The organism is Pseudooceanicola nanhaiensis DSM 18065 (assembly GCF_000688295.1).
Lineage (GTDB): Bacteria > Pseudomonadota > Alphaproteobacteria > Rhodobacterales > Rhodobacteraceae > Pseudooceanicola > Pseudooceanicola nanhaiensis.
The window spans coordinates 457,060-567,765 of the sequence record NZ_JHZF01000013.1; the positions used below are offsets into that span (position 1 = coordinate 457,060).

110 protein-coding genes and 2 pseudogenes (2 of these 112 cut by a window edge) are annotated in these 110,706 nt (G+C 68.5%); 69 read left to right on the plus strand and 43 right to left on the minus strand.

From position 1 onward, the window contains the following. Both Q344_RS0112180 and Q344_RS26700 read left to right on the plus strand, forming a co-directional pair. A protein-coding gene (locus tag Q344_RS0112180) for a GNAT family N-acetyltransferase (protein ID WP_028286953.1) crosses the window boundary here: on the plus strand, window positions 1–122 show its 3' end. The gene continues 349 nt to the left of window position 1, outside the view; only the last 122 of its 471 coding nucleotides appear in the window; its start codon lies off the left edge, out of view; its stop codon occupies window positions 120–122. Between the two features lie 261 nt (window positions 123–383). Next, window positions 384–1,277 carry a LysR substrate-binding domain-containing protein gene (locus Q344_RS26700; protein WP_036539558.1) on the plus strand — a complete coding sequence of 298 codons (894 nt, stop codon included), beginning with the start codon at window positions 384–386 and terminating at the stop codon, window positions 1,275–1,277. On the opposite strand, the gene Q344_RS0112195 is transcribed toward Q344_RS26700, so the two are convergent. Next, window positions 1,274–1,822, minus strand: coding sequence for an ActR/PrrA/RegA family redox response regulator transcription factor (locus Q344_RS0112195; RefSeq protein WP_028286956.1), 549 nt, complete (start codon window positions 1,820–1,822; stop codon window positions 1,274–1,276). The genes Q344_RS26700 and Q344_RS0112195 overlap by 4 nt on opposite strands. A gap of 156 nt (window positions 1,823–1,978) precedes the next feature. Between Q344_RS0112195 and regB the strand changes: the two genes are divergently transcribed. The 9 genes from regB (at window position 1,979) to Q344_RS0112240 (ending at window position 14,316) form a co-directional block, all read left to right on the plus strand. Then, entirely contained in the window at window positions 1,979–3,373 is a 1,395-nt protein-coding gene (gene regB / locus Q344_RS0112200; RefSeq protein ID WP_028286957.1) for a sensor histidine kinase RegB, read from the plus strand. 98 nt (window positions 3,374–3,471) lie between these two features. After that, on the plus strand, window positions 3,472–4,962 hold the full coding sequence (locus tag Q344_RS23865) for a PAS-domain containing protein (protein ID WP_051630595.1): 1,491 nt from the start codon (window positions 3,472–3,474) through the stop codon (window positions 4,960–4,962). Window positions 4,963–5,001: 39 nt separating this feature from the next. Then, window positions 5,002–5,478: a tRNA (adenosine(37)-N6)-threonylcarbamoyltransferase complex ATPase subunit type 1 TsaE gene (tsaE, locus tag Q344_RS0112210; protein WP_028286958.1), complete on the plus strand. Its 477-nt coding sequence runs from the start codon at window positions 5,002–5,004 to the stop codon at window positions 5,476–5,478. After that, complete coding sequence (locus tag Q344_RS0112215; protein ID WP_028286959.1) at window positions 5,468–6,499, plus strand: aminoglycoside phosphotransferase family protein; 1,032 nt, start codon at window positions 5,468–5,470, stop codon at window positions 6,497–6,499. The genes tsaE and Q344_RS0112215 overlap by 11 nt, the downstream gene beginning before the upstream one ends. Further along, window positions 6,475–7,167: a nucleotidyltransferase family protein gene (locus Q344_RS0112220; RefSeq protein ID WP_028286960.1), complete on the plus strand. Its 693-nt coding sequence runs from the start codon at window positions 6,475–6,477 to the stop codon at window positions 7,165–7,167. Before Q344_RS0112215 ends, Q344_RS0112220 begins: the two co-directional genes overlap by 25 nt. Then, window positions 7,160–10,093: a double-strand break repair protein AddB gene (gene addB, locus Q344_RS0112225; RefSeq protein WP_028286961.1), complete on the plus strand. Its 2,934-nt coding sequence runs from the start codon at window positions 7,160–7,162 to the stop codon at window positions 10,091–10,093. Before Q344_RS0112220 ends, addB begins: the two co-directional genes overlap by 8 nt. Beyond that, complete coding sequence (gene addA / locus Q344_RS0112230) at window positions 10,090–13,452, plus strand: double-strand break repair helicase AddA (protein WP_028286962.1); 3,363 nt, start codon at window positions 10,090–10,092, stop codon at window positions 13,450–13,452. The genes addB and addA overlap by 4 nt, the downstream gene beginning before the upstream one ends. Window positions 13,453–13,512: 60 nt before the next feature. Further along, window positions 13,513–13,833 (plus strand): thioredoxin, encoded by a 321-nt coding sequence (gene trxA, locus Q344_RS0112235; RefSeq protein ID WP_028286963.1) that lies wholly within the window; start codon window positions 13,513–13,515, stop codon window positions 13,831–13,833. A 93-nt stretch (window positions 13,834–13,926) separates the two neighbouring features. Beyond that, complete coding sequence (locus Q344_RS0112240; RefSeq protein WP_084178397.1) at window positions 13,927–14,316, plus strand: DUF1398 family protein; 390 nt, start codon at window positions 13,927–13,929, stop codon at window positions 14,314–14,316. 3 nt (window positions 14,317–14,319) lie between these two features. On the opposite strand, the gene Q344_RS0112245 is transcribed toward Q344_RS0112240, so the two are convergent. Next, window positions 14,320–15,219 (minus strand): hypothetical protein, encoded by a 900-nt coding sequence (locus Q344_RS0112245; protein ID WP_028286965.1) that lies wholly within the window; start codon window positions 15,217–15,219, stop codon window positions 14,320–14,322. Window positions 15,220–15,322: 103 nt separating this feature from the next. Between Q344_RS0112245 and hslV the strand changes: the two genes are divergently transcribed. Further along, the gene (gene hslV / locus Q344_RS0112250) at window positions 15,323–15,880 is read left to right on the plus strand and encodes an ATP-dependent protease subunit HslV (protein ID WP_028286966.1); all 558 of its coding nucleotides are present in this window, start codon (window positions 15,323–15,325) and stop codon (window positions 15,878–15,880) included. Here hslV and Q344_RS0112255 read toward each other — a convergent pair. After that, window positions 15,877–16,164, minus strand: a complete 288-nt coding sequence (locus tag Q344_RS0112255) for a BrnA antitoxin family protein (RefSeq protein WP_028286967.1) — start codon at window positions 16,162–16,164, stop codon at window positions 15,877–15,879. The two genes, hslV and Q344_RS0112255, sit on opposite strands and share 4 nt — an antisense overlap. Continuing rightward, window positions 16,100–16,417, minus strand: coding sequence for a BrnT family toxin (locus Q344_RS26795; protein ID WP_028286968.1), 318 nt, complete (start codon window positions 16,415–16,417; stop codon window positions 16,100–16,102). The genes Q344_RS0112255 and Q344_RS26795 overlap by 65 nt, the downstream gene beginning before the upstream one ends. A gap of 126 nt (window positions 16,418–16,543) precedes the next feature. On the opposite strand from Q344_RS26795, the gene hslU reads away from it, so the two are divergent. From hslU to Q344_RS0112280, 4 genes are all read left to right on the plus strand, one after another. Then, entirely contained in the window at window positions 16,544–17,854 is a 1,311-nt protein-coding gene (gene hslU / locus Q344_RS0112265) for an ATP-dependent protease ATPase subunit HslU (RefSeq protein ID WP_028286969.1), read from the plus strand. Window positions 17,855–17,921: 67 nt separating this feature from the next. After that, window positions 17,922–18,206 (plus strand): hypothetical protein, encoded by a 285-nt coding sequence (locus Q344_RS0112270; RefSeq protein ID WP_028286970.1) that lies wholly within the window; start codon window positions 17,922–17,924, stop codon window positions 18,204–18,206. 39 nt (window positions 18,207–18,245) lie between these two features. Beyond that, window positions 18,246–19,472 (plus strand): MFS transporter, encoded by a 1,227-nt coding sequence (locus tag Q344_RS0112275; RefSeq protein ID WP_028286971.1) that lies wholly within the window; start codon window positions 18,246–18,248, stop codon window positions 19,470–19,472. Then, entirely contained in the window at window positions 19,469–20,695 is a 1,227-nt protein-coding gene (locus Q344_RS0112280; protein WP_028286972.1) for an MFS transporter, read from the plus strand. Before Q344_RS0112275 ends, Q344_RS0112280 begins: the two co-directional genes overlap by 4 nt. Here the strand turns inward: Q344_RS0112280 and Q344_RS0112285 are convergent. The 3 genes from Q344_RS0112285 to Q344_RS0112295 are packed head-to-tail and all read right to left on the minus strand — an operon-like array spanning window position 20,678 to window position 22,970. After that, window positions 20,678–21,271 carry a Smr/MutS family protein gene (locus tag Q344_RS0112285; RefSeq protein ID WP_028286973.1) on the minus strand — a complete coding sequence of 198 codons (594 nt, stop codon included), beginning with the start codon at window positions 21,269–21,271 and terminating at the stop codon, window positions 20,678–20,680. The two genes, Q344_RS0112280 and Q344_RS0112285, sit on opposite strands and share 18 nt — an antisense overlap. Further along, window positions 21,268–22,272, minus strand: a complete 1,005-nt coding sequence (gene mltA / locus Q344_RS0112290) for a murein transglycosylase A (RefSeq protein ID WP_244881787.1) — start codon at window positions 22,270–22,272, stop codon at window positions 21,268–21,270. The genes Q344_RS0112285 and mltA overlap by 4 nt, the downstream gene beginning before the upstream one ends. Window positions 22,273–22,310: 38 nt before the next feature. Continuing rightward, window positions 22,311–22,970, minus strand: a complete 660-nt coding sequence (locus Q344_RS0112295) for a Tim44/TimA family putative adaptor protein (RefSeq protein WP_028286975.1) — start codon at window positions 22,968–22,970, stop codon at window positions 22,311–22,313. A gap of 103 nt (window positions 22,971–23,073) precedes the next feature. Here Q344_RS0112295 and Q344_RS0112300 point away from each other — a divergent pair, with 103 nt between their 5' ends. Further along, window positions 23,074–23,598 carry an FxsA family protein gene (locus tag Q344_RS0112300; RefSeq protein WP_028286976.1) on the plus strand — a complete coding sequence of 175 codons (525 nt, stop codon included), beginning with the start codon at window positions 23,074–23,076 and terminating at the stop codon, window positions 23,596–23,598. Between the two features lie 65 nt (window positions 23,599–23,663). Next, window positions 23,664–24,182: a protein-export chaperone SecB gene (gene secB / locus Q344_RS23870; RefSeq protein ID WP_036539181.1), complete on the plus strand. Its 519-nt coding sequence runs from the start codon at window positions 23,664–23,666 to the stop codon at window positions 24,180–24,182. Here secB and dnaQ read toward each other — a convergent pair. The 4 genes from dnaQ to Q344_RS0112325 are packed head-to-tail and all read right to left on the minus strand — an operon-like array spanning window position 24,179 to window position 26,880. After that, on the minus strand, window positions 24,179–24,871 hold the full coding sequence (gene dnaQ, locus Q344_RS0112310; RefSeq protein WP_028286977.1) for a DNA polymerase III subunit epsilon: 693 nt from the start codon (window positions 24,869–24,871) through the stop codon (window positions 24,179–24,181). The genes secB and dnaQ overlap by 4 nt on opposite strands. After that, window positions 24,864–25,454, minus strand: a complete 591-nt coding sequence (coaE, locus tag Q344_RS0112315) for a dephospho-CoA kinase (protein WP_028286978.1) — start codon at window positions 25,452–25,454, stop codon at window positions 24,864–24,866. Before coaE ends, dnaQ begins: the two co-directional genes overlap by 8 nt. Continuing rightward, complete coding sequence (locus Q344_RS0112320; RefSeq protein ID WP_028286979.1) at window positions 25,451–26,284, minus strand: shikimate dehydrogenase; 834 nt, start codon at window positions 26,282–26,284, stop codon at window positions 25,451–25,453. The genes coaE and Q344_RS0112320 overlap by 4 nt, the downstream gene beginning before the upstream one ends. Then, on the minus strand, window positions 26,281–26,880 hold the full coding sequence (locus tag Q344_RS0112325) for a Maf family protein (RefSeq protein ID WP_028286980.1): 600 nt from the start codon (window positions 26,878–26,880) through the stop codon (window positions 26,281–26,283). Before Q344_RS0112325 ends, Q344_RS0112320 begins: the two co-directional genes overlap by 4 nt. A gap of 420 nt (window positions 26,881–27,300) precedes the next feature. On the opposite strand from Q344_RS0112325, the gene hemJ reads away from it, so the two are divergent. The 7 genes from hemJ to Q344_RS0112360 all read left to right on the plus strand — a co-directional run bounded on the left by hemJ (window position 27,301) and on the right by Q344_RS0112360 (window position 34,655). Further along, complete coding sequence (hemJ, locus tag Q344_RS0112330; protein ID WP_028286981.1) at window positions 27,301–27,750, plus strand: protoporphyrinogen oxidase HemJ; 450 nt, start codon at window positions 27,301–27,303, stop codon at window positions 27,748–27,750. A gap of 130 nt (window positions 27,751–27,880) precedes the next feature. Continuing rightward, entirely contained in the window at window positions 27,881–29,152 is a 1,272-nt protein-coding gene (gene rho, locus Q344_RS0112335) for a transcription termination factor Rho (protein WP_028286982.1), read from the plus strand. 36 nt (window positions 29,153–29,188) lie between these two features. Then, window positions 29,189–30,463 carry a tRNA uridine-5-carboxymethylaminomethyl(34) synthesis GTPase MnmE gene (gene mnmE / locus Q344_RS0112340; protein WP_028286983.1) on the plus strand — a complete coding sequence of 425 codons (1,275 nt, stop codon included), beginning with the start codon at window positions 29,189–29,191 and terminating at the stop codon, window positions 30,461–30,463. A gap of 12 nt (window positions 30,464–30,475) precedes the next feature. Continuing rightward, window positions 30,476–32,341: a tRNA uridine-5-carboxymethylaminomethyl(34) synthesis enzyme MnmG gene (gene mnmG / locus Q344_RS0112345; protein WP_028286984.1), complete on the plus strand. Its 1,866-nt coding sequence runs from the start codon at window positions 30,476–30,478 to the stop codon at window positions 32,339–32,341. After that, window positions 32,338–32,949, plus strand: coding sequence for a 16S rRNA (guanine(527)-N(7))-methyltransferase RsmG (gene rsmG, locus Q344_RS0112350; protein WP_028286985.1), 612 nt, complete (start codon window positions 32,338–32,340; stop codon window positions 32,947–32,949). Before mnmG ends, rsmG begins: the two co-directional genes overlap by 4 nt. Next, on the plus strand, window positions 32,942–33,751 hold the full coding sequence (locus Q344_RS0112355) for a ParA family protein (RefSeq protein WP_028286986.1): 810 nt from the start codon (window positions 32,942–32,944) through the stop codon (window positions 33,749–33,751). The genes rsmG and Q344_RS0112355 overlap by 8 nt, the downstream gene beginning before the upstream one ends. Before the next feature lie 10 nt (window positions 33,752–33,761). Next, a complete protein-coding gene (locus tag Q344_RS0112360) occupies window positions 33,762–34,655 on the plus strand; it encodes a ParB/RepB/Spo0J family partition protein (RefSeq protein WP_028286987.1) in 894 nt (297 codons plus the stop codon). Here Q344_RS0112360 and Q344_RS0112365 read toward each other — a convergent pair. The 4 genes from Q344_RS0112365 to rph are packed head-to-tail and all read right to left on the minus strand — an operon-like array spanning window position 34,639 to window position 37,474. Continuing rightward, complete coding sequence (locus tag Q344_RS0112365) at window positions 34,639–34,998, minus strand: YbaN family protein (protein WP_028286988.1); 360 nt, start codon at window positions 34,996–34,998, stop codon at window positions 34,639–34,641. The genes Q344_RS0112360 and Q344_RS0112365 overlap by 17 nt on opposite strands. Further along, window positions 34,998–36,173, minus strand: a complete 1,176-nt coding sequence (gene hemW, locus Q344_RS0112370) for a radical SAM family heme chaperone HemW (protein ID WP_051630599.1) — start codon at window positions 36,171–36,173, stop codon at window positions 34,998–35,000. Before hemW ends, Q344_RS0112365 begins: the two co-directional genes overlap by 1 nt. Next, window positions 36,157–36,765, minus strand: coding sequence for an RdgB/HAM1 family non-canonical purine NTP pyrophosphatase (gene rdgB / locus Q344_RS0112375; protein ID WP_028286990.1), 609 nt, complete (start codon window positions 36,763–36,765; stop codon window positions 36,157–36,159). Before rdgB ends, hemW begins: the two co-directional genes overlap by 17 nt. Then, window positions 36,758–37,474 (minus strand): ribonuclease PH, encoded by a 717-nt coding sequence (gene rph, locus Q344_RS0112380; RefSeq protein ID WP_028286991.1) that lies wholly within the window; start codon window positions 37,472–37,474, stop codon window positions 36,758–36,760. The genes rdgB and rph overlap by 8 nt, the downstream gene beginning before the upstream one ends. Before the next feature lie 121 nt (window positions 37,475–37,595). Between rph and hrcA the strand changes: the two genes are divergently transcribed. Further along, a complete protein-coding gene (hrcA, locus tag Q344_RS0112385; protein WP_028286992.1) occupies window positions 37,596–38,663 on the plus strand; it encodes a heat-inducible transcriptional repressor HrcA in 1,068 nt (355 codons plus the stop codon). Between the two features lie 3 nt (window positions 38,664–38,666). Next, window positions 38,667–39,230: a nucleotide exchange factor GrpE gene (locus tag Q344_RS0112390; protein ID WP_028286993.1), complete on the plus strand. Its 564-nt coding sequence runs from the start codon at window positions 38,667–38,669 to the stop codon at window positions 39,228–39,230. 78 nt (window positions 39,231–39,308) lie between these two features. Here the strand turns inward: Q344_RS0112390 and mutS are convergent, their stop codons facing one another. Further along, on the minus strand, window positions 39,309–41,927 hold the full coding sequence (mutS, locus tag Q344_RS0112395; protein ID WP_028286994.1) for a DNA mismatch repair protein MutS: 2,619 nt from the start codon (window positions 41,925–41,927) through the stop codon (window positions 39,309–39,311). 160 nt (window positions 41,928–42,087) lie between these two features. Between mutS and Q344_RS0112400 the strand changes: the two genes are divergently transcribed. From Q344_RS0112400 to Q344_RS0112420, 5 genes are all read left to right on the plus strand, one after another. After that, window positions 42,088–44,349 carry an NADP-dependent malic enzyme gene (locus Q344_RS0112400; protein WP_028286995.1) on the plus strand — a complete coding sequence of 754 codons (2,262 nt, stop codon included), beginning with the start codon at window positions 42,088–42,090 and terminating at the stop codon, window positions 44,347–44,349. A 1-nt stretch (window position 44,350) separates the two neighbouring features. Continuing rightward, the gene (locus Q344_RS0112405) at window positions 44,351–45,235 is read left to right on the plus strand and encodes a ribokinase (RefSeq protein WP_028286996.1); all 885 of its coding nucleotides are present in this window, start codon (window positions 44,351–44,353) and stop codon (window positions 45,233–45,235) included. Window positions 45,236–45,357: 122 nt separating this feature from the next. Then, window positions 45,358–46,065 carry a sulfotransferase-like domain-containing protein gene (locus Q344_RS0112410; protein ID WP_028286997.1) on the plus strand — a complete coding sequence of 236 codons (708 nt, stop codon included), beginning with the start codon at window positions 45,358–45,360 and terminating at the stop codon, window positions 46,063–46,065. Window positions 46,066–46,144: 79 nt separating this feature from the next. Continuing rightward, window positions 46,145–46,558 carry a DUF7282 domain-containing protein gene (locus Q344_RS0112415; protein WP_028286998.1) on the plus strand — a complete coding sequence of 138 codons (414 nt, stop codon included), beginning with the start codon at window positions 46,145–46,147 and terminating at the stop codon, window positions 46,556–46,558. Between the two features lie 307 nt (window positions 46,559–46,865). After that, complete coding sequence (locus tag Q344_RS0112420; RefSeq protein ID WP_028286999.1) at window positions 46,866–47,888, plus strand: Atu2307/SP_0267 family LLM class monooxygenase; 1,023 nt, start codon at window positions 46,866–46,868, stop codon at window positions 47,886–47,888. Window positions 47,889–48,035: 147 nt separating this feature from the next. Here the strand turns inward: Q344_RS0112420 and Q344_RS0112425 are convergent, their stop codons facing one another. Further along, window positions 48,036–49,262 carry an argininosuccinate synthase gene (locus tag Q344_RS0112425; RefSeq protein ID WP_028287000.1) on the minus strand — a complete coding sequence of 409 codons (1,227 nt, stop codon included), beginning with the start codon at window positions 49,260–49,262 and terminating at the stop codon, window positions 48,036–48,038. Between the two features lie 368 nt (window positions 49,263–49,630). Here Q344_RS0112425 and ilvA point away from each other — a divergent pair, with 368 nt between their 5' ends. Further along, window positions 49,631–50,854: a threonine ammonia-lyase IlvA gene (gene ilvA / locus Q344_RS0112430; RefSeq protein ID WP_028287001.1), complete on the plus strand. Its 1,224-nt coding sequence runs from the start codon at window positions 49,631–49,633 to the stop codon at window positions 50,852–50,854. Here the strand turns inward: ilvA and Q344_RS0112435 are convergent. Continuing rightward, window positions 50,847–51,185 (minus strand): Hpt domain-containing protein, encoded by a 339-nt coding sequence (locus tag Q344_RS0112435; protein ID WP_028287002.1) that lies wholly within the window; start codon window positions 51,183–51,185, stop codon window positions 50,847–50,849. The genes ilvA and Q344_RS0112435 overlap by 8 nt on opposite strands. Window positions 51,186–51,321: 136 nt before the next feature. On the opposite strand from Q344_RS0112435, the gene Q344_RS0112440 reads away from it, so the two are divergent. Then, window positions 51,322–52,575, plus strand: coding sequence for a PP2C family protein-serine/threonine phosphatase (locus tag Q344_RS0112440; protein ID WP_229669208.1), 1,254 nt, complete (start codon window positions 51,322–51,324; stop codon window positions 52,573–52,575). Here Q344_RS0112440 and Q344_RS0112445 read toward each other — a convergent pair. Continuing rightward, window positions 52,572–53,057, minus strand: a complete 486-nt coding sequence (locus tag Q344_RS0112445) for an NUDIX hydrolase (RefSeq protein ID WP_051630600.1) — start codon at window positions 53,055–53,057, stop codon at window positions 52,572–52,574. The genes Q344_RS0112440 and Q344_RS0112445 overlap by 4 nt on opposite strands. Before the next feature lie 30 nt (window positions 53,058–53,087). Between Q344_RS0112445 and hslO the strand changes: the two genes are divergently transcribed. The 6 genes from hslO (at window position 53,088) to Q344_RS0112475 (ending at window position 59,565) form a co-directional block, all read left to right on the plus strand. After that, a complete protein-coding gene (gene hslO, locus Q344_RS0112450; protein WP_028287005.1) occupies window positions 53,088–54,080 on the plus strand; it encodes an Hsp33 family molecular chaperone HslO in 993 nt (330 codons plus the stop codon). Continuing rightward, a complete protein-coding gene (locus Q344_RS0112455) occupies window positions 54,058–54,660 on the plus strand; it encodes a CoA pyrophosphatase (RefSeq protein ID WP_028287827.1) in 603 nt (200 codons plus the stop codon). Before hslO ends, Q344_RS0112455 begins: the two co-directional genes overlap by 23 nt. Beyond that, the gene (locus Q344_RS25150; RefSeq protein WP_028287006.1) at window positions 54,657–55,826 is read left to right on the plus strand and encodes a CCA tRNA nucleotidyltransferase; all 1,170 of its coding nucleotides are present in this window, start codon (window positions 54,657–54,659) and stop codon (window positions 55,824–55,826) included. The genes Q344_RS0112455 and Q344_RS25150 overlap by 4 nt, the downstream gene beginning before the upstream one ends. A 46-nt stretch (window positions 55,827–55,872) precedes the next feature. Next, window positions 55,873–57,723, plus strand: coding sequence for an ABC transporter ATP-binding protein (locus Q344_RS0112465; RefSeq protein WP_028287007.1), 1,851 nt, complete (start codon window positions 55,873–55,875; stop codon window positions 57,721–57,723). A gap of 39 nt (window positions 57,724–57,762) precedes the next feature. Further along, entirely contained in the window at window positions 57,763–58,986 is a 1,224-nt protein-coding gene (locus Q344_RS0112470) for a class I SAM-dependent RNA methyltransferase (RefSeq protein ID WP_028287008.1), read from the plus strand. A gap of 87 nt (window positions 58,987–59,073) precedes the next feature. Further along, window positions 59,074–59,565 carry a L,D-transpeptidase family protein gene (locus tag Q344_RS0112475; RefSeq protein ID WP_028287009.1) on the plus strand — a complete coding sequence of 164 codons (492 nt, stop codon included), beginning with the start codon at window positions 59,074–59,076 and terminating at the stop codon, window positions 59,563–59,565. Between the two features lie 100 nt (window positions 59,566–59,665). On the opposite strand, the gene Q344_RS0112480 is transcribed toward Q344_RS0112475, so the two are convergent. Then, a complete protein-coding gene (locus Q344_RS0112480) occupies window positions 59,666–60,028 on the minus strand; it encodes a hypothetical protein (protein ID WP_051630603.1) in 363 nt (120 codons plus the stop codon). A gap of 36 nt (window positions 60,029–60,064) precedes the next feature. Continuing rightward, window positions 60,065–60,781, minus strand: a complete 717-nt coding sequence (locus Q344_RS0112485; RefSeq protein ID WP_028287011.1) for a DUF599 domain-containing protein — start codon at window positions 60,779–60,781, stop codon at window positions 60,065–60,067. Window positions 60,782–60,887: 106 nt separating this feature from the next. Here Q344_RS0112485 and Q344_RS0112490 point away from each other — a divergent pair, with 106 nt between their 5' ends. The 9 genes from Q344_RS0112490 (at window position 60,888) to queG (ending at window position 69,518) form a co-directional block, all read left to right on the plus strand. Then, complete coding sequence (locus Q344_RS0112490) at window positions 60,888–62,336, plus strand: FAD-linked oxidase C-terminal domain-containing protein (RefSeq protein WP_028287012.1); 1,449 nt, start codon at window positions 60,888–60,890, stop codon at window positions 62,334–62,336. Between the two features lie 62 nt (window positions 62,337–62,398). Next, window positions 62,399–63,559, plus strand: coding sequence for an FAD-binding protein (locus Q344_RS0112495; protein ID WP_028287013.1), 1,161 nt, complete (start codon window positions 62,399–62,401; stop codon window positions 63,557–63,559). Continuing rightward, window positions 63,556–63,909 carry a hypothetical protein gene (locus Q344_RS23880; RefSeq protein WP_036539185.1) on the plus strand — a complete coding sequence of 118 codons (354 nt, stop codon included), beginning with the start codon at window positions 63,556–63,558 and terminating at the stop codon, window positions 63,907–63,909. Before Q344_RS0112495 ends, Q344_RS23880 begins: the two co-directional genes overlap by 4 nt. A 6-nt stretch (window positions 63,910–63,915) precedes the next feature. Then, complete coding sequence (gene glcF / locus Q344_RS0112505) at window positions 63,916–65,205, plus strand: glycolate oxidase subunit GlcF (RefSeq protein WP_028287014.1); 1,290 nt, start codon at window positions 63,916–63,918, stop codon at window positions 65,203–65,205. Between the two features lie 71 nt (window positions 65,206–65,276). Beyond that, window positions 65,277–66,119 (plus strand): trypsin-like serine peptidase, encoded by an 843-nt coding sequence (locus Q344_RS0112510; RefSeq protein ID WP_028287015.1) that lies wholly within the window; start codon window positions 65,277–65,279, stop codon window positions 66,117–66,119. 190 nt (window positions 66,120–66,309) lie between these two features. Next, window positions 66,310–66,774: an Hsp20 family protein gene (locus Q344_RS0112515; protein WP_028287016.1), complete on the plus strand. Its 465-nt coding sequence runs from the start codon at window positions 66,310–66,312 to the stop codon at window positions 66,772–66,774. A gap of 136 nt (window positions 66,775–66,910) precedes the next feature. Continuing rightward, window positions 66,911–67,633, plus strand: coding sequence for a monofunctional biosynthetic peptidoglycan transglycosylase (gene mtgA / locus Q344_RS0112520; protein WP_028287017.1), 723 nt, complete (start codon window positions 66,911–66,913; stop codon window positions 67,631–67,633). A gap of 100 nt (window positions 67,634–67,733) precedes the next feature. Further along, window positions 67,734–68,399: an FtsZ-binding protein FzlA gene (fzlA, locus tag Q344_RS0112525; RefSeq protein WP_028287018.1), complete on the plus strand. Its 666-nt coding sequence runs from the start codon at window positions 67,734–67,736 to the stop codon at window positions 68,397–68,399. 78 nt (window positions 68,400–68,477) lie between these two features. Continuing rightward, window positions 68,478–69,518 carry a tRNA epoxyqueuosine(34) reductase QueG gene (gene queG, locus Q344_RS0112530; RefSeq protein ID WP_028287019.1) on the plus strand — a complete coding sequence of 347 codons (1,041 nt, stop codon included), beginning with the start codon at window positions 68,478–68,480 and terminating at the stop codon, window positions 69,516–69,518. Here the strand turns inward: queG and Q344_RS23885 are convergent. After that, a complete protein-coding gene (locus Q344_RS23885) occupies window positions 69,509–70,114 on the minus strand; it encodes a helix-turn-helix domain-containing protein (protein ID WP_036539187.1) in 606 nt (201 codons plus the stop codon). The two genes, queG and Q344_RS23885, sit on opposite strands and share 10 nt — an antisense overlap. A gap of 103 nt (window positions 70,115–70,217) precedes the next feature. Here Q344_RS23885 and Q344_RS0112540 point away from each other — a divergent pair, with 103 nt between their 5' ends. Next, window positions 70,218–71,372 carry an NAD(P)/FAD-dependent oxidoreductase gene (locus Q344_RS0112540; RefSeq protein ID WP_051630604.1) on the plus strand — a complete coding sequence of 385 codons (1,155 nt, stop codon included), beginning with the start codon at window positions 70,218–70,220 and terminating at the stop codon, window positions 71,370–71,372. Window positions 71,373–71,385: 13 nt separating this feature from the next. Here Q344_RS0112540 and Q344_RS0112545 read toward each other — a convergent pair whose 3' ends face one another. Further along, the gene (locus Q344_RS0112545; protein ID WP_028287021.1) at window positions 71,386–72,180 is read right to left on the minus strand and encodes an SDR family oxidoreductase; all 795 of its coding nucleotides are present in this window, start codon (window positions 72,178–72,180) and stop codon (window positions 71,386–71,388) included. A 160-nt stretch (window positions 72,181–72,340) separates the two neighbouring features. Here Q344_RS0112545 and Q344_RS23890 point away from each other — a divergent pair, with 160 nt between their 5' ends. Further along, on the plus strand, window positions 72,341–73,201 hold the full coding sequence (locus Q344_RS23890; protein ID WP_051630606.1) for an alpha/beta fold hydrolase: 861 nt from the start codon (window positions 72,341–72,343) through the stop codon (window positions 73,199–73,201). Between the two features lie 183 nt (window positions 73,202–73,384). Here Q344_RS23890 and Q344_RS0112555 read toward each other — a convergent pair whose 3' ends face one another. Then, complete coding sequence (locus Q344_RS0112555; protein ID WP_028287022.1) at window positions 73,385–74,161, minus strand: enoyl-CoA hydratase; 777 nt, start codon at window positions 74,159–74,161, stop codon at window positions 73,385–73,387. Between the two features lie 74 nt (window positions 74,162–74,235). Then, window positions 74,236–75,087, minus strand: a complete 852-nt coding sequence (gene mutM / locus Q344_RS0112560; RefSeq protein ID WP_028287023.1) for a bifunctional DNA-formamidopyrimidine glycosylase/DNA-(apurinic or apyrimidinic site) lyase — start codon at window positions 75,085–75,087, stop codon at window positions 74,236–74,238. A gap of 94 nt (window positions 75,088–75,181) precedes the next feature. Here mutM and ubiE point away from each other — a divergent pair, with 94 nt between their 5' ends. Continuing rightward, entirely contained in the window at window positions 75,182–75,925 is a 744-nt protein-coding gene (ubiE, locus tag Q344_RS0112565) for a bifunctional demethylmenaquinone methyltransferase/2-methoxy-6-polyprenyl-1,4-benzoquinol methylase UbiE (RefSeq protein ID WP_028287024.1), read from the plus strand. A gap of 3 nt (window positions 75,926–75,928) precedes the next feature. Then, complete coding sequence (gene ubiB / locus Q344_RS0112570) at window positions 75,929–77,464, plus strand: 2-polyprenylphenol 6-hydroxylase (protein WP_028287025.1); 1,536 nt, start codon at window positions 75,929–75,931, stop codon at window positions 77,462–77,464. Here ubiB and Q344_RS23895 read toward each other — a convergent pair. The 3 genes from Q344_RS23895 to Q344_RS26365 all read right to left on the minus strand — a co-directional run bounded on the left by Q344_RS23895 (window position 77,458) and on the right by Q344_RS26365 (window position 79,666). Further along, complete coding sequence (locus tag Q344_RS23895) at window positions 77,458–78,345, minus strand: aminoglycoside phosphotransferase family protein (RefSeq protein WP_084178398.1); 888 nt, start codon at window positions 78,343–78,345, stop codon at window positions 77,458–77,460. The two genes, ubiB and Q344_RS23895, sit on opposite strands and share 7 nt — an antisense overlap. A gap of 103 nt (window positions 78,346–78,448) precedes the next feature. Then, entirely contained in the window at window positions 78,449–79,126 is a 678-nt protein-coding gene (locus Q344_RS0112580; protein WP_028287026.1) for a flagellar hook capping FlgD N-terminal domain-containing protein, read from the minus strand. 12 nt (window positions 79,127–79,138) lie between these two features. Next, entirely contained in the window at window positions 79,139–79,666 is a 528-nt protein-coding gene (locus Q344_RS26365) for a flagellar hook-length control protein FliK (RefSeq protein ID WP_028287027.1), read from the minus strand. Window positions 79,667–81,378: 1,712 nt separating this feature from the next. Between Q344_RS26365 and Q344_RS25555 the strand changes: the two genes are divergently transcribed. Continuing rightward, window positions 81,379–81,648, plus strand: coding sequence for a rod-binding protein (locus tag Q344_RS25555; RefSeq protein ID WP_084178464.1), 270 nt, complete (start codon window positions 81,379–81,381; stop codon window positions 81,646–81,648). Next, window positions 81,638–81,991 (plus strand): hypothetical protein, encoded by a 354-nt coding sequence (locus tag Q344_RS0112595; RefSeq protein WP_028287029.1) that lies wholly within the window; start codon window positions 81,638–81,640, stop codon window positions 81,989–81,991. The genes Q344_RS25555 and Q344_RS0112595 overlap by 11 nt, the downstream gene beginning before the upstream one ends. A 217-nt stretch (window positions 81,992–82,208) precedes the next feature. Here Q344_RS0112595 and Q344_RS26585 read toward each other — a convergent pair. The 3 genes and pseudogenes from Q344_RS26585 to Q344_RS0112610 form a co-directional block, all read right to left on the minus strand. Then, window positions 82,209–82,301 (minus strand): annotated as a pseudogene (locus Q344_RS26585) (chemotaxis protein MotB); the annotation flags it as partial. 87 nt (window positions 82,302–82,388) lie between these two features. Next, window positions 82,389–83,405, minus strand: a complete 1,017-nt coding sequence (locus tag Q344_RS0112605; RefSeq protein ID WP_028287030.1) for an amidohydrolase family protein — start codon at window positions 83,403–83,405, stop codon at window positions 82,389–82,391. 63 nt (window positions 83,406–83,468) lie between these two features. Then, window positions 83,469–84,500 carry a polysaccharide biosynthesis/export family protein gene (locus Q344_RS0112610; RefSeq protein ID WP_229669207.1) on the minus strand — a complete coding sequence of 344 codons (1,032 nt, stop codon included), beginning with the start codon at window positions 84,498–84,500 and terminating at the stop codon, window positions 83,469–83,471. 258 nt (window positions 84,501–84,758) lie between these two features. Here Q344_RS0112610 and Q344_RS0112615 point away from each other — a divergent pair, with 258 nt between their 5' ends. Next, a complete protein-coding gene (locus Q344_RS0112615) occupies window positions 84,759–85,358 on the plus strand; it encodes a sugar transferase (protein WP_028287032.1) in 600 nt (199 codons plus the stop codon). 226 nt (window positions 85,359–85,584) lie between these two features. Continuing rightward, window positions 85,585–87,453 (plus strand): polysaccharide biosynthesis protein, encoded by a 1,869-nt coding sequence (locus Q344_RS0112620; RefSeq protein ID WP_028287033.1) that lies wholly within the window; start codon window positions 85,585–85,587, stop codon window positions 87,451–87,453. Between the two features lie 125 nt (window positions 87,454–87,578). On the opposite strand, the gene Q344_RS0112625 is transcribed toward Q344_RS0112620, so the two are convergent. Continuing rightward, a complete protein-coding gene (locus Q344_RS0112625) occupies window positions 87,579–88,151 on the minus strand; it encodes a carboxymuconolactone decarboxylase family protein (protein ID WP_036539188.1) in 573 nt (190 codons plus the stop codon). A gap of 105 nt (window positions 88,152–88,256) precedes the next feature. Between Q344_RS0112625 and Q344_RS0112630 the strand changes: the two genes are divergently transcribed. Then, entirely contained in the window at window positions 88,257–89,522 is a 1,266-nt protein-coding gene (locus Q344_RS0112630; RefSeq protein WP_028287035.1) for an NAD(P)/FAD-dependent oxidoreductase, read from the plus strand. Between the two features lie 205 nt (window positions 89,523–89,727). Here the strand turns inward: Q344_RS0112630 and Q344_RS0112635 are convergent, their stop codons facing one another. Further along, window positions 89,728–90,732 (minus strand): asparaginase, encoded by a 1,005-nt coding sequence (locus Q344_RS0112635; RefSeq protein ID WP_028287036.1) that lies wholly within the window; start codon window positions 90,730–90,732, stop codon window positions 89,728–89,730. Between the two features lie 173 nt (window positions 90,733–90,905). On the opposite strand from Q344_RS0112635, the gene Q344_RS0112640 reads away from it, so the two are divergent. The 8 genes from Q344_RS0112640 (at window position 90,906) to Q344_RS0112675 (ending at window position 98,810) form a co-directional block, all read left to right on the plus strand. Next, entirely contained in the window at window positions 90,906–91,436 is a 531-nt protein-coding gene (locus Q344_RS0112640) for an invasion associated locus B family protein (protein WP_028287037.1), read from the plus strand. Between the two features lie 113 nt (window positions 91,437–91,549). Beyond that, a complete protein-coding gene (gene rlmN, locus Q344_RS0112645) occupies window positions 91,550–92,758 on the plus strand; it encodes a dual-specificity RNA methyltransferase RlmN (RefSeq protein WP_028287038.1) in 1,209 nt (402 codons plus the stop codon). Between the two features lie 37 nt (window positions 92,759–92,795). After that, window positions 92,796–93,773, plus strand: coding sequence for an amidoligase family protein (locus tag Q344_RS0112650; protein WP_028287039.1), 978 nt, complete (start codon window positions 92,796–92,798; stop codon window positions 93,771–93,773). After that, on the plus strand, window positions 93,770–94,489 hold the full coding sequence (locus tag Q344_RS0112655) for a gamma-glutamyl-gamma-aminobutyrate hydrolase family protein (protein WP_028287040.1): 720 nt from the start codon (window positions 93,770–93,772) through the stop codon (window positions 94,487–94,489). The genes Q344_RS0112650 and Q344_RS0112655 overlap by 4 nt, the downstream gene beginning before the upstream one ends. Before the next feature lie 307 nt (window positions 94,490–94,796). Continuing rightward, window positions 94,797–95,246 carry a peptide-methionine (R)-S-oxide reductase MsrB gene (msrB, locus tag Q344_RS0112660; RefSeq protein WP_028287041.1) on the plus strand — a complete coding sequence of 150 codons (450 nt, stop codon included), beginning with the start codon at window positions 94,797–94,799 and terminating at the stop codon, window positions 95,244–95,246. After that, window positions 95,243–95,752: a peptide-methionine (S)-S-oxide reductase MsrA gene (gene msrA / locus Q344_RS0112665; RefSeq protein WP_028287042.1), complete on the plus strand. Its 510-nt coding sequence runs from the start codon at window positions 95,243–95,245 to the stop codon at window positions 95,750–95,752. The genes msrB and msrA overlap by 4 nt, the downstream gene beginning before the upstream one ends. A 143-nt stretch (window positions 95,753–95,895) precedes the next feature. Then, window positions 95,896–97,506 (plus strand): hypothetical protein, encoded by a 1,611-nt coding sequence (locus Q344_RS0112670; RefSeq protein WP_156954699.1) that lies wholly within the window; start codon window positions 95,896–95,898, stop codon window positions 97,504–97,506. Window positions 97,507–97,892: 386 nt separating this feature from the next. Beyond that, window positions 97,893–98,810: a DMT family transporter gene (locus Q344_RS0112675; RefSeq protein WP_028287044.1), complete on the plus strand. Its 918-nt coding sequence runs from the start codon at window positions 97,893–97,895 to the stop codon at window positions 98,808–98,810. A gap of 69 nt (window positions 98,811–98,879) precedes the next feature. On the opposite strand, the gene Q344_RS0112680 is transcribed toward Q344_RS0112675, so the two are convergent. Both Q344_RS0112680 and Q344_RS0112685 read right to left on the minus strand, forming a co-directional pair. After that, window positions 98,880–99,593, minus strand: coding sequence for a response regulator (locus Q344_RS0112680; protein ID WP_028287045.1), 714 nt, complete (start codon window positions 99,591–99,593; stop codon window positions 98,880–98,882). Next, entirely contained in the window at window positions 99,590–100,087 is a 498-nt protein-coding gene (locus Q344_RS0112685) for a MarR family winged helix-turn-helix transcriptional regulator (protein ID WP_028287046.1), read from the minus strand. Before Q344_RS0112685 ends, Q344_RS0112680 begins: the two co-directional genes overlap by 4 nt. A gap of 180 nt (window positions 100,088–100,267) precedes the next feature. Here Q344_RS0112685 and Q344_RS0112690 point away from each other — a divergent pair, with 180 nt between their 5' ends. Next, window positions 100,268–101,137 carry a branched-chain amino acid aminotransferase gene (locus Q344_RS0112690; protein ID WP_028287047.1) on the plus strand — a complete coding sequence of 290 codons (870 nt, stop codon included), beginning with the start codon at window positions 100,268–100,270 and terminating at the stop codon, window positions 101,135–101,137. Between the two features lie 192 nt (window positions 101,138–101,329). On the opposite strand, the gene Q344_RS0112695 is transcribed toward Q344_RS0112690, so the two are convergent. After that, the gene (locus tag Q344_RS0112695) at window positions 101,330–101,758 is read right to left on the minus strand and encodes an organic hydroperoxide resistance protein (protein WP_028287048.1); all 429 of its coding nucleotides are present in this window, start codon (window positions 101,756–101,758) and stop codon (window positions 101,330–101,332) included. A 111-nt stretch (window positions 101,759–101,869) separates the two neighbouring features. Here Q344_RS0112695 and Q344_RS0112700 point away from each other — a divergent pair, with 111 nt between their 5' ends. After that, the gene (locus tag Q344_RS0112700) at window positions 101,870–102,316 is read left to right on the plus strand and encodes a MarR family winged helix-turn-helix transcriptional regulator (protein WP_028287049.1); all 447 of its coding nucleotides are present in this window, start codon (window positions 101,870–101,872) and stop codon (window positions 102,314–102,316) included. A gap of 37 nt (window positions 102,317–102,353) precedes the next feature. After that, window positions 102,354–103,130 (plus strand): 23S rRNA (adenine(2030)-N(6))-methyltransferase RlmJ, encoded by a 777-nt coding sequence (gene rlmJ, locus Q344_RS0112705; RefSeq protein WP_028287050.1) that lies wholly within the window; start codon window positions 102,354–102,356, stop codon window positions 103,128–103,130. A gap of 135 nt (window positions 103,131–103,265) precedes the next feature. Here the strand turns inward: rlmJ and Q344_RS0112710 are convergent. From Q344_RS0112710 to Q344_RS0112740, 7 genes and pseudogenes are all read right to left on the minus strand, one after another. Further along, window positions 103,266–104,087: pseudogene (locus tag Q344_RS0112710) on the minus strand (ABC transporter permease); the annotation flags it as partial. Between the two features lie 35 nt (window positions 104,088–104,122). Then, window positions 104,123–105,808: an ABC transporter permease gene (locus Q344_RS0112715; RefSeq protein WP_028287052.1), complete on the minus strand. Its 1,686-nt coding sequence runs from the start codon at window positions 105,806–105,808 to the stop codon at window positions 104,123–104,125. Then, window positions 105,809–106,096, minus strand: a complete 288-nt coding sequence (locus tag Q344_RS0112720) for a DUF1330 domain-containing protein (protein WP_028287053.1) — start codon at window positions 106,094–106,096, stop codon at window positions 105,809–105,811. It lies immediately after the preceding gene. A 122-nt stretch (window positions 106,097–106,218) separates the two neighbouring features. Then, complete coding sequence (locus tag Q344_RS0112725; RefSeq protein WP_028287054.1) at window positions 106,219–107,313, minus strand: extracellular solute-binding protein; 1,095 nt, start codon at window positions 107,311–107,313, stop codon at window positions 106,219–106,221. A gap of 112 nt (window positions 107,314–107,425) precedes the next feature. Then, window positions 107,426–108,526, minus strand: coding sequence for an ABC transporter ATP-binding protein (locus Q344_RS0112730; RefSeq protein ID WP_028287055.1), 1,101 nt, complete (start codon window positions 108,524–108,526; stop codon window positions 107,426–107,428). Between the two features lie 225 nt (window positions 108,527–108,751). Next, window positions 108,752–110,122, minus strand: coding sequence for an aspartate aminotransferase family protein (locus Q344_RS0112735; protein WP_028287056.1), 1,371 nt, complete (start codon window positions 110,120–110,122; stop codon window positions 108,752–108,754). Between the two features lie 116 nt (window positions 110,123–110,238). Beyond that, window positions 110,239–110,706, minus strand: the 3' portion of a protein-coding gene (locus Q344_RS0112740; protein WP_028287057.1) for an NAD-dependent succinate-semialdehyde dehydrogenase. It continues 1,017 nt past the right edge of the window; only the last 468 of its 1,485 coding nucleotides appear in the window; the start codon falls outside the window, past its right edge; its stop codon occupies window positions 110,239–110,241.

Sequence of the window (110,706 nt, forward strand, 5' to 3'; positions counted from 1 at the left end):
ACAACGCGGGCGGCCTGGCCTATTACCAGAGCCGCGGGTTCGAGGACGCGGGTCGGCGCGAGGGCGTCCTGCTGGAGGACGGCAGCGTCGTGGACAAGGTGGTCAAGATCTACCGTCTGTGACGCGGACCCTGCCCCTCTCACGCCATCCTCGGCCTGGTCCCCGCGGGTTTCGCCTTGACCCACGCGGGCCAGCGCCACGGCTTCCGCTCCGGTTTCACGCGGATCTCCTGGGGCCGCACCTGCATCGCCTTCAACATCTCGTCTGGTAGCCTGAGCATCATCTCTCTCCGCCGCATGAACACGGTTTCTATGGACATATAGGCCCGCAGGCGTCAGACACGGAGTCAGCAATTCTGCGCGATCCTTTAGTTCAGCTTGAAGATGCCCGATCCCGACTGGCGCCACCTGCCCTCTCTCTCCGCGCTGCGCGCCTTCGAGGCGACCGCACGGCTTGACGGGTTCTCGGCCGCGGCGCGGGCGCTGAACGTCACGCCCGCCGCCGTCGCCCAGCAGGTCCGCGGGCTGGAGGCCGACCTCGGCGTCGCGCTGGTGATCCGGCAGGGCCGCGGCCTGGTCCTCACCCCCGAGGGCGCCCGGCTCAGCGCGGCGCTGGCCGAAGGCTTCTCGACCATCGCCGGGGGCATCGACGCGCTCCGCCACGACGAGGCGCGGCGTTCGGTGCGGGTCTCGACCACGCAGGGCTTCGCGCAATGGCTGCTGATGCCCGCGCTCAGCCGCTTCTGGGACACCCACCCCGAGATCTCGGTCTCGCTCGACGTGACGTCGACGCTGGCGGAGCTCGGCACCGGGGGGATCGACCTCGCCATCCGCTCGGGCGCGCCGAACTTCTCCTGGCCCGACACCGAGGCGGAGCTGCTGATCCGCTCGCGCTATATCGTCGCCGCCGCGCCGCGGATCGCCGCGCAGGTCCGCTCCGCGGAGGATCTGGGCCACCTGCCGTGGATCCTCGAGCCGAGAAACACCGCCGAGGGGGGTCTGCTGGCGAAGCTGGGGCTGGACCGGGACGCGCTGAGGATCACCGAGATCGCGAGCCCGGTGCTCGAGGTCGGCTCCGCCGCGCAGGGCTACGGCCTGATGTTCGGGGTCAAGAGCATCCTGCAGCCCGAGCTTGACGCCGGCCGCCTCGTGGAGGTGCCGGTCGAAGGGCTGCCGGACGTGGGTTATTACATCGCCACGGCGCCGGGGCCCCGCCGGGCCCGGGTGCAGACCTTCATCGACTGGCTGAAGCGCGAGCTCGGCAGCGGGGCCGCCTAGCGCGGCGAGCGTTTCGCAAGGATGCGCTGCAGGGTCCGGCGGTGCATGTTCAGCCGCCGCGCGGTTTCCGAGACGTTGCGGTCGCACAGCTCATAGACCCGCTGGATGTGCTCCCACCGCACGCGGTCGGCGCTCATCGGGTTCTCGGGCGGCGGCGGCAGCGTGTCGCTTCGGGCCAGCAGCGCGTTGGTGATGTCGGTGGCGTCGGCGGGCTTCGACAGGTAATCGGTCGCGCCGATCTTCACCGCGGCCACCGCGGTCGCGATCGCGCCATAGCCTGTCAGCACCACGATCCGCGCATCGGGCCGCCGTTCGCGGATCGCCTCGACCACGTCCAGCCCGTTGCCGTCCCCCAGCCGCAGGTCGCAGACGGCATAGGCCGGCGGACGGGCGGTGGCGATGGCCTTGCCGGCGGCGACGGATTCGGCGGTCTCCACGGAAAAGCCGCGCTTTTCCATGGCCTTGGCCAGGCGTTTCAGAAAGGGCTCGTCATCGTCGACCAGCAGCAGCGACGGATCCGCGCCAAGATCAGGCTTGTCCGGCATCACACATGCTCCCTTGTCCCGATGGTGGGTCGAAGAGTCTTATCCCGCCCGCCACCCCCCGTCAAACACGGGCTCCCGCGGCCCGGCGTGCGCCATTGCACCGCGCGGGTCCGCTGGCTAGGCTTTCGGGCGCAAGAAGAAGGGCGGACCCGCCGCATGAGCCATCCCGACATCGGGCCCCTGAAGGGCCGCCAGCGCGGCAACTGGATCCGGCTGCGCACCATCATCCTGCTCCGCTGGGGCGCCATCGCGGGCCAGCTCTCGGCGCTGCTGGCGGCCGGGCAGATCTATGGCCTGCAACTGGAATACGGGCTGTGCTATCTCGTGGTCGGCGTCTCGATCGCGGGCAACCTGATCGCCACCGTCGCCTTCCCCGAAAGCAAGCGCCTGACCGAGGTCGAGAACCTCATGATGGTGCTCTTCGACCTGCTCCAGCTGTCGCTTCTGCTCTATCTCACCGGCGGGTTGCACAACCCGTTCTCGATCCTGATCGTCGGGCCGGTGACCGTGTCGGCCGCCGCGCTCTCGGCCCGGTCGGCGACCTTCGTCGGCCTGATCGCGATCACCGCCGCGACCCTGCTGGTGCCCTATCACCTGCCGCTGCTGACGGCCGACGGAAACGAGATCCTGGTCGCGGACGTCTTCGTCTTCGGCAGCTGGCTGGCCATCGTCATCGCGGTGATCTTCCTCGGGATCTATTCCCGCTGGATCGCGGCCGAGATGCACAACATGTCGGACGCCCTGCAGGCCACCCAGATGGCGCTGGCGCGCGAGCAGAAGCTCACCGACCTCGGCGGCGTCGTCGCCGCCGCCGCGCATGAGCTGGGCACGCCGCTGGCCACCATCAAGCTCACCGCCGCGGAACTGGCCGAGGATCTCGACGACCGCCCCGACATGCAGGAGGACGCCCGGCTCATCGCCCAGCAGGCCGACCGCTGCCGGGACATCCTGCGCTCGATGGGGCGCGCGGGGAAAGAGGACCTGCATCTGCAATCCGCGCCGCTGACCACCGTGGTGATGGAGGCCGCGGAGCCGCATCTCGACCGCGGCAAGCAGGTGCATTTCGAGGAAGGGCCCGCCCCGGGCCACGACGGCCCGCAGCCGGTGATCCTGCGCCGTCCCGAGGTGGTGCACGGGCTGCGCAACCTGATCCAGAACGCCGTCGATTTCGCCCGCGCGAACATCTGGATCGAGGCGCGCTGGACCGGCGACACGGTCTGGGTCCGGATCATGGACGACGGGCGGGGCTATTCGCCGCAGGTCATCGGGCGGATCGGCGATCCCTTCGTCCGGCGCCGGCGCGGCAACGGCGACAGCCAGCGGCCGGGCTACGAGGGGATGGGGCTGGGCCTTTTCATCGCCAAGACCCTGCTGGAACGCTCCGGGGCCGCGCTGACCTTTGCCAATGGCGCCGAGAAATACGAGGCGCCGGGGGAGTTTGCCGACCGCACCGGCGCCGTGGTCGAGGTGACATGGCCGCGCCGTAAGATCGACGCGGTGAAGGGCGACAACGCGATCCGCATGCGCGAGAACCGTCCGCTCGAAATCTGACCGCGGTGCGCGCCCTCCCGTCCCGGGCTTCATTAACACTTCGTTAACCGTTGGCGCGGCATCCTGCGGGCTGGGGATGCTGAACGGGAGAAGTCTGGATGGAGGTCCTCTCCTCGATCGCGCTGATCGTGGTGGCCTCTTTTCTTGCCGCCTTTTCAGCGCTTTATCTTGTGCACGCCATCGCCGGACGGCGTGGATACGCGACCGGCGGCGTGGCCCGCGAGGACCCGCAGCCGGACGACACGCCGATCGAGTTCCTCTTCCACAAGGACGAGATCCTTGATGTCTCCTCCTCGGGGGCGGACCTGCTCGAGACGGTGGATTACGGGACGTCGGACTGGCAGCGGATGCGCGATGTGCTCGCCCCGCGGTTCCACGATTTCCCGCAACGCCCGCCCACCGAGGGCAGCACCATCCTGCGCGCGGCCGACAGCGGCGACCGCGCCGAGGCACATATCGTCGCGCGGGACGGGGCCGTGCGGGTCCACGTCGTCGATGCCGGGCCGGTCAACCAGGCCGACCGCCACCTGCGGCGGACCTCCGAAAGCCGGATGCGTCGCTGGGAAGCCTCTGTCCGCCGCGCGCCCTCCCCGGTCTGGGGCTCGGACAGTCGAGGGCGCCTGCGCTGGACGAACGAAGCCTACCGACGTCTTGAGTCCGAGCTGGGCTCCGGGCACGGCGACGTCCTGGCCACCGGGCTGCCCATGCCCCGGGCCGAGGCGCCGGTGACGGCGCGGGTCGAGCTGCAGGCGACGCCGGAAACCCGCTGGTTCGATGTCACGATCCTGCGGGACGGCGAGAATTTCCTGCATTACGCGGTCGAGGTCACGGCGGTGGTCCGGGCCGAGATCGCGCAGCGCAACTTCATCCAGACGCTCACCAAGACCTTCGCCCTGCTCTCCACCGGGCTCGCGATCTTCGACCGGGACCGGCGGCTGTCGCTCTTCAACCCCGCCATCGTGGACCTGACCGGACTCGGCGCCGACTTCCTCAGCTCCCGCCCCTCGCTCTCGGCCTTCTTCGAGACCCTGCGCGAGGCGCGGATCATGCCCGAACCGAAGGATTTCAAGCGCTGGCGCGAGGCGATCTGGGACGTCGACACCCGCGCCGCCGAGGGCCGCTTCGAGGAAACCTGGACCCTGTCGACCGGCATCACCTACCGCGTGACCGGCCAGCCCTATCCCAATGGCGCCATCGCCTTCGTGATCGAGGACATCAGCGACGAGATCGGCATGTCCCGCCGCCTGAACGAATTCGTCAAACGCGCACAATCCGCGATGGATTGTTTCGAGGAAGGCGTCGCGGTCTTCTCGCCCGCCGCCAAGCTCGTCATGGCGAATGCCGCCTGTCACGAGCTCTGGGCGCACCAGCCCGCGCTCGGCAGCACCGTGGTCGAGGTGACCCGCCGCTGGCAGGCAGGGACCGAGCCCTCGCCGATCTGGGGCGAAGTGCGCGATTTCGTGTCCGATTTCGGCGCACGCGCCGAATGGGACGGCGAGGTGCAGATGAACGACGGACGCCGCCTGCGCTGCCGCTTCGCGCCGCTCGCGGACGGCTCCACCCTGATGGGCTTCCAGCCGTTGCACTGAGCCTTGCGGCGGCCCGCGCTGCCGCCATACTCTGGCGGAATGGGGCAGTTCTCCGTCACGCATGACTTCACCTCGGAAGAGGACACCTGCCGGGCGGCCGCCCGGCTGGCGCCGCTTCTGCGGCCCGGTCATGTGATCCTGCTGGAAGGCGGCATCGGGGCCGGCAAGACACATTTCGCCCGCTGCCTGATCCGCGCCGTGCTCGCCGTACCCGAAGACGTCCCCTCGCCCACCTTCACGCTGGTGCAGACCTACGACACCGCGCATGGCGAGATGTGGCATTCCGACCTCTACCGTCTGGGCCATCCGGACGACGTCATCGAACTGGGCCTGGCCGAGGCCTTCGAAAGCGCGATCTGCCTTGTCGAATGGCCCGACCGGCTGGGCGAGCTCACGCCGCCGGGGGCGCTGCACATGGGCTTTTCGGTTGTCGGCGACTCCGCCCGCGAGATAGTCATGCGCGCAGACGAGACCCCCTGGCGGGACATTTTGAAAGAGGCCGGACTTGACCGATAGAGACGAGGCCTGCGCGCGGTTCCTCGCCGCGCAGGGCCATGCGGAGACCCCGCGCCACCCGGTGTCCGGCGACGCCTCGAACCGCCGCTACGAGCGGCTCGGGACGGGGGCGGGCAGCGTGATCCTGATGGACGCCCCGCCGGACAAGGGCGAGGACGTGCGTCCCTTCATCCGCATCGCGGCGCACCTGCGCACCGCCGGCCTCGCCGCGCCCGAGATCCGCGCGGCCGACGAGGAGCAAGGGTTCCTGCTGCTCGAGGACCTCGGCGACGACCTGTTCGCCCGCGTGCTGGCGCCGCTCTCCGGCGCAGCGCTGGAAGAGGCGGAAATGCGTCTCTATTCCGGGGCGATCGATGTTCTGGCCGCCCTCCACAAGGTCCCGCTGCCGGAGGGGGTCGCGCCCTACGACGCCGCGGTGATGACCGACATGGCCGCCCTCGCCTTCGACTGGTATCTCGCCGGGACCGACGGGACCGACCCGGACGCGCGCGCCGCCTTCCACGCCGCGATGCGGGCCGAGCTGGATACGCTCGACGCGCCCTCGGTGCTGATCCTGCGCGACTATCACGCCGAGAACCTGCTCTGGATGCCCGGGCGCACCGGGCTCGCCCGGATCGGCCTGCTGGACTTCCAGGACGCCATGGCGGGGCACCCGGCCTATGATCTCGTGTCTCTCCTGCAGGACGCAAGGCGCGACGTTTCCCCCGGGTTAGAGACGCAGATGATCGCCCGCTACTGCGCCGCCACCGGGACCGAGGCCGAGGCCTTCACCCGTGCCTACCACCTGCTCGGGCTGCAACGGAACCTGCGCATCACCGGCGTCTTCGCCCGGCTCTGCCTGCGCGACGGCAAGCGCCACTACCCCGACCTGATCCCGCGCGTCTGGGGCCATGTCCTCAAGGACCTCGCCCGGCCCGAGCTGGCGCATCTTGCCCCGCTCGTCACCGGCGTGCTTCCCGAACCCACGGCCGAGCGCCTTCAATCCCTCAAGGACCAATGCCGCAGCAAGCCGACAGCCTGATGATCTTCGCCGCCGGGTTCGGAACCCGGATGGGCGCGCTGACCGCGACGCGGCCGAAGCCGCTGATCGAGGTCGCGGGCCGTCCGCTGATCGACCGCGCGCTGGCGCGGGCGGAAGAGGCGGGCATCGCCCGCATCGTCGTGAACACGCATTACCTGGGCGACCGGATCGCCGATCATCTGCACGGCCGGAACGTCGCGATCTCGCATGAATGGCCCGAGATCCTCGACACCGGCGGCGGGCTGCGCCAGGCGCTGCCGATGCTGGGAGACGGGCCGGTCATGACGCTGAACCCCGATGTGATCTGGGCCGGGCCGAACCCGCTGGCGCTGCTGCGGGACGCCTGGGATCCGGCGAAGATGGACGCGCTTCTTCTTTGTCTCGCGCCGCATCACGCCATCGGCCGCAAGGGCGGCGGCGATTTCACCCTCGGCGCCGACGGCACCCTCACGCGGAAGGGCGACGTCATCTACGGCGGCGCGCAGATGCTCGACCCCGCCGGGCTGCACGACATCCCGGACAGGGCCTTCTCGCTCAACCGCCTCTGGGACCGGATGATCGACGACGGGCGGCTCTACGGCGTGCTCTATCCCGGCACATGGTGCGACATCGGCCACCCCGAGGGGATCGCGCTGGCCGAGAAGATGCTCGCGCAGGCCGATGTTTGACCCCCTGCCCCATCCGCGCCTCTTCGGCATGCCGCCCGGCGCCGATTTCCCGGCGGCGCTGGTCGATCACCTGCGCGCCGCCCATGCGGACCGCCCGCCGCAGGATCTGGCCCGCGTCCGGCTGATCGTGAACACGCGCCGGATGGCCCGGCGGATCCGCGACCTCTTCGACCAGGGCCCGGCGCTGCTGCTGCCCCGGATCGAGCTGATCACCGACCTCGGGCAATCGCATCACCTCGCCGAGGTGCCCGAGGCCGTCCCTGCCCTGCGCCGGCGGCTCGAACTGGTGGAACTGATCTCGGCCCTGCTCGACGCCGAGCCCGACCTCGCCCCGCGCGCGGCGCTCTACGACCTGGCCGACAGCCTGGCCCGGGTGCTGGACGAGATGAACGGCGAAGGCGTCGCCCCCGAGGTGCTGGAGGCGCTCGACGTCAGCGACATGTCCGGCCACTGGGCCCGCGCGCTGCGCTTCCTGACCATCGCCCGCCGCTTTCAGGACGACGGCGAAGCCCGGCTCGACACCGAGGCACGGCAACGGCTGGTGACCCAGATGACACTCGCCGCATGGGCCGAGGATCCGCCGCAGGACCCGATTATCCTGGCCGGCTCCACGGGATCGCGCGGCTCCACGAACCTGCTCATGCAGGGGGTCGCCCGGCTGCCGCAGGGCGCGGTGGTCCTGCCCGGCTTCGATTTCGAAATGCCCGAAGATGTCTGGAACAGGCTCGATTCCGCGCTCACCGGCGAGGATCACCCCCAGTTCCGCTTCGCCCGTCTGCTCGCGGGGCTCGGCATGACCCCCGCCGAGGTGCTGGCATGGCCCGGCGCGACCTCTCCCTCCGTCGCGCGCAACCGCGCCGTGTCGCTCGCGCTGCGCCCGGCGCCTGTCACCCACCAGTGGATGAACGAGGGGCCGCAGCTGACGGGCCTCACCGGCGCGATGGAGAACGTGACCCTGCTCGAGGCGCCCTCGGCCCGGGCCGAGGCGCTGGCCATCGCCATGCGGATGCGGCAGGCCGCCGAGGACGGCGTGACCGCCGCGCTCATCACCCCCGACCGGATGCTGACACGGCAGGTGTCGGCGGCGCTCGACCGCTGGGACATCGTGCCGGACGATTCCGGCGGCCAGCCGCTCCAGCTTTCGCCGCCGGGGCGCTTCCTGCGCCATGTCGCGGACCTGTTCTCCACCCGGGTGACGGCGGAATCGCTGCTGACGCTGCTGAAGCACCCGCTCACCCATTCCGCCGTGAAGCGCGGACCGCACCTCCTGCTGTCCCGCGCGCTCGAACTGCGCCTGCGCCGCAAGGGCCCGCCCTTCCCGACAGCTGACTCGCTCCGGGCCTTCGCCGCGGCGCACAGGGATGACATGGCCGGCCCTTGGGCCGAGTGGATCATCGCCACCTTCCTCGGCCGGGAACGCCCCGAGAAGGTGCCGCTGGCCGAGCGGGTGGCCGACCACCTCGCGCTGGCCGAACGGATCGCGGGCGGGCATCTCGATCCCGGGCCGGGCAAGCTCTGGGAAGAGCGGGGCGGCGTCAAGGCGGCCGAGACGATGGACGAGCTGCGCCGCGAATCCGTGCACGGCGGATCCATCGACGCGCGCGATTATGCGACCCTGTTCAACGCGGTTCTGGGCCGGGCCGAGGTGCGCGACCCCGACAGCGGACATGCCGGCGTGCTGGTCTGGGGCACGCTCGAGGCGCGGGTGCAGGGGGCCGACCTCGTGATCCTCGGCGGGCTGAACGAAGGCGCGTGGCCCGAACTGCCGCCGCCCGATCCCTGGCTGAACCGCGAGATGCGGCACAAGGCCGGGATGCTGGTGCCCGAACGCAAGATCGGCCTCTCCGCCCATGATTTCCAGCAGGCGATCGCGGCGAAGGAGGTCTGGCTGACCCGCTCGATCCGCACCCAGGATGCCGAGACGGTGCCCTCGCGCTGGATCTCGCGGCTGACGAACCTGCTGGGCGGGCTGCCCGGCGAAGGGCAGGCGGCGCTCTCCGAGATGCGGGCGCGCGGTGCGGCCTGGGTGGCGCGGGCCCGCACGCTCGAGGCCGTCGCCCGGATCGACCCGGCGCCCCGGCCGGCCCCGCGCCCGCCCCGGGCGGCCCGGCCCGACCGGCTGTCGGTGACCGAGATCCAGCGGCTGATCCGCGATCCCTACGCGGTCTACGCGCGCCGGGTTCTGCGGCTGGAACCCCTTGATCCGCTTATGAAACTGCCCGACGCCCTGCTGCGCGGCACGGTGCTGCACGAGGTGCTGGAGCATTTCGTGAAGGAGACGCGCGACGATCCGGCCGCCCGCACCGCCGAGAGGCTGCTCGCGCTCTGCGACGCGGTGCTGTCGCGCGAGGTGCCCTGGGCCGAGGCGCGGCATCTCTGGCGGGCGCGGATGGCCCGCGTCGCCGGCGGTTTCCTCGCCGACGAGCTGCAGCGGCGCGAGCGCGGCGATCCCGTCGGCTTCGAGGTCAAGGGCCGGGCCGAGATCGCCGGGCTGGGCTTCACCCTGACCGCCAAGGCCGACCGGATCGACCTCGACGCCAACGGCAATGCGCTGCTCTACGATTACAAGACCGGCGCGCCGCCGGGCGAGAAGAAGCAGATCCATTTCGACCGGCAGCTCCTGCTCTCTGCCGCCATTGCCGAGCGCGGCGGGTTCGAGACCGTCGAACCGCGGCTGGTGGTCGGCGCCGCCTACATCGGCCTTGGCGCCAGCGCGGGCGAGGTTCCGGCGCCGCTGGACAAGATCCCGCCCGGCAAGGCGTGGGAAGATTTCTGCGCCCTGATCAGTGCCTATTACGAGGAAACGCAGGGGTTCACCGCGCGCCGGGCGATGTTCTCGAAGGCCGATACGGGCGATTACGACCAGCTGGCACGGTTCGGCGAATGGGACGTGACCACGGGCCCGGACCGGAGGGAGGTGCGATGATCCGCGACGACGCCACCGAGCGGCAGGTCCGCGCCGCCGCGCCGGACCGCTCCACCTGGCTGTCGGCGAATGCGGGTTCGGGCAAGACGCGGGTGCTGACAGACCGGGTGGCGCGTCTGCTGCTGTCGGACGTGGAGCCGCAGCACATCCTCTGCCTGACCTACACCAAGGCCGCCGCCTCCGAGATGCAGAACCGGCTGTTCAAGCGGCTCGGCGAATGGGCGATGAAGGAGGACGACGCGCTCAGGGCCGAGCTTCGGGGGCTGGGCGCCGAGGGTCCGTTCGACCTGGAGAACGCCCGCACGCTCTTTGCCCGCGCGATCGAGACGCCGGGCGGGCTGAAGATCCAGACCATCCACTCCTTCTGCGCGGCGCTCCTGCGGCGCTTCCCGCTCGAGGCCGGGGTCAGCCCGCAATTCGCCGAGGCCGAGGACAGGGCGACCGCGCTCCTGCGGGCCGAGATCGTGGAGGCGATGGCCGAGGGCGACGAGGCGCCGCTGGTGGCCGAGATGGCGCGCCACCTGACGGACGAGAGCTTCGACGACATCAGCCGCGATGTGACGGCGCACGCCGCCGCCTTCCGCGATCCCCTGCCGGATGCGGAACTGGCGCGGCTCTTCGGCCTGCCCTCGGGCTTCGACCACGACCAGCTGCTGCGGGCGGCGTTCCCGACCGGCTGCGAGGATGTGCTGCCGCCGCTTGTCGCCGGGCTGATGCGGGGGTCCTCGACCGATGCGAAGAACGGCGAGAAACTCTCGGGGCTGGAGGTGCCGTCCCTGGCCGCGCTGCCGGTGCTCGAGGGGGTCTTCCTGTCCGGCAAGGGTGCGAAAGAGCCGTTTGCCGCCAAGTCGGGCTCATTTCCGACGAAGAAGACGCAGGCCGAGCTTGCCGACCTGATGCCCGCCGTCGAGGACTGGATGCGCGCGATCGAGGCGGCGCGCAACCTTCGCCTCGGGCTTGCCGCCGCCGAACGGATGCGGGCGCTGCACGGCTTCGCGCAGGCCTTCGTCCGGCGCTATGAACACGCCAAGCAGCAGCGCGGCTGGCTCGACTTCAACGACCTGATCCTGCGCGCCCGCGACCTGCTGAGCGATCCGGCGGTGGCGGCCTGGGTGCTGTTCCGGCTCGACGGCGGGATCGACCACATCCTGGTGGACGAGGCGCAGGACACCAGCCCCGAGCAATGGGAGGTGATCGAGCGGCTGGCGCGGGAATTCACCTCGGGCGAGGGCGCGCGGGCGGACCGGGTGCGGACCATCTTCGTCGTGGGCGACAAGAAGCAGTCGATCTATTCCTTCCAGGGCGCCGACCCGCGGGAATTCGACCGGATGCGCGCCGATTTCGCGACGCGGCTCGAGCCGTCGGCGAGCCCGCTGCAGGTCCTTGAGCTGGCCTATTCCTTCCGCTCGGCCCCCGCGATCCTGTCGCTTGTCGATACCGTCTTCACCGGGCGCGAGAGGGCGGGCTTCGGCGGGGAGGAGCCGCACCGCGCCTTCAAGACCGCGATGCCGGGGCGGGTCGATCTCTGGCCCGTGGTCGAGAAGGCCGAAAGCCCCGAGGATCAGGACTGGACCGATCCCGTGGACCAGCTGGGACAGGACGACCACCGGGTGACGCTGGCCCGGAGGATCGCCGCCGAGATCGGGGCGATGATCGCGCGGAAAGAGCCTGTTCCGGCAGAAATCGGCCATTCCGGCAGCTTCGGGATGCGCCCCGTCCGGGCCGGGGATTTCCTGATCCTGGTGCAGCGGCGGTCGGATCTGTTCCACGAGATCATCCTGGCCTGCAAGGAGCAGGGCCTGCCGATCGCGGGGGCCGACCGGCTGAAGGTCGGCGGCGAGCTTGCGGTGCGGGACATCGCGGCGCTCCTGTCCTTCCTCGCCACGCCCGAGGACGAGCTGTCGCTCGCCGTCGCGCTGAAGTCGCCGCTGTTCGGCTGGGACGAGCAGATGCTCTTCGACCTCGCCCACAAGCGCGGCGACCGGCCGCTCTGGCCAGCGCTGCGGGACCGGCGCGCCGCGCATCCCGAAACCCTCGCGGTGCTGGACGACCTGCGGCTTCAGGTCGATTACCTGCGGCCCTACGAGTTGATCGAACGGATCCTCACCCGTCACGACGGCCGCCGCAAGCTGCTCGCCCGGCTCGGGGACGAGGCCGAGGACGGGATCGATGCGCTTCTCTCGCAGGCGCTGGCCTATGAACGCAGCGCGGTGCCGAGCCTGACGGGGTTCCTCGTCTGGATGGAGACCGACGACCTGGAGATCAAGCGCCAGCTCGACAGCGCGGGCGACCGGATCCGGGTGATGACGGTGCATGGCTCCAAGGGTCTGGAATCGCCCATCGTGGTGCTGCCCGACTGCGCCCAGAGGCGGGAGAGCGCGACCGACCGGCTGCTGCCGCTCGACGGGCGGATGGTCTGGGGCACCCGCGCCGAAGAGACGCCCGCCGCGCTGGCCGCCGCCCGCAATGCGCTGGTGGAGGCGCGGCGGGACGAACGCGACCGGCTGCTCTACGTCGCCCTGACCCGGGCCGAGAAATGGCTGATCGTCGCAGCGGCGGGCGATCTGGGCAAGGACGGCGCGGCGTGGCACGACCGGGTGCGCGTCGGGATGGAGAGCCTCGGCGCCGGAACCGCGGAGATGCCGACGGGGCAGGGGCTGCGGCTGGAAAGCGGCGACTGGGGCGGCCCGGCCGAGGCCGTCGCGCCCGGGGACACGCCCGCGACCGAGGCGCTGCCGGCTTTCTACGGCACGCCCGCGGTGATGCCCGAACGCTTCGCGACGCTCAGCCCCTCGGACCTGGGTGGGGCGAAGGCGCTGCCGGGCGAGGCGGGGCTGGACGAGGCGCAGGCCAAGCGGCGCGGGCGTCAGGTGCACCGGCTGCTGGAACATCTGCCGGGCCGGGACCCGTCCGACTGGCCCGAAACGGCGGCCCGCCTGCTGCGCTCCGGGCTCGATGCCGCGGGCGAGGCCGAGGTGGCGCTGCTGCTGGACGAGGCGCGGCGGGTGCTGTCGAAGCCCGAGCTCGCGCCGCTCTTCTCGGGCGAGGCGTTGGCCGAGGTTCCGGTCTCGGCCGAGGTCGGGCTGAAGAAACGGCTGCACGGGGTGATCGACCGGCTGATCCTGTCCGACGACCACGTGCTGGCAGTGGATTTCAAGACCAACGCGGTGGTTCCCGACGGTATCTCCGACGTGCCCGAGGGCCTGCTGCGCCAGATGGGCGCCTATGCGCTGGCGCTGGAACAGGTGTTCCCGGGAAGGCGCATCGAGGTCGCGATCCTCTGGACCCGGACGGCCACGCTCATGCGTCTGCCGCACGATATTGTGACGGCCGCGCTTTCCTCAACAAGGTCTGCTTGACGCCTCTGGGGGGGATGCCTACGTTTGAGGCCGACACATTCCCGAGCCAGGAGCATACCAATGGCGACCGTAGCCGTGACGGACGATACGTTCGAGGCCGAAGTGATCAAATCCGACAAGCCCGTTGTCGTGGACATCTGGGCCGAGTGGTGCGGACCCTGCAAGCAGATCGGTCCCTCGCTGGAAGAGCTGTCCGAAGAGATGGGCGACCAGGTGAAGATCGTGAAGGTCGACGCCGACACGAACCCGCAATCGGTCATGTCGATGGGTGTGCGCGGGATCCCTGCGCTGTTCATCTTCAAGGACGGCCAGATCATCTCGAACCGCACCGGCGCCGCCCCGAAGGCCGCGCTGCAGAGCTGGATCGCCGAGTCGATCTGAGCTCACGCGGAAGTTCCTCGAAACGGGCGCCCCGGGGCGCCCGTTTTCGTTCGGGGGGCTTCTGATGCGGCCAGGCGTGCCTATCTCGATGGCATGAACACAGCATTCACCATGGCCGATATCGAGAAGGCGCACGCGGTCGTCGACCCCGATGGCGTGAACGATTACCTCTCCGCGCTGCGGCAGCTCGGCGTCGCCTATTACGTCAGCCACATCTGCGACGGTCATTCGGATTTCTACGACGCGGCGGGCAACAAGCTTTCGACGGCGCCGATCCACGACCGCCTGACGGTGGCCGAGCAGGTCGATCCGAAAGCCGCGAAGCTGGCGCTCGGCCAGCACGGGCGGGGCGAGACGGATTACCTGACCTTCGCGCGGCAACTGGCCGATGCGGGGATCGAGACCTGGCTGATGGACCCCCGGGCGCGCACCTGCACCTTCTGCTGCCGGGCCGGGGAAAAGCTTTTCTCCGCGCCGCTCTAGGCGCTAGACCGGCCAGCCGCCGCGCCGGAGCGCCTCGGCGATCTTCGCATCGGCCTCGGGACGGCCCGCGTTGATCGACATGATCTGCCAGAACCAGTGGATGTAGCCATCGTAATCCGGCTGCATGTCCAGCACGCGGGCGAAGGCCCCGGCCTCGCCCAGCGTGAGGACATTCGCCGCGATGTGGTGGAAATCGATCCGGGCGAACAGCACGCAGGGCTTGTGGAAGAAGAACCCGTTGAAGGCGGCCGAGGAATTCTCGGTCACCACGTAGTCGCAGGCGAGCAGGTGGCGGTGCATCTCTCCGGTCTCGACCGACAGCCGCGGTTCATCCCAGGCGAGGCGTTCCAGCGCCTTGAGGTCGGCGGCGTCGTAATCTTCGGACGGGTGCAGGGTGGCGATCACGTTGCGCGCCGGATCGTGCCGCAGCACCGACCGGACCATGTCGATGGGCGCGCAGAACTGGAACGACCGGTGGTCCCGGATCCGGCCCTGCAGCGGCACGTAGACATAGCCCGCCCGCACCGCCTGCGCCGCGCCGAAAAGCCGGTCGCGCCAGTACTCCGCAAACCGCCGGGCGCCGGGCGCGCCGCCGGGAAACCCGGCCTCTGCGACCCGCCAGCGCCAGCGTTCGGCGTAGGGCTCGATGGCCCAGAACGGGTAGTGATAGACCCGTCGCACGGTGAGCGCCCGGTCATGGGTCGGCGGGTCCATGTGGAAGAGGTCATAGCCGTCCTCCACCGCCGCGGCGCGCCGGGTGCGCTCGTCGTTCGGTACCAGCGTGACATGCAGCCCCGCGGCTTCGCAGACCGTCTTGATCCGGTTCAGGAAATTGTGCCGCCCCTCGGCCGTGCTGGCGAGGAGATCGGGATCGAGGTGGAAGCGCACGTCGGCGGATTGCATGAGCGGACGCTAGACCCGGTCCGGGGGAACGGCAAGAGCGCGCGCCCTTGTCCCGCACGGGGGCAGGGGACATATAGGCCCGGAACGGACAAAGGAGAACTTCATGGCTGACGCGTCATTCCCGGGCTGGCACGGCACGACGATCATCGGGGTCCGCAAGGGCGGCAAGGTGGTGATCGCTGGCGACGGGCAGGTCTCGATGGGCGACACCGTGATGAAGGGCACCGCCCGCAAGGTGCGGCGGCTGTCTCCGGGGGGCTACGAGGTGGTGGCGGGCTTCGCCGGCTCCACCGCCGATGCCTTCGCGCTGCTGGAACGGCTCGAGGCGAAGCTCGAGGCGACGCCGGGGCAGCTGGCCCGGGCAAGCGTGGAACTGGCGAAGGACTGGCGGACGGACAAGTACCTGCAGAAGCTCGAGGCGATGCTGATCGTCACGGATGGCAAGGATCTGCTGGTGATCACCGGTGCGGGCGACGTGCTGGAGCCCGAACATGACGTGACCGCCATCGGCTCGGGCGGCAATTACGCGCTCGCCGCGGCGCGGGCGCTGATCGAGACCGACAAGGACGCCGAAGAGATCGCGCGCACGGCGATGAAGATCGCTTCCGACATCTGCGTCTACACAAACGGCAACCTGACGGTGGAAACCATCACGGCCTAGCCGGGCTTCTTCGCCTCCATGTAGGCGCGGAGCACGGCGTTCATCCGGGTCTGGTAACCGGGACCCTCGGCCTTGAAGAAGGCGAGCACGTCCTGATCCACCCGGAGCGAGATCGCCTGCTTGGGTTGCGGGATCACGAGAACGGCGGAGTCCCAGTCGAGTTCGAAATCGTCCTCGTCCTCGCCTTCGAACGGCCCCGCCGCGCGGACCCGGTCCCAGTCAGTCTCGCCCTTGAGCTCCATCGCCTCTTCCAGCGATATACGCCCGATACGCTCTTTCTTCATTCCGCCTCATCCTCCTGGCCGTGATCAGCCGGATCTTCTTGCCCCGGTGGGTATAGACGACGGCGACTTCTACATCGTCCAGAATACCCAGCGCTATGAACCGCACCTCGACATCACTGCGGGCGGCGATGATCATGTGCCGACGCCCGAAGAGCGAGCCCGCATCCGCAAGGTCGAACCCGTGCTTCCCAAGCACCAGCCGCCGTTTGTCTTCGTCCCATTCGAACATGCGCCGCCCCTTCGGCGACCACATTCGACGTGCATGGTTAAAGACGAGCTAACCCCGCAGCGCATACACATCCTGTATATACACGACCCACCCCCTTCAATCCAGCCCCCCGAATGCGTATCTGTCCCGGGAACCTGAAGAGGACACCAAATGACCGACCTGACCCCGCGCGAGATCGTCTCCGAGCTCGACCGCTTCATCATCGGCCAGAAGGACGCCAAGCGCGCCGTGGCCGTGGCCCTGCGGAACCGCTGGCGGCGCAAGCAGCTCTCGGACGACCTGCGCGACGAAGTCTATCCCAAGAACATCCTGATGATCGGCCCCACGGGCGTCGGCAAGACCGAGATCTCGCGCCGGCTGGCCAAGCTCGCCCGCGCGCCCTTCATCAAGGTCGAGGCAACCAAGTTCACCGAGGTCGGCTATGTCGGCCGCGACGTGGAGCAGATCGTCCGCGACCTCGTCGACAGCGCGATGGCGCAGACCCGCGAGTACATGCGCGAGGACGTGAAGGCGAATGCCCACCAGGCCGCCGAGGACCGGGTGATCGAGGCGATCGCCGGCAAGGACGCCCGCGAGGGCACGCGCGAGATGTTCCGCAAGAAGCTGCGCAGCGGCGAACTGGACGAGGAGGAGATCGAGATCGAGATCGCCGACACCTCGAACCCGCTCGGCATGATGGACATCCCCGGCCAGCCCGGCGGCGGGCAGATGGGCATGATGAACCTCGGCGACATCTTCGGGAAGGCCTTCGGCGGCCGGAAGGTCAGCAAGAAGGTCAAGGTCCGCGACAGCTACGAGATCCTGATCGGGGAAGAGGCCGACAAGCTGCTCGACGACGAGACGGTGAAGCTGGCCGCGCTGAAATCGGTCGAGGAGAACGGCATCGTCTTCCTCGACGAGATCGACAAGGTCTGCGCCCGCGCGGAAACCCGCGGCGGCGATGTCTCGCGCGAGGGCGTGCAGCGCGACCTGCTGCCGCTGATCGAGGGGACGACCGTCAGCACCAAGCACGGGCCGGTGAAGACCGACCATATCCTCTTCATCGCCAGCGGCGCCTTCCACATCGCGAAACCCTCGGACCTGCTGCCCGAGCTTCAGGGCCGTCTGCCGATCCGGGTGGAGCTGCGCGCCCTGACCGAGGCGGATTTCGTTCGCATCCTGACCGAGACGGACAACGCCCTGACACTGCAGTATTCGGCCCTGATGGGGACCGAGAACGTCGATGTCAGCTTCACCGAGGACGGGATCGCCGCCATCGCCAAGATCGCCGCGGACGTGAACGGCACGGTGGAGAATATCGGCGCGCGGCGGCTCTACACGATCATCGAGCGGGTGTTCGAGGAGCTCTCCTTCACCGCCCCCGACCGGGCGGGCGAGACGATCTCGATCGACCGGGCCTTCGTGGAAGAGAACGTCGGCAAGCTGGCCGCCAGCGTGGACGTCTCGCGCTACGTGCTGTGACGCACGGCTTGCCAGCCGCCTGCGCCCTCCGACATAAGGGGGCGCAGGACCGCAGGGGGGCGATGCGATGAAACGGCTGTTCCGGGTCGCGGGCTATCCCGCCGTGCTCGTCTTCCTCTGCGCGGGCATCGCGGCGGCGGTGCTGGCCTTCGGATCGCTCCGGCTTCTGACCTCGGGCCTGTCCCTGATGCGCATGGTGCAGGAACAGGGCTGGCCCGTGCTGACGCAGGAGGGCTGGCCGCAGCCGTTCCGGGTCGCGGGCTTCGGGGTCATCGCGCTGTCCGCCTTCCTCGTCTTCCGGATCTGCGAGACCGAGCTGGTCGCGCGCTACCGCGACTGGCAGGACCGATAGCGCTTTTCTTTCCGCGGGAACTGCGGAACAGATGGCGGCATGGCTCTTCTCGCCTTTCTCCGCACCAATGCCGCCTGGCTGTCCGCCGGCGCCCTGCTGACCTTCCTGTCGAGTTTCGGCCAGACCTTCTTCATCTCCGTCTTCGCCGGCCGCATCCGCGAGGAGTTCGGCCTCGGCCTCGGCGATTGGGGGCTGATCTACACCGTGGGCACCGGCGCCTCGGCCGTGGTGATGGTCTGGTCGGGCGGTCTGACCGACAGGTTCCGGGCGCGGACGCTGGCGGTGGTGGTGCTGAGCATGCTCGCGCTCGCCTGTGTCGCGATGAGCCTGGCCACCAGCGTCGTCGTGCTGACGGGCGTGATCTTCCTGTTGCGCTTCACCGGGCAGGGCATGACCTCGCACATCGCGATCGTCGCCATGTCGCGCTGGTTCGTGGCGACCCGGGGGCGGGCGCTCTCCATCGCCACCATGGGCTTCGCCCTGGGCGAGGCGTTCCTGCCGCTGATCTTCGTCGCGCTGCTGGCCACGGCCGAGTGGCGGATGCTCTGGCTGGCGGCGGCGGTGATCGTGCTGGTCGGGCTCGGGGTCGTGCTGCTTCTGCTCCGGACCGAGCGGACGCCGCAATCGGTGGCCGAGACCAATGCGAGCACCGGGATGGAGGGGCGGCACTGGACCCGGGCCGAGGCGCTGCGCCACTGGCTCTTCTGGCTGGTGGTGCCGGTGATCTCGGGCCCGCCGGCCTTCGTCACGACCTTCTTCTTCCACCAGGTCTATTTTGCCGAGGTGAAGGGATGGCCGCTGTTCAGCCAGGTCTCGCTCTACCCGGCCTACACGCTCTTCGGGCTGCTGATGGTCTTCGGCTGGGGCGCCGCGCTGGACCGGACGGGGACGGGGCGGCTCCTGCCCTTTGCCTACCTGCCGATCTCGGTCGCCTTCCTGATCTTCGGCACGGCGCAGAGCCTCGGGGTCGTCGCGCTCGGCCTCGGGTTCATGGCGGTGACGGTGGGCGCCCAGTCGACCCTGCCGATGGCCTTCTGGGCCGAGTATTTCGGCACCCGCCACATCGGCTCGATCAAGGCCGCGGCGGCGGCGGCGATGGTCATGGGCTCGGCGCTCGGACCGGGGGTGACGGGCGTGCTGATCGACGCGGGCATCGGGATCCAGTCCCTCTACCTCGGGATCGCGGGGTGGTTCCTTATCTCGAGCGGGGCGATGGCGCTCGGCATGAAACGCGCGCAGGCGCTGATGCCGCGGGCGGCGGGATGAGGGCCTATCTCTCCTTCCTCCGCAGCAACGCGCCATGGCTCGGTGCGGGGTTCCTGCTGATCTTCATGTCGGGGATCGCGCAGACCTCCTTCGTGGCGATCTTCGCCGGCGTCATCCGGGCCGAGTTCGGGCTGAGCCACGGCCAATGGGGCGGGCTCTATTCGCTGGCGACGGCGCTGTCGGCGGTGCTGATGCTGATCTTCGGCGGGGTGGCCGACCGGTTCGGCGCCCGCTGGCTGGGCACGGCCGTGCTTCTGGGGCTGGCGGCGGGGTGCCTCTTCCTGTCGCTCTCGCAGGGGCTGATCGCGCTGGCCGGATCGCTCTTCGTGATCCGCTTCCTCGGCCTCGGCATGGCGTCCCATGTCGCGCTCGTCGCCACCGGGCGCTGGTTCAGCCGGACCCGCGGCAAGGCGGTGGCGGTGGTGCTCTCGGGCTTCGCGGTCTCCGAGGCGGTGCTGCCGGTGCTCTTCGTCGCCGCGCTCGAGATGACGGACTGGCGGCGCCTCTGGCAGATCGTCGCGCTGCTCATCCTGGCCGGGGCGATCCTCCTGCCGCTCGTGCTGCGCGGAGAGCGGATCCCCGCGGGCGACGAGGTCTCGGGCGAACAGACGGGGATGGGCGGCCTGCACTGGACCCGGGGCGCGGCGCTCAGGCACTGGCTGTTCTGGCTGATCGCGCCCTCGGTGCTGGTGATGCCGATGGCGATCTCGACCTTCTTCTTCCAGCAGGTCCATTACGCGGGCCTCGCGGGGGTCGAGCACATCGCGCTGGTCGCGCTCTTCCCGCCGTTCACGGTGGCGCTGTCGCTCTGGTCCTTCTTCTGGGGCTGGGCGGTGGACCGCTGGGGCACGGCCACGATCTTCCCCTTTTCGCTGCTGCCCGCGGCGCTCGGGTTCGGGGTCTTCGCCAGCCTGAGCGGCCTTCCCGCCATCGCCTTCGGCATGCTCTGCGTGGCGGTCAGCTTCGCGGCGCAGGACACGTTGCGGACGGCGTTCTGGCCGGAATATTACGGCACGCGGCACCTGGGCAGCATCAAGTCGGTGGCGATGGCGGTGATCGTGATGGGCACCGCGCTCGGCCCGGGGATCAGCGGCGTGCTGATCGACCTCGGCATCAGCCTGCGGGTGCAGTTCGCGGTGCTGGTGGTGCTGTTTCTGGCCGCGAGCGTCGGGATCCGGATCGGCCTGACCCGCGCGCGGCCGCTGCTAGCGGTGCCGGCGTAGATAGACGTAATAGGCCCCGCCGCCGCCATGGCGCAGATGCGCGGGCGTCACCTGCAGGACGATCCCCGAGAGCGGCGGCATCGAGAGCCAGTGCGGCACCTGGTGCCGCAGCACGCCGCGGCGCACCGGCATGATGTCGCCCTCGTCGCTGTCGCGGCCCTTGCCGGTGATGACCAGCACCAGCCGCTTGTCCTCGCGGTGCGCGCGCAGGACGAAACCCGTCAGGGCGGTATGGGCCCGGTCCTGGGTCATGCCGTGCAGGTCGATCCGCGCCTCGGGCTTCAGCTTGCCGCGCTTCAACTTGTCATGCGCCTTGCGGTCCATCCGCACCGGCGCGCCGGTCAGCTGATCCTGGATCGGGCGCAAGAGGTCATGCGATCCGCCCCGGTCGCGCGAGGACTGGCCGATGGCGAAATCGGTCAGCGGCTCGGGCGGGGGCGGGGCGGGCTTGGCCTTGCGCGGGGCGGTCTGGGAGATCTCGGGCATCCGGGCCTTGCGCTCGGGATGCATCCGCTCGGTCGTGCGCGCCACCTTGCGCCAGAGCTCGGCCTCATCGGGCCGGACCTTGCGGCTCATCCGCTCACCTCGTCCAGCATGGCATAGGCCCGCTGGATCGGCATCAGCACGATCATCCGGCCGCCGTCCCTCAGCCGCCCGGCCGCGCGGCCGGCGGCGTCCCCGGTGCCGAAGAACACATCGGCCCGCTGCGCGCCCTTGATGGCCGAGCCGGTGTCCTGCGCGATCATCAGCCGGCGCATCGGGCCCTCGCCTTCCTTCTCGATCCAGACCGGCGCGCCGAGCGGGACGTAGGCAGGATCGACCGCAACGGTCCTGAGCGGCGTGACCGACCGGTTCATCGCGCCGAGCGGGCCCTTGTCGGCGGGAACGTGGCTCACCTCGCGGAAGAACACGAAGGAGGGGTTGTGCATCAGGAGCTCGAACCCTTCCTCGGGATTCCGGCGGACCCAGTTGCGGATCACCTGTGCCGAGACCTGGTGCGGCTCGTAGACCCCCATCCGGACAAGCTCCTGCCCGATCGAGCGGTAGGGATGGCCGTTCGCCCCGGCATAGCCCACCCGGATCGCGCCGCCCTCGGCCAGCCGGATCCGGCCGGAGCCCTGGATCTGCAGGAAGAACAGCTCGACCGGGTCGTCGACCCAGGCGATCTCGAGACCGCGTTCGGCCAGCAGCCCTTCCTCGACGATCTCGCGGCGGGTCAGGAACGGGCCCTCCGCCGCCTCCTCGGGCATGGCGTAGACCGGGAAGCGGTGCACGTCGTCGGGGGTGAGGGATCCGTCGAGCTCGGGCTCGAAATACCCGGTGAAGAGGCCGGGCGCGCCGTCCTCGATCAGCACCGGGCGGAAGAAGAGCTCGAAGAAGGTCCGGGCCGAGCCCTGGTCGGCCGCGGCCCTGCAGAGCGCCCGCCAGTCGGGGGCCGCCATGTCGCCGCAGGTGGAAAGGAAGACGTCCAGCGCCGCCTGGTGATCGTCGCCCTCCCAGCCGTCGAGCTGGGAGAAGTCGAGGATCGTGCGGGTCACGTCCGGCCCGATGTCGTCACCCGACGCCGCGCCGGTCATCAGCAGGCCTGCCGCCAGGGCCGCAAGCCACCGCCAGGTCATTCGCCGGTGGCGACCAGCTGCCAGTTGGGGTTGTCCGACCCCATCTTGCGGGCAAAGGTCCAGACGTCGCGCTGCGTCTTGATCTCGCCCGGCGTGCCTTCGATCACATCGCCGCCGCGGTCGCGCACGACCGAGGTCAGCTGCCCGGTGAAGCGCACGGTCAGTTCCGCCTCGGAGGTCGCCTCGTCATAGGTGGCGTCGTTCAGGGCGGTCTCGCGCACGCCGAGGAATTCGGCCTCGACATGGATGCCCTGCTCTTCGCGGGCGTTCACCACCTCGGCGAAGCTCGCGTAGACGTCATCGGACAGGAACGGCTTTATCTCGGCCAGATCGCCGCTTTCGAAGCCCATCAGGATCATTTCGTAGGCGCCCTTCGCCCCGCCGAGGAACTCTCCGACGTTGAACGAGGGCTCGACGCGCTTCATCTGCGCCAGAGCGCGTGCGGCGTCGGAGCCCTCTTCCACGTGGTCGGTGATGTCGAGGTCCGGGCCGCCTTCGATCACGTCGAAGTTACGCGGACGGCCGACCGGCGCCTCGCCGCGCGGGGGCAGGGGCTTCTCGAATCCTTCCCGGGTGCCGAGGACCGAACGTAGCCGCAGGATCAGGAATACTGCGATTCCGGCCAGCACGAGTAGCTGAAGGATGGGCGAATTCATGCGGGTCCTCTTTGGCAGGGCATGGCAAGATCGTCGTGTCCTTCCTATGTAGGAGTTCACCGGTGCCGAGTCCACCGCGCCACAGACGAAGGAGAGCGGCCCCATGTGGTTGTTACTGGCTTTTATCATCGTCCCCATGATCGAGATCGGCCTGTTCATCCAGGTCGGGGGCGTCATCGGGTTGTGGTGGACGCTGGCCATCGTGCTCGTGACCGCGGTCGTGGGCACATGGATGGTCAAGCAGCAGGGCCGCCACGTGCTGGACAAGATCCGCCGGTCCTTCAATGAATTGTCCGACCCGTCCGAGCCGCTGGCCGAGGGCGCGATGATCCTCTTCTCGGGCGCGCTCCTGCTGACGCCCGGGTTCTTCACCGACACCGTCGGCCTTCTGCTCCTGCTGCCCCCGGTGCGGCACTGGGCGTTCCGTGTGGCGAAGCGTCACGTCAGGATCCAGTCGATGAGCTACACCGCCACCACGTCCCGTCCCGGGCCCGGCCCGCAGCGGCCCCGCCGCCCGCACGATCCCGGCGTGATCGACGGCGACTACACCGAGGTCGACCAGGGCTTCGACGAGCTCGACCCGCCGAAGCGCCCGACGCACCGGCCCTCGGAATGGACCAGGCATTGAGGCGACACGGTGATGCTGCTAGGAACCTGCGGGACTTTGCCTAGCACCCGTTTGGAGATCCCAGCATGACCGACGCGCCCGAAGCCCCGACCCCGCAGCAACCGCAGATCCGGTTCAACGTGCTGAACCAGTACGTCCGGGACATGTCGTTCGAGAACATCCTCGCGCGGAACCCCGTCCGGGCCAATTACACCCCCGATGTGCAGGTGCAGGTCGGGCTCGACGTCAAGAAGCGCGACGGGGCCGAGAACCAGTACGAGGTCGCGATCAAGCTCAAGGCGACCTCGAAGGCCAAGGACGAGGACGTCACGCTCTTCATCCTCGAGGTCGATTACGTCGGGCTCTTCCACGTCGAGGGCGTGCCGGACGAGCAGCTTCAGCCGTTCCTGCTGATCGAATGCCCGCGCCAGATCTTCCCGTTCCTGCGCCGCATCGTGAGCGACGTGACCCGCGACGGGGGCTTCCCGCCGCTGAACCTGGAAAACATCGACTTCCTGCAGATCTTCCGCCAGGAAATGCAGCGCCGCGCGGCCGCCGGCGGTGCGAATGGCGCCAATGGCGCCAACGGCGCGCAGCAGGCCTAGGCCAGCCGCGTCCAGAGCGCGGCGTCGCCCATCTTCGCGACGAAGGCCGCATGCGCTTCCGCTTCCGCCTCGGTGATCCGGGACGGGAGCGGCACCGGCCGCGGCTGCGGGCGCCAGTCGGACTGGCCCGCCGCATGCGCCCCCTGGTGGCCCTGGTCCGAAAGGCCGAAATCGGGCTGCCGCCCCCCGATCAGCTCAAGATAGACCTCGGCCAGGATCTCGGAATCGAGCAGCGCGCCGTGCAGCGTCCGGGCGGAGTTGTCGATCCCGAACCGGCGGCAGAGCGCGTCCAGCGAGGCGGGCGAACCGGGGAACCGCTTGCGCGCGATCTCGAGCGTGTCGATGGCCTGGTCGTCGGGCAGGCGGCGCATGTTCAGCCAGCCGAGCTCTGCGTTCAGGAATTTCATGTCGAACTTGGCGTTGTGGATCACCAGCTTCGCATCGCCCACGAAATCGAGGAACTCCTGCGCGATCTTCGCGAAGACCGGCTTGTCACGCAGGAACTCCTCGGACAACCCGTGCACCTCGAAGGCCGATTGCGGCATGTCACGCTGCGGGTTGATGTACTGGTGATAGGTCCGGCCCGTCGGCATGTGGTTCAGAAGTTCGACGCCCCCGATCTCGACGATGCGGTCGCCCTGCTCGGGCTCGAAGCCCGTGGTCTCGGTGTCGAGGACGATCTCACGCATCCAGTGTCTCCCTGATCCCGGCCACGATGGCCTCAACCTGCGCCCGCGCATGGTCCAGCGTGTCCGTCACCACAACGTGGTCCGCCCGCGCCCGCTTTTCGGCATCGGGCATCTGCTTGGCGCGGATCGCCTCGAACTGCGCCTCGGTCATGGTGCCGCGGGCGAGCACCCGCTCGCGCTGGACCGCCTCGGGCGCCGAGACGACGACGACCGCGTCGAAATTCCTTTCGTTCCCGCCCTCGAACAGGAGCGGGATGTCGAGCACCACGATATCGCTTTCGACGGTGCCGATGAAGTCCTTCCGGTCGAGGCCCACGAGCGGATGCACGATCGCTTCGATCCGGCGCAGCGCGGTGGTGTCGGCCGCGATGATCTCGCGCAGTTTCTCGCGCGAGACGGCGCCATCCACGATCGCCTCGGGAAAGGCCTCGGCCATCGGGGCGACGGCGGCGCCTCCGGCGGCGTACAATCTGTGCACGGCGGCATCCGCATCCCAGACCGCGCAGCCCAGCTCGGCGAACATCTTCGCCGTGGTGCTCTTGCCCATGCCGATGGAGCCGGTCAGCCCGAGAAGATAGGTCATGACAGCGCCGCCTCGCGGGTCTGGTCGTCGACGACGGGGCGGACACCGAACCAGCGTTCGAACGCCGGCACCGCCTGGTGCAGCAGCATCCCCAGCCCGTCCACCGTGTGGCAGCCGGCCGCTTCGGCCGCAGCCAGAAGGTCGGTGCGGAGCGGCGCATAAACAAGGTCCGTCACCACCTGCCCGGCGTGCAATCCGTCGAGCGGCACCCGCAGCGCCGCCTTGCCCGTCATCCCCAGCGAGGTGGAGTTCACCACCAGCGCCGCCTGGTCGATCATGTTCCCGGCCTGCACCCAGTCGACGACCCGCAGCCGCCGGCCGAAATCGTCCTGCAGCCGCTCGGCCCTGAGCCTCGTGCGGTTCGCGACCATGATCTCCTTCACCCCGGCGTCGAGCAGGGAGGCGACCACCGCCCGTGCCGCGCCGCCCGCGCCCAGCAGGGCGACCGGCCCCGCGTCCGGAGACCACGAGGGCGCGCCGCTGCGCAGGTTCTCGAGAAAACCATACCCGTCCGTATTGTCAGCGTGGATCTTCCCGTCGGGCCGGAAGATGAGCGTGTTCGCCGCGCCGATCAGGATCGCCCGATCGGTCACGAGGTCCGCGATCTCCATCACCCGTTCCTTGTGCGGCACGGTGATGTTGACCCCCACGAACCCCGCCTTGGGCAGGGCGCGCAGCACGGTTTCAAGGTCGTCGCCCTCGACATCCATGGGGATGTAGAAGCCGGGCAGCCCGAAGCGCCGCAGCCAGTGACGGTGCAGGATCGGCGAACGCGAATGGGCGATCGGATGGCCGATCACGCCGGCCAGGGGGATCTTCGTCTGGGTCATCCCGCGATCACACCTCTCGTCGTCAGGTAGTTCAGCAGCGGCAGAAGGGGCATGCCGAGGATACAGTGATAATCCCCGGTGACCTGCGTGAAAAGCCGCACGCCCTCGCCTTCATAATGATAGCAACCGACCGCGTCGGAAACCCCCGGCCAGTTCCGGTCGAGATACGCGTCCAGATACTCCTCCGAGAACATCCGCATCATCAGCTTCACTTCCGAGACATGGCGCCAGACCGGCTTGCCGTCCTCGCAGATCACCGCGGCGGAGTAGAGCGAATGACGCTGACCGCGAAGCCGCATCAGCGCCGCCCGCGCGGCCTCGCGGTCGGGCTGCTTGGTGAAGACCTCGGAGCCGAGCGCGAGGATCTGGTCCGACCCGATCACCAGCGCGCCCGGGGTGCGGGCACTGACCCGGATCGCCTTCATCTCGGCCAGCGCGTCCGAGAGATCGCGGGGCGATACCTCCTCGGCCAGCAGCGCCTCGCGCAGCGCATCCTCGTCGACCGCGGCCTTCATCACGCGGAACGGCACCCCGGCGCCTTCCAGCATCGCGGCCCGCGCGGCCGAACCCGAGGCAAGGACGATCTGCTGGCTCATGTGTGCAACCCCGTGGATAAACCCTGTCGAACGGCATGGAAGGTTCTGGGGAAAAGCGCCTTCCGATGCAAGCCGTGGGGGTAACCCGGGGGGCTCGCGGCGGTCGAAGGCATCGGTTAACCTGCGGGAAAGGATAAGCGAGCCATCCACAGTTCACCATCGCTCCCGCGTTCCGTCCCGGAATTCATCCACGTCCGCCTGAGCCGATTGTTTCCCCGTATGCTTATGAAACAAAACGATAATCTGGAATAGTTACCAAGACCGATCACTTTCGACCACAGACTTATCCACAAGATGCGGGATCGGGTATAACCCTGCGGACGGATCAAGGATCCACAGGGCGCGGCGTCCCTACATCATCATCATCTTTCTATTTATCTTTCTTTTATTTAGTGGAGGCCCGACCGTCAGGAGACCCAGATGACCGACTTCCTCGCCACGCTCTATCCCTGGACCAAGGCGCTTCACATCATTTCGGTCATCGCGTGGATGGCGGGGATCTTCTACCTGCCGCGGCTCTTCGTCTATCACACCGAGAAGACCCGGCCGGGGACCGAGCTGGACGCGGTCTACCAGGAGATGGAGCGCAAGCTGCTGCGCGCGATCATGAACCCGGCGATGATCGGGACATGGCTCTTCGGGCTGATGCTGGTCTTCACGCCGGGCATGGTCGACTGGGGCATGGTCTGGCCCTGGACCAAGGCCGCGGCCGTGCTGGTGATGACCTGGTTCCACCATTGGCTGGGGAAACGGCGCAAGGACTTCGCCGCGGGGCGCAACACGCTCACGGGGCGCCGCTACAGGATGATGAACGAGCTGCCGACGCTGCTGATGATCGTCATCGTGATCTCGGTCGTGGTGCGCTTCTGAGGCGCTTTGCCGTCGCGATTGACTCACCCGGTCCGGTTGCCTATATCCGGCGGCAAGCTGCCCGTCCGGGTGGACATTCATCCCAACAAGACAAGATCCGACGCCGCCCGGCGCGATCACGGATATTCCCATGGAAACTGAACGACTGAACCTGTCCGACCTCAAGGCGAAGAGCCCGAAGGACCTTCTGGCCATGGCCGAGGAGCTCGAGATAGAGAACGCCTCGACCATGCGGAAGGGCGACATGATGTTCCAGATCCTCCGCGAAATGGCGGACGAGGGCTGGGAGATCGGCGGCGACGGCGTGCTCGAGGTGCTGCAGGACGGTTTCGGCTTCCTCCGCTCGACGGAAGCCAACTACCTGCCGGGCCCCGATGACATCTACGTCTCGCCCGACATGATCCGGCAGTATTCGCTGCGCACCGGGGACACGATCGAAGGGCTGATGAAGGCCCCGCTCGACAACGAGCGCTATTTCGCGCTGACGACGGTGCAGCTGATCAACTTCGAGGACCCCGAGAAGGCCCGCCACAAGATCGCCTTCGACAACCTCACGCCGCTCTATCCCGACGAGCGCCTGAAGATGGAAGTCGAGGATCCGACGATCAAGGACCGCTCGGCCCGGATCATCGACCTCGTCGCGCCGATCGGGAAGGGGCAGCGGTCGCTCATCGTGGCGCCGCCGCGGACCGGCAAGACGGTCCTGCTGCAGAACATCGCCAACTCGATCGAGAAGAACCACCCGGAATGCTACCTCATCGTCCTGCTCATCGACGAGCGGCCGGAAGAGGTGACCGACATGCAGCGTTCGGTGAAGGGAGAGGTCGTGTCCTCCACCTTCGACGAACCGGCGACGCGGCACGTGGCGGTGTCCGAGATGGTGATCGAGAAGGCGAAACGCCTGGTCGAACACAAGCGAGATGTTGTGATCCTTCTGGACTCGATCACAAGACTTGGTAGGGCCTTCAACACCGTGGTGCCGTCTTCGGGCAAGGTTCTGACCGGCGGCGTCGATGCCAACGCGCTCCAGCGGCCAAAACGGTTCTTCGGCGCGGCACGGAACATCGAAGAGGGCGGCTCGCTGACGATCATCGCGACCGCGCTGATCGATACCGGCTCGCGGATGGACGAGGTGATCTTCGAGGAATTCAAGGGCACCGGCAACTCCGAGATCGTGCTCGACCGGAAGGTCGCCGACAAGCGCGTCTTCCCGGCGATGGACATCCTCAAGTCGGGCACCCGGAAGGAAGACCTGCTGGTCGAGAAGGTCGATCTTCAGAAGACCTTCGTTCTGCGGCGCATCCTGAACCCGATGGGGACGACGGACGCAATCGAGTTCCTGATCTCGAAGCTGAAGCAGACCAAGACGAATTCCGAGTTCTTCGACTCCATGAACACCTGAGGCAGGGCGGCCCTGCCGCCGCCCGGAGAGATGGGTATGGACACGATCTTTGCACTGGCCTCTGCGCCGGGCGCCGCCGGCGTCGCCGTGGTCCGGATCTCCGGGCCACGCGCGTTTTCGGCTGCTCAATCGCTGGTCGGTGATCTTCCCGACGCCCGGCGCGCCGGTCTTCGCATCGTGCGGGGGTCGGATGGTGCGATGATCGACGAGGCGCTGGTACTTGTCTTCGGGCAGGGGGCCAGCTTCACGGGTGAGGATGTCGTGGAACTGCAACTGCATGGCAGCACGGCCGTGGTCTCGGCGGTGCTGCGGGAGCTGTCGGACATCGACGGCCTCCGGCAGGCAGAAGCCGGCGAGTTCACCCGTCGCGCGCTGGAAAACGGGCGGCTGGACCTCGCGCAGGTCGAGGGGCTTGCGGACCTCATCGAAGCGGAGACCGAGGCGCAGCGGCGCCAGGCGATGCGTGTGCTCTCGGGCCGGCTTGGCGAAAAGGCCGAGACATGGCGCCTGGACATCGTCCGCGCGGCCGCACTGGTCGAGGCGACCATCGATTTCGCCGACGAGGATGTCCCGGTCGACGTCATGCCGGAAGTGACGGAGCTGCTGGAGCGCGTGCTCGCCGGTCTTCAATCCGAGCAACGGGGCGCGGTGGTGGCCGAACGTGTCCGTCAGGGGTTCGAGGTGGCGATCCTGGGCGCGCCGAACGTGGGCAAGTCGACATTGCTCAACGCCCTGGCGGGACGGGATGCCGCGATTACCTCGGACATCGCCGGAACGACGCGGGATGTGATCGAGGTGCGGATGGACCTCGGCGGTTTGCCAGTGACGGTGCTGGACACCGCGGGACTGCGCGAGACGGAGGACCTGGTGGAAAGCCTCGGCATCCAGCGCGCGCGGGACCGGGCGGCGGGCGCCGACATTCGCGTGGTGCTGGCCGATGGCGACTTCGTGCCCGACGTCGAGCTTTGCGACGGAGATATTGTCGTGCAGGCGAAAGCCGATCTGCGGGGCGGCGATGGCGTGTCCGGGAAGACCGGGGCAGGGGTCTCCGAGCTTGTCGACCGGATTCGCACGGAGCTCTCCGGCCGCGCTGCGCTGATCGGGACGGCCACGCGGGACCGGCACCGTGTAGCGATGGAATTGGCCGAAGGCCATCTGCGCGCGGCGATTGCGCTCGGAAAAGACGGCGAGTCGGATCTTATCGCCGAAGAGATCCGGAGTGCTGTTCGGGCGCTCGATTCTCTGGTAGGACGCGTCGACGTTGAGAATCTCCTCGACGAGATCTTCTCATCCTTCTGCATCGGTAAATGAGGATTGTTTCACGTGGAACATTCGTTCGATGTCATCGTGATCGGCGGCGGCCATGCTGGCTGTGACGCCGCACATGCCGCTGCTCGTATGGGTGCGAAGACGGCGCTCGTGACGCTGAAGATCAGCGGCATTGGTGTGATGTCGTGCAACCCGGCCATCGGTGGGCTTGGAAAAGGGCACCTCGTCCGGGAGATCGACGCGCTGGATGGCGTCATGGGGCGCGTCGCCGACAAGGCCGGCATCCAGTTCCGTCTTCTCAACCGCCGGAAGGGGCCGGCTGTCCAGGGGCCGCGGGCGCAGGCGGATCGTGCGATCTATCGGTCCGAGATGCTTTCGGAAATGCAGCGGCACCAGAATATCCAGATCATCGAGGGCGAGGTCGTCGATCTTCTGATGGAAAGTGGCGCGGTCAAAGGCGTCAGCCTTGCCGACGGCTCCGAAATTCTTGCTCGCGCCGTGATTCTGACAACGGGAACCTTTCTGCGTGGCGTCATCCACATCGGTGACGTGTCGCGGCCAGGCGGTCGCATGGGGGACTCCCCGGCAATTCGTCTCGCCGAGCGCATTGACAGCTTCGGCCTGCCCTTGGGGCGGCTCAAGACAGGCACGCCGCCGCGACTGGACGGGCGCACCATCGATTGGTCCCAGCTGGAAAACCAGCCGGGTGACGATGAGCCCGTGATGTTTTCCTTCCTGTCCCAACGGCCGAGCGCGCGTCAGGTCTCCTGCGGCATCACGCACACCAACGAACGAACCCACGAGATCATCCGGGACAACCTTGCGCGATCCGCGATGTACGGCGGGTATATCGACGGGGTCGGCCCGCGCTATTGCCCGTCGATCGAGGACAAGGTCGTGCGGTTCTCCGATAAACCATCGCACCAGGTGTTCCTCGAACCCGAGGGGCTGGACGATCCCACGATCTACCCGAATGGCATTTCCACTTCGCTTCCCGTCGACGTGCAGGAAGATTATGTCCGGTCCATCAAGGGCTTGGAGGCCGTTGAAATCCTCCAGCCCGGCTACGCGATCGAGTACGACTATGTCGATCCAAGAGCGCTGGACTTGCGCCTCGGAGTGAAGGGTATCCCCGGGCTGTTCCTGGCTGGGCAGATCAACGGAACGACCGGATACGAAGAGGCCGCGGCCCAAGGTGTTGTGGCTGGGTTGAACGCCGCAGCCTTCTCGCGCGATCTGGACGAGATCACCTTCAGCCGGACGGACTCCTACATCGGCGTCATGGTGGATGACCTGACCACGCGCGGCGTCACCGAGCCCTACCGCATGTTCACGTCGCGCGCCGAGTTTCGCCTGTCGCTCCGAGCGGACAACGCCGATCAGCGTTTGACCGGGAAGGGGTGCGACATCGGATGCGTGGGCGCGACACGGGCGGAGGCGTTCCAAAGGAAGATGGACGCCCTGGCAGCCGGTCGCGCGATCCTTGAAGACCGGACCTACACGCCTCGCGAGCTTGGCGAAGCCGGTGTCGCATTGGGGCAGGACGGCAACCGCCGCACCCTGTACCAGGTCCTGGCGTTGCCGGACGTCAATTTTGAGCAGCTGAGTGCCTTGGATGAGCGGCTGGCGGACCTGGAGAGCGAGGTGGCACTTCAGTTGAAGCGCGATGCGACCTACGCGAACTATATCGAGCGGCAGAAACAGGATGTGATGGCCGTCAAGCGGGATGAATCCATGGCGATCCCTGCTGATTTCAACTTCGAGGCCGTGGATGGTCTCTCAAATGAAATTCGCGCGAAACTTGGCCGGGCGCGTCCCGGAAATCTGGCGCAGGCCGCGAAGATTGAGGGGGTGACCCCGGCGGCCCTCACTCTGCTTCTCGCGCGTATCCGCAAGGATACCCGGCGGAAGTCCGCATGAACGGCAGTGCGGTGCTCGGCGCCGATGTTCCACGTGAAACAATCGAGCGGCTGGAGGTCTACGCAGAGCTCCTCCGCCGCTGGAACCCGAAGATAAACCTCGTATCGCCCGCCACCCTCGTCAACCTGTGGACGCGGCATATCACCGATTCCCTCCAACTCAGCGCTCTGGCCAAAGCGGAAGGCCATTGGGTGGACCTCGGCAGCGGAGGCGGCTTCCCCGGTCTGGTGATCGCGATTGCTAATGCCGATAGAACGGCCAGCACCACCACGCTCGTCGAATCCGATCAGCGGAAGGCGACTTTCCTCCGAACGGTCATCCGTGAGACCGGAATTTCTGCCGACGTCATCGGCCGACGGATCGAAACGGTCCAACATCTTTCGGCTGATGTCCTCACCGCCCGAGCACTCGCGCCGCTCGACATGCTCCTGTCATTCGCAGAACGTCACCGCGCTGTCGACGGCATCTGCCTGTTTCCGAAAGGCGAGACCTGGGCGGAAGAAGTCGCAGCCGCCGAGGTGAACTGGCGCTTCCGTTACGAGGCCGTGCCGAGTAAAACGAACGCAGCCTCAGTCATCCTCAAGATCGGAGAATTCAGCCGTGGCTGACGTCTTTCGCGCCAGACAACCCAGAATCATCGCTGTCGCTAACCAGAAGGGCGGGGTGGGCAAGACCACGACGACGATCAACCTCGGCGCGGCGCTGGTGGAACTTGGCTTGCGGGTGCTGCTGGTGGACCTCGACCCGCAGGGCAACGCGTCGACCGGCCTGGGGATCGAGGTCGAAGACCGCACCTACACGACCTACGACCTTCTTCTCGGCGATGTCGACCTGCCCGAGATGATCCTGACGACCGAGATCCCGAATTTCCACATCATCCCGGCCACCGTCGATCTGAGCTCGGCCGATCTGGAGCTGATGTCGAACGAAAAACGCAGCTTCCTGCTGCATGATGCACTCCGGCAGCCCGCAATCGAGGGGCTCGATTACGATTACATCCTGATCGACTGCCCGCCTTCGCTGTCGCTGCTGACCGTCAACGCGATGGTCGCGGCGAATTCCGTGCTGGTGCCTCTGCAGAGCGAGTTCTTCGCCCTTGAAGGGTTGTCGCAGCTCATCTCGACCGTGCGCGAAGTCCGGCAGACGGCGAATCCCGAGTTGCGCGTGGAAGGTGTTGTGTTGACCATGCATGACTCACGCAACAACTTGACGCACCAGGTTGAACAGGATGCGCGCGACAATCTTGGAGACATGGTGTTCCGGACGGTGATCCCGCGCAATGTGCGCATCAGCGAGGCGCCATCCTATGCGATGCCGGTGCTCGATTATGACACGACGTCCCGCGGCGCGATCGCCTACCGGGAGCTGGCCAAGGAAATTCTGGATCGCCACGCAGCGACCAATGCGTGAGGAGGGGACGATGAACGACAGGAAGAAACCGCGCGGGCTCGGCCGGGGGCTCTCTGCCCTGATGGCGGATGTGCAGCCTGAAGCCGGGGCCACCACGCCGGCGGCGCCGCGGGCCTATGACATGACGCTCCCGATCGAGGTGATTGCCGCGAACCCGGAGCAGCCGCGCCGTCGCTTCACGCAGGAGCAGCTGGACGAGTTGACGGCCTCGATCCGCGAGAAGGGCATCATCCAGCCGCTGATCGTGCGGCGGAAGGTGAACGGCACCGCTGAATACGAGATCGTCGCCGGCGAACGGCGCTGGCGTGCGGCGCAGGCGGCGCAGCTGCACGAGGTGCCGGTGATCCTGCGGGATTTCGACGACACCGAAGTGCTCGAGATCGCGATCATCGAGAACATCCAGCGGGCGGACCTGAACCCGGTGGAGGAAGCCGCGGGCTATCGGCAGCTGATGGAGAAGTTCGGACACACGCAGGAGAAAATGGCCGAGGCGCTTGGCAAGAGCCGGTCGCATATCGCGAATCTGCTGCGGCTGCTGAACCTTCCGGCCGAAGTTCGGGATCTCCTCGAGGAAGGCAAGCTCAGCATGGGCCATGCCCGCGCGTTGATCACCGCCGAGGATCCGGTTGCCATCGCGCGGCGGGTCGTGCGCGACGGGCTCTCGGTGCGCCAGACCGAGAAGCTGGCGAAGGGCGTTGAGGAAGCGGCGCCGAAGCCCGCACCGCGCCAGGTCGTCGAGAAGGACGCCGACACCAAGGCGCTGGAAGCCGACCTTTCCGCCGCGACCGGGCTGAAGGTTCAGGTGGACCACAAGCCGGGTGGCGAGGCCGGGGTGGTCACCATCCGCTACGACGGTTTCGACGGGCTGGATGCGATCTGTCGTCTGCTCAACGGGGGCCGCTAGGCCGGGTCCAGATGAAGAGCATCACGCAGGACAGCGTCGCGCCCTGGATGATCAGCAGGGCGGGGCGCAACCCCGCGAGGATCGAAATCATGTAGACCCCTGCGACCGAGAGCGTGGCCAGCCGCTTCGCACGCAGCGAAATCGCGCCGTGACGGTTCCAGTCCTCGATGGGGGGGCCGAGTTTTTCGTGATTTATCAACCAGTTATGCAGATTCTCCGAGCTTCTGGCGAAGCAGAAGGCTGCCAGAAGCAGGAATGGCACGGTCGGCAGCAGCGGCAGCACGATCCCGATCGCGCCAAGGGCGACGGCGAGGCAGCCCGCACCGGCCCAGAGCCAGCGCATCAATCGTCCCGCATCAGCTCGGCCAGAACCGAGTTCAGCACCATCCGCCCCTCGGGCGTGGCGCAAATACGGTTGGCCGCGCGGCTGATCATCCCGATTTCCTCCATCATCGCGATCCGTTTGGGGTTCAGCTCATGCCCGGCAAGGCTTGAGAAACGGTTGAGGTCGATCCCCTCGCTGAGACGTAGCCCGAAAAGCAGGAATTCCTCGGCCATATCTTCCCGGGTGAGGCTTTCGCGCAGATCGGGCCTGCCGTTCTCCACCGCGTCAAGCCACGCCCCCGGCATCCGCGGCGACTCGGTCGCGACACGCGTGCCGCCCAGTGTCACCCGGCCATGCGCGCCGGGTCCGATCCCGAGGTAATCGCCGTAGCGCCAGTAGACGAGGTTGTGCCGCGATTCCGCGCCGGGCCGGGCGAGGTTCGAGACCTCGTAGGCGGAAAATCCCGCCGCTGCGGCCATCTCCTGCGTCAGGGCGTAAAGCTCGGCGGAGAGCTCGTCGGAGGGAAGCCCGCGCAGGCCGCCATGCCGGAAGCGTTCGCCAAAGGCGGTGCCGTCTTCGATGGTCAGTTGATAGAGCGAGATGTGATCGACGGCCAGCGCCAGCGCGCGACCCAGTTCGGCGCGCCAATCCTCGAGCGACTGGTCCTGCCGGGCGTAGATCAGATCGAAACTGACCCGGTCGAAGGTCTCGCGCGCCATGTCGAAAGCGGCGAGCGCCTGATCGAGGTCGTGCAGACGTCCGAGCCGTTTGAGGTCGCGATCGTTCAGCGCCTGGACGCCGAGCGAGAGCCGATTGACCCCGGCGCGCGCGAAGTCGCGGAACTTCTGCGCCTCGGACGAGGTCGGGTTGGCTTCGAGCGTGATCTCGACATCATTGGCGAAAGGCCAGCGGGCGCGGAGCCGGTCGATGATCGCCTCGACCAGCGCGGGGGGCATCAGCGACGGGGTGCCGCCGCCGAAGAAGACCGACCTCACCACGCGGTCGGGCGCCATCTCCGCGTGGCGGTCGATCTCGGCCAGAAAGGCGCGTTGCCAGCGGTCGTGGTCGACCGCGGCGACGACGTGGGAATTGAAGTCGCAATAGGGGCATTTCGCCTGGCAGAAGGGCCAGTGCAGGTAGATGCCGAACCCGCCGGCGCGCCAGTCCTCGGAGATGTCAGGCGAAGCAGCCATCGACCAGCTTGCGGAACGCCTCGGCCCGGTGGCTCATCCCGTGCTTCTTCGCGGGGTCCATCTCACCGAAGGTTTCGGTTTCTCCGTCCGGCAGGAAAACAGGGTCGAATCCGAAGCCATTGGCCCCGCGCATCGGCCAGACGACCTGACCCTGAACCTGGCCGACGAAGACCTCGTCATGCCCGTCGGGCCAGGCCAGACAGAGCGTGCTGTTGAAGGACGCGCGGCGCGGCGCGGGGGCGTTGATCTCTTCGAGCCTGGTCCAGAGCTTCTCCATCGCCATGACGAAGTCGCGACCCTGGGGCGTCTCGGCCCAGTCGGCGGTGTAGACGCCGGGCGCGCCGTCGAGCGCGTCGACCATGATGCCGCTGTCATCCGACAGCGCCGGCAATCCGGTCGCCTTCGCGGCGTAATGGGCCTTGATCCGGGCATTGCCCGCGAAGGTGTTTTCGGTCTCCTCGGGCTCGTCGAGCCCATGGTCGGCGGCAGACGAGACCTCGATGCCGAAGGGCGCGAGAAGATCGGCGATCTCCCGCAGCTTGCCCTTGTTGTGACTGGCGAGGACCAGCGTCTGCCCGTCGAACCTACGCACCGGTCGCGGCCTTCTGCGCGGCGACCAGTTCCGAGACGCCCTTTTCGGCGAGGTCGAGCAGCTTGTTCATCTCGTCGCGGGAATAGGTCGCGCCCTCGGCCGACATCTGCACTTCGATCAGGCGGCCCGAGCCGGTCATGATGAAGTTGCCGTCGACACCCGCCTCGCTGTCCTCGGGGTAATCGAGGTCGAGCACCGGCTGGCCCGCGTAAATGCCGCAGGAGACAGCCGCCACCGGATCGACCAGGGGGTCGGTCACCACGTCGCCGGTCTTCATCAGCTTGTTGACCGCCAGCCGCAGCGCGACCCAGCCCCCGGTGATCGAGGCGCAGCGCGTTCCGCCGTCGGCCTGGATCACATCGCAATCGACGGTGATCTGGCGCTCGCCAAGCGCGTTCCGATCCACGCCGGCGCGCAGTGCGCGACCGATAAGCCTTTGAATTTCCACGGTTCTTCCGCCCTGCTTGCCGGCAGACGCCTCGCGCCGCATCCGCGAGGTGGTGGAGCGCGGCAGCATCCCGTATTCCGCCGTGACCCAGCCCTGGCCGGAGCCTTTGATGAAGGGCGGCACCCGTTCCTCGATCGTCGCGGTGCACAGCACGTGGGTGTCGCCGATGCGGATCATGCAGGACCCTTCCGCGTGCTTCGTGATCCCGGTTTCGATTGAAACCTGGCGCATTTCGCTTAGATCTCGTCCTGACGGTCGCATGTCGGTCCTCCTGATATGCAATCGGGATGACACTCCGAAGAAGTGAAGGCAAGCCCGATTGACCTTTGGCAGGGGGGCTCTTTAATGGACCGCCAGACTAGGGCAAGGGTCCGGACCGCAGATGACTGAGCAGAGCTCGATCCTCGACGATCTCAATGACCGCTCCCGCGAAGTGTTCCGGCGGGTTGTCGAAGGCTACCTGGAGAGCGGGGAGCCCGTGGGCTCGCGCACGCTCACCCGCCTGATGAGCGAGAAGGTCAGCGCCGCGACGATCCGCAACGTGATGCAGGACCTCGAATTTCTCGGCCTGCTGAATTCGCCGCATGTCTCGGCCGGGCGGATCCCGACTCAGCAGGGGCTGCGGATGTTCGTGGACGGGCTGCTCGAGGTGCGCGACCTCGAGGCGAACGACCGCGAGATGATCGACGCCACGGTCGCCGGGTCGGGCGACGTGACCGGCATGCTCGACCGGATCGGCGCGGCGCTGTCGGGCGCGACGCGGGGCGCCTCGCTGGTGCTGGCCCCGAAGCACGAGGCGCCGATCAAGCATATCGAATTCGTCGGGCTGGGCCATGACCGCGCGCTGGTCGTGCTGGTCTTTGCCGACGGCCGGGTCGAGAACCGGATCTTCACGCCGCCGCCCGGCCAGACGCCCTCGTCGATGCGGGAGGCCGCGAATTTCCTGAACGCGCTGATCGAGGGCAAGACGATCTCGGACCTGCGCGGCGTCATCCAGCGCGAGATCGCCGCGCGACGTCAGGAGATCGACGTCCTGGCCCGCGCGATGGTCGAGGACGGGCTCGCCGTCTGGACCGACACCGGCGACCGGCACGAGCGGCTGATCGTGCGGGGAAGGGCGAATCTCCTCGGTGGAGAGACGCCGCAGGAAGACCTCGACCGCATCCGGGAGCTCTTCGACGACCTCGAACGCAAGCGCGACATCGCCGAATTCCTCGAACTCACGGAAGCGGGAGAGGGTGTGAGGATTTTCATCGGGTCGGAGAACAAACTTTTCTCACTTTCGGGTTCCTCTCTGGTGGTTTCTCCTTATATGAACGCGGATCGAAAAATCATCGGCGCGGTCGGGGTCATCGGGCCCACACGTCTGAACTACGGACGGATCGTGCCGATCGTGGACTATACAGCGCAGCTGGTCGGGCGCGTGATCTCTGACCGGAGCGAGAGGTGAAGAATGGCTGAGCCGAAAGAGAACGATTTCCTCGACGATATCGAAGCCGCCGAGGAAGAGATCTATGGCGAAGACGCGGAACCGGATGCGGCCGCGATCGAACAGGACGAGCTGGACGCGCTGCGCGCCGAACGCGACCAGCTGAAGGATCGTTTCATGCGGGCGCTGGCGGATGCCGAGAATTCCCGCAAGCGCGCCGACAAGGACCGCCGCGAGGCGGAGAATTACGGCGGCTCGAAACTCGCCCGCGACATGCTGCCGGTCTATGACAACATGAAGCGCGCGGTCGAGGCGGCCGGTGACGTCGGCGAGGAGAACGCGGCGCTGATCGAGGGCATCCAGCTGACGATGCGGGAGCTTCTGAACGTCTTCCGCAAGCACGGAATCGAGCCGATTTCGCCGGAAGTCGGCGAGAAGTTCGATCCGAAGGTGCACCAGGCGATGTTCGAGGCGCCGGTGCCGGAGACCAGGGCGGGCGACATCATCCAGGTCGCCGCCGAGGGCTTCATGCTGCACGACCGCCTGCTGCGGCCGGCGCAGGTCGGCGTCTCGTCCAACCCGGGGTAAGGGGGGCTCTGCCCCCGTCGGGCCTCCGGCCCGACTCCCCCGGAGTATTTCCGGAAAGATGAAGTGGGGGCGTTTCGCTTATGGGCGGGACGCCTCTTTCAGTTTGTAGAGGATCTCGAGCGCTTCCCGCGGGGAGAGGTCGTCGGGGTTGGTGTCTTCGAGGAGCTTCGTCACTTCGGTGAGATGCGCGAGGGCGGCGGCTTTGGGCTGCGGCGGCGGCGCGGCGGCGAAGAGGGGGAGGTCGTCGATCAGGGTATGGGCCTTGCCGCCCTCGCGGTCGCCCTGTTCCAGCATGTCGAGGATCGCGCGGGCGCGGGAGACGACCGCCTCGGGGAGGCCGGCGAGGCGGGCGACCTGGACGCCGTAGCTCCGGTCGGCGGCCCCGTGGCGAACCTCGTGCAGGAAGATCACGTCGCCCTCGTGTTCGCGGACGGCCACCGTGGCGTTGTCGACGCCCTGGAGCTTGCCGGCCAGCGCCGTCATCTCGTGGTAATGGGTCGCGAAGAGGGCGCGGCAGTGGTTCACCTCGTGCAGGTGTTCGAGCGTGGCCCAGGCGATGGAGAGGCCGTCATAGGTTGCCGTCCCGCGGCCGATCTCGTCGAGGATGACGAGGGCGGAGGCGTCGGCCTGGTTCAGGATCGCCGCGGTCTCGACCATCTCGACCATGAAGGTGGAGCGGCCGCGGGCGAGGTCGTCGCTGGCGCCCACGCGGGAGAAGAGCTGGGAGACGACACCGATCTCGGCCTCCGTCGCCGGAACGTGGCTGCCCATCTGCGCGAGCAGCACGATCAGCGCGTTCTGGCGGAGGAAGGTCGATTTGCCGGCCATGTTCGGGCCGGTCAGGAGCCAGATGCGGGCCGGGTCGTCCGAGAGGTCGCAATCGTTGGCGATGAAGGGCGCGCCCTGGCGGGTGAGGGCGGCCTCGACGACCGGGTGGCGGCCGCCCTCGATGCGGAGCGCGCGGGTGGCGGAGATCTTCGGGCGGGTCCAGTTCTCGGTGCGGGAGATCTCGGCCAGTGCGGTGGCGAGGTCGAATTCCGAGAGCGCCCGGGCAGTGGCGGCGATCCGGTCGGCGGCGTCGAGAATGGCCGACTTGAGGTTGTCATAGAGACGCTTTTCGATCTCCAGCGCCTCGCCGGCGGCATTGTGGATGCGGGTCTCGATCTCGGAGAGCTCGGGCGTGGTGAAGCGGAGCTGGTTGGCCGTCGTCTGGCGGTGCCGGAACGTGTCGGAGAGGGGCTCGGAGAGCATCTTCTCGGCATGGGTGGCGGTCACCTCGATGAAGTAGCCCAGCACGTTGTTGTGCTTGATCTTCATCGAGGAGATGCCGGTCTGCTCGGCGTATTGCCCCTGCATTTTCGCGATCACGCCCCGGCCTTCGTCGCGCAGTTCCCGCGCGGCGTCGAGGTCGGGGTCGTAACCCGGTGCGATGAAGCCGCCGTCGCGGGCCAGCAGCGGGGGCTCGGCGACGAGCGCGGCGTCGAGCAGGGCGAGGAGGTCGTCGTGGCCGGTGAAATCGCGCGCGGCCTCGGCCAGCAGGGCGGGCAGCTCGGCCGTGCCGAGCAGGTCGCGGATCGCTTCGGCCTGGCCCAGCCCGTTGCGGATCGCGGCGAGGTCGCGGGGGCCGCCGCGGTCGAGCGAGAGGCGGGAGAGGGCGCGGTCGAGGTCGGGGACCTTGCGCAGCGCCTCGCGGAGGTCCGAGGCCAGCCGGGTGTTTTCCAGCGCGAAATCCACGGCTTCGAGACGGTTCTCGATCACGTGGGGCACGCGGGAGGGGCTGGAGAGCCGCCGCTCCAGCAGCCGCGCGCCGCCGGGGGTGACGGTCCGGTCGATCGTGGCCAGGAGCGACCCGGCGCGGCCGCCGCCCAGTGCATGGGTCAGCTCGAGGTTCCGGCGGGTGGCGGCGTCGATCTGCATGACGCGCTCCTCGGCCTCGCGGACGGGCGGGCGGAGGAGCGGGAGCTTCCCGCGCTGCGTGATCTCGAGGTAGTCGACGATGGCGCCCATGGCGGCGAGCTCGGGGCGGGAGAAGGTGCCGAAGGCCTCGAGCGTGGAGACGGAGAAGAGCGAGGTGAGCCGCTGTTCGCCGTTCGTGCTGTCGAAGCTCGCCCGGGAGAGCGGCGTCAGGGCGGGCCCGATATCAGAGACCGTTTCGGCGAAATCGCGTTCGATCGCTTCGGAGATCAGCACTTCCGAGGGGGCCAGGCGGGCCAGCTCCGGCCCGAGGCGGACGGGCGGCAGGGGCATCACGTGGAAGGCGCCGGTCGAGATGTCGACCCAGGCCAGCGCGCCCGCGTCGCGGACCAGCGCATAGGCGCAGAGGTAATTGTGCCGCCGGGCGTCGAGCAGGGACTCCTCGGTCAGGGTGCCGGGCGTGACCAGCCGCACCACGTCGCGCGCCACGACGGACTTCGAGCCGCGCTTCTTCGCCTCCTCCGGGCTTTCCATCTGCTCGCCGACGGCGACGCGGAAGCCCTTGCGGATCAGCGTCAGCAGGTAGCTCTCGGCCGAATGCACGGGCACGCCGCACATCGGGATGTCCTCGCCCAGGTGCTTGCCGCGCTTGGTCAGGGCGATGTCCAGCGCCTCGGCCGCCGCGACGGCGTCGTCGAAGAACATCTCGTAGAAATCGCCCATCCGGTAGAACAGCAGGGCATCCGGATATTGCGCCTTGATCTCAAGGTACTGCGCCATCATCGGCGTCACGGCTGCGGTCTGCTGGTTCACTGGGTCCCCCATGGTTGGGTCGGATTCTAATGACCCGGCCCACAGGGTGAAAGCCGAAAGCGCCTTTCTGTTGAGTGGCAGGCTGACCCCGTGTAAGACGCCCGGGCCTTGGACGAAGGGGAGAGAGGCCATGACCCGCACCCGCAGCCGGATCACGCCGGAGGAAGCGCTGCAATTCCATCTTGAGCCGAGCCCCGGCAAGCTGGAAATCGCCGCCACCGTGCCGATGACCACCCAGCGGGACCTGTCGCTCGCCTATTCGCCGGGCGTCGCCGTCCCCTGCGAGGCGATCCACGAGAACCCCGAGACCGCCTATGACTACACGACGAAGGGCAACCTCGTCGCCGTGATCTCGAACGGGACGGCGGTTCTGGGGCTGGGGAACCTGGGCGCGCTGGCCTCGAAGCCGGTGATGGAAGGGAAGGCGGTCCTGTTCAAGCGCTTCGCCGACGTGAACTCCATCGACATCGAGCTGGACACGCAGGATGTCGATGCCTTCGTCAACGCGGTGAAGCTGATGGAGCCGACCTTCGGCGGCATCAACCTGGAGGACATCAAGGCGCCCGAGTGCTTCATCATCGAGCAGCGGCTCAAGGAAGAGATGGAGATCCCGGTCTTCCACGACGACCAGCACGGCACCGCGGTGATCTGCGCGGCGGGTCTGATCAACGCGCTGCACCTGAACGGGAAGACGATTGAGGAGTGCCGGATCGTGCTGAACGGCGCCGGCGCGGCGGGGATCGCCTGTATCGAGCTTCTGAAACGGATGGGCGCCAAGAACGAGAACTGCATCGTCTGCGACACCAAGGGCGTCATCTACCAGGGCCGGACCGAGGGGATGAACCAGTGGAAATCGGCCCATGCGGTGAAGACCGACCTGCGCACCCTGGAAGAGGCGATGGTGGGGGCGGATGTCTTCCTGGGCGTCTCGGTGAAGGGCGCGGTGACGGCGAAGATGGTGGAGAGCATGGGGCCCGACCCGGTGATCTTCGCCATGGCGAACCCGGATCCCGAGATCACGCCGGAAGAGGCGCATGAGATCCGCGAGGATGCCATCGTCGCGACGGGGCGCAGCGATTATCCGAACCAGGTGAACAACGTGCTGGGCTTCCCCTATCTCTTCCGCGGCGCGCTCGACATCCATGCCCGCGCGATCAACGACGAGATGAAGATCGCCTGCGCCGAGGCGCTGGCCGAGCTGGCGCGCGAGGACGTGCCGGACGAGGTTGCCGTCGCCTATGGCAAGACGCTCACTTTCGGGCGCGATTACATCATCCCGACGCCCTTCGACCCGCGGCTGATCCACCGGATCCCGCCCGCCGTCGCCCGTGCCGGGATGGAGACCGGGGCCGCCCGGCGCCCGATCATCGACATGGAGGCCTACGAGCTGAGCCTCAAGAGCCGCATGGACCCGACCGCCAGCATCCTGCGCGGGATCGCCACGCGGGCGCGCCGGGCGCAGGCGCGGATGATCTTTGCGGAGGGCGACGATCCGCGGGTGCTCCGCGCGGCGGTCATGTACCAGCGCAACGGCTATGGCGATGCGATCGTCGTGGGCCGCGAGGCGGACGTGAAGGCCAAGCTGGAAGCGGCGGGGATGGGGGATGCGGTCGGCGAGCTGCAGATCGTGAATGCGGCGATGACCCCGCATCTCGAGACCTACAAGCAGTTCCTCTACAACCGGCTCCAGCGGAAGGGGTTCGACCAGATCGACATTCATCGCATGGCCGCGCGGGACCGGCACGTGTTCAGCGCGCTGCTGCTGGCGCATGGTGTCGGCGACGGGCTGGTGACGGGCGCGACGCGGAAGTCGGCGCATGTGCTGGAGCTGATCAACAACGTCATCGACGCGAATACCGAGATGGGCGCGGCGGGGGTGACGGCGCTGCTTCACAAGGGGCGGATCGTGCTGATCGCCGACACGCTGGTGCATGAATGGCCGGACGAGAACGACCTCGCGAATATCGCCGAGCGGGCGGCCTCGGTGGCGCGGGATCTGGGGCTCGAGCCGCGGGTCGCCTTCGTCAGCTTCTCGACCTTCGGCTACCCGGTCTCGGAACGGGCCGAGAAGATGCATATCGCGCCGCGGGTGCTCGAAGAGCGCGGGGTGGATTTCGAGTTCGAGGGCGAGATGACGGTCGACGTCGCGCTGAACATGGAGGCCGCGCGGCATTTCCCGTTCTCGCGGCTGACCGGACCGGCGAACATCCTCGTGGTTCCGGCGCGGCATTCGGCCAGCATCAGCGTCAAGCTCATGCAGGAGATGGCGGGCGCGACGGTCATCGGGCCGATCCTTGCGGGCGTCGAAAGCCCGATCCAGATCTGCTCCACCAACTCGACCGTCTCGGACATCATGAACATGGCGCTGCTTGCCGCCTGCAAGGTCGGCTGAGGTGACGATCTGGTGCCTCGGCTCGGTCAATGCCGACCATTTCTACCGGCTGCCGCACCTGCCGGCACCGGGGGAAACGCTCGCCGCCAGTGACTATTCAAGGGGTCTGGGCGGCAAGGGCGCCAACATGGCCGTCGCTGCGGCCCGCGGCGGGGCGCCGGTCGAACTGGTGGGCGCCGTGGGGCCCGACGGGCTCTGGATGAAGGCGCGGCTGGCGGATTACGGCGTCTCCGTGCGCCATCTGGCGGAAAGTGCCGAAGCGTCGGGCCACGCGATCATCTCGGTCGATGCGGCGGGCGAGAACCAGATCACGATCTACGGCGGCGCGAACCGCGCGCTCGAGCCCGCCCGCATCGACACCGCCTTCGCCGAGGCGCGGGAGGGCGACATCTTCGTCTGCCAGAACGAGACCAACCTCCAGCGCGCCGGCGCCGACATCGCGCGGTCGCGCGGGCTGCGGGTGGTCTATGCCGCCGCGCCTTTCGAGGTCGAAGCGGTGCGGAAGATGCTGGACGTCGCGGACCTGCTCGTGCTGAACGCTGTGGAGGCACGCCAGCTGCAAGAGGCAACGGGGCTGGCGCCCGAGGCGCTGCCGGTGGCCGGCATAGTCATCACGCTGGGCGCCGACGGGGTCCGCTGGATCGACACGAAGACAGGGCAATCGCGCGATTTCCCGGCTGTGGCGGTCACGGCGGTGGACACCACGGGCGCAGGCGACACCTTCACCGGCTATCTGCTGGCAGGGCTCGACCGGGGCCTGTCCATGGAGGCGGCGATCCCCCTTGCCGCGAAGGCGGCGGCGCTCAAGGTCACTCGGCGCGGCACCGCGGACGCCATCCCGTCGCTGTCGGAGGTGGAGACCTGGGCGCCCCCGGCGCATGGTTGACCGGGGGCGCCGCGCCGCCCCAGAGCGCCTTGATCCTTTCGGCCGATGGAAAGAGGATCCGTTCGCACGGACTTGAGACGGTGTGATCGGGCGTCGATAAAGGCCGGAAAAGGAAGGACGCCATGAAGATCGCCTGCTGGTCCGGCCCGCGCAACCTGTCGACCGCCATGATGTACGCTTTCGACAACCGGCCCGATTTCACTGCCGTGGACGAACCGTTCTACGCCGCCTACCTCGCGCGCACCGGGCGGGTGCACCCGATGGGCGACGCGATCCTCGCCGCGCAGCCGCAGGACCCGGCCGAGGTGGTCGCGAAGCTCGCCGCGCCCGAGCCCGAGGGGCGCCATGTCTGGCAGAAGCACATGGCGCAGCACATGGTCCCGGGCGTGCCGCGCGACTGGATCCGCGACATGGTTAACGTCTTCCTCATCCGCCATCCGGCCCGCGTGGTGGCCAGCTTCGCGGCCCGCTATGACCGCCCCGGGCTGGACGAGATCGGCTTCGTCCAGCAGGCCGAGCTGTACGAGCTGACCGGCGGCACGGCCGTGGTGATCGACGCCGCCGACATCCGCCGCGATCCCGAGGGGATGCTGCGTGCGCTCTGCGACGCGATCGGGCTGGGCTGGGATCCGTCCGTGCTGGCGTGGAGGGCGGGGCCCCGCGCTGTGGACGGTGTCTGGGCCGCGCATTGGTACGACGCGGTGCACCGTTCGACCGGGTTCGCGGGGGCCGAGGGGCCTCTGCCGGATCTGGAGGGCGATGCCGCCGCCCTGGCCGAGGCCGCGCTGCCTTACTATGAACGGCTGCATGCCCGGCGGCTGACCGTCTGAAACTCTCCCGCCGCGCCTCCCGTGTCTGGTGCAGCGCCCGGGACAAGCCCGGGCCGAAACCCCCAAGGGAGAGTAATTCATGAAGTTTCTTGCCATCCCCGCCGCCCTCATGCTGACCGCCGGCGCAGCCTTCGCCGACAACCACTCCATGACCCCCATGGTCGAGGCCTCGGATCAGGACGTGTCGAACGGCGTCGTCAGCGCAACCAGGATCGTCGCGCCCGAGAACGGCTGGCTGGTCGTGCACCGCACGGATTCCGAGATGAAGCCCGGCCCCGTGGTGGGCTATGCGCCGCTCCGGATGGGCGAAACGATGGACGTGGCGGCGATCCTGACCGAAGAGGTCGCCTCGGGCGACATGCTCATGCTCATGGTCCATTCCGAAGCCGGCGGCATGAAGACCGGCGCCTTCGAATACACGCTGGGCGCCAAGGAAGACGGGCCGATCAAGCCCGACGGCAACCTCGTGATGACGACGATCACCGCCGAGTGACTCCGCGACGTCCGGAAAAGCATCGACACCGGTGAAACTATCGTCACGCGTGTTTCGTGACTCTGCCAGTCGCGCCGTCTTTGGGGTCGGCGCGGCTGTTACCCAGTGCGGCCCGTGCGGCCACCCCGACCGGACGGGCTCTGCCATTGCCCCGGCGGAGCAGAAGATCCGGCGGACCGACACACCTGGGACCGGCCATTGCCGCCGGTCCCCTTCTCGTGTTCCGACGCGCAGGAGATGTGCGCGCACCCGCCTGTTCCCGCCCTCGCCGCAGCCCTAGATTGCGCGGAAACGAAGGGAGACGGCAATGGAACTCGGACTCTACACATTCGGCGATGTCGGGCGGGACCCCGCGACCGGCACCGAGGTCAACTGGCAGCAGCGGCTCGAGAACCTCATGGAGGAGATCCGGCTCGCCGACGAGGTGGGCCTCGATTTCTACGGGCTGGGCGAACACCACCGGCCGAACTACGCGATTTCCTCGCCGCCCGTCGTGCTGGCGGCCGCCGCGCGTGAAACGAAGCGCATCCGCCTGAGCTCGGCCGTGTCGGTCCTGTCCTCGGACGATCCGATCCGCGTCTTCCAGCAATATTCGACGGTCGACAACCTTTCGCAGGGGCGGGCCGAGCTGATGGTGGGCCGCGGCTCGTTCATCGAGAGTTTCCCCTTGTTCGGGCATGATCTGCGCGATTACGACGAGCTGTTCGAGGACAAGCTGGCGATGCTGCTGGCGATCCGCGACAAGACCGAGCTGGTCTGGCCCGGCACCAAGTTCACGCCCGCGGTCGAGGGGCTGGGCGTCTATCCGCGTCCGGTCGGCGATCTGCCGGTCTGGATCGCGGTCGGCGGGACGCCGCAATCCGCGGTGCGCGCGGGCGCGCTGGGCCTGCCCATGGCGCTGGCGATCATCGGCGGGCAGCCGCGCCGCTTCGCGCCGCTGGCGGACCTCTACCGCAAGGCGGCGGCCCAGGCCGGCACCGCGGACAAGACGCGGGTGTCGCTGAACGTGCACGGCTTCGTGGGCGAGGACAGCCAGCGCGCCGCCGACGTGTTCTTCCCGGCGCAGAAGGCGGTGATGGACCAGATCGGCCGGGAACGCGGCTGGGCGCCGCAGACCCGCGCGCAGTTCGACGCCTCGATCGGGCCGGAGGGGGCGATGTTCGTGGGGTCCCCGGCGCAGCTGGTGGACAAGATCCTCGGGCTGAAGGAGGACCTCGGCTTCGACCGCGTGGGCATCCAGATGGCGATCGGGATCATCGACCACGCCGAGATGATGAAGGCGATCGAGGTGCTGGGGACGAAGGTGGCGCCGGAGCTGCGCAAGGCGTGAGGGGGTGCCGGGCCGACGCCCGGCCTCCATCTCGTGACGGCCGGACATCTCCCTCCCTCCGGCGATCCCGCCTTGCGGGGCGGGGCACCACGGCAAAGAAAAAAGGCGCCCGGGGCGGGGCGCCTTTTTCGGTCCGATCCGGAGAGCTTACGTCTCCAGCCGCCGCTTCCGGGCGGCCAGCAGCTTGAGCCGCAGCGCGTTGAGCTGGATGAAGCCCTGCGCGTCCGTCTGGTCGTAGGCGCCGGCGTCCTCCTCGAAGGTGACATGCGCCTCGGAATAGAGCGAATGGTCCGACCAGCGCGCGACGGTCCGGGCGGCGCCCTTGAAGAGCTGGACGCGGACGGTGCCGGTGACATGCTCCTGGCTCTTGTCGATCAGCGCCTGCAGCATCTCGCGCTCCGGCGAGAACCAGAAGCCGTTGTAGATCAGCTCCGCATAGCGCGGCATGATCGAATCCTTCAGGTGCCCGGCGCCCGAATCCAGCGTGATCTGCTCGATCCCGCGGTGCGCTTCCAGCAGGATCGTCCCGCCCGGCGTCTCGTAGATCCCGCGCGACTTCATCCCGACGAAGCGGTTCTCGACAAAGTCCAGTCGGCCGATCCCGTGGCGCTTGCCGTATTCGTTCAGCCTGGTGAGGATCGTGGCGGGCGACATCGCCTCGCCGTTGATCGCGACCGGATCGCCCTTCTCGAAGGCGATCTCGATCATCTCGGGCGTATCGGGCCCGTGCACCGGGTCGTCGGTCCGCTGGTAGACGTAATCGGGCGCCTCCTCGGCGGGATTCTCCAGCACCTTGCCCTCGGAGGAGGTGTGCAGCAGGTTCGCGTCGACCGAGAAGGGCGCCTCGCCGCGTTTGTCCTTGGCGATCGGGATCTGGTTCGCCTCGGCGAATTCCAGCAGCTTCGTGCGCGAGGTCAGGTCCCAAAGACGCCAGGGCGCGATCACCTTGATGTCGGGGTTCAGCGCATAGGCGGCCAGTTCGAACCGCACCTGGTCGTTGCCCTTGCCGGTGGCGCCATGGGCCACGGCGTCGGCGCCGGTCTCGGCGGCGATCTCGATCAGGCGCTTGGAGATCAGCGGGCGGGCGATCGAGGTGCCCAGCAGGTAGAGCCCCTCGTAGACCGCGTTGGCGCGGAACATCGGGAAGACGAAGTCGCGCACGAATTCTTCACGGATGTCCTCGATATAGATGTTCTCGGGCTTGATGCCGAGCAGCTCCGCCTTCTTGCGGGCCGGGTCCAGCTCCTCCCCCTGGCCGAGGTCGGCGGTGAAGGTGACGACTTCGCAACCGTATTCGGTCTGAAGCCATTTCAGGATGATCGAGGTGTCGAGGCCGCCGGAATAGGCAAGCACGACTTTCTTGGGCGCGGACATGGTGACTCCTGACGTCTGGGACGGTCAGGCGGGTAGCGCTTTTTCGCGTTGTGGACAAGGGCGCGCCGAACGGGGGCGCGTCCTTGTCCACGCTTCGCCGTCATTCCGTGAGTGGGGCCGCAAGCGCCAGGGTGAGTGTGACGCGCGCCATATGGCAGGCCTTCTGACGACGGCCGGCCCTGTTCAGGCCGGACCCGATGGTGTCCAGGGGGCCGCGTCCCGGACCTCCCGCCGGGGCTGGTGCAGAGCGGGACGCCGGCACCAGGATGCCCTTGCACACCTTTAAGTTGTAATATGGGGTGATATTCTCCGATGTCCCGTCCTCGGGCGCTTGATCCTGCCGGACCGGCGGTTCATTGCTTGCAGCGATGACCCAGTTCCGAAAATCCGCTCATGCCGCCGCCGAGGCGATGCGCACGGTCTTCCCCGAGACCCCGTGCCAGCGCAACGATCACCTTTCCGCGCTTTACGACGCCGAGATCTGGCTCAAGCGCGAGGACCTGTCCCCGGTGCGCAGCTACAAGCTGCGCGGCGCCTTCAACGCGATGCGCAAGGTCGAGGGCGCATCGCGCTTCGTCTGCGCCAGCGCCGGCAACCATGCGCAGGGCATGGCCTACATGTGCCAGTCCTTCGCCGTGCCCGGGGTGGTCTTCATGCCGGTCACGACGCCGCAGCAGAAGATCGACAAGACACGGATCTTCGGCGGCGCCTTCATCGAGATCCGGCTGGTCGGCGACTATTTCGACGACACGCTGGCCGAGGCCAAACGCTATTGCGCCGAGATCGGCGGGCATTTCCTCGCCCCGTTCGACGATGCGGACGTGATCGAGGGGCAGGCCAGCGTCGGGGTCGAGATCGAGGCGCAGATGGGCCGGCCCGACCGGATCGTGCTGCCCGTGGGCGGCGGCGGCCTTGCGGCGGGGATCAGGCGGTACTTCGGGCCCGAGATGCCGATGACCTTCGTGGAGCCGGCAGGCGGGGCGAGCCTGTCCGCCGCCGTGGCGGCCGGCCATCCGGTGGCGCTGCCCCGCGTCGACAGCTTCGTCGACGGCGCGGCCGTGGCGCGGATCGGCGATGCGCCCTGGGCGGTCCTGAAGGAGACGCGGGCCGGGGATGTGCTGACGGCGCCCGAGGACCGGATCTGCACCACCATCCTCAGGATGCTCAATGTCGAGGGCATCGTGCTGGAACCCGCGGGCGCGCTGTCGGTCGACGCGCTGGCGGACATCGCCGAGGAGATCCGCGGCAAGCGCGTGGTCTGCATCACCTCGGGCGGGAATTTCGACTTCGAGCGCCTGCCCGAGGTCAAGGAGCGGGCGCAGCGCTTCTCGGGCGTGAAGAAGTACTTCATCCTGCGCCTGCCGCAGCGGCCCGGTGCGCTGCGCGATTTCCTCGAGATGCTGGGGCCGGACGACGACATCACCCGGTTCGAATACCTCAAGAAATCCGCACGCAACTTCGGGTCGGTCCTGATCGGGATCGAGACGAAGGATGCGGCCAATTTCGGCACGCTTTTCCAGAGGATGGACGATGCCGGTTTCGCGTATCGCGACACCACGAACGACGTGATCCTCGCGGAATTCCTCATCTGACGGCCGCCGCCGGCAGGTCCGGAAGGCGGGCCGGCAGACCTTCGACAAAGGCGGCGCGGGAGCGGGCGTAACAGGCGCGCAGCGCGTCGATGTCCACGACGCGCCCGTGCGATGCCGCGATCTCCGCCGTGCTGCAGAGGTCGAGGAAGTCCCGGAACCCCATCGTCGTGGCGCTGCCCTTCAGGTAGTGCAGCTGCGCCTCGAGATCCCGGTCCGGCGCGAGGGCGCGGACCGCGGCATCGGTGTCGTCGAGGAAGAGGGTGACGACCTCTGCCATCTCGGCGGGCCCGACCGCCGCCATCAGCTCCGCCACGATGTCCCAGTCGATCATCCGGACCTCCGTGCCCCCTCCTAGCGGAAAGGGCTTAAGGATCTGCGACCGGCGGACCGCGGGGTCATTCACGCGGGCTTAACTCCGGCGGGGCTAGGTGTGAGGGGCGCCATATTCCGGCGCGGGGAAAGGACATGTGACCCGGAACGCGATCGACAAGACCACGCCGCCGGAGCAGGTCCGGGCGCGCCGGGTGCTGGTGGTGGACGACAATCCGCTGCAACGCCGGGTGCTGGGCAGCTACCTGCGCGGCTTGGGCTACGCTGTCGAAACGGCGGCCGGCGGCGCCGAGGCGCTGGAAATCTGCCGCTGCGACCCGCCGGAGCTGGTGATCAGCGACTGGATGATGCCGGGCATGGACGGGCTGGCCTTCTGCCGCGCCTTCCGCGCGCTCGCGCGGGACGATTACGGCTATTTCCTCCTGCTCACCTCGAAGGGCGAAAAGGCGAACGTGGCCGAGGGGCTGGACAGCGGCGCGGACGATTTCCTGACCAAGCCGGTCAGCGCCGACGAGCTGCGCGCGCGGCTGACGGCCGGGGAGCGCATCCTCGACATGCAGCGCCAGCTGCGGGAGAAGAACCTCCTGCTTGTCGAGGCGCTGGCGCAATTGCAGGCGGTCCATGATTCCATCGACAGCGACCTCGTGGAGGCGCGCAAGCTGCAGCAATCCCTGGTGCGCGAGCGGTTCCGCGATTTCGGGTCGGCCCGGCTCGCGCTGACGCTCTGCCCGGCGGGGCGGGTGGGCGGCGATCTCGTCGGCTTCTTCCCGATCTGGCCAGACCGGCTGGGGCTCTTCGCCATCGACGTCTCGGGCCATGGCATCAGCTCGGCCCTGATGACGGCGCGGCTGGCGGGGCTGCTGTCCTCGGCCATCCCGGAGCGGAACGTGGCGCTGACCCGGGGCGCGGGCGGGCGGATCGAAGCGGTGCCGCCCGCCGAGGTCGCGGCGGGGCTCAACCGGCTGATGCAGGAAGAGATGGAGGTGGAGCATTACTTCACCCTGTTCCTCGCCGCCTGCGACCTGCGCACCGGCGAGATGCGCGCGGTGCAGGCGGGCCATCCGCATCCGCTGCTCCAGCGGGGCGATGGCCGGATCGAGGTGATCGGGCGCGGGGGCCTGCCGATCGGCCTGATCCCCGACGCGACCTACGAGGAGATCGCGCTGACCCTTGCCCCCGGGGACCGGCTGCTGGTGATGTCGGACGGCATGACCGAGATCCCGGACGGGGCGGGCGGCCTTCTGGGCGAGGCGGGGCTGACCCGCATGCTCGGGGAACTGGCGGCGACGCGGGGACCGGCCCTGCTCGAGACACTGGTCTGGCAATTGCGCGAGGCGAACGGCGGCCGCGACTTCCCCGACGACGTCTCTGCCATCGTGCTGGAGTTCTAGGTGGCCAGGTTAGCCAGCAGCGTCCGCTCGCCTTCATTGGCGAGCAGGTCCATCGCGGTCTCGGCCGGCATCCAGACGGCCATGTGCCCGGGCTCGGTCGGCGGCCCGAGCCGGCGTACGGGGCGGGCCATGTAGATCGTGCAGATCTTCTCGGCCCAGAGATCGTATTCCGGCATGTAGACGAAGCGGCGGAAGGCCCCGATCCGGCGCGGCGCGGCGATCGACCAGCCGGTCTCTTCATAGACCTCGCGGTGCAGCGCCCGCAGCGGCGATTCGCCCGGGTCGACGCCGCCGCCGGGCAGCTGGAACTCGGGCTCGGGCTCGATCTGGTGGGTCAGCAGGAGCGAGCCGTTCAGCGGCAGCATCGCGTAAACCCCCGGACGCGGGGTGTATCTGATGTCGGGCCTGACGGCCTCCCCGAACCTGCGCAACGCCTGCCGCTCCTTCCCGGGGCCCGCCTTGTCGGAAATGGCCACCGGCATTATGTGGGGGGCAACGCAAAGGACACCCCTATGAACATTGGCTCCAAACTGGCCTGGGACGATTCGGTTCTGCCGTTCCAGCTGGACAACTCGGATATTCGCGGTCGCGTCGCCCGGCTGGACGGCGTGCTCGACGGCATCCTGAAGCAACACGATTACCCGCCCGTTGTCGAGGCGCTGGTGGCCGAAATGGCCCTGCTGACCGCGCTGATCGGACAGACCATCAAGCTGCGCTGGAAATTGCAGCTGCAGGTGCAGACCGACGGTCCGGTGCGGATGATCGCGACCGATTACTACGGCCCGACCGAAGAGGGCGAGCCGGCGCGCATCCGCGCCTATGCGAGCTACGACAAGGACCGGGTCAGCGGGAATGTCCCGATGGATCAGCTGGGCGAGGGCTACTTCGCCATCATGATCGACCAGGGGCAGGGCATGACCCCCTACCAGGGCATCACGCCGATCACCCGCGAGGGCTTGTCGCGCTCGGCCGAGGCGTATTTCGCCCAGTCCGAGCAGATTCCGACCCGTTTCGCGCTGAGCTTCGGCGTCAGCCAGGCGCCGGGCCAGCCGGCCAGCTGGCGGGGCGGCGGCATCATGCTGCAGACCATGCCCAAGGCCTCGCCCCTGCATGGCGGCGGATCGGGCGAGGGCGGGCTGATCCTGGCGCAGGACCTCGTCGAAGGGGACGAGGAGGAGAACTGGAACCGGGTCAACATGCATCTCGACACCGCCGAGGACATGGAACTGGCCGGGCCGAGCCTCGCGCCGACCGACCTGCTGGTGCGGCTGTTCCACGAGGAGGCGCCGCGCGTCTTCGACGCCCAGCCGGTGCGCTTCGGGTGCTCCTGTTCCGAGGACAAGGTGCGGCAGTCGCTGTCGATCTACTCGGCCAAGGACATCGGGAAGATGACGACGGACGAGGGCGTCGTCACGGCGGATTGCCAGTATTGCGGCGCGCATTACGTGCTCGACCCCGCGACCGTCGGGTTCGAGGCGAAGGATGGGGGCGCAACGGGTGAGTGAGTTCGAGCGGATCCGTGCGGCGCTGCTGGCGCCGGGCGGGCCGACCTCGGATTACGAGCTGAACCCGGGGGTCTTCGCGCCGACGGAGGCCACCCGCGCGGCCGGCGTGCTGATCCCGATCGAAGAGATCGACGGCCGGCTCTGGGTCATCCTCACCAAGCGCTCCTCCGCGCTCAAGCATCACCCCGGGCAGATCGCCTTCCCGGGCGGGAAGGTCGACCCGGTGGATGCCGACAGCACCGCCGCCGCCCTGCGCGAGGCCGAGGAAGAGATCGGCCTGCCGCGCCAGAACGTGGAGGTGCTGGGCTATCTGCCGGAGCATGACACGGTGACGAACTTCCGGGTGCAGCCGGTGGTGGGGCGCATCCTCGAACCCTTCGAGGTCCGGCCCGAACCGGGCGAGGTGGAAGAGGCGTTCCGCGTGCCGCTGGATCACCTGGCCAATCCCGACAATTACATGCGCGAGGGCCGGCGCTGGCGCGGCCAGCGACGCTATTACTACATCGTCCCCTACGGTCCCTATTACGTCTGGGGCGCGACGGCGCGGATGTGCCGGGTGCTGGCGGACCGGCTGTCATGACGAAGCTCGCGGGCGACTGGCTGGACCGGCCCGCGACGCAGGGGATCTGCGCGCTTCTGGAGGGCGGCGGGCACAAGGCGCTCTTCGTCGGCGGCTGCGTGCGGGACGCGCTGCTGGGCCGCCCGGTGGGCGACATCGACATCGCGACGGATGCCCGGCCCGAACGGGTGATGGCGCTGGCCGAAGTGGCGGGGGTCAAGGCCGTGCCGACCGGGATCGGGCACGGCACCGTCACGCTGGTCTCGGACGGCGTGCCGCACGAGGTGACGACCTTCCGGCGCGACGTGGAAACCGACGGGCGGCGGGCGGTGGTGGCCTTCTCGGACGACGTGGCCGAGGACGCGCGGCGGCGCGACTTCACCATGAACGCGCTCTATGCCGATGCGCGCGGCGCGGTGACCGATCCGCTGGGCGGCATGGCGGACCTCCGCGCGCGCCGGGTGCGGTTCATCGAGGACCCCGAGACGCGTATCCGCGAGGATTACCTGCGGATCCTGCGGTTCTTCCGCTTCCACGCCTGGTACGGTGACGCAGACGCCGGGATGGATGCCGAGGCGCTGGCCGCGATTGCCGCGCTTTCCCCCGGGTTGGAGACGCTTTCGCGCGAACGGATCGGGCACGAGATGCGGCGCCTGCTGGCCGCGCCGGACCCCGCGCCCTCGATCGCGGCGATGCGGCAGGCCGGGGTGCTGGCCGTCGTGCTGCCGGGGGCGGAGGACACCTTCCTCGCCCCGCTCGTGCATCTGGAGGGCGAGACGGGCACCGCGCCCGACGCGATGCGGCGGCTCGCCATCCTCGGCGGCGAGGACCTGCCCGGGGCGCTGCGACTCAGCAAGGCCGACCAGCGGCGGCTCGAGGCGCTGCGGAGCGTCATGACCTCTGCCGACACGCCTGCCGCGCTGGGCTTCCGGCATGGCGCCGGGCTGGCGCGCGATGCCCTGCTGATGCGCTGGGCGATGGCCGGGCAGGCGCCGGTGCCGGAGCAGCTCTCCGAGGTCGAAGCCGGCGCGGCACAGGTGCTGCCCGTGTCTGCCCGCGACCTGCCCGACAGCTATCAGGGCGCCGAGATCGGGCGACGCCTGAACCAGCTGGAGGCGGCCTTCGTCGCCTCGGGCTTCACGCTCGACCGCGCCGCGCTGCTGGCGCTGCCCGACCCGCGATCTTGACGCGGACCCGGAAGGGGCCAGTATCCGCAGGGTGAAAGGAGCCCCCATGCGGCCGGAACAGATGATCGACGCCTTCCGCCCCGCAGAAGGACCTCCGCCGACAACCCTCTATCGTTTCATGGTCTGGGCGCTGCGCGGCGCCTTTCCGGCTCTGTTCCTCGCGGGCGGGCTCTCGGCGCTTGCGGGCGCGATGGAGGCGGGGACGGCCTGGATCCTCGGCCGGGTGATCGACACCGCCACCGCCGCGGGGCCCGAAAACTTCTTCACCGCGCAGCACATGGGGATCATCCTGGGCGCGGTGATCTTCTTCCTCGTCGCGCGCCCGATCTTCATCGCGGCCTCCTCCGCCGCGACGTCGATCATCGTGACGCCGAATGTGGACACGCTGGTGCTGCAGCGGCTCAACCGCTGGACGCTGGGCCAGTCGGTCAATTTCTTCGACAACGATTTCGCCGGACGGATCGCGCAGAAGCAGATGCAGGCGGCCCGGGCGCTGACCGACGTGACGGTCGAATCGATCAACATGATCACCTTCGCGCTCGCCTCGCTGATCGGGGCCGTCGCGCTGATGGCCGGGATCGACTGGCGGATCGCGGCGGGGTTCATGGTCTGGCTCGGGTTCTACTTCCTGCTGATCCGCTTCTTCCTGCCGCGGATCCGGGTGCGGGCCAAGAACCGCGCGGCGGCGCGGGCGATGGTCACGGGGCAGATCGTCGACACGATCACCAACATCAAGACGGTGAAGCTGTTCGCCCATGACCAGCACGAGGACGCCGCGGCGCTGGATGCCATGGGGCGCTTCCGGGGCCGGGTGCTGGAGTTCGGCTACATGTCGGCCCAGTTCCGCATCTGCCTGAACACGCTGGCGGGCACGCTGCCGCTGTTCCTCGTCGGCGGGACGCTCTGGCTCTGGTCCGTGGGCTCGGCCAGTATCGGCGACGCGGTGGCGGCCGGGACCATTGCCATGCGCGTGGCGCAGATGACCGGCTGGGTCAGCTTCGCGCTGATGACGGTCTACGCCAACATCGGCGAGGTCGAGGACGGGATGCGGACGCTGGCCCGCGCCGTGCGGCTGGAGGACGAGCCGGGCGCGGTGCCGCTGGAGGTACCCGAGGGCCGCGTGACCTTCGAGGACGTGACCTTCACCTATGGCCGCGACAGCGACAAGGGCGGGATCCAAGGCATCCGGCTGGACATCCGCCCCGGCGAGAAGCTGGGGATCGTCGGCGCCTCGGGGGCCGGGAAATCGACCATGGTGGCGCTGCTGATGCGGCTGTACGACCCGGAACAGGGTCGCATCCTGATCGACGGGCAGGACATCCGGCATGTCACGCAGGAAAGCCTGCGGCGGTCCATCGGGATGGTCACGCAGGAAACCGCGATGTTCAACCGCTCCGCGCGCGAGAACATCCTCTACGGCAACCCCGACGCCGACGAGAACGACCTGATCGCCGCCGCCGAGAAGGCCGAGGCGCATGATTTCATCAACGACCTCGAGGATCACACCGGCCGCGCGGGCTACGAGGCGCGGCTCGGCGAGCGGGGGGTGAAGCTGTCGGGCGGGCAGCGGCAGCGGATCGCGCTGGCCCGCGCCATCCTGAAGGACGCGCCGATCCTCGTGCTGGACGAGGCGACCTCGGCGCTCGATTCAGAGGTCGAGGCGGCGATCCAGTCCGCGCTGGAACGGGTGATGGAGGGCAAGACCGTCCTCGCCGTGGCGCACCGGCTTTCCACCATCAGCCACATGGACCGGATCGCCGTGCTGGACGCCGGCCGGGTGGTAGAGACCGGGACGCATTCCGAGCTTCTGGCGCAGAACGGGCTCTATGCCCGCTACTGGGCGCGGCAGTCGGGCGGGTTCCTCGGCTCGGATGGGTCGGAAGAGGCCGCCGAATAGGCCTTTGCCGCCGGGGCGTCGCTGCGCTATCGGAGCGGCATGGACAGCTACCTGATCGAACGCCTAGGCCACATGGGTGACGGGATCGCCCGCGGCCCCGTCTTCGCGCCGCTCACCCTGCCGGGCGAGACGGTGACCGGACGGCTCGATGGCGACCGTCTGCACGAGGTGAAGATCGTCACCCCCGCGCTCGAACGTGTCGCGGCGCCCTGCCGGCATTTCCGGACCTGCGGCGGCTGCGCCCTCCAGCACGCGGCGCCCGAATTCATCGCGGGCTGGAAGGCCGGGGTGGTCCGGCAGGCGCTGGCCGCGCAGGGGATCGAGGGCGAGATCGCGGCGGTGCACACCTCGCCCGAACGGTCGCGGCGTCGGGCCACGCTCTCGGCGCGGCGCACGAAGAAGGGGGCGCTCGCCGGGTTTCACGCGCGCGGGTCCGACGTGGTGGTGGAGATCCCCGATTGCCACCTGCTCGCCCCCGGGCTGATGGCGGCGCTGCCGGTGGCCGAGGCGCTCGCGGTGGCGGGCGGCAGCCGGAAGGGCGAGATCTCGGTCCAGGCGACGCTGTCGCCGGGCGGGCTCGACATCGCGGTCACGGGCGGCAAGCCGATGGACGGGCCGCTGCAGGTGGAGCTTGCGCAGCTGGCCGAGGGGCTGGGGCTGGCCCGGCTGGCATGGGACGGCGAGGTCGTGGCGATGCGCCACGCGCCCGAGCAGGTCTTCGGGCGGGCGAAGGTGACGCCGCCCCCGGGCGCCTTCCTGCAGGCGACGGCGCATGGCGAGGCGCGGCTGCTGGCCGAGGTTTCGACCCTGACGCAGGGAAAATCGCGGGTGGTCGACCTGTTCGCGGGCTGCGGGACCTTCACCCTGCCGCTGGCCGAAGACGCCGAGGTGCATGCGGTCGAGGGCGAGGCCGAGATGCTGCGCGCGCTCGACCGCGGGTGGCGCAATGCGCCCGGGTTGAAGCGGGTGAGCACCGAGGCGCGCGATCTTTTCCGCCGCCCGCTGCTGGCCGAGGAGCTGTCGCGCTACGACGCCGCGGTGATCGACCCGCCGCGCGCCGGCGCCGCCAGCCAGATCGCCGAGCTGGCGCGGTCGGGCGTTCCGGTCATCGCCCATGTGTCCTGCAACCCGGTGACCTTCGCGCGGGACGCGGCGGTCCTGATCGGCGCGGGCTATGCCATGGGGCCGGTGACCGTGGTGGACCAGTTCCGCTGGTCGCCCCACGTGGAGCTGGTGGCGGGATTTTCACTCACTTCCGCGTGAGGCGGGATTACCCCCTTCGCAAATCATCACGGACCCGTTATTTTCTTGGGTTAAAGGGACCAAGATCTCAAAAGGGCAGTGGCAGATATGCGGATCATCAGGATCGTTCTCATCCTAGCCATCGCGCTCGGCGCGACGGCATGTTCGAAATTCAAGACCTACAACGGGCCGGAAGTGACCCGCGTGCTGGTCTACAAGCAGCAGCGGAAGATGTACCTGCTGCATCACAACCAGGTGCTGGAAACCTACGATTTCGGGCTGGGCTTCAGCCCGGTCGGGCACAAGCAGTTCCGCAATGACGGCAAGACGCCCGAGGGCGAATACGTCATCGACCGGCGCAACCCGAATTCGGAATTCCACCTCTCCATCGGGATCAACTATCCCAACCGCAACGACCGGGAGTTCGCCTCCTCCCAGGGCAAGAGCCCCGGCGGCGACATCTTCATCCACGGGCGGCCCTACAAGTATCGCAAGGGCGGGCGCGACTGGACGGCGGGCTGCATCGCGGTGACGAACAAGGAGATGGAGCAGATCTATGCCATGGTCCGGGACGGCACGCCGATCTCGATCTACCCCTGAAGGGGGCGGGGCGACCCGCGCGGAGAGGACAGAAGAGGCCGGGCATGCGCCCGGCCCTTGTCGTCTGGCGGTCGGCTCCGGGGCCGGGCGGACGCCCGGCCTACCGCTTCAGCTTCACCTTGTAGGGTTCGGATGTGCCGCCGTCGTTCGAGCAATGGGCGACGATATAGACCTTGCGGGTGCCGTCGGGCACGGTCACGGAATGCAGGCTGCGGGTGAAGGGCTGCTCGGCCACGTGGGGATGGTGGAGCTTGCGGTAGGCGAGCCGGTTGCCCGCCTCGTCCAGCACCTCCCAGCCGGTGACGTAATGGTCCCAGCCGGTGTCCTCGTGCTCGATCGTCACCGAGATTTTCCAGCCCATGCCCGAATCGCGGACCTTCACATCGAGGATGCGGGGCGGGTCGGCCTGCACGGCGGCGGCGGTCGTGGACAGGGCGAGCGAGAGGAGCAATGCGCGGATCATGGCAAATCTATAGGCACCTGACCCGCGCCGCGCATGTCACGATGGCGTGTCGGCATCGCGAGCGTTGCGCCGCATCAACACCTTTCGCGACTGTGAGGCGAACTCGCGGCGCCAGAGCACGCCAAAGGTGAGCAGGGCGGCGAAGAGAAGTGCGCCGCCCCCCAGAAGCCAGGCCGAGGCGGCGAGCGCGAAATAGACCGAGCGCAGGCCGCGGTTGAAGCTGCGCGCGGCGAAGATGTTGATCTCGGCCGCCTGCGCCGCGGTGTCATAGGCGGCGTCGTGATCGGGTTCGTTCGGGGTCGCGGCCATCAGCACGGCGCAATAGCCGAAGAGCCGGTGCGACCAGACGAACTTCAGGAAGGCGTTGGCGAGGAAGGCGACGATCACCAGCACCTTGATCTCCCAGACGATGGCGGGGTCGCTTTCGAGGGTGAGCTGGTTGGCAAGCCCGGTCAGCCGGTCGGAATTGCCGATCATCGCGAAGGCGCCGCCGATGGCGATCATCGTGGCCGAGGCGAAGAACGAGGTTCCCTGCCGGAGCGTCGAGAGAGTCTGCGCGTCGAAGATCCGCGGCTGGCGGGTGACCATCTGCACCATCCAGTCGCGCCGGTACTGGCCCATCAGGCGCGAGACCGACGGGTGCCGGCCCGGGTGTTCGATCCGCCAGCCGATCACCAGCCATGCCGTGACGAGCAGCGAGACCGCGGCATAGTCGAGCGGGGTGAAGAGGGCGAGGCGGTCGAACCAGTCCATCCGCCCATCTAACCGCGCCGGGCGGCGCTTGTCAGCCGCGCGCGTGGGGGGTAGCCTCACCGCAGTTTCCGGGCGTTGCAGAAACGCCGGAAAAGGGAGGCCCGCCATGCAGATGCCAGCACCCGACCCGCATGTCCTGGCGCGGAAGCCCGAGCTTGTCGCGCGGCTGCGCGCGGTGCTGCCGCGCGATGCGGTGATCGACGACCCGGCGGAAACCCGCGCCTACGAGTGCGACGCGCTCACCGCCTACCGCTGCCCGCCGCTCTGCGCGGTGCTGCCCGCCTCGACCGCGGAGGTCGCGGCGGTGCTGGAGATCTGCCACGCGATGGACGTGCCGGTGGTGCCGCGCGGCTCGGGCACCTCGCTGGCCGGCGGGGCGCTGCCGACCGGGGATTGCGTGATCCTGGGCGTGGCACGGATGAACGCGGTGCTCGAGACCGATTACGACAACCGCTTCATCCGGGTGCAGACCGGGCGGACGAACCTGAGCGTCACGGGCGCGGTGGAGGCGGAGGGGTTCTTCTACGCGCCCGATCCGTCGTCGCAGCTCGCCTGTGCGATCGCCGGGAACATCGCGATGAACTCGGGCGGCGCGCATTGCCTGAAATACGGGGTGACGACAAACAACCTCATGGGCGTGACCATGGTCACGATGGCGGGCGAGGTGCTCGAGATCGGCGGCCCCTGGATGGATCCGGGCGGGCTCGACCTGCTGGGGGTGATCTGCGGGTCCGAGGGGCAGCTCGGCGTCGTGACGGAGGCCGTGCTGCGCATCCTGCCGAAGCCCGAGGGGGCAAGGCCGGTGCTGATGGGGTTCGCCTCTAACGAGGTGGCGGGCGCCTGCGTGCGCGACATCATCGAGGCCGGCGTCCTGCCGGTCGCCATCGAGTTCATGGACCGGCCCTGCATCCGCGCGACGGAGGCCTTCGCGGGCGCGGGCTATCCGGATTGCGAGGCGCTGCTGATCGTGGAGGTCGAGGGCTCCGACGACGAGATCGCCGAACAGCTGGAGGTGATCCTTGCGATCGCGCGGCGGCACGATCCGGTGGCGCTGCGCGAAAGCCGGAGCGCCGACGAGAGCGCGCGGATCTGGCTGGGCCGGAAATCGGCCTTCGGGGCCATGGGGCAGATCAACGATTACATGTGCCTCGACGGGACGATCCCGGTCTCCGCGCTGCCGGAGGTGCTGCACCGGATCGGGGAGATGTCGAAGCACTACGGGCTGGAGGTGGCCAACGTCTTCCACGCGGGGGACGGCAACATGCATCCGCTGATCCTGTTCGACGCGAACAGGCCCGGAGACCTGGAGACCTGCGAGGCCATGGGGGCGGAGATCCTGAAGCTCTGCGTCGAGGTCGGCGGCTGTCTGACCGGCGAGCACGGGGTGGGGATCGAGAAGCGGGACCTGATGAATGTGCAATATGATCCGGTGGACCTGGAGGCGCAGATGGCGGTGAAGGACGTCTTCGACCCGAAGTGGCTTCTGAACCCGGCGAAGGTGTTTCCGCTGGGCGCCAGTGCCGGGCGGCGGGAAGGTTCGAGGGCGGCGCAATAGGGGGCTCTGCCCCCGCCGCGCCTGCGGCGCGACTCCCCCGGGATACATGGACCAGAGGAAAGATGGGACCTGCGAACGAGACCGAACTGGCGGAGCTGATCCGCGGGGCGAACGGTCCGCTGGACCTGCGGGGCGGCGGAACGCGGGTGGCCTGGCGGCCCGTGCGCGGGGAGGTCGTTTCCACGGCGGGGCTGTCGGGGGTGCACCTTTATGAACCGGGCGCGCTGACGCTGGTCGTGGGCGCGGGGACGCCGGTCGCCGAGGTCGAGCGCGTGCTGGCCGAAAAGGGCCAGCGGCTGGCGTTCGAGCCGATGGATGCGCGCAAGTTGATGGGCACGGACGGCGTGCCGACCATCGGCGGGTTGATCGCGGCCAATGTCTCGGGGCCCCGGCGGGTGCAGGCGGGCGCGGCGCGCGATGTCCTGCTGGGGGTGCGGTTCGTGGACGGTGCCGGGCAGGTGGTGAAGAACGGCGGACGGGTGATGAAGAACGTGACGGGCTATGACCTCGTGAAGCTGATGGCGGGGTCCTTCGGGACGCTGGGTGTCCTGACCGAGGTCGCGCTGAAGGTGATGGCGGTGCCGCAGGCCGAGGCCACGCTGGTCGCCCGCGGGCTTGGCACGGCGGAGGCGCTGACGACCCTGCGCGCCGCCCTGGCCACCCCTTTCGACGTGAGCGGCGCGGCGCATGCGGGTTTCGGCGGTGGCGAGACGCTGCTGCGGGTCGAGGGGATGGCGGGCTCGGTCGCCTACCGGGCGGAGCGGCTGCGGGCGGGGCTCTGCGCCGGCTGGGATCTGGTCGAGGGTGCGGAGAGCGCGGCGCTCTGGCGGGCGGTGCGCGACGTCGCGGCCCTGGCCGGCAGCGGCGAGGCGGTCTGGCGGATCTCGACCGTGCCGGGCCGGGCGGCGGGCCTGACCGCGGCGCTGGCGGCCGGGGGGCTGGGCCATCGGGCGCTCTACGATTGGGGCGGCGGGCTGATCTGGCTGGGCGTCCCGGCGGAGGGCGACGGCGGCGCGGCGGCGATCCGGGCGGCGGTGCAGGCGGCCGGAGGGCATGCGACGCTGGTCCGGGCGCCAGAGGCGATCCATGACCGGGTGCCGATGTTCCAGCCGCAGGCGGCGGGGATCGAACGGCTGGCGGCGGGGCTTCGCGCGCGGTTCGATCCGAAGGGGATCCTCAACCCGGGCCTCATGGGCGGCCGGACCCGGGAGGTGGCCGCGTGATCGGGCTCTTCGTCGCCGGGGCCTCGGTGCTCGGGCTCGCCGTCTTTGCCGCGCTGGTGCGGAACGAGCCGGAGCCGGCATTCTTCCGGGTGATCGGCGTGCTGGTCGTGCTCCTGGGGATCGCGGGGCTCGCCATCCTGCGGCTGCTGCCCAACGAGGCGGAGGGCGCGGCCGGGCGGCTGGTGTTTTCGCTGGGGCTTCTGTGGCTCGCATGGATCGGCGTGCTGGCCTTCGTGGCGCAGGCGCTGCGGTTGCGATTCCCGCAATCGGCGGATTGGCTGCTCCTGTCGGCCGGGCTGGCGACGCTGGCCCCGGTGACCGGCATGGTCGTGGCGCTCTGGACGGTGTGAGGGACGATGCAGACGAATTTCACCGAGGCCCAGTTGCAGGACCCCGACACCGCAAGGGCAAACCAGATCCTGCGGGCCTGCGTGCACTGCGGCTTCTGCACCGCGACCTGCCCGACCTACCAGGTGCTGGGGGACGAGCTGGATTCCCCCCGGGGCCGCATCTATCTGATGAAGGACATGCTCGAGAACGAGCGGGTGCCGGACGCGAAGACCGTCCAGCATATCGACCGCTGTCTCTCGTGCCTGGCCTGCATGACCACCTGTCCCTCGGGGGTGCATTACATGCACCTCGTGGACCATGCGCGGGCCTATATCGAAGCGCATTACCGGCGGCCGTGGCATGACCGGGCGCTGCGATCGGTCCTCGCCCGGGTGCTGCCGCATCCCATGCGGTTCCGTCTGGCGCTGGCCGGCGCGAAGCTGGCACGGCCGTTCCGGCGGCTGATCCCCGACGCACGGCTGCGTGCGATGCTGGAGATGGCGCCCAGGCGGATACCGCCGGTGTCGCGCAATGACGATCCGCAGGTCTTCCCGGCAGAGGGCGGCGCGCCCCGGATGCGGGTCGCCCTGATGACCGGCTGCGCGCAGCGGGCGCTGAACACCGACATCAACGATGCCACGATCCGGCTGCTGACCCGGCTGGGCTGCGAGGTCGTCGTGGCCGAGGGGCAGGGCTGCTGCGGCGCGCTCACCCACCACATGGGGCGCGAGAGCCAGGCGCATGCGTCGGCCGCGCGCAACATCCGGGCCTGGATGGCCGAGGTGACGGGCGCGGGGCTCGACGCGGTGGTGATCAACACCTCGGGTTGCGGGACGACGGTGAAGGATTACGGCCACATGTTCCGGACCGGGCCGCTGGCGGAGGAGGCGGCGGCGATCTCGGCGCTTGCCTGCGACGTGACGGAACTGGTGGCGCGGCTCGAGCTGCCCGAGGGGGCGGCGAAAGGCCTGCGCGTGGGCTATCACGCCGCCTGTTCGCTGCAGCACGGGCAGAAGGTGCGGGACACGCCGAAGGTCCTGCTCCGCCGCGCGGGGTTCGAGGTGGTGGAGCCCGCGGACGCCCATCTCTGCTGCGGTTCGGCGGGCACGTACAACCTGCTCCAGCCCGGGATCTCGGGCCGGTTGAAGGACCGCAAGCTCAGAACGCTCGAGGCGGTGGCGCCGGACGTGATCGCGGCGGGCAACATCGGCTGCATGATGCAGATCGGCTCGGGCGCCGCGGTGCCGGTGGTGCATTCGGTCGAACTGCTGGACTGGGCGACCGGCGGGCCGCGGCCGCGGGCGCTTTCCGAATGAGGTCCGCCGCCCGCCCAACTTTCGCCCGCTTGGCCGCCTAGCCTGCCGCGACCCCGACGAAAGGCCCGCCGATGATCAGACCGCTTCTTCTTCTCGCCGCGCTGGTTCTGCCGGCCGCCGCCGGGGCACAGGGCCTGTCCGACGCGATGTCGACGCGCGGGGCGCTGACCCGGCTCGACACCGGCGACCAGGGCCGGGGCTGGGAGGCGGTCGGCCGGCTCGACATCGGCGGCAAGGGGTTCTGCACCGGGGCGCTGATCGCGGAGGACATCGTGCTGACCGCGGCGCATTGCCTGTACGACAAGCACAGGGGGACGCGGGTCGAGGTGTCCGAGGTGGAATTCCTCGCCGGGTTCCGGAACGGGCGCGCCTCGGCCTATCGCCGGGTGAAACGCGCGGTCGTGCCGCCGGATTACCGCTATGCGCCCGAGATCACGACCGCCAAGGTGCGCCACGACCTCGCGCTGCTGGAGCTCGACATGCCGATCCGCAACACGACGGTGATCCCCTTCGACACCGACGCGCGGCCGGACAAGGGCGACCGGATCGGCGTCGTCTCCTATGCGCACGACCGGGCCGAGGCGCCGTCGCTGCAGGAGATCTGCGGCGTCATGGGGCGGCAGGAGGGCGTGCTGGTGATGTCCTGCGACGTCGATTTCGGATCCTCCGGCGCGCCGGTCTTCTCGTTCGAGGCCGGGGTTCCGCGGATCGTCTCGGTCGTCTCGGCCAAGGCCGAGGCGGACGGCGCGCGGGTCGCGCTCGGCACCCAGCTCGGCGAGACGCTCGACGGCCTGCGCGCGGCGCTCGACACCGGAGCGGGCTACGCCTATGGCGCGGCGCCGCTCTCGAACCGGATCGGCATCGGGGGCGGGCGCGACCAGTCCGGCGCGAAGTTCATCCGCGCGGGGGAATGACACCGGGATAATGCCGCGCTTTCAAGTGCTTGCGCAGTCGATGAGGCCCTGCACGCAACCCCCTTGAAACACGGTTTTCGGCTTCCCACATCTTGGACACCGGATCGCCGAAACGGGGTCCGGTGATTCAGAGCTGCCTGTCCCGAAGGGAAGGCGCCAACATCGTTATCGCTCAAAGAGGATGACCCAGATGCGTAACTTCGATCTTGCCCCGCTGTATCGCGCGACCGTCGGTTTCGACCAGATCGCCGACATGATGGACCGTGTGCTTGCGGGCGAAACCACCAACACCACCTATCCCCCCTACAACATCGAGAAGACCGACGAGAACGCCTATCGCATCTCGATCGCCGTTGCCGGTTTCTCGGATGCCGACCTGAACGTCGAGGTCAAGGACCGCGCGCTGGTCGTGGCCGGCCGCAAGGCCGAGGATGAAGCCCCGCGGACCTACCTGCACCGCGGCATCGCCACCCGCGCGTTCGAACGCCGCTTCCAGCTGGCCGATCACGTCAAGGTGACGGGGGCTACACATTCCGACGGCATGCTCCATATCGATCTCGTGAAGGAAATTCCGGAGGCCCTTAAGCCGCGCCGGATCGAGATCGCCAGGGGCGATACGGTCGAAGCAAAGGCGATTGAAACCGCCGAGGCCTAAGAACCGACGGGGTTCCCAAGACCCTCGTATCTCAGTCAGGGCGCGGCTTCGGCCGCGCCCTTTTTTCGTGGCCCCGGTGGGCCAGGCCGCCGGTTTGGCCCTTCCTCGGTTCCCGCTTACCGGCTATGGAACGGACGTGGCGAAACGGGCGAAACCAGGGGCGAAGAAGCGGGGCAAGGCGAAACGGGCACGGCCGTTCCGCCGTCTCTTCGGCTGGGCTGTCCGGTTGCTGGCACTCGCGGTCGTGCTGGTCCTCGTGGTGGTGCTGGCGCACAGCCGGCTGAACCCGACGCTCGATTACTACATGTGGAGCGAGGAGCAGCGGCTCGGGTCGATCGACCGCCACTGGGTCGACATCGAGGACGTCGCCCCGGTCATGGCGCGTTCGATCGTTGCGGCCGAGGATGCGAATTTCTGCAGCCACTGGGGGTTCGACATGAATGCGATCCGCGCCGCGCTGGAAGAGGGCGGCGGCCGGGGCGGATCGACGGTGACGCAGCAGGTCGTGAAGAACGTCTACCTCTGGCACGGGCGGAGCTACGCGCGCAAGGCGCTCGAGGCGCTGCTGACCCCGGTGGTCGAGACCTTCTGGTCCAAGCGCCGCATCCTCGAGGTCTACATGAACGTGGCCGAATTCGACGAGGGCGTCTTCGGCGTGGAGGCCGCGGCGCGTCATTATTTCGGGGTGTCTCCGGCCAGGCTCTCGGCCCTGCAGGCGGCGCGGCTGGCCGCCATCCTGCCCGCGCCGCAAAGCTGGTCGGCCTCGCAGCCCACCAATTACGTCCGCCGGCGCACCAGCTCGATCATGGACGGGGCCGCGACGATCGCCGCCGACGGCCGCGCCGCCTGCTTCGAGTGACGCAGGGGCGGCGATCCCGTGCCGGGCGGGGGCGCAGAGGTTGAATCCCCCATGGTTTCAAGGCAAGACTGCCCGACACCCCAGCGACGGTTCCCTTCACATGGCCAGGCTCTACCACGTTCCCCTCTCTCCCTATTGCCGCAAGGTCCGGCTCTCGCTTGCCGAGAAGAAGATCGAGTGCGAGCTGGTGGAGGAGCGATACTGGGAGCGCGATCCCGACTTTTTGCGCCGCAACCCGGCCGGCAAGGTGCCGGTGCTGCGCATCGACGGCAAGGTCATGGCCGAGAGCGCACCGATCTGCGAATGGCTGGAGGACATGTATCCCGAGCCCTCGCTGCTGCCCCTGACGCCCGATGAGCGCTACGAGGTGCGGCGGCTGATCAACTGGTTCGACGACAAGTTCCATGCCGAGGTGACCTCGAAACTGCTCTACGAGCGGGTGAACAAGAAGATCATGAAGAAGGGCTACCCGGACAGCTCGAACGTGAAGGCCGGGGCGCAGGCGATCAAGTTCCACCTCGATTACATGACCTGGCTGCTGGAACGGCGGCGCTGGCTGGCGGGCGACCGGATGACGCTGGCCGATTTCGCCGCCGCGGCGCACCTGTCCTGTCTCGACTACATCTCGGACGTGGACTGGAACCGGAGCGACACGGTCAAGGACTGGTATGCGAAGATCAAGTCGCGGCCCGCCTTCCGGTCGATCCTCGCCGACCAGGTGCCGGGGTTCCCGCCGCCGTCGCATTACGCCGACCTGGATTTCTGACACCCGGCGGGGGAGGGGGGCCAGCCCCCCGTCGGCCCCTGGCCGACTCCCCCCGGGATATTTCGGGCAAGAGGAAGCATGGGACCTTCGCTCAAGGACCGGCTGGTGGCGCAGGCCCTCGAGGAGGGGTTCTCGGCGTGCCGGATCTGCCGGCCCGGGGACGTGCCGGAGGTGCCCGGGCGCCTGGCGCATTTCCTGTCCGAGGGGCGGCATGGCCAGATGGACTGGCTGGCGGAGCGGTCGCACTGGCGCGGCGATCCCTCCCTGCTCTGGCCCGAGGCGCGCTCGGTCATCATGCTGGCGGAGAGTTACGCGCCCGGGATCGACCCTATGGCGGGGCTTTCCGAGCGCGACCGCGGGGTCATCTCGGTCTATGCGCAGGGGGCGGATTACCACGATCTCGTCAAGAAGCGGCTCAAGCGGCTGGCCCGCTGGCTGATCGCCGAGGCGGGCGACGAAACGGCGGTGAAGGTCTTCGTCGACACGGCGCCGGTCCCCGAGAAGGCGCTCGCCCAGGCCGCCGGCCTGGGCTGGCAGGGCAAGCACACGAACCTCCTGGGTCGCGACCTGGGCAATTGGGTCTTCCTCGGCGCGGTCTTCACCACGCTGGAGCTGCCGGTTGACGCGGCCGAGACGGAGCATTGCGGGTCCTGCCGCCGCTGCCTGGACATCTGCCCGACCGATGCCTTCCCGGCGCCCTTCCAGCTGGATGCCCGGCGCTGCATCTCCTACCTGACCATCGAGCACCGGGGCCCGGTGGACGAGGCGCTGCGGCCGCTGATGGGCAACCGGATCTACGGCTGCGACGATTGCCTGGCCGTCTGCCCCTGGAACAAGTTCGCGGCCGAGGCGCGCGAGATGCGCTATCGCCCGCGCGATGGGATGCACCTGCCCGCGCTGGAGGCGCTGGCCCGGCTCGACGATGCCGGTTTCCGCGAGCGGTTCCGCGGCTCGCCGATCAAGCGGATCGGGCGCGACCGCTTCGTCCGCAACGTGCTCTACGCCATCGGCAATTCCGGCGATCCGGCGCTGGCCGGGGTGGCAGGCGAGCTCTGCGACGACGCGGACGCGACGGTGGCGGATGCCGCCCGCTGGGCGGTGGCGCGGCTTCAGGGCTGATCGCGCGCCGCGTCGGGCTGCGTGCAGACCACGAGGATCCGCGCCGGTGCGTCGAGGGCCGAGGCGTAGAGATGCCCGCGGCCGCTGTCGAAATAGAGCGAGTCGCCCTGGTCCAGCAGCACGTCGTCGCGGTCGGCCAGCTGCACGATCACGCGCCCTTCGAGGACCAGCAGGAATTCCTCTCCGCCGTGGCTGACCATGCGGTCGAAGCGCATCTGTTCCAGCGGCTTGAGCGTGCCCATCATCGGCACCATCGCCTTGCCGCGGACCTGCGGGAACAGCATCTCGTAGCTGTAATTCTCGGTCTCGTGGTAGCCGAATTCGCCGCGCCGCGCGACCGCCACGCCACCGGTTTCGAAGCGGCTGCTTTCGTCCGCGAAGAGCTCGGCCACGTCGACGCCGAGACCGCGGGCCAGCCGGGTGAACCGGTCGTAGGTCGGGGCCATCAGGTTGCGCTCGATCTTCGAGACGGTCGAGATCGCGATGCCGCCGCGATCGGCCACCGCCTGGATCGTCAGCCCGCGCGCTTCGCGCAGCCGCCGCAGGCGCGAGGCCATGCGGGCCCGTCCGGTCAGGTCTGTGGTCTCGGCGCTCATGGGCCGAGTGTATCCGAAGGCCGGGCGAAATCCATTGCCAAGCCGCGCCGCGCCGCCGTCTTTCCTATCGGAAAAACGCGTGCTAGGGTCCGGACCGGGCCACATGCGGGGAACCATGACCGGGCAGGAAACCTTCGACGTTGCGGTGATCGGTGGGGGCATTGCCGGGGTGTCCGCCGCCGCGGAACTGGCGCAGGATCTGCGGGTGGTGCTTCTGGAGGCCGAGACGCAGCCGGGCTATCACGCCACCGGACGCTCGGCCGCGATCCTCGCGCAGACCTACGGGCCGCCGGTGATCCGGCGCCTGACGCAGGCCGCCTCGAAGGTCTTCGAGGCGCCGCCGGAGGGCTTCCCGGACGGGCCGCTGGTCTCTCCCCGCGGACTGGTGCGCTTCGCATCGGCCGAAAACATCGACGCCGTGCGGGCGGAGTTCGAGGCCACCGCGGCAGACGCGTCCCTGACATGGCTGGAGCCCGCCGCGCTGGAGGCCCGGGTGCCGCTGCTGCGCAAGGGCTATGCGGCGGGCGGTTTCGTGAACGACGCGGCGCAGGACATCGACGTGCACGCACTGCTGACGGGCTACCTGCGACAGTTCCGGGCGCGGGGCGGAGAGGTCCGCACCGGGGCACCCGTGCGGGGGCTCGTGCGCAAAGGGACCGGATGGGAGTTGCGCACCGGCGCCGGAACGATCCAGGCCGGAATCTTGGTGAACGCCGCGGGGGCCTGGGCCGACGCCGTGGCGGGGATGGCGGGCGTCGCGCGGCAGGGGCTCGACCCGCGGCGGCGCAGCGCGATCACCTTCGAGGCGCCCAGGGGCTGCGACACCGCCGCCCTGCCGATGCTGGTCGGGGGCGACGAGGATTTCTACCTCAAGCCCGAGGCCGGACGGTTGATGGCCTCGCCCGCAGACGCGACCTCCTCCGCCCCCTGCGACGCGCGGCCCGAGGAGATCGACATCGCGGTCTGCGTCGACCGGATCACGCGGGCCTTCGACCTGGACGTCAGGCGCATCCTGTCAAGCTGGGCGGGCCTGCGCACCTTCGCCCCGGACGGGTCCCCTGTCTGTGGATTCGACCCTGAACAGGGGAATTTCTTCTGGCTGGCGGGGCAGGGCGGCTACGGCGTGCAGACGGCGCCGGCGCTCGCGGCCCTCGCCGCGGCGCTCATCCGGGGCGGGACGCCGGAGGGCGACCTGGCCGACCGCAGCCTTCTGCGCGACCTGGCCCCGGGGCGGTTCGACGCGACCGTCACCGGGTGAGCGCGCGCGGCGGTCAGACCCCGTAGAGCCGGTCCTGCAGTTTCGCCATGCCGGTGATCCAGCGCCCGTAATCGGCCACCTTGCGCTGCATGTATTCGGCCACCTGCGCATGCGGCAGGATCAGGAACCGCTCCTCCGCCACGCCGTCGAGCGCCGCCTGCGCCACCGCCTCGGCCGAGAGCAGCCCGTCTCCGGCCTGCGGGCCCTCGCGTCCGCCGCCGCCCATCCCGTCGAGCATCGGCGTGTCCACCCCCTGCGGACAGAGGATCGAAACCCGGATCCCGCTGGAATGGTGAGAGATCGCGAGGTTCTCCGCAAAACCGACCGCGGCATGTTTCGTCGTGGAATAGGTGGCGGAGCCGATCTGGCTCAGAAGCCCCGCGGCGCTGATCGTGTGCAGGAAGTGCCCGCGGCCGCGCTCCTTCATGGCAGGCACCAGCAGGGCCGCCGCGTGGACATGGGCCATGACATTGACCTCCCAGGCCGCCTGCCACTCGGCCGGGTCGGCGCCTGCGGCATTGGCAAAGCCGGTGTCCACCCCGTTCGCGATCCCGGCGTTGGAACACATCAGGTCCACCGGGCCATGCGCCGCCTCGGACGCCGCGATCAGGGCCGCGATCTGGTCCCGGTCGCGGACGTCGCAGCGCAGACCCAGGCCGCCGATCTCCTCTGCCACCGCCTCGGCGCCCGGTCCGTTCACGTCGGCCACGGCGACGCGGGCACCCTCGGCCGCCAGCGCCCGGGCCAGCGCGGCCCCGATGCCCGAGGCGCCCCCGGTGACGATGGTCGATTGATCCTTGAACCGCATGACAGCCCTCCCTCCGGTCTCGGGCCGCAGCTTATCCGCTGCCCCGCCGGTGGCCAGTCGAAAGCGCCGCGCCCTCAGATGCATGAAATGCGGCACCGCAGCGATTGCCGCACCGCGACCCTGCCGGTAGGTTTGCCCGAAGCCGCGAAAGGACCGCCCCATGCTGATGGACGATCTCGACGAACCCGATATCCCCGTCCTGCCCGACTGGATCCATGCGCTCGAGGCGCGGGCCGAGACGCCGGTCACGCGGGCCGGCGGCATCGAGCTGCAATGGCGGATCTGGGGCGAGGGCCGGCCGCTCGTCCTGCTGCACGGCGGGCATGGATCCTGGCAGCACTGGGTCCGCAATATCGAGCCGCTTTCGAAGCATTTCCGCGTCATGGCGGTGGATCTGCCCGCTTTCGGCGACAGTGACAGCTACGAGACCGACGACCTGCACGACTACGCGGGGCTGGTGGCAGAGGGCCTCGATACCCTGGCCCCCGGGGCGCCGGTGCGGGGCGCCGGTTTCTCCTTCGGCAGCGTCATCGGCTCGCTCATGCTGAAACAGGTCCGGGCGGGGGTGGAGAGCTGGGCGCTTCTCGGCTCGCCGATCCTCGGAGGCCGGACCGAGGTCGGCGCACGGCTGCGGAAATGGCGCGGCATGCCGATCCCCGAACACCGGGCGGCGGCCCATGCGCATAACGTCGGAGAGCTGATGCTGACCGGTCCCGACAGCGTCACCGACGAGGCGACCGCCATCCAGATGGCCCATGCGGAAAAGGCGCGCGGCATGTTCCGCGGCCTGTTCTCCAAGCTCGACGTGCCCGCCGAACTCGCCGGTTACGAGGGTGAGCTGACGGTCATCTACGGTGACCGCGATGCCATCGCCGGCGATCACCTGGACGAGCGGCGGGAGACCATCGCCACGCTGCGCCCGGATGCGGAGTTCCACGTCATCCCGGGCGCCGGACATTGGGTGCAATACATGGCCGCCGAGAGGGTCAACGACATCCTGTTGCGGCGGTTCGGAGCCTAGGACCCGCGGGGGCGCTGCCCCCGCACCCCCGGGATATTTCCGGCAAGAGGAAGACAGGACCCCGCTCCACCCTTCCTCTGGTCGATGTATCCCCGCCGGAGGCAAGGCGCGATTTGGCCTCGGGCCAAATCGCAAGGCATCGTGTGCGGCCCCGAAGGGGCCGCTCCGTTCTGTCGGAGCCGGTTACTTGTCGCGGAACTGGGCGGCGCGCTTTTCCTGGAAGGCGTCCATGCCCTCCTTCTGGTCTTCCGTCGCGAAAAGCGAATGGAACACCCGGCGTTCGAACAGGAGCCCCTCGCGCAGCGGCACCTCGAAGGAGCGGTTCACCGCTTCCTTCACCACAGCGACGGTGATCATCGATTTCTCGGCGATCTTGTCCGCCGCGCTCATCGCCTCTTCCATCAGCTTCTTCGCCGGCACCACGCGGCTCACCAGCCCGGCGCGCTCCGCTTCGGTGGCGTCCATGAAGCGGCCGGTCAGGTTCATGTCCATCGCCTTGGCCTTGCCGACCGCGCGGGTCAGGCGCTGCGTGCCGCCCATCCCGGCGACGACGCCCAGGTTGATCTCGGGCTGGCCGAACTTGGCGGTCTCGGAGGCGATGATGAAATCGCACATCATCGCCAGCTCGCAGCCGCCGCCGAGCGCGTAGCCCGAGACGGCGGCGATGATCGGCTTGCGGATGCGCATGATCTCGTCGTGCTCGCTGCCGAAGAGGTCGCCTGCGAAAGCGTCGACGAAGCTCTTCGACGACATCATCTTGATGTCCGCCCCGGCGGCGAAGGCCTTTTCCGAGCCGGTGATGACGATGCAGCGCACCTTGTCGTTGGCCTGCGCCGCCTGCAGCGCGTCGACCAGCTCGCCGAGGAGGACGTCGTTCAGCGCGTTCAGCGCATCCGGCCGGTTCAGACGGACCAGGCAGACGTGATCCTCGGTCTCGACGACGATGGTTTCATAAGCCATGTGTGAACTTCCTTCGCTGCATTGGCCTCGCTGCGTTGGAGGGAGTCCGTAGCACGTTGACGTGACCGTTCAAGCTATCTTTGACATTGAGGGCAATAGAACGAGGACCGGCCGGACTGCACGATCCGTCGAATCGGCGTGCCGCATTCCGGGGTCCGGCAGGGCAGGCCCTCGCGCCCGTAGACGTCGAAATTGTGCTGGAAATACCCCAGTTCGCCGTCCGCCTGCCGGAAATCCCTGAGCGACGATCCGCCCGCCGCGATCGCCTCGTCCAGCACCTGCCGGACGATCGGCACGAGGCTTGCGATCCGGGCCGCGGAGATCCGGCGGCAGGACCGGGTGGGCGCGATCCGGGCGCGGTAGAGCGCCTCGCAGACGTAGATGTTGCCCAGGCCCGCAACGATCCGCTGGTCGAGCAGCGCGGCCTTTATGGCCGTGTTCTTCCCCCGGAGCGCGGCCACGAGGTAGGTCTCGGAAAACGCGTTTCCGAGCGGTTCGGGCCCCAGATGGGCGATCAGCCTGTGCTCGGCCTCCGCCCCCGTGGGCATCAGGTCCATCGCCCCGAACCGCCGCGGATCGTTGAAGGTGATCCGCGCGCCGCCCTGCATGTCGAACACGACGTGGTCGTGTTTCTCGGGCGCCGGGTGATCGTGGACAAAATGTCCCAGGGGATCGCCCGAGACCAGCATCCGCCCCGACATGCCCAGGTGAACGAGCAGGGTCTCGCCCCCGGCGAGATCGGCGAGGATGTATTTCGACCGCCGCCGAAGCCGCTCCACCCGCTGCCCGGTCAGCCGCTCGGCCATCCGCTCGGGGAAGGGCCAGCGCAGGTCGGGACGGTTCACGGCCGCCTTCTCGATCACCGCCCCTTCCATCACCGGCGCGAGGCCGCGGCGGACGGTTTCGACCTCGGGAAGTTCGGGCATGGGTCCTCTCGTCAGGGCATGGGCCGGAGCGCCGCATTGCAGCGCGGCGGGAGCGCCCTATAAGAAGGGGGAGCAGAGGGAAAGCGCAAGGGCGATGGACGAGAAAACCACCCATTTCGGATTCCAGGAAATCCCCGAGGAGCAGAAGGCCACCCGCGTCAGGGGCGTCTTCGGTTCGGTCGCGTCGAAATACGACGTGATGAACGACGTGATGAGCCTCGGGATCCACCGGCTCTGGAAGGACGCGATGATGGACTGGCTGGCGCCGCGGCCCGGCCAGCGCCTGCTGGACGTGGCGGGCGGGACCGGCGACATCTCGTTCCGGTTCCTCAAGCGCGCGGGTCATGGCCACGCGACCGTGCTCGACCTGACCGAACCGATGCTGGTCGAGGGCCGCAAGCGCGCCGAGGCCGAGAAGATGGCCGACAGCCTCGACTGGATCACCGGCGACGCGATGAAGCTGCCCTTCCCGGATGCGAGCTTCGACGTCTACACGATCAGCTTCGGCATAAGGAACGTGACCCGCCCGCAGGACGCGCTGGCCGAGGCCTACCGGGTGCTGAAACCCGGCGGCCGCCTCATGGTGCTCGAGTTCTCGCAGATCCCGACGCCCGGGCTGCAATGGGCCTATGACCGCTATTCCTTCAACCTGATCCCGGCCATGGGCCAGCTGATCGCGAACGACCGCGACAGCTACCAGTACCTCGTCGAATCCATCCGCCGCTTCCCCGACCAGGAGACCTTCCTCGGCATGGTGCGCGCCGCGGGCTTCGAGCAGGCGAAGTACCGCAACCTCTCGCTCGGCATCGCCTGCCTGCATTCCGGGTGGAAGCTCTAGGACATGCGCGGACCCCACAACATCCTGCGGCTGGCCCGGACCGGCGCGACCTTCGAACGCTCGGGCGCGATGAAGGTGCTTCTCGACGCCTACGAGGCGCCGCCGCTCCTGCGCATGGCCGCTCGCGTCATCGGCTGGCCGCTGCAATGGCTGGGCCTGAAGGGCGATCCGGCGATGCCGCCGGTGCCCCGCGCGCTGACGGCGCTCGGCCCGGCCTACATCAAGTTCGGCCAGGTGCTGTCGACCCGGCCCGACCTTGTCGGCGACGAACTGGCGCTCCAGCTCCGCGTGCTGCAGGACAAGCTGCCGCCCTTCCCGCTGGCCGAGGCGCGCCGCGCCGTCGAGAGCGAGCTGGGCCTGCCTCTGCCGGCGCTCTTCTCGGAATTCTCCGAACCGGTCGCGGCCGCCTCGATCGCGCAGGTCCACAAGGCGCGCCTCGCCGAGACCGGCGAGGAGGTCGCGGTGAAGATCCTCCGGCCCGGGATCGAGCGCGCCTTCCGCAAGGATGTCGATGCCTTCTACTTCGCCGCCGCCTTCATCGAGACCCTCGCGCCCTTCTCGCGCCGGCTGCGGCCGTCCGAGGTGGTGAAGCATTTCGACGGCGTCGTCCGCGGCGAGCTGGACCTGCGGCTGGAGGCCGCCAGCGCCAGCGAATTCGCCGCGAACACCGCAAGCGACGCGGGCTTCCGCCTGCCCGAGGTGAAGTGGCAGCAGAGCGCCCGGCGGGTCATGACGCTGGGCTGGGCCGAGGGCGTCTCGATGGGCGACAACGCCGCGCTCGACGCGGCGGGTCACGACCGGGTGGAGCTCGGTCAGCGCGTGCTGCAGCTGTTCCTCAGCCATGCGCTGCGCGACGGGTTCTTCCACGCCGACATGCATCAGGGGAACCTGAAGGTCGCGGCGGACGGGGACATCATCGCCTATGATTTCGGGATCATGGGCCATATCGACGAATACACCCGCCGGGTCTATGCCGAGATCCTCTATGGCTTCATCAGGCGCGATTACCAGCGCGTCGCCGAGGTGCATTTCGAGGCCGGTTACGTCCCGCCCGACCGTGACGTCGACGAATTCGCCCGCGCCCTGCGCGCCGTCGGTGAGCCGATCTTCGGCATGGATGCCACCCGGATCTCCATGGGCCGGCTGCTGTCCTACCTCTTCGAGGTGACCGAACGCTTCGGGATGGAGACGCGGACCGAGCTGATCCTTTTGCAGCGGACGATGGTCGTGGTCGAGGGCGTGGCCCGCTCGCTCGACCCGAACATCAACATCTGGCGCGTCGCCCGCCCGGTGGTCGAGGATTACATCCGCCAGAACCTCGGCCCGCGGGCCCTGGCGCGGGACCTGAAGAAGACCGCGCTCGTGGTTGCCCGCTTCGGCCCCCGCCTGCCGGTTCTGGTGGAACGCGCGCTGGTCCAGCAGATGAACGAGGATGCGGCGGACGACCATCGCCGGTCACGCGCCTGGATGGGCTGGGGTCTGCTCGGGCTGGGCGTCGGCGGCGCCTTCGGGGCGCTGGCGGTCCTGGCCTTTCAGTAACGCGCCAGCGCGGCGAGTTCCGCCGCCATCGCCGCGCCCTCGGCCGGGCAGGAGGCCGCCCCGCGCCAGAGGCAATAGGCTGCCATCCGCCAGTGAAACCACGGCGCCAGGCTGCGGTAGCGCGCGGCGGCCGGCGGGTCCGCGGCGGCGAGGAACGCCGCCTCCTCCGCCTCCGTCAGCGGGGTGCCGCGATAGAGCATCTGCATCGCCGGGGACAGGAAAATCCCGAGGTCCTCGGCCGGGTCGCCGAGGGCAGGGCATTGCCAGTCGATCAGCACGAGCCCGTCCCCGGTGACGATCAGGTTGCCGGGCACCGGGTCGCCATGCAGGAAGGCCGCGCCGTCCGCGGGCGGCACCTCCGCGCCGGTCGGTCGGGCCGCGGCGACGCGGGCCTTTTCCGCCGTGTCCGGGCATTGCGCGAGAAGGCGCAGCGTCTCTGCCGCAAGCGCCTGCGATCCGCCCGGGCGCGGCCGCAGACCCGGGGGCGGGGGCGTCTCGTGCAGGAGCGAGAGCCGCCGCGCCACCGAGGCGGCGCCCGAGGTCCATTCTCCGCCCGCCACGTGCCGGTAGATCAGCCACGCGCCCTCCGGCACGGTGCCTGAGGCCAATGGTTCTGGCGCGATACCGGTCCCGGCGAGCCGCGCGAGACAGGCGCGTTCCGCGGCCGGATCGTTCGGAAACAGGGGGTTCTCCCGCCCGGTCGCATAGAGCTTCACGACCACGTCGCCCTGGGCCGCCGCGACCCGCCAGGCGCGGTTGCTGCGGCCGCCGTGGAACGGGGTCCACTGCGTGCCGGGCTCCGCGTGACCAAGCGCGGTGACCTGCTCGCAGAGCCCCGCGGGGGCCGCGTCGTCCCTTCCGGCCTGTCCCGTCTCCTGCAACGCCGCGCCTCGCCGTGCTCACCTGATGACGGCCGGGGTAGGCGATGGCCCCCGCGCTGGCAAGGCCGAGGTCACGAAGCGATGGCGCCAGCGCCGGCACCGCTCACTGCAGTGGGGTGCCGGGATCGCGCAGGGCGGTCACCTCGGCGCTCGGGATCAGCGTCTCGCCATCCAGCACCACCATGATCTCTCCGTTCTCGTTGCGGGCCTCGGTGACGCGGGCATAGGTCTCGAGCGGGTCGGTCGCCAGCAGCTCGCCGTTCTGGTAGTTTTCGAGCGCGAAGCCGTAGCGGCCCGGCGGCAGGCGCTTGCCCTCCGCATCGCGGCCATCCCAGAAATAGGGCTCTGCCGAGACCGGGATCGGGATCTCGGCCAGCGTCGCGCCCCCGGGCGCCCGGACGAGGAGCACGGCCTTGTCGGCCGCGACCAGCGGGTTCGGCGCAAGCTCCACCGGGGTCGCACCGTCGAAACGGACGGGTGCCGCGCTGCGCGCCTCGAGCCCGATCCAGCCGGCCATGCCGCCCATCCCCGTGACGGTCTGCCGTGCCGCCAGCCCGCGCAGAAGCTCGTTGGTAAGCACCTGCTGCTCGACCGAGGAGAAGGTCGCGAGCTGCACGGCGTAATCTGACGACTCCACCGGGTTCAGCGGGTCCTGGTTCTGCAGCTGGGTCGCGAGCATCCGGAGGAAGGTCTCGAAATCCGACGAGACCGCCGGTCCCTTTGCTGCCGCGGTGGCCGGGGGGCCACCGGCCAGCGCGCTGCCGATCTGTGAGCTGTCCATGGCGTCTCCGTTCTAGAGCCTGAGGTCGAGGCCGCCCGCCGCCACCTTTGGCGAGCCGGGCACGGCGGGGGCCACCGGCGCGGTCCCCTCCGGGTCGTTGGTTTCCGCGCCGAACATGGTCTCCGCCCGCGGATCGCCGGAGCGCGCCTGTCCGCCGGTGAAGGTCAGGTCCACGCTGTCATAACCGGCGGCATTGAGGGCGCGGACCAGATCGCCCGCATGGCGCCGCATCAGGTCCAGCGTCTCGGGCCGGTCCGCGGTGAGCAGCAGTGCGATGCCGTCCTCGCGCGGGCGCAGTGTCATGCGCACCTGCCCGAGCTCCTCTGGCGAAAGCCTGATCTCCAGCTGCCCTTCGCCGAGGCTCCGGGCCGCCCGCGCGATCTGGTCGTGGACCGGCGCCGGAAGGTTCGGCGGCGGCACCTCGGCCCGTGACGACGGGGTCGCGGGGGCGTCGAGACGCGCTGCGAGGATCGTCTCGTCAGGCAGGTCCGTGCCCGCCGTCCGCGTGGTGGCGGGGTCGGGCTTGAACGCTTCCGTCATCAGTCCGCCCGCCGATGCGAATGCCGGCTGCGGGGCCGATGGCCGGGACGTCCCGCTCTGCCGGGGCAGGGCTTCCGGCCGGACGAAGGCGTCCCGGCCGGGCCCGTCCGCAGGGCGCGGCGCACCGGGTTCAGCCAGGCGCTCCCTCTGCAGGCCCGGGTCGATTCGTTCCGGCCCCTGTCCGGGGAGGGCATGCCCGACCGGTAGCGCCCCGCGCCCGGCCGCTCCCGCCTCGCGAGCGTCGCTCGCCCGATTGCGGCTGTCTGCTCTGACCCTCTGACGGCTCTCCTCCGCTCCCACTTGCCACTCTGCCGGCAGCGTCCCGGGGACGCGCTGTCTTTCCAGGCGCGCCTCGTCCCGGGATAACGGCGCCGAGCGACCGGGCGCGCTCTCATGTTGAGCGCGCGTCGTCGTTTCCGGCGCTGTGGTCGACTGCGACCGATGCTGATGGCCCGTGGTGTCGGTTCCGGAGACATCCTGCGATGGCCCCGCCTCGGTCATGGTGCGCGCAGGCCCTGCAGGCTGGGCCCCTCGCAAAGGGCCTGACTCATTGCCAGACGCGGTGGCCGCCGGCGCGTCGCCCGGAAGCGAAGACCTTGCGACCCCGGCGTGCGGCGAAGTGGATGCCGCCTCGCTGGCGATCCTGGCAGATGAGCTGGCGGATGCAGCGTGCCGCGGCCCATCCGTTGACGGCTCATGTCTGCCCGTCTCGAGACTCATCTCCGTGCCGGCAGCCGGTCTCGCTGGCTGCAAGGCCCCGCTGTTGGGCCCATGGGCCAGCGGGGTCAACCTCGCCGCGGACGTGTCCGGGGGCGCGGCGAATCGCCTCCGGCCTGGATGACCTCCGACGTCGATCCCCCCCGCGAAGACACGCGCGCCAGGGCCTTGTCCATGATCAGACGCGGCGGTCGGCGCAGCGCGAACCGCCTCCTGCCCGCTGGCGCCGAGAAGGTCTGCCCGGCTCTGCTGTCCGACACTCCCTCGCATCGGTCTTCCGTCTGCGCGCGCCATCGCGCTCTTCTCTTCCTCCGCGCGCGATGTCTGGGCACCGCTTCCCTGGGGGCGGAAGATCTGAGGCCCTTCGCCCGGAACCGACAACGTCCGCGTGACGTTCCGGCGAGCGGTCCCGTCAGGCAGAACCTCCCACGCGGAGACAAGGCCAGCCACGGCCGCATCGCCCTGGCCTCCCCTGAGACCGGAGCTCGCCGTACGCAACTTGGACCGGGGCCCGAAAGCCCCATCTTCGATGTCCGGAGCGAAGGCCTCCAAAGCCTGCGCGGTGGCAGGAGCCTCCTGGTCAGACATGCCGACCCGCTCTGCGGCCCACTCATCTGGCATGACCCGCTCCGCGCCCTCCGTCTCGACAGCCGCTACATCAGGTATCTCGCCGTCCCCGTCGCTGTTTCCAGGCCCGGATGGCCCTCCCGTATCCGCACCCGGCGAATGCCGGGATGCGGGCCGTTCATAGGCATCGCCGTTGGCCCCGCGCCTGTCTCCTGCGGCGGCAAGGTAGGTCGCCGAGAAATCGCCCCTCGGGTCTGCGGCCCTCACGAAGGGACGCGGCGGCGCGCTGTCTGCGGTGAGAAAGGGAGGGAGGTTCATCCAGCTCTCCGGAGTTCTTCCGTGGTTGCGACGATATTCCCCGAATCCGGTTACCCGACCTTTACCGCTCCCGGCGCATGGTCTGAAAAATCCGGTCAATTGGAGAGACCATGCCGATCGAAAGCCTGTCAGCCGCATCGCCTCCGCGCGCCGCGCTCCGCCGCGCCGCGGAAGAGCTCGAAACCGCGTTCTTGGCCGAAATGCTCGTCGCGGCGGGCGTCGGCGCGCCGCGCGACGGGCCATTCGGAGGCGGCGCCGGAGAGACCCAGTTCGCCTCGTTCCTCGTCCGCGAACAGGCGCGGGCCATGGTTGCCGCGGGCGGAATCGGATTGGCGGAAACAATTTTCGAAGCATTGAAGGAGAAAGACCATGACGGATGAAACGACCAGGATATTCGACGCACTCGATGCCTTGCTGGAACGGGAGCGGCTTGCCCTTCTCCAGGGGCGCCTTGAGCTGCTCTCGGACATCCTCGCCGAAAAGGAAGGGCTGATCGACCGGCTGACGGAGAGGCCTCTCGGAGGTGATGAACTGACCACGCTGCGCGGAAAGGCCGAGAGAAACCAGGAGCTTATGGACAATACCCTTCGCGGGATCAGGTCCGTCGCCTCCCGTCTCGGCACGTTGCGGCGACTGCGTCGTTCGCTGGAGACCTACGATCAGGCCGGACGCCGGCAGACGATCGTGACCCAAGGCGGAAGCCAGGTCGAAAAGCGCGCGTGACGATGTGTTTGTTTCAAATCGGACAGATCGGAGCTGTGTGCCTTAGGGAGTCGTTAGCAAGTTGCGGCGATGTTGGACGGGCATCCGGAGCGATGGCGCGGCATGCGGGGCGATGAGCCCCGCACCGCATTGGTCAGAACGACGTCTGATCCGTCCCGATGGGGGGACGGGATGTGAAACGGGCGCAAAGCGTCCTCCGACCAAAGGAAGTATGAATGGCGACCTTCCACGCACCGCCATGGTGCCCGCCGCCGGCGACGACCTTCTTCCGCTTGATGATGACTGGCGCGGCATTCGCCTGCCCGCTCATCCTCACCACCCTTTTCTCACCCGGGGGCGGGTCTAGCGGGCAGAGGTTAGCGGAGGCCTAACGTCTCCAATTGAGCGCGAAGATCCGTCAGAGGCGGTAGACCCGTTTCGCCGTGTCGTGGAAGAGCATCCGCTTCTCCTCCGCGCTCGCCCCCGAGGCGAGGCGTTTGAAGGCGTTCCAGAGCACGGGGTAGGAATAGGATGCCTTGTCCACGGGGAAATTGCTCTCGAACATGCAGCGATCGGGGCCGAAGAGCTCGATCGTGGTCTCGACCCAGGGGCGGAAGTCCTCGGCCAGCGTCTCGGAGCCCGGCGGCATCTCCTGCTCGGACCAGGTGCTGCCGGTGATGTCCATGCCGATCCCGCCGAGCTTCACGTTCACGTTCGGGCAGGTGGCGAGCTCGGCCATCGACGCCTTCCACGCCGCGAAGACCTCGTCGCGCCGCCCGCGGTAGGCGCCCAGGCCGAGCGGACCGCCGACGTGGTCGAGGATCATCGTGGTGTCCGGGAAGGCGCGGGCGAGGTCGGTGAACTGCGGGATCTGCGGATGGTAGAGCCAGGCGTCGTAGCTGAGCCCGGCGGGCGCGAGACAGGCGACTCCGGCGCGGAAGGCCTCGGTCTGCATCGCGTCGGGGGCGACCTTGGGGAGGAAGGTGTCGAAGCTGGGCTCGTCCGCGGTGATGTGGCGGATGCCGCGGAAGCGTCCCTCGGCCAGCGCCTCGTGCGCGACCAGGGCCTCGGCCACGGCGGCGCCCTGCATCAGGTCGGCGAAGCCGACGATCCCGGCGCAGAGGTCGGTCTCCAGCCCGCGCGCCTGTCCCTCGCGCACGACGTCCATGACCAGCCCGGTCTCGCGCACCGGGCGCAGCACCTCGGGGCCGTCCTCGGCGTGGCCGTAGCGGCACTGGACGAAGACCGTCGCGACGACATTGTGGCCCGAGCCGACATCCGCTGCGATCTCGTCCGTGAGATAGGTGCCGAGCCTGTCCCAGAGATGATGGTGCGGGTCGATGATCGGCAGCTCGGGCTCGAGGATCTCCTCCTCCACCCGGGCCAGCCAGTCGGGGCGTGGCGGCTCGATCGCGATGCGGTCACGTTTGGTCATGTCGTGCTCCTCCTGTTCCGGCGGGAGCCTAGGGGCTTTCCCGCCGGAGAGAAGCGAAGCGCGTCAGATTGCACCGACCTGTGTGCTGACGTAGAACAGCCGGCCGATCAGGTTGATCACGGTCTGCGCCGCGGTCACCGGGCTTTCGGTGGCCAGCACCGTGTCCTTGGGATTGATCTGGAAGTTCCGCGCGGCGAAGAGCCCGTCGGCGGTGGTCATGTCGATCACGAAGACCACGTAGGGCAGGTCCGGGCCGGAGGCGTCGCGGCGCACGGCGCTCATCGGGTATTCGCGCAGGATCAGGATACCCTTCGGATCCGCCCGCACGTCGTCGATCCCGCCCATCATCGAGACCGCTTCGAGCGCGGTGATGCTGGAGCGCTCGAAGGGCAGGATCTGCTCTTTCCCCGAGGCGCCGAGCGCGGTGAAGTACCGTTCGTCCTCCTGCACGACCACCTGGTCGCCGCCACGCATGACGACGTTCCGGGCCGGGTTCGACAGAAGTTCCTTCGCGGGGATCCGGAAGCTGGACCCGCCGCGGGTCAGGCGGACCGAGGGGTTGCGCAGCCCGGGCGAGATGCCGCCGCCCTGGGAGATCGCGCTGAGGATGCGGTAGTCGCGGTTCGGCAGCGGATAGGTGCCGGGCCGGGCCACGCCGCTGACGAGGTCGATGGAATTGTCCGACCCGGCCGCGAAGCCGAGCTGCACCTGCGCGTCGGGAAGGATCGCCACCAGTCGGTCCTGGATCAGCCGGCGCGCCTGGTCGGGCGTGTTCCCGGCGATCGGCACCTCGTCGACATAGGGCACGAAGATCGTGCCCGAGCTGGAGACGACGAGGCCCTCCATCTGGACCACCTTCTGCCCGGGGGCGGTGAGCAGCGAGTTTTCCTGCGAATCCCAGACCGCGAGGTTCACGACGTCGCCTGCGCGAATCACGCTCGACTTGGGACCGCGGCTGCCGGAGGGCCAGTGGAATCCTTCCTCGAGCCCCGTCGTCGGCCAGCGCGAGATCATCGGAATGGAGGCGCGGCTGACCTCGACCACGGAATAGGTCGGCTTGTCATTATGCGCCGCCATCGTGATTTCGCTCTGCAAAGCAGCCCCGCGGGGAATAGAGCACGCCGCGAGAATCCCGCACGCGGCGAGGGTGAGAGCGGTTCGAACCAGTCTCGTCTTCATGGTACTGACACTGTCCCCCAGGACCTTTCGGTGACCTTTATTAATCGCACTGCGCGATGATAGACAAAGATGGCCGGGGTGAAAGCCCGACTTTGGATCAATCTGTGTGACCATCATGACGCAAAGCAGGAACCAGCCGATCCGCCACCGTGCGGTTTCCCCCGGGGCATGCCGATGACGCCGGGCAAGCGTGCCCTCGACCTGCTGATCGTCTTGCTGCTGACCTGCCTGCTCTGGCCGGTGGTCATGGTGATCGCGCTGGTCATCCTGATCCGCGACGGCCGGCCGATCTTCTTCCTCTCCGAGCGGATGAAATCGCCGGACGAGGCCTTCATGCTGGTCAAGTTCCGCACCATGACGAACGAGCCCGACGACGGCGCGGCCTCGGGCGGCTACAAGACCGCCCGGATCACGCCCACGGGCCGGGTGCTGCGGCGCTACCGGCTGGACGAGATCCCCCAGCTCTGGAACATCCTGCGCGGCGACATCAGCTTCGTCGGCCCGCGCCCGCCCCTGCGCCGCTATGTCGAGATGTTTCCCGCCCTCTACGGCGAGGTCCTGCGCGCGCGCCCCGGGCTGACCGGCCTTGCGACGCTGGTCTATCACCGGCGCGAGGCCGCGCTGCTCGACGGCTGCCATACGGCGGCGCAGAGCGAGGCGGTCTACATCCGCCGCTGCGTGCCGGCCAAGGCGCGGCTCGACCTGATCTACCGCCGGAACCGCTCCGTGTGTTACGACCTGAAACTCATGGTCCGGACTGTCATGGGGCGGTGAACGACACGAAAGTCGTTGGTTTGTGACCACAATCGCGGGAAATCGCCCATTCCTTCGCGCATGCAGAAAGAAAATCTTGTCGTGCTTACCATTATGCAGCAAATCTGACGTGATATGTCTGGCCTGAGGGTCGGACGGGGCTGCATGATGACACGGGCACCCCGGGGGAAATCGGGTGCCGGTCCGGGTCCGGAAGACGAGCGCCGACGGCGTCGGAGACGACAAGATGATTTACGACTGGGCGGTCAACCTGCGCCCTTCCCAGAAACGGGCCATTCTGCTTTGTCTGGACACCTTTCTGGTCCTCTCCTCATTGTTCCTCGCGGGTCTGCTCGTGCCGGGCGGGGCCAACGGATCGAGCGGGTTCGTCGTCGATCCGAAATTCGCGATCCTCTCCGTCACCACCACGCTCGTCCTGACCAGCTACCTCGGGCTCGACCGGATCAAGCTGCTGGCCTACGAGGCGAACGGCATCGTCGACACCGCCCTCCTGGCCATTGCGATCGGCGCGACCTGTTCGCTCGGCAGCCTGCTGCCCGGCGCGAAGATGTCGCTGCTGGAAATCGCCATCCTGACGATGCTCTTCCTGATCCTGTCGGTCAGCACGCGCCTTCTGATGCTGCGCGCGGTGAAATGGATCTACGTCCACCGGCGCGACCGCAAGCGCCTGCTGATCTACGGGGCCGGCCAGACCGGCCGCCAGCTGGCCGCCGCGCTCTCGACCGATGACGCCGTGGTGCCGGTGGCCTTCGTGGACGACAACCCGCGCCTTCAGAGCCTGACGGTCGCCGGGCTGCGGGTGCATTCGCCGGTCCACATCAAGGACCTCGTCCAGCGCAACGACGTCGACCGCGTCATCCTCGCCATGCCCTCGGCCGGCCGCGCGGTGCAGGCGCGGATCACGCGACGCCTGCGCGACATCGGCTGCGAGGTGCAATCGCTGCCCTCCTTCGCCGAGATGGTCGCCGACCCGGGCCATGACCGGAAGCCGCTCAACGTCGACATCCAGGCCGTGCTGGGCCGCAACCGGCTGGAAGAGGAACTGCCCGGCGTCAGCGACACCTATGCCGGCAAGAACATCCTCGTGACCGGCGCCGGCGGCTCCATCGGGTCGGAGCTCTGCCGCCAGCTGATCGACTGCCGCCCCGCGCGGCTCGTCATCCTCGATCACAGCGAACTCGCGCTCTACAACGTCGAACGCGAACTCGGAGAGATGGAGAGCGGGATCGAGGTCGTGCCGATCCTCGGCTCGATCTGCGAACGCTCCCTGATCACGTCGGTCATGCAGGACCACCGCATCGACGTCGTGCTCCACGCCGCGGCCTACAAGCATCTGCCGATGGTCCAGACCAACGCGATCGAGGGGCTGCGCAACAACGTGCTGGGCACCAAGATCGTGGCCGACGCGGCGGGCGAGGCCGGGGTGGAGCGCTTCGTGCTGATCTCGTCCGACAAGGCCGTGCGGCCCTCGTCGATCATGGGCTCGACCAAGCGGCTTGCGGAACAGATCGTGCAGGACCTCGCCACCCGCTCGAAGCGGACGCGCTATTCGATGGTCCGCTTCGGCAACGTGATCGGGTCGTCCGGATCGGTCATTCCCCTGTTCGAGGAACAGATCGCCCGCGGCGGTCCGGTGACCGTGACCGATCCGAAGGTGACCCGCTACTTCATGACCGTCTCCGAGGCCGTGCGCCTCGTCCTTCTGGCCGACAGCTTTGCCCGCGGCGGCGATGTCTTCGTGCTCGACATGGGCGAGCCGGTGCCGATCGTGCAGGTCGCCCGCCAGATGATCGAGGGCGCGGGATACGCCGTGAAGGATGCCGGCAACCCCAAGGGCGACATCGCCATCGAGTTCACCGGACTGCGGCCCGGCGAGAAGCTGCACGAAGAACTGCTGATCGGCTCCGACATGCTGACGACGCCGCATCCCAAGATCCTCCGCGCGCAGGAGGAACACCTCTCCGAGATCGAGATGGCCGCGCTGCTGAACGACATCCGCCGCGCCGTCGAGTCGCGCGACCGGAACATGGCGGATGCCGCGCTCACCAAGTGGGTCGAGGAATACGCCGCCCGCGCCGAGAGCGTGGTCGGCTGACACGGGGACCCGCGGGTCGCAGGCGGTGCCTGCGGGCACGCGGCAAGTGACGCGATGACCTCCGGGGTCAGGTGCGGGCCGGGCTTCGCCCCGGCCCTCGCGGATCCGGGCTCAGCGCGGCATACTCAATCCTGCAGCTCCAGCGGCTCGCCGTCCTCCGGCATCACGTTGAAGCTGTTCAGGGTCACCGAGACAAAGCTGTAATACCCGATCAGCGCCACCAGATCGACGAGCCGGTCCTGCCCGAGCACCTCGAGCGTCCTGCGGTAGGTCGCATCGGACACCTGCTTGCGCGGGCTGGTGAAGGCCTCGTGGGCGAAGCGGTAGACGGCCTCCTCCTCCGCATCGGTGAAGGCGGGATCCCTGCGGTCGCGGATGGCTTCGGCCACCGCGGGGTCGAGCCCGGCCTTGATCGCCAGCGGCTTGTGCGCGAACCACTCGAACTCGGCATCCCAGCACCGGGCCGTGGTGATGATCGCCAGCTCGGACAGGCGCGGGCCGAGGGAATTCTCGTAGCGCAGGTAGGTGCCGAGCGCCGTCGCGGCATTGGCGAGCTCCGGCCGGTTCAGCCACAGCGCCAGCGGGCCCACCACCCGGCCGCGGGGCGAGGCGAGGATGACGTCGTGCACCTCTTTCTGGCGGGGCGTGTACTGCGCGGGGTCGGGCGGCGACAGCCGCAGCTTGTCGGGGTTCATCATCGGGCCGGTCCTCCTTCGGGCCCGGCCAGCCTAGGGCGATTGACGGCGCCCGGGAAAGCGATATGGGAGCTCGCGCATATCCTTGAAACGTGATTGGATCGCCGCATGACAGGGTTGGGAAATCTCTGGACCGACAGCGCGGCCGAGCGGATCGAGACCGATCCCCTCGGCGCGGACACGCAGGCCGATCTCTGCGTGATCGGCGGCGGCTTCACCGGATGCTCCGCCGCCCTGCACGCGGCGCAGGCCGGCGCGCGGGTGATCCTGATCGAGGCCGAAACGGTGGGCCATGGCGGTTCGGGCCGCAACGTAGGTCTGGTGAATGCCGGGCTCTGGACCCCGCCCGAGACCATCGCGGAGATCCTGAAGGACCAGGCCGAGGCCTTCTCGGGCAAGCTCGCCGCCGCGCCCGCGCTGGTCTTCGACCTGATCGCGCGGCACCAGATGTCCTGCGAGCCGGTCCAGAACGGCACCCTGCACCTCGCCCACAATGCCGCGGGCCTGCGCGATATCGCCGACCGGCACCGGCAGCTGTCGGCACAGGGCGCGCCCGTGCGCCTGCTGGACGCGGAGGAGACGCGCCAAAGGCTGGGCAGCGGCGTCTACCGCGGCGCGCTGCTCGACGGCCGTGCCGGGACGATCCAGCCGCTCGGCTATGTCCGCGGCCTCGCCCGGGCCGCGATCGCGGCGGGCGCGCGGATCCACGAACGCACCCCCGCCTCCGGGGTCGTCCACGAGGACGGCGCCTGGCGCATCCGCACCCCGGGCGGCACGATCCGGGCCGGCGCGCTGATCCTGGCCACCAACGCCTACCACCGGCCGCTCGACGGTCCGGGCGTGCCACCGGTCGTCGGCGTGAACTTCTTCCAGGCCGCCACGCCGCCCCTGGGGCCGGAGGCCGCCGGCATCCTGCCGGGCGGCGAGGGCTGCTGGGACACCGGCCTCGTGATGACCTCGGTCCGGCGCGACCGGGCAGGGCGTGTCATCCTGGGTGCCTTCGGCGCGCTCGACGGCGCGGGGCGGGACATCCACATCGGATGGGCGCGGCGGAAGCTGGCGGCGCTGTTCCCGGCGCTGCGCGAGGTGCCGTTCGAACACGCATGGTCCGGCCGGATCGCGATGACCGGCGACCACCTGCCCCGGATCCTGCGGCTCGGGCCTGCGGGCTATGCCGCCTTCGGCTATTCCGGCCGCGGCATCGGGCCGGGCACGCTCTTCGGCAAGGCGATGGCCGAGGCGCTGACCGGCGCCGGCGAAGCCGCGCTGCCGCTGCGGCCGGTGGAGGCGCATCGCGACAGGTTCACCGCGATCCGCGGCGCCTGGATCGAGACGGGCGCAACCCTGGTGCACGCGACGGGCGCGCGGGTCTGAGGCGGGCCGGGCTCCGGCTCGGCGCCCGCGCCACGCAATGATCCGGAGGAAAGCGGGTGCGGACGGAGGTCTCCGCCCGCACCGCCGCAACGGGGTCGGGCCGGTGGTATGCGGCCTTGTCTCGGGGAATATATGGCCCCCGTCCCGGCACCTCCGACGCTAGCCCCGAAGAGGCCGGCAGGCAAAGGGGGCCGGGGCGGACCGGCTAGGACCAGCCGGTCAGCAGCGCTTCGGTGGGCTGGATCCTGCCGGCGGGAATGCCGCGGCGGCTGGCGATCGGGGTCTCGAGCAGGGCCCGCGCCGCCGGATGCTGCGGATCGAGCACGCCCAGCCCCGACAGGATCGCCGCCACCGCCGTCTCGGCGCCCCGGGTGGTGCCGTCGACGATCTTCACCGCGACGCCCAGCCCCTGGTCCGGCAGGATGGCGACGAAGACCGCCTCGGCCCCGGTCTTGACCGCGACCCCGTTCATCGCCCGCATCAGCGAGGTGCAAGCCCGGCCTTCCCCGGCGACGAGCTCGGGATGGGCCACCATCGCCTCGCGCAGCCGGACCATGGCGTCCTCGCGCGTGCCCTGGCCACTGCGCGCAGCCGCGAAGCGGGCCATGGCGCGGGCCAGACCGTGCACGGAACAGGCGAAGTTGGGGGCCGAGCAGCCGTCGATCCCGTAGCCGGGGCTCGTCTCGTCGGTGACCGCCTCGAAGGCCTCGAGCACCGCGCGCTGCACCGGATGGTCGGGCTCGTGGTATTCGCTGCCCGCACCGAGGTGGCGGTTGAGCGTCAGGAAGCCGGAATGCTTGCCCGAGCAGTTGTTGTGTACCTGGCAGGGGCTGTCGCCCGCGCGGATCAGCGCGTCGCGCGCGGGGATGTCGGCGGGCTCCTGCGGGCCGCAGCGCAGGTCGTCCTCGCCCAGCCCGAGCGCATTCAGCCATTCGGTCACCGGCCGGGTGTGGATCGCCGCGCCGTTGTGCGAGGCGCAGGAGAGCGCGAGCTGCCGCGGCCCGAGCCCCGCGGCATCCGCCGCGCCGCTCTCGATCAGGGGCAGGGCCTGGATCATCTTGCAGGAAGAGCGCGGGTAGATCGCCAGATCCGGGTCGCCCCAGCTTCTCACGATCCCGCCGGAGGCGTCGCAGATCACCGCGTGGCCTGCATGACGGCTCTCGACCATGTCTCCGCGGATGACATCCACCATGGGCACCGGCTGGGTCATTCTTTCATTACCTCAAATCTTAGCGACTTTTCGCCGACCGGCCTTTCGCCGGGGGGCAGAGATACGCTAGTCTAGCCGCATCGAGATTGGAATGGTCGGCACGCACCATGAGCGCCCTGCAAATGGCGCCGGCGGCCGGCGGAAGAGGCACGGTACGGCTTGGAGGCTGGACAATGAGAACACTGGTGGCCGGTGTGGCGGCGATGCTCATGGCATACGCCGGAACAGGCGTTGCCCAAGCGCAGGACGCGAGCGAGAATCAGGTCGCCGCGAAGACGGACTGGAGCGTTTTCGTGGAGGACGACCCCAAGGAATGCTGGGCCGTCTCGGCGCCGAAGGAAACGGTGAACACCAAGGACGGCCGCGTGGTCTCGGTCCGGCGTTCGTCGATCCTGTTCATGGCCTTCTACCGCCCCGGGGCCGACGTCGCGGGCCAGGTCACCTTCACCGGCGGCTATCCCTTCGCGGACCGCTCGACCGTGAACCTGAACATCGACGGCACGGAATTCGAACTCTTCACCGAAGGTGAATGGGCCTGGGCGGCATCGCCCGCCGAGGACACGAAGATCCTCACCGCCCTGAAGCGCGGGTCGAGCGCGGTCATCACCGGCGTCTCGGGCCGGGGCACGGCGACGAAGGACACCTTCTCGCTGCTGGGCTTCACCGCCGCGGTGGAAGAGGCCGAGTCGCGCTGCAAGGGCTGAGCGCCCTTCGAGCTTGGGACATTCAAGGGGGATCGCACCGGCCACGGCGCGATCCCTGTTTCTTTTTCGGGGGAAATCCCATATAGGACCCGACTTCCCCAGGAGTTTCGCAGATGACCGAATCCGCGCCCCAGCCGTCGCACCAGGCCCCGATCACGCAGGACGTGATGACCATCCCCCGGAAACTGCCGGAGGGTGACGGCCGCCTGAACCTCGTCGGCATGACCCGCGACGGGATGACGGCCGCGCTGCTCGAGGCGGGGACGCCCGAAAAGCAGATCAAGATGCGGCTGAACCAGGTCTGGCAATGGGTCTACCACTGGGGTGTGCGCGACTTCGACGCGATGACGAACCTCAGCAAGGATTTCCGCCGGATGCTCTCGGAGCGCTTCGTGATCGAGCTGCCCGAGGTGGTGTCGAAACAGGTCTCGGCCGACGGGACACGTAAGTACCTCGTCCGCATCGCCGGCGGGCACGAGGTCGAGGTGGTCTATATCCCCGAGGCCGACCGCGGGACGCTCTGCATCTCGTCCCAGGTGGGCTGCACGCTGACCTGTTCCTTCTGCCATACCGGCACCCAGAAGCTGGTGCGCAACCTGACGCCCGGAGAGATCGTCGGCCAGATCATGCTGGCGCGCGACGATCTGGGCGAATGGCCGAAACCGGGCGAGCCGAAGCGCGAGGAGCGGCTTCTGTCGAATATCGTGCTCATGGGCATGGGCGAACCGCTCTACAATTTCGAGGGCGTCCGCGACGCGATGAAGATCGCGATGGATGGCGAGGGGATCGCGCTGTCGCGCCGCCGGATCACGCTGTCGACCTCGGGCGTGGTGCCCGAGATCGCCCGCGCGGCCGAGGAGATCGGCTGCCTGCTGGCGGTGTCGTTCCACGCCACGACGGACGAGGTGCGCAACAAGCTCGTTCCGATCAACAAGCGCTGGAACATCGAGACGCTGCTGACCGCGCTGCGGGAATACCCCCGGCTGTCGAATTCCGAGCGGATCACCTTCGAATATGTCATGCTGAAGGGCGTGAACGACAGCGACGCGGATGCCCGGCGGCTGGTGAAGCTGATCTCGGGCATCCCCGCGAAGATCAACCTGATCCCCTTCAACGAATGGCCCGGCGCACCCTACGAGCGGTCGGACTGGGACCGGATCCAGGCCTTCGCCGACATCGTGCACAAGGCGGGCTATGCCTCGCCGATCCGCACCCCGCGGGGCGAGGACATCATGGCGGCCTGCGGACAGCTCAAATCGGCGACCGAACGGGCCCGGAAGTCGCGCGCCCAGATCGCCGCCGAGACCGGCGTCGCGGGCTAGGCGCGGAACCGCCCGACCCGCCCGGCGTTCGTCCTGCATGAACGCCGTGACTTTCCAGAACCTGCCCGTGGCCGTGAACGCCGAGGGCGATGCGCGCCGCACCGGCGTCGAGGTCGAGTTTGCCGGCCTCGGCGAAGGCGACGCGGCGCATCTGCTGGCCGAGGCGCTCAAGGGCCGTGCCCGGCGCACCGACAGCCACGACTGGCTGGTCGAGGGCAGCGTGATCGGTGACATCGAGGTCTACCTCGACGCCGCGTGGCGGAAATCCGAACACGCCGCCCTGCGCGAGGCCGGGCTGCGGCTCGGACGCGACATCATCCCCGTGGAACTGGTGACGGAGCCGCTCGACCGCGACGGGCTCACCCAGCTTGCGAGCGCCTGCGACGTGCTGCGCGATGCGGGGGCCGAGGGATCGGGGCGGGGGATGCTCTACGGCTTCGGCGTGCATCTAAACGTCGAGATCGCGGGCGAGGACGCGGCCGGGATCACCCGCCCGCTTCTGGCCTATGCCCTGATCGAGGACTGGCTGCGCAAGGCGATGCCGATCGACCGCAGCCGGCGGGTCCTGCCGTGGACCGCTCCCTATCCCACCTCGGGCGTCAAGGCGCTGGCCAAGGCCGGTCCGGAGGCGGCGCCGCGCGAGGTGATGGAGATCTACCTCAAGCGGATGGCCGACCGGAACCACGGGCTCGACATGCTGCCGCTCTTTGCCTTCCTCGACTCGGCGGCGGTCGAGAAGGCGACCGGCCAGGCGAAGGCGCTGAAGGCGCGCCCGGCCTTCCATTTCCGACTGCCCGACTGCCGCATCGACGAACCCGACTGGAGCCTCTCCACGGAATGGGATCGCTGGTGCCTCGTCGAACGGGTGGCCGTCGACTGCGGGCTGCTCGACCGGCTGGCGGACGGGTGGCTCGACGAACACGGGCTCATCACGCTCAGCCGGTCGGGCTGGGCGGAACGCTGCGGGACGATCCTTGCCAGCGCGGGCCTGACCGCGGATCGGAAGGCGGCGTGAGGCGGCCGCTCATCGGGGTGACCACCTCGAACCGGTCGGGCTGGCGCATCTTTCCGCTCGTCGCGCTGAACATCTGGCTCGCGGGGGGCCGGGCCGTCCGCTGGGGCGCCGGCCGCCGGTCGGACATCGACGGGGTGGACGGCATCGTGATCGGGGGCGGGGACGACATCTCTCCCACCCTCTACGGCGGTCAGCTGAGGGCGGAATCGCGGCTCGATCCCGACCGCGACCGGATGGAGCGGCGGCTGGTCGAGGAGAGCATGGCGCAGGGCAAGCCGGTGCTGGGCATCTGCCGGGGCAGCCAGATGCTGAACGTGGCGCTTGGCGGCGATCTGGACCAGGACGCCTATGCCACCTTCACCGACAGCCGGAAGTACCGCACGATCCTGCCCAGGAAAACGGTCAACGTGGTCGAGGGCACGCGTCTGGCAGGGCTCGCCGGGACCGAGGTGATGAAGGTCAACGCCCTGCATTCCCAGGCGGTCCGGCGGCTCGGGTCCGGCCTCCGCGTCGCGGCGCGGGACGAGGGCGGGATGATCCAGGCGGTCGAGCGGCTGCGCGACCCCTTCGCGATCGGCGTCCAGTGGCACCCGGAGCACCTGTTCTACGCGCGTCGCCAGCGGGCCATCTTCCGCGGCCTCGTCGCCGCGGCGCGCGCCGGTGCCGAGAACCGCGCGCAGCTGCCCGAGGTCGACGCGGAGGTCGAGCGGGTGTGAGCCCCGCGCCAGGCGTCCGGGGGCCGCGGGGGCGCGTACCCACCAACAGGCGAAAGCCGGACGAGCGCCGGCCCGTGGGGTGGCGCGGCCGAACGCTCGAGCCTCTCGCTTTATGCCAGCCCTGGTAGCTGCCGCGCCGACACGATGCGCCCACGTCAGCGAAGCGCCAGCCCGCGGGGACGGGCCGGCGCCTGTCCGGCGGCCTTCGGCCTTGTTCCGGACCGGGCGACATGCTCGACCTCCGCACCCCCCCCTTTTCTTTCCGCCCCGCATGGCCACATTAAGCACGACAGCCACGGAGGGTCCGATGGACAAGTATCGCAAGGACGAGGCGGCGATTGCCGCGCTTTCGCCGGAGCAGTTCTGGGTGACGCAGGAAAGCGGCACCGAACGGCCGGGCACGGGGGAATACCTCAACAACAAGGAGCCGGGGATCTACGTCGACATCGTCTCGGGCGAGCCGCTCTTCGCCTCGGGCGACAAGTACGAATCCGGCTGCGGCTGGCCGAGCTTCACCAAGCCGATCGAGCCCGCCCATGTCGCCGAGCTCCGCGACGAGACGCATGGCATGGTCCGGACCGAGGTCCGCTCCAGGCACGGCGACAGCCACCTCGGCCACGTCTTCCCGGACGGGCCGCGGGACCGGGGCGGGCTACGCTATTGCATCAACTCCGCCTCGCTCCGCTTCGTGCATCGCGACGACATGGAGGCCGAGGGCTACGGAGAGTACATCGACCAGGTGGAGGACGTGAGATGAGCGAGAACCGCGCCGTTCTGGCAGGCGGCTGCTTCTGGGGCATGCAGGACCTGATCCGCAAGCTGCCCGGGGTGAAATCCACGCGCGTCGGCTATACCGGCGGCGACGTGAAGAACGCCACATACCGCAACCACGGGACACATGCCGAGGGGATCGAGATCATCTACGACCCCGAGACGATCTCGTACCGCAGGCTGCTGGAGTTCTTCTTCCAGATCCACGACCCGACCACGGTCAACCGGCAGGGCAACGACATCGGCATGTCCTACCGCTCGGCCATCTACTACGTGGACGAGGACCAGCGGCAGGTCGCGCTCGACACGATCGCCGACGTGAACGCCTCCGGCATCTGGCCGGGGCCGGTGGTGACCGAGGTGGAGCCTGTCGGCGATTTCTGGGAGGCAGAGCCGGAGCACCAGGATTACCTCGAGCGGATCCCGAACGGCTATACCTGCCACTTCCCGCGTCCCGACTGGGTGCTGCCGCGTCGTAACGCCGCGGAGTGATCCCGAAAACCCGGGCCGGCGTTGCGCGCCGGCACGTATCGCGCCGGAATATCGACCTCGGGGGCCGGAATCTGCGTCCGGCCCCTTGCCGTGACCGGGGCCCTCGGGGAATGTGCGCCTGTGACGGGCAACGGAGGCGCATCATGACGCGAGAGAACGCGGGACCAGCCGGAAGGGTGCGCGCGCTGCTGGCGGCGCTGCTGATCGTGCCGGGCGGCACGGCGCTGGCACAGGACGCCTCCTCGGCCATCGAGCTGCAGCCGAGCGAGTACGAGAATTTCATCACCGCGAACACGATGTGGCCCGGGGTGGCGCGTTTCGCGCTCGGCTTCCACCAGACGAACCCGTCGATCGAAACGCCCGGCACCTCGAACCAGGTCTATTTCGTCGATGTCGCCTTCTCGCCCTTCCAGGGGCTCGAGATCGGGGCCGACATCCAGACCTTCGTCGACCCGCCGCCCTTCCCGATCGCGGGCACGACCCCGCCGATCGAGATGACGGGCGCCGGCGTCCATGCCAAGTACCGGTTCTACGACGACGGCGCGCTCTCGGTCGCGGCACAGGTCTCTGCCGAATGGATGCGCTTCGCCTCGACCATCTACGGCAGCACCTCGACCGAGTACCTGTTCATCGGCTCGGCGCATCTGCCGCTGTCCTACAACATCACGCCCAGGCTCCAGGCGCATCTGACGCCCGGCATCTCGGTCTATCCCGACAGCCGCGAGGGCAATCCCTTCTACGGCACCGTCGCCAGCATCGGCGCGGGCCTGTCCTGGAAGCCCACCCCGCGCACGCTGGTCTACGGCACCGTGACCCAGCCGCTGACCGGGGCCAACACCATCCTGTCCGACGGCAGCTACGCGCGGCGTCCCGTCCTGACGCTCGGCGGGCGCTACGCGGTCGCGCCGAACACGGCGGTCGATCTCTATGCAACGAACGGCATCGGCGCGACGCCGGCGACGGGCGTGCTGAACTTCATGCCGAATGGCGACATCGTCCTGCTCGGCGCGCGGCTCGTGCACACCTTCGGCCCCGGCGCGCTGCAGAAGCGGCCCTACGGGCGTGCGCCGGGCCAGATGCGGACGCCGCGGCAACGCATCCTCGCCGGGGACGGCTTCACGCTGCCCGGCGCCCGCACCCGCGACCGCGGCACGGTCGAGCTGAACGGGTTCTACGGCATGCAGGACGCCCATGGCGCGTTCTTCGCCATGGCGATCGACCACAATGTCGAACTGCGGATGAGCTACGAGAGCATCGCCGACGACGGCTCCGGCGCGTCGTCGAAACTGACCAGCGCCGAGGATCGCTGGACCGGGCGCTTCAAGCTCCAGTTCCTCGACCAGATGGACGGCTGGCCGGTCTCGCTCGCGGCGATCACCTCGCTCGGGCGCGATCTGGACGACAACGGCGCGTTCTACGTCGCGATGCCGGTCATGCGCGAGGTGACGGACAAGCTGGCGCTGCGCGTGGTGCCCGAGGCCGTGTTCTACGGCAGCAACGAGGAGTTCGGCCTCGGCCTGGGGGCCAGCTACGCGGTCGGGCGCTACACCAACGTCTTCGGCGAATACACGGTGCGTGACAGCGGCGACGGCATCTGGGCCGTCGGCGCCAAGGCCCGACTGGGCCGCGCCCCGTTCGAGGCCGGGCTCTACGCCACCAACGCCATCGGCGCCTTCGGGGTGAACGCGATGACGGCGCAGGAGGACCCCCGAGTCGTGTTCTCCCTGTCCTACATCGACAAGCTGTTCCGGTGAGTCGGCGGATCGCGGCGGCGTTCGCGCCCTGCGTTTGACGTGGCCTTCCCTTGCGTCCTATGCGTGCGAAATCACCGCAGATCACGAAAAGTTTTGCTTCGTAGTCAAGGCTCCGATAGCCGACCATTCGGTCAAGATTGACCAAAGTGTTAAAAATGTGTTAAAAGAAAGATGGCTCCGGACATAATTCGGCGCGACGTGGACCCAAAACGTTTCTTTCTATCACATCGGCCGATCCTTCCTGAGGATCGGCCTATTCGTTTCCGCGGCCCGGCCCGCGGACGGTGCGAAACTGCATCCCTTCACGGCAGGGGCGCGGCACCCGATTGACCTTTCCCTGCCGGGCGGTCAGCATCGCGCCGACTTTCCCACGACCCGGACCGAAGATGTACCCGCTGCGCGGAATTACCCTGAAGCTCGCGGCGGTGATGTGCTTCATCGTCATGATTTCCCTGATCAAGGCCGCCGACGTCCCCTCGGGCGAGGCGGTGTTCTTCCGCTCCTTCTTCGCAATCCCGGTGATCCTGGTCTGGGTGATGATCCGCGGGGACCTCGGCCAGGCGCTGAAGGTGCGCTCGGTCACCGCCCACGCCCTCAGGGGCGCGCTCGGGACATTGGCGATGCTCACCAACTTCGCCGCGATCGTGCTCCTCCCGCTGCCCGAGGCCACGGCGCTCGGCTATGCCATGCCGCTCCTCGTCGTGGTCTTCGCGGCGATGTTCCTGCACGAGAAGGTCGGCCTCTTCCGCTTCGGGGCCGTGGGGCTCGGCCTTTTCGGCGTGCTCGTGGTGATGGAGCCCTCGATCACCATGGGCGCGGCGGACGCGGTCGAGACGGCGCAGCTGCTCGGCGTGGCGCTGGCGCTCTTCGGGGCGACCTGTGGCGCGCTTGCGCAGGTCCACATCCGCAACATGGTGCAGGTCGAGCAGACCTCGGCCATCGTCTTCTTCTTCTCGCTGACGGCCTCGGTCCTGGCGCTTCTGACGCTGCCCTTCGGATGGGACATGCCGCAGGGGATGCAATGGGTCTACCTGATCTCCTGCGGGCTGCTCGGCGGGCTGGGGCAGATCTTCCTGACCTCGTCCTACCGTTTCGCCGATGCCTCGCTGGTGGCGCCCTTCGATTACGCCTCGATGATCTTCGCCGTGCTGATCGGGTATTTCTGGTTCGACGAGGTGCCGGGCGTGCAGACCCTGATCGGGGCGGCCATTGTCATCGCGGCCGGGATCGTCATCATCCTGCGCGAACGCTACCTCGGCCTGCAGCGCGGCAAGGCGCGCCAGGCGAAGAACCCGTTCGGCTGAGCGTCCCTCTTCATCTTTCCGAAAATACTCCGGGGGTGTGGGGGCAGAGCCCCCACCCGGGGCGCCGGATCAATCCGGCGCCAGCATGTAGCCCGCGCCGCGCACGGTCTGGAGATAGCGCGGCTGCTTCGGGTCCTCCTCGATCTTCCGCCGCAGCCGGGTGATCTGCACGTCCACCGCCCGCTCCTGCGCCTGCCCGCCGTCGCGCCCCGAGGACCGGCCGAGGTCCTCGACCAGCCGCATCCGCGACAGCGCCTCGCCCGGGTGCGCCGAGAAGATCCGCATCAGCTGGCTTTCGGTGGCGGTCAGCCGCACCGGGCTGTCGCCGCGCCACATCTCGCCCTTGTCGATGTCGTAGCGGATGGACCCGAGGTGCAGGACCTTCGGCACCGAATGGTCGGGATGCGCCTCGGGCATGCGCCGCAGGATGGCGTTGATCCTGAGCAGCAGCTCGCGCGGCTCGAAGGGTTTCGACAGGTAATCGTCCGCCCCGGCCTCGAGCCCGTTGATCCGGTCGCGCGTCTCGCCCTTGGCGGTCAGCAGCAGGATCGGCGTCTGGAGCCGTTCGCGCAACGATCGGGTCAGGCTGATCCCGTCCTCGCCCGGCATCATCACGTCGAGCACGATCATGTCGAACTCGAGGCCCCCCAGCAGACGCCGGGCCTGCTCCGCGTCACGGGCCGCGGTCACGAGGAACCCGTTGCGCTTCAGGAACTTGGCGAGCAGGTCCCGGATCCGCTCGTCGTCGTCCACGATCAGGAGGTGCGGCACCGGGTCGGTCATGCGCCCCCGTCGCGGAGGGACCCGTAGGTCGAACGCATCCGCGGCTCCATCATCGCTTCCAGAACCTGCCGGAACCCGGCCACCGCGTCCGGGCCCGCCTGCCGGTAGGCCGCCCGCATCTGGCGGCGCTGCGCGTCCGACAGCCGGCTTTCCAGCGCGGCCCCGGTCTCGGTCAGGTAGAGGTGCCGTTCGCGCTTGTCGGCGGTGCCGACCCGGCTTTCGACCAGCCCGTCCTCGATCAGCGTGCGCAGCACGCGGTTGAGGGATTGCTTGGTCACGCCCAGGATTTCCAGAAGCCGCTTCACGTTCATGCCCGGCACCCGGGCGATGAAATGCAGCGCCCGGTGATGGGCGCGGCCGTAATCCAGACCCTCGAGTATGGCGTCCGGCGCCGAGGTGAAGCCGCGATAGGCGAAGAACATCGCCTCGATCCCCTGCCGCAGCTGCTCGTCGGTCAGGAACAGCAGGGCGTCCCCGCTGCTGACTTCGCTCATGCCTATGCCACGTTTCGTCATGCTCATCCCGGGGCTCACCTTAAGTCAGTGTTGTTGACATTCCAAGAGGCGTTTGTTAGCGAGTCGCATCATCTGCGCAACTTTATGTCCGATACGGTCATAATCGACGCAACAAATGGAAACGCAAGGCCCGAGAGGACCGAGAAAAGGAAAAGGCTGATGGACGGCGCATACGACGATCGTGACGGCAAGATCTGGATGGACGGCAAGATGGTGGACTGGCGCGATGCCAATGTACACCTGCTGACCCACGCGCTGCATTACGCCTCCTCGGTGTTCGAGGGCGAGCGCTGCTACAACGGCAGGATCTTCGAGGGCGTGAAGCATTCGGAGCGGCTGAAGAAGTCGGCCGAATGGCTCGATTTCGAGATCCCCTGGACGGTCGAGGAAATCGAGAAGGCCAAGTACGACATGCTCGCCGCAAACGGCTGGACCGACGCCTATGTCCGGGCGGTGGCCTGGCGCGGCGCGGGCGAGGACATGGGCGTTTCGGCCCGGAAGAACCCCGTCCGGCTGGCGATCGCCGGCTGGGAATGGGGGAACTACTACGGCGACGCGAAGATGAAGGGCGCCAAGCTCGACATCGCGAAGTGGAAGCGCCCCAGCCCCGAGACGATCCCGGTCCATGCCAAGGCGGCGGGGCTCTACATGATCTGCACGATGTCCAAGCACGCGGCCGAGAACAAGGGCTGCTCGGATGCGCTCTTCATGGATTACCGCGGCTACGTGGCCGAGGCGACCGGCGCCAACATCTTCTTCGTGAAGGACGGCGAGGTGCACACGCCGAAGCCCGACTGCTTCCTGAACGGCATCACCCGGCAGACCGTGATCGGGATGCTCGAGGAAAAGCAGATCAAGGTGCACGAGCGCCATATCGAACCCGGCGAGATGGAGAGCTTCGAGCAGTGCTGGCTGACCGGCACGGCGGCCGAGGTCACCCCGGTCGGCCAGATCGGCGATTACAACTTCGAGGTCGGCGCGCTCGCGAAGGACATGGTCCAGAGCTACGAGAAGCTCGTTCGGGCGTAAGATCGGGGGGTGGGGCGAACCCCACCCTGCGGCACGGACAGGAAACGGCGCGGGACAAGACCGCGCCGTTTTCGTTTGAGTGCGCACCTGCCTCTGGTCGGGTCTGTCGGGCAAGCCGGGGCAAGGTCGGTTGTCTGCCCTCTCCACCCCGCACAAGCCGGACAGGCGCCGGCCCGTGGGAGCGTCCTCCGATCACACCACCTCGGTCGTGACCTCGACGTTCCCCTTCACCGCGTTGGAATAGGGGCAGATCTTGTGCCCGGCCTCGGCGATCCGCTCGACCTCGGCCTTGTCCAGCCCGGGCATCGAGACCTTGAGGTGCACCTTCAGGCCGAAGCCGCCATCCTCGCGCGGCCCGATGCCGACCTCGGCCTCGACCCTGGTGTCCGCGGGCAGTTTCCCGAGGCTCTTGTCCTGGCTCGTGGCGAATTTCATCGCGCCGATGTAGCAGGCGGAATAGCCGGCCGCGAAAAGCTGTTCCGGGTTCGCGCCGTCGCCCTTGCCGCCCATCTCCTTCGGCGGATCGAGCTTGATGGTCAGGTCGCGGTCCGGGATCGAGGCGGCGCCGTCGCGGCCCCCGGTGGCGAAGGCATGGGCGGTGTAGACGGGGGAAACGGACATGGTGGGCTCCTGTATATCGTTGGCGATCATATCGTGTGCGATAGAGATAGGGGCGCTCCCCCGCGCTGACAAGAGCTTGCGATCATATCGCGCGCGATTTATATCGAGGCGATGACACAAACGCCCTCTCGACTGCCCGGCACGGGCGACATGCTCTGCTTCGCGCTCTATTCCGCGAACCACGCGATGACGCGACTCTACCGGCCGCTTCTCCAGCCGCTCGGGCTGACCTACCCGCAATACCTCGTGCTCGTCGCCCTCTGGTCGGAGGACGAGCGTCGCGTCGGCGCGCTCGGGGAGGAACTGGGTCTCGACACCAATACGCTGACGCCGCTGCTGAAGCGCATGGCCGAGGCCGGGCTCGTCACCCGCGGCCGGAGCGCGGCGGACGAGCGCGTGGTGACGGTCAGGCTCACCGACAAGGGCCGCGCGCTGGAGGCCGAGGCGGAGCGGATCACCACCTGCGTGTTCGAGGCGACGGGCCTCTCGGTCGAGGAGCTTGCGGACCTGCGCGACCGGATCGCACGGCTGAACACCGAGATCGCCGAACATCTCTGAGCGTTGACGACGGCGGTGGGGCAGGGCAGGAGGGGTCATGCTTTCCTACCAGCACGCCTATCACGCCGGGAACCTCGCCGATGTCCACAAGCACGCGCTTCTGGCGCTGGCGCTGGACTACCTGACCGCCAAACCCAAGCCCCTGAGCTACATCGAGACCCATGCGGGGCGTGCGCTCTATGACCTCGGCGGCGCCGAGGCGCTGAAGACGGGCGAGGCGGCGCAGGGGATCGGGCGGGTCCGCGACTGGTTCGGGGCCGACCATCCCTATGCCCGGGCGCTGGCCGGGGCGCAGGCGCGGGGCGGGCCGCGCGCCTATCCGGGATCGCCGCTGATCGCGCAGGGACTGCTCAGACCGGACGACCGGATGCACCTGGCCGAGATGCACCCGCAGGAGGCCGAGGCCCTGCGCGCGGCGCTTCCCGGGGCGGACATCCGCAAGGCGGACGGGCCGCAGATGGCCCTCTCGCTCTGCCCGCCCGACCCGCGACGGGGGCTGCTGCTGATCGATCCGGCCTATGAGCTCAAGGGGGAATACGAGGCGATGCCGAAGCTTCTCGCGCAGGTCCATCGGAAGTGGAACGTGGGCGTGCTGATGCTCTGGTACCCGGTGCTGGTGAACCGCGCGCAGGAGGGGATGGCGCAGGCGCTCGACGCGCTCGGGATCGAGGGTGCGGTCCGGCACGAGGTGCGCTTCCCGCCGGCGCGCGAGGGGCACGGGATGGTGGGCTCCGGGCTCTACGTGGTGAACGCGCCCTGGGGCTGGGCGGCCGAGGCCGAGGCCCTGGGCGAGAGGTTCGCCGCTCTGCGGTGAGCCGCCCCCAGACCCCGCCTGCATCTTCGCAGCGGGGCCTTTCGGGCCTGTTCCGCGCAAGGAAAAGTCTCCGACAGACCAGAAAGAAAGGGCGGGGAAGCCCCCGCCCTTGTCTGCCGTCCCGTGGCCGTCACCTCACCCCGGCGACATGCCCCGGAGCCGCTCGGACCGCCGCCGCAACAGCTCCACCACCGTGAGAAGGCAGATCGAGATCCCGACCAGCATCGTCGCCACGGCGAGGATCGTCGGCGAGATCTGCTCGCGCAGGCCGATGAACATCTGCCAGGGCAGGGTCTTCTGCCCGGCCGAGCCGACGAAGAGCACCACGACCACCTCGTCGAAGGAGGTGATGAAGGCGAAGAGCGCGCCCGAGATGACGCCCGGAAGGATCAGCGGCATCTGCACCCGGAAGAAGGTCGTCACCGGGTTCGCGCCCATGTTCGCCGCCGCCCGCGTCAGCGAGCGGTCGAACCCCACGAGCGTCGCCGTCACCGTGATGATGACGAAGGGGATCCCCAGGGCGGCATGAGCCAGCACCACGCCGAGATAGGTCCCCTGCAACCCGATCCGGGAATAGAAGAAGTACATCCCGGCGGCCGAGATGATCAGCGGCACGATCATCGGCGAGATCAGGACCGCCATGATCGCGCGCCGGAACGGCACGTGCTCGGACGACAGCCCGATCGCGGCCAGCGTCCCGAAGCTCACCGCCAGAAGGGTCGCCATCGGCGCGATCTTCAGCGAGTTCCACATCGCCTGCTGCCAGTCCGAGGTGTTGAAGAAGTCCTCGTAATGCTTGGTCGAATAGCCCTCGGGCGAGAGCGACAGCATCTCCGGCGTGAAGGTGAAGAAGTTCTCGGCGTTGAAGCTGAGCGGGATGATCACCAGGATCGGCGCGATCAGGAAGAAGAAGATCAGCGCGCAGATGCCGCGGAAGGTATAGTACCAGATCACCTGCGGCGTGCTTGCATAGGTTGGAAGTGCCATGTGCGTTACCCCAGCTTCACGTTGTCGATGCCCACGATCCGGTCATAGGCCCAGTAGAGGATCAGGACCGCCGCCAGCAGGATCGAGCCGAGCGCGGCCGCCAGCCCCCAGTTGAGCGAGGACGAGATGTGATAGGCGATCCGGTTCGAGATGAACGTCCCGGTGGTGCCGCCGACGATCTCGGGCGTGATGTAATAGCCGATGGCGAGGATGAAGACGAGGATCGACCCCGCGCCGATCCCCGGCACCGATTGCGGGAAGTAGACCCGCCAGAAGGCCGTCCAGTCGTTCGCGCCCAGCGACTTGGCCGCGCGGAGGTAGGTGGGCGGGATCGTCGCCATGACCGAGTAGAGCGGCAGGATCATGAAGGGCAGCAGGATGTGGGTCATCGCGACGATGGTGCCGAACTGGTTGTTGATCATGATCAATCGGTTGGCATCGTCGACCAGCCCTATCCAGACCAGGATGTCGTTGATCACCCCCTGCTGCTGCAGCATCACCTTCCAGGCCGAGGTCCGCACCAGAAGCGAGGTCCAGAACGGAAGCAGGACGAGGATCATCAGCAGGTTCGCCGTCCGCATCGGCAGGTTGGCGAGTATCCAGGCCACCGGATAGCCCAGCAGGATGCAGGAGATGGTGATCGTCATCGACATGAAGATCGTGCGCTTGAAGAGGATCCCGTAGATCTGTTCGTTCTCGGGCCGCGCCTCGATCCCGTCCGGGGTGAGCTGGGCGTCGACCGAGTTCAGGAAATAGCCCGGCGTGTATTCGGGCGCGTAGGTCTGGATCGTGCTCCAGACCGCGGTGCTGCCCCAGTCCTTGTCCGACTCGACGAAGTTCTCCTGCATCGAGACGGTCTCGAAGCCCGGCGCCGCCTCGGCCGCGGCGGTGACCAGCGCGGATTCGGGTCCGGAATAGGCGAAGCCGTCGCGCATGAGGTCCCAGTAGAGCGCGGTGTAGACCAGCGTCCAGGGCGTCTCCTCCAGCGGGTTGTCCTCGTCCTCGGTCTGGGTGAATTCGGCGAAGGCGGAGTAGACCTCGGCGGTGGTGGGCAGCGCGGTCTCGACCCCGTCGCGCAGGACGAAATCGGGGCCCGGCGCCTCGGCGCCCTCGGCTTCGGCGATCCAGTCGGGATCGCCCAGGATGCGGGCCCAGGTCATCGGGTCTTCCCAGGCTGCGTCCAGGTCGTTGAACTGGTCCTCGTAGAGCTCGCCGAAATCGTCCACGTCCCGCCCGGTGCGGCGGAAGAGCGACGAGACCCCGGTCTGCTCATAGTTCAGACGGGTGCCGAGTCGCGTGTGCTCCTTCTTTTCCGCGGCGATGAACATGTCCACGTAAAGCGCCCGGAACGTGCCCTCGGACGGCAGGTCGCCGGTGGTGTGGTCCCAGTCCTCGAGGGAGTCGACCGTCCGCGGCAGCGTTTCCGAGACGATCTGGTTCTCGACCGAGCGGAACAGCATGTCGGCGATCGGGGCGATGAAGGCGACGAGGATGAAGATCAGCAGCGGGGCGATCAGCATCAGCGCCCGCATCTTCTGCCGCCGCAGCGCCCGGTTGAGGCTTTTCTTCAGCGGCGTGCCGTCGGCGGCGAGCATCGGGCCGGAGGCGGCCTCGGCCCGGTCGGCATCGCGCAGCGCATTGTCGGGGGTGGCGCCGGTGAACTGGTCGGGTCCGGTGGTACGGTCGGTCATTCAGGCGCCCTCCACGACGATGATGGTGCTGGTGGCGGAACGGCGACGGATCTCGGCGACTTCCTGGTAGCCGGGATCGTGATAGGCGTTCAACGCCGATTGGTAATCGGGGAATTCGATGACGACGTGGCGGTTCTCGGCCGTGCCCTCGGTGGTCTCGGACTGTCCGCCGCGGACGATGAACCGTCCGCCCAGCTTCTCGAGGATCGGCGTGTCGAGCCGGATGTACTCCTTGTACGCCTCCGGATCGTTCACCGTGATGTGGCCGATGATATAGCCCTTGGGCATGGTGTGTCCCTGTCGGTTATACGTGGCGGTCGTGCGCCGCCTTCCGGTCCGATGCCCCGGAGCGCCGTGACGCTCCGGGAAACCGATGGGCGGGCCCGCGGGGCCCGCCGTCCCTTCCGGGATTACTGCGCGAGCCAGGACTGGAACTTCGCGTCGATGTCGTCGCGATAGTCGGCCCAGAACTCGTAGTTGTAGAGGAAGGTGTTGCCAGCGTTCGCCGGGTCGGTCGGCATGTGCTGCTTCATCTCTTCCGGAACCGCCGGTGCCGAGGAGGCACGTGCCGGGCCGTAGGAGATGTACTTCGCCTGGTCGGCCAGACGCTGGGTGTCGGTGGCGAAGCGGACGAAGTCCTTCACGCGCGCCAGACGGTCTTCCGGCAGACCTTCGGGGATGATCCAGCCGTCGAGGTCGAAGACCTGCGCGTCCCACATCATCGCGACCGGCTGGTCCTGCTCCTCGATCACCGAGTAGAGGCGGCCGTTGTAGGTGGAGCCCATGAAGACCTCGCCGTCAGCCAGCAGCTGCGGGGTGTCCGCACCGGCCGACCACCAGATCACGTCGTCCTTGATCGTGTCGAGCTTGGCGAGCGCCTGCTCCTGGCCTTCCGGCGTGGCGAGCACGTCATAGACCTCGTCCTTCGCGACGCCGTCGCAGAGCAGGGCCCATTCCATGTTGTTGATCGGACGCTTCTCGAGCGCGCGCTTGCCCGGGTAGGTCTCGGTGTCGAACACGTCGCAGATTTCCGACGGCGCATCGACGCCCTCGGGCACCATGTCGGTGCGGTAGCCGAAGGTGGTCGAATAGACGATCTGCGGGATGTAGCAATCGCTCACCAGCATTTCGCCGAAATCGTCCTCGGCCTTGGAACCGTCGTCACCGTCGGCCAGCATCTCGTTGAAGTCGATCTCCATCGCGAGACCTTCGTCGCAGAGACGGATGGCGTCGGCGGCCACGACGTCCACGAGATCCCAGGTGATGTTGCCGGCCTCGTTCATCGCGCGCAGCTTGGCCACGGCTTCGTTCGAGCTTTCGTCCCAGGTGACCGTCACGTCCGGATTGGCCTCGAGGTAGGGCTCGACATAGGCTTTCTGCTGGCTGTTCTGGTAGGCGCCGCCCCAGGACACGAGCGTCATCTCGTTCGCCATGTCCTGTGCGGTCACCGCACCGGCACCGGCGACGATCGCTGCGCTGGCCAGAAGGGTTGTGGTCAGTTTCATACTGTTCTCCCTAGGTTTTCACCCGTTTTTGGGTTCTTTCGGCCCCGCGCCACGGGTTGGACGTGCAGGGCGTCGGGCTCTCGCGCCGGGAACGGCGCGAAGATCGGGCCCGTCAGGCGTCCAGCGCGTGGCAATCGGACGGCAGCCAGCCGATCTCGATCTGCTCGCCGCGCTTCAGGCGCACCTGGTCGGGGGCATTCCGGGTCTTGATGACGAAATCGTCCTTGCCCGCGACGCGCAGCCGCGTGCGGAAGATGTCGCCCATGTAGATGAACTCGAGCACTTCGGCCTTGAGCGTGTGCACGCCCTCCGCCATCCGCTCCCTGTTGTATTCCACCCGCTCGGGCCGGATCGAGACCTGGGTCTTGGTCCCGACCTCGCCGATGTTCACGGCCTTCGCGTCGATGACCTCGCCATCCTCGAGCTGCACCTTGCAGAACTCGCCGTCGATGGATTTCACCGTGCCGATCAGCGTGTTGTTCTCGCCGATGAACTGCGCGACGAAGCTGTTCTGGGGCGCCTCGTAGAGCTGGTCCGGCGGCGCGAGCTGCTGGATCCGGCCATCGTCGAAGACCGCGACGCGGTCCGACATGGTCAGCGCCTCGGTCTGGTCGTGGGTCACGTAGACCGTGGTGATCCCGAGGCTGTGCGCGAGGTTGGTGATCTCGAACTGCATGTGCTCGCGCAGCTGCTTATCGAGCGCGCCGAGCGGTTCGTCCATCAGCACCAGCTCGGGTTCGAAGACCAGCGCGCGGGCCAGGGCGATCCGCTGCTGCTGGCCGCCCGAAAGCTGCGCCGGGCGGCGGCCGCCGAAGGCGCCCATCTGCACCATGTCGAGCGCGCGCTTCACCTTTTCCTCGCGTTCCGACTTGGGGATCTTGCGGACCTCCAGCGGGAAGGCGAGGTTCTCGGCCACGGTCATGTGCGGGAACAGCGCGTAGTTCTGGAAGACCATGCCGATCCCGCGCTTGTGCGGCGGGATGTTGTTGATCGGCTTGCCATCCAGCTTGATCTCGCCGTGGGTGGCGGTCTCGAAGCCCGCCAGCATCATCAGGCAGGTGGTCTTGCCGGAGCCGGAGGGCCCGAGCATGGTCAGGAACTCGCCCTTGGGCATCGAGAGGTTGAGGTCTTTCACGACGAGCGTCTCGCCGTCGTATGATTTCTGAACGCGTTCGAATGCGACGAAGGCGTCGCTTGAATCTGTATCAGCCAATATTGGCTCCCCGTTGTCCGTTCGTGCGGATTTTTCCGCTTTTATTTCCTGACATTAAAACGGCTCGACCCGAGGGTTTCAACCGTTTCACGGCGATTCGGCCCCCGAAAGCGACCCGGCCGCACTATGTTTGGCCGTCAGCTAGCCCGGTTTGCGGGCATGTCCTCCCTTTTCTCGCCGCCGCCCGGTCGCCCCGGCGGCGGCGAATCGTGTGTGTTTCCCAGCTTACCCCAGGACTGCCGCCACGGCCTTGGCCGTTTTTCCGGCGATCTCGTCGGCCTCGGCCTCGGTCAGGCAGAAGGGCGGCGCGAAGCCCAGGATGTCGCCCTGCGGCATCGCCCGCGCGATGACCCCGTCCCTGAGAAGCTCGGCCGACACCCTGGCGCCGATGGTCTTCGAGGGATCGAAGAAGGTGCCCTTGCCGGGGTCCTCCATGAACTCGACCGCCGCGATCATCCCCTCGCCGCGCACCTCGCCGACATGGGCATGGCCGCCGACCGCGTCCTTCAGCGCCGCGTTCAGATAGGCGCCGGTGGTCCCGGCCGCCTGCACGAGGTTCAGCGCGTCGATCAGCTTCAGGTTCGCGATCCCCGCGGCCGCCCCGATCGGATGTGCGGAATAGGTCCAGCCGTGGCCGATCGGCCCGTTCTCGTCGGTGCCCTGCTCCAGCACCTTCCACATCTTCTCGCCCACGATGGAGCCCGAGAGCGGCGCATAGGCCGAGGTCAGCCCCTTCGCGATGGTGATCAGGTCCGGCCGCATCCCGTAATGGTCGCTACCGAACATCGAACCGAGCCGCCCGAAGCCCGTCACCACCTCGTCCGCGATCAGCAGGATGTCGTGCCGGTCCAGCACCTCCTGGATCGCCGGCCAGTAGCCCGCGGGCGGCGGGACGATCCCGCCGGTTCCCATCAGCGGCTCGCCGATGAAGGCCGCGATCGTGTCGGCGCCTTCGGCCTCGATCATCGCCTCCAGCTCGCTCACGCAATAGGCGACGAAGGCCGCCTCGCTCATCGACTGGTCGGGGCGCCGCAGGTAATAGGGCGCCGCCGTGTGCAGGATCGGCGAAAGCGGCAGGTCGAACTTGTTGTGGAAGGTCGCGAGCCCGGTCAGCGAGCCGGTCATCAGCCCCGAGCCGTGATACCCCCGCCAGCGCGAGATGATCTTCTTCTTCTCCGGGCGCCCGAGGATGTTGTTGTAATACCAGACGAGCTTGATGTTGGTTTCGTTCGCATCCGAACCGCCGAGCCCGAAATACACCTTGCTCATCCCCGCGGGCGCCCGGTCCAGCACCATCTTCGCCAGCGTGATCGAGGCCTCGGTCCCATGCCCGACATAGGCGTGGTAATAGGCCAGCTCCTTCGCCTGCTCGGCGATCGCCTCGGCGATCTCGGGCCGCCCGTAGCCCACGTTCACGCAATAGAGCCCCGCGAAGGCATCGAGCAGCCGGGTGCCGTCCCGGTCGGTGATGTGGCAGCCCTTCGCCGTCTTGATCACCGGCTGCGGCGCCTCGCCCCGTGCGAATTGGCCCAGATGTGTCGAGGGATGGAAGAAATTCTCCCGGTCCCATTGTTCGAGCTGATCGTTCCTCAACATGCCGTTTCCTTTCCACGTCGGGGCCGATGCCGGACCCCCATCTTCATCTTTCCGAAAATACTCCCGCCGGAGGCTCCCTCACGCAGCACGGGCGCAGGGGCCGGGCGGGAGGCGCCTCATGCCCAGTCCCGGCAGACGTATTTCACCTCGGTGAACGCCTCCATCCCGAGCCGCGCGCCCTCGCGTCCCAGGCCCGACTGCTTGTAGCCCCCGAAGGGGATCGGCGCGCCGGTCACCTTGGTCCGGTTCACCGCGACCATCCCGTATTCCAGCGCCCGGGTGACCCGGTAGATCCGCCGCGGGTGCATCGCGTGCAGATAGGCGACCAGCCCGTATTCGGTGTCGTTGGCGCGCCGGACGACCTCCTCCTCGGTGTCGAAGGGCACGATGGCCGCGACCGGGCCGAACGTCTCCTCCCGCAGGATCAGCGCGTCCTCCGGCACATCCGCCAGCACCGTCGGCTGCCAGAACAGCGGCCCCAGCTCATGCGCGGCCCCGCCGCAGAGCACCTTCGCCCCCTTCGCCACGGCGTCCTCGACATGGGCCTTCTGCTTCGCCACCGCCGCCGCGTTCATCAGCGGACC

Bases quoted from the DNA above. Each gene is read 5' to 3' on its own strand.
- Q344_RS26700 (WP_036539558.1), top strand. From the start codon at position 384: ATGCCCGATCCCGACTGGCGCCACCTGCCCTCTCTCTCCGCGCTGCGC.
- Q344_RS0112195 (WP_028286956.1), bottom strand. From the start codon at position 1,822: ATGCCGGACAAGCCTGATCTTGGCGCGGATCCGTCGCTGCTGCTGGTC.
- regB (WP_028286957.1), top strand. From the start codon at position 1,979: ATGAGCCATCCCGACATCGGGCCCCTGAAGGGCCGCCAGCGCGGCAAC.
- Q344_RS23865 (WP_051630595.1), top strand. From the start codon at position 3,472: ATGGAGGTCCTCTCCTCGATCGCGCTGATCGTGGTGGCCTCTTTTCTT.
- tsaE (WP_028286958.1), top strand. From the start codon at position 5,002: ATGGGGCAGTTCTCCGTCACGCATGACTTCACCTCGGAAGAGGACACC.
- Q344_RS0112220 (WP_028286960.1), top strand. From the start codon at position 6,475: ATGCCGCAGCAAGCCGACAGCCTGATGATCTTCGCCGCCGGGTTCGGA.
- addB (WP_028286961.1), top strand. From the start codon at position 7,160: ATGTTTGACCCCCTGCCCCATCCGCGCCTCTTCGGCATGCCGCCCGGC.
- addA (WP_028286962.1), top strand. From the start codon at position 10,090: ATGATCCGCGACGACGCCACCGAGCGGCAGGTCCGCGCCGCCGCGCCG.
- trxA (WP_028286963.1), top strand. From the start codon at position 13,513: ATGGCGACCGTAGCCGTGACGGACGATACGTTCGAGGCCGAAGTGATC.
- Q344_RS0112240 (WP_084178397.1), top strand. From the start codon at position 13,927: ATGAACACAGCATTCACCATGGCCGATATCGAGAAGGCGCACGCGGTC.
- Q344_RS0112245 (WP_028286965.1), bottom strand. From the start codon at position 15,219: ATGCAATCCGCCGACGTGCGCTTCCACCTCGATCCCGATCTCCTCGCC.
- hslV (WP_028286966.1), top strand. From the start codon at position 15,323: ATGGCTGACGCGTCATTCCCGGGCTGGCACGGCACGACGATCATCGGG.
- Q344_RS0112255 (WP_028286967.1), bottom strand. From the start codon at position 16,164: ATGAAGAAAGAGCGTATCGGGCGTATATCGCTGGAAGAGGCGATGGAG.
- Q344_RS26795 (WP_028286968.1), bottom strand. From the start codon at position 16,417: ATGTGGTCGCCGAAGGGGCGGCGCATGTTCGAATGGGACGAAGACAAA.
- hslU (WP_028286969.1), top strand. From the start codon at position 16,544: ATGACCGACCTGACCCCGCGCGAGATCGTCTCCGAGCTCGACCGCTTC.
- Q344_RS0112270 (WP_028286970.1), top strand. From the start codon at position 17,922: ATGAAACGGCTGTTCCGGGTCGCGGGCTATCCCGCCGTGCTCGTCTTC.
- Q344_RS0112275 (WP_028286971.1), top strand. From the start codon at position 18,246: ATGGCTCTTCTCGCCTTTCTCCGCACCAATGCCGCCTGGCTGTCCGCC.
- Q344_RS0112280 (WP_028286972.1), top strand. From the start codon at position 19,469: ATGAGGGCCTATCTCTCCTTCCTCCGCAGCAACGCGCCATGGCTCGGT.
- Q344_RS0112285 (WP_028286973.1), bottom strand. From the start codon at position 21,271: ATGAGCCGCAAGGTCCGGCCCGATGAGGCCGAGCTCTGGCGCAAGGTG.
- mltA (WP_244881787.1), bottom strand. From the start codon at position 22,272: ATGACCGGCGCGGCGTCGGGTGACGACATCGGGCCGGACGTGACCCGC.
- Q344_RS0112295 (WP_028286975.1), bottom strand. From the start codon at position 22,970: ATGAATTCGCCCATCCTTCAGCTACTCGTGCTGGCCGGAATCGCAGTA.
- Q344_RS0112300 (WP_028286976.1), top strand. From the start codon at position 23,074: ATGTGGTTGTTACTGGCTTTTATCATCGTCCCCATGATCGAGATCGGC.
- secB (WP_036539181.1), top strand. From the start codon at position 23,664: ATGACCGACGCGCCCGAAGCCCCGACCCCGCAGCAACCGCAGATCCGG.
- dnaQ (WP_028286977.1), bottom strand. From the start codon at position 24,871: ATGCGTGAGATCGTCCTCGACACCGAGACCACGGGCTTCGAGCCCGAG.
- coaE (WP_028286978.1), bottom strand. From the start codon at position 25,454: ATGACCTATCTTCTCGGGCTGACCGGCTCCATCGGCATGGGCAAGAGC.
- Q344_RS0112320 (WP_028286979.1), bottom strand. From the start codon at position 26,284: ATGACCCAGACGAAGATCCCCCTGGCCGGCGTGATCGGCCATCCGATC.
- Q344_RS0112325 (WP_028286980.1), bottom strand. From the start codon at position 26,880: ATGAGCCAGCAGATCGTCCTTGCCTCGGGTTCGGCCGCGCGGGCCGCG.
- hemJ (WP_028286981.1), top strand. From the start codon at position 27,301: ATGACCGACTTCCTCGCCACGCTCTATCCCTGGACCAAGGCGCTTCAC.
- rho (WP_028286982.1), top strand. From the start codon at position 27,881: ATGGAAACTGAACGACTGAACCTGTCCGACCTCAAGGCGAAGAGCCCG.
- mnmE (WP_028286983.1), top strand. From the start codon at position 29,189: ATGGACACGATCTTTGCACTGGCCTCTGCGCCGGGCGCCGCCGGCGTC.
- rsmG (WP_028286985.1), top strand. From the start codon at position 32,338: ATGAACGGCAGTGCGGTGCTCGGCGCCGATGTTCCACGTGAAACAATC.
- Q344_RS0112360 (WP_028286987.1), top strand. From the start codon at position 33,762: ATGAACGACAGGAAGAAACCGCGCGGGCTCGGCCGGGGGCTCTCTGCC.
- Q344_RS0112365 (WP_028286988.1), bottom strand. From the start codon at position 34,998: ATGCGCTGGCTCTGGGCCGGTGCGGGCTGCCTCGCCGTCGCCCTTGGC.
- hemW (WP_051630599.1), bottom strand. From the start codon at position 36,173: ATGGCTGCTTCGCCTGACATCTCCGAGGACTGGCGCGCCGGCGGGTTC.
- rph (WP_028286991.1), bottom strand. From the start codon at position 37,474: ATGCGACCGTCAGGACGAGATCTAAGCGAAATGCGCCAGGTTTCAATC.
- hrcA (WP_028286992.1), top strand. From the start codon at position 37,596: ATGACTGAGCAGAGCTCGATCCTCGACGATCTCAATGACCGCTCCCGC.
- Q344_RS0112390 (WP_028286993.1), top strand. From the start codon at position 38,667: ATGGCTGAGCCGAAAGAGAACGATTTCCTCGACGATATCGAAGCCGCC.
- mutS (WP_028286994.1), bottom strand. From the start codon at position 41,927: ATGATGGCGCAGTACCTTGAGATCAAGGCGCAATATCCGGATGCCCTG.
- Q344_RS0112400 (WP_028286995.1), top strand. From the start codon at position 42,088: ATGACCCGCACCCGCAGCCGGATCACGCCGGAGGAAGCGCTGCAATTC.
- Q344_RS0112410 (WP_028286997.1), top strand. From the start codon at position 45,358: ATGAAGATCGCCTGCTGGTCCGGCCCGCGCAACCTGTCGACCGCCATG.
- Q344_RS0112415 (WP_028286998.1), top strand. From the start codon at position 46,145: ATGAAGTTTCTTGCCATCCCCGCCGCCCTCATGCTGACCGCCGGCGCA.
- Q344_RS0112420 (WP_028286999.1), top strand. From the start codon at position 46,866: ATGGAACTCGGACTCTACACATTCGGCGATGTCGGGCGGGACCCCGCG.
- Q344_RS0112425 (WP_028287000.1), bottom strand. From the start codon at position 49,262: ATGTCCGCGCCCAAGAAAGTCGTGCTTGCCTATTCCGGCGGCCTCGAC.
- ilvA (WP_028287001.1), top strand. From the start codon at position 49,631: ATGACCCAGTTCCGAAAATCCGCTCATGCCGCCGCCGAGGCGATGCGC.
- Q344_RS0112435 (WP_028287002.1), bottom strand. From the start codon at position 51,185: ATGATCGACTGGGACATCGTGGCGGAGCTGATGGCGGCGGTCGGGCCC.
- Q344_RS0112445 (WP_051630600.1), bottom strand. From the start codon at position 53,057: ATGCCGGTGGCCATTTCCGACAAGGCGGGCCCCGGGAAGGAGCGGCAG.
- hslO (WP_028287005.1), top strand. From the start codon at position 53,088: ATGAACATTGGCTCCAAACTGGCCTGGGACGATTCGGTTCTGCCGTTC.
- Q344_RS0112455 (WP_028287827.1), top strand. From the start codon at position 54,058: ATGGGGGCGCAACGGGTGAGTGAGTTCGAGCGGATCCGTGCGGCGCTG.
- Q344_RS25150 (WP_028287006.1), top strand. From the start codon at position 54,657: ATGACGAAGCTCGCGGGCGACTGGCTGGACCGGCCCGCGACGCAGGGG.
- Q344_RS0112465 (WP_028287007.1), top strand. From the start codon at position 55,873: ATGCGGCCGGAACAGATGATCGACGCCTTCCGCCCCGCAGAAGGACCT.
- Q344_RS0112470 (WP_028287008.1), top strand. From the start codon at position 57,763: ATGGACAGCTACCTGATCGAACGCCTAGGCCACATGGGTGACGGGATC.
- Q344_RS0112475 (WP_028287009.1), top strand. From the start codon at position 59,074: ATGCGGATCATCAGGATCGTTCTCATCCTAGCCATCGCGCTCGGCGCG.
- Q344_RS0112480 (WP_051630603.1), bottom strand. From the start codon at position 60,028: ATGATCCGCGCATTGCTCCTCTCGCTCGCCCTGTCCACGACCGCCGCC.
- Q344_RS0112485 (WP_028287011.1), bottom strand. From the start codon at position 60,781: ATGGACTGGTTCGACCGCCTCGCCCTCTTCACCCCGCTCGACTATGCC.
- Q344_RS0112490 (WP_028287012.1), top strand. From the start codon at position 60,888: ATGCAGATGCCAGCACCCGACCCGCATGTCCTGGCGCGGAAGCCCGAG.
- Q344_RS0112495 (WP_028287013.1), top strand. From the start codon at position 62,399: ATGGGACCTGCGAACGAGACCGAACTGGCGGAGCTGATCCGCGGGGCG.
- glcF (WP_028287014.1), top strand. From the start codon at position 63,916: ATGCAGACGAATTTCACCGAGGCCCAGTTGCAGGACCCCGACACCGCA.
- Q344_RS0112510 (WP_028287015.1), top strand. From the start codon at position 65,277: ATGATCAGACCGCTTCTTCTTCTCGCCGCGCTGGTTCTGCCGGCCGCC.
- Q344_RS0112515 (WP_028287016.1), top strand. From the start codon at position 66,310: ATGCGTAACTTCGATCTTGCCCCGCTGTATCGCGCGACCGTCGGTTTC.
- fzlA (WP_028287018.1), top strand. From the start codon at position 67,734: ATGGCCAGGCTCTACCACGTTCCCCTCTCTCCCTATTGCCGCAAGGTC.
- queG (WP_028287019.1), top strand. From the start codon at position 68,478: ATGGGACCTTCGCTCAAGGACCGGCTGGTGGCGCAGGCCCTCGAGGAG.
- Q344_RS23885 (WP_036539187.1), bottom strand. From the start codon at position 70,114: ATGAGCGCCGAGACCACAGACCTGACCGGACGGGCCCGCATGGCCTCG.
- Q344_RS0112540 (WP_051630604.1), top strand. From the start codon at position 70,218: ATGCGGGGAACCATGACCGGGCAGGAAACCTTCGACGTTGCGGTGATC.
- Q344_RS0112545 (WP_028287021.1), bottom strand. From the start codon at position 72,180: ATGCGGTTCAAGGATCAATCGACCATCGTCACCGGGGGCGCCTCGGGC.
- Q344_RS23890 (WP_051630606.1), top strand. From the start codon at position 72,341: ATGCTGATGGACGATCTCGACGAACCCGATATCCCCGTCCTGCCCGAC.
- Q344_RS0112555 (WP_028287022.1), bottom strand. From the start codon at position 74,161: ATGGCTTATGAAACCATCGTCGTCGAGACCGAGGATCACGTCTGCCTG.
- mutM (WP_028287023.1), bottom strand. From the start codon at position 75,087: ATGCCCGAACTTCCCGAGGTCGAAACCGTCCGCCGCGGCCTCGCGCCG.
- ubiE (WP_028287024.1), top strand. From the start codon at position 75,182: ATGGACGAGAAAACCACCCATTTCGGATTCCAGGAAATCCCCGAGGAG.
- ubiB (WP_028287025.1), top strand. From the start codon at position 75,929: ATGCGCGGACCCCACAACATCCTGCGGCTGGCCCGGACCGGCGCGACC.
- Q344_RS0112580 (WP_028287026.1), bottom strand. From the start codon at position 79,126: ATGGACAGCTCACAGATCGGCAGCGCGCTGGCCGGTGGCCCCCCGGCC.
- Q344_RS26365 (WP_028287027.1), bottom strand. From the start codon at position 79,666: ATGACGGAAGCGTTCAAGCCCGACCCCGCCACCACGCGGACGGCGGGC.
- Q344_RS25555 (WP_084178464.1), top strand. From the start codon at position 81,379: ATGCCGATCGAAAGCCTGTCAGCCGCATCGCCTCCGCGCGCCGCGCTC.
- Q344_RS0112595 (WP_028287029.1), top strand. From the start codon at position 81,638: ATGACGGATGAAACGACCAGGATATTCGACGCACTCGATGCCTTGCTG.
- Q344_RS0112605 (WP_028287030.1), bottom strand. From the start codon at position 83,405: ATGACCAAACGTGACCGCATCGCGATCGAGCCGCCACGCCCCGACTGG.
- Q344_RS0112615 (WP_028287032.1), top strand. From the start codon at position 84,759: ATGACGCCGGGCAAGCGTGCCCTCGACCTGCTGATCGTCTTGCTGCTG.
- Q344_RS0112620 (WP_028287033.1), top strand. From the start codon at position 85,585: ATGATTTACGACTGGGCGGTCAACCTGCGCCCTTCCCAGAAACGGGCC.
- Q344_RS0112625 (WP_036539188.1), bottom strand. From the start codon at position 88,151: ATGATGAACCCCGACAAGCTGCGGCTGTCGCCGCCCGACCCCGCGCAG.
- Q344_RS0112630 (WP_028287035.1), top strand. From the start codon at position 88,257: ATGACAGGGTTGGGAAATCTCTGGACCGACAGCGCGGCCGAGCGGATC.
- Q344_RS0112635 (WP_028287036.1), bottom strand. From the start codon at position 90,732: ATGACCCAGCCGGTGCCCATGGTGGATGTCATCCGCGGAGACATGGTC.
- Q344_RS0112640 (WP_028287037.1), top strand. From the start codon at position 90,906: ATGAGAACACTGGTGGCCGGTGTGGCGGCGATGCTCATGGCATACGCC.
- rlmN (WP_028287038.1), top strand. From the start codon at position 91,550: ATGACCGAATCCGCGCCCCAGCCGTCGCACCAGGCCCCGATCACGCAG.
- Q344_RS0112650 (WP_028287039.1), top strand. From the start codon at position 92,796: ATGAACGCCGTGACTTTCCAGAACCTGCCCGTGGCCGTGAACGCCGAG.
- msrB (WP_028287041.1), top strand. From the start codon at position 94,797: ATGGACAAGTATCGCAAGGACGAGGCGGCGATTGCCGCGCTTTCGCCG.
- msrA (WP_028287042.1), top strand. From the start codon at position 95,243: ATGAGCGAGAACCGCGCCGTTCTGGCAGGCGGCTGCTTCTGGGGCATG.
- Q344_RS0112670 (WP_156954699.1), top strand. From the start codon at position 95,896: ATGACGCGAGAGAACGCGGGACCAGCCGGAAGGGTGCGCGCGCTGCTG.
- Q344_RS0112675 (WP_028287044.1), top strand. From the start codon at position 97,893: ATGTACCCGCTGCGCGGAATTACCCTGAAGCTCGCGGCGGTGATGTGC.
- Q344_RS0112680 (WP_028287045.1), bottom strand. From the start codon at position 99,593: ATGACCGACCCGGTGCCGCACCTCCTGATCGTGGACGACGACGAGCGG.
- Q344_RS0112685 (WP_028287046.1), bottom strand. From the start codon at position 100,087: ATGAGCGAAGTCAGCAGCGGGGACGCCCTGCTGTTCCTGACCGACGAG.
- Q344_RS0112690 (WP_028287047.1), top strand. From the start codon at position 100,268: ATGGACGGCGCATACGACGATCGTGACGGCAAGATCTGGATGGACGGC.
- Q344_RS0112695 (WP_028287048.1), bottom strand. From the start codon at position 101,758: ATGTCCGTTTCCCCCGTCTACACCGCCCATGCCTTCGCCACCGGGGGC.
- Q344_RS0112700 (WP_028287049.1), top strand. From the start codon at position 101,870: ATGACACAAACGCCCTCTCGACTGCCCGGCACGGGCGACATGCTCTGC.
- rlmJ (WP_028287050.1), top strand. From the start codon at position 102,354: ATGCTTTCCTACCAGCACGCCTATCACGCCGGGAACCTCGCCGATGTC.
- Q344_RS0112715 (WP_028287052.1), bottom strand. From the start codon at position 105,808: ATGACCGACCGTACCACCGGACCCGACCAGTTCACCGGCGCCACCCCC.
- Q344_RS0112720 (WP_028287053.1), bottom strand. From the start codon at position 106,096: ATGCCCAAGGGCTATATCATCGGCCACATCACGGTGAACGATCCGGAG.
- Q344_RS0112725 (WP_028287054.1), bottom strand. From the start codon at position 107,313: ATGAAACTGACCACAACCCTTCTGGCCAGCGCAGCGATCGTCGCCGGT.
- Q344_RS0112735 (WP_028287056.1), bottom strand. From the start codon at position 110,122: ATGTTGAGGAACGATCAGCTCGAACAATGGGACCGGGAGAATTTCTTC.